110 protein-coding genes and 1 pseudogene (1 of these 111 running past the window's edge) are annotated in these 113,279 nt (G+C 70.0%); 73 read left to right on the forward strand and 38 right to left on the reverse strand.

Annotation, left to right across the window (positions count from 1 at the left end; all coding sequences use genetic code 11):
- The 6 genes from dpgC to ON41_RS09845 all read left to right on the forward strand — a co-directional run.
- Positions 1-1,203: (3,5-dihydroxyphenyl)acetyl-CoA 1,2-dioxygenase DpgC (dpgC, locus tag ON41_RS09820; protein WP_051161180.1), on the forward strand; the 1,203-nt coding region annotated here is incomplete at its 5' end.
- Complete coding sequence (gene dpgD, locus ON41_RS09825; protein WP_040747056.1) at positions 1,200-2,000, forward strand: enoyl-CoA-hydratase DpgD; 801 nt, start codon at positions 1,200-1,202, stop codon at positions 1,998-2,000. The genes dpgC and dpgD, both read left to right, overlap by 4 nt.
- A 26-nt stretch (positions 2,001-2,026) precedes the next feature.
- Positions 2,027-3,838 (forward strand): thiamine pyrophosphate-binding protein, encoded by a 1,812-nt coding sequence (locus ON41_RS09830; protein WP_040747058.1) that lies wholly within the window; start codon positions 2,027-2,029, stop codon positions 3,836-3,838.
- A gap of 53 nt (positions 3,839-3,891) precedes the next feature.
- Positions 3,892-4,950: a catalase family peroxidase gene (locus ON41_RS09835; RefSeq protein ID WP_040747060.1), complete on the forward strand. Its 1,059-nt coding sequence runs from the start codon at positions 3,892-3,894 to the stop codon at positions 4,948-4,950.
- A gap of 14 nt (positions 4,951-4,964) precedes the next feature.
- Positions 4,965-5,513 (forward strand): cytochrome b, encoded by a 549-nt coding sequence (locus ON41_RS09840; protein WP_373281335.1) that lies wholly within the window; start codon positions 4,965-4,967, stop codon positions 5,511-5,513.
- Positions 5,510-6,775: an MFS transporter gene (locus ON41_RS09845; protein ID WP_051161181.1), complete on the forward strand. Its 1,266-nt coding sequence runs from the start codon at positions 5,510-5,512 to the stop codon at positions 6,773-6,775. The genes ON41_RS09840 and ON41_RS09845 overlap by 4 nt, the downstream gene beginning before the upstream one ends.
- Here the strand turns inward: ON41_RS09845 and ON41_RS09850 are convergent.
- Positions 6,741-9,041 carry an FdhF/YdeP family oxidoreductase gene (locus ON41_RS09850; RefSeq protein WP_040747064.1) on the reverse strand — a complete coding sequence of 767 codons (2,301 nt, stop codon included), beginning with the start codon at positions 9,039-9,041 and terminating at the stop codon, positions 6,741-6,743. The genes ON41_RS09845 and ON41_RS09850 overlap by 35 nt on opposite strands.
- A gap of 178 nt (positions 9,042-9,219) precedes the next feature.
- On the opposite strand from ON41_RS09850, the gene ON41_RS38875 reads away from it, so the two are divergent.
- The 3 genes from ON41_RS38875 (at position 9,220) to ON41_RS09865 (ending at position 10,808) form a co-directional block, all read left to right on the forward strand.
- Complete coding sequence (locus ON41_RS38875) at positions 9,220-9,654, forward strand: hypothetical protein (protein ID WP_051161182.1); 435 nt, start codon at positions 9,220-9,222, stop codon at positions 9,652-9,654.
- Positions 9,655-9,720: 66 nt separating this feature from the next.
- Positions 9,721-10,221: a pyridoxamine 5'-phosphate oxidase family protein gene (locus ON41_RS09860; RefSeq protein WP_040747065.1), complete on the forward strand. Its 501-nt coding sequence runs from the start codon at positions 9,721-9,723 to the stop codon at positions 10,219-10,221.
- 92 nt (positions 10,222-10,313) lie between these two features.
- Positions 10,314-10,808 (forward strand): hypothetical protein, encoded by a 495-nt coding sequence (locus tag ON41_RS09865; RefSeq protein WP_040747067.1) that lies wholly within the window; start codon positions 10,314-10,316, stop codon positions 10,806-10,808.
- 131 nt (positions 10,809-10,939) lie between these two features.
- Here ON41_RS09865 and ON41_RS09870 read toward each other — a convergent pair whose 3' ends face one another.
- Positions 10,940-11,551 carry a TetR/AcrR family transcriptional regulator gene (locus tag ON41_RS09870; protein WP_040747222.1) on the reverse strand — a complete coding sequence of 204 codons (612 nt, stop codon included), beginning with the start codon at positions 11,549-11,551 and terminating at the stop codon, positions 10,940-10,942.
- 125 nt (positions 11,552-11,676) lie between these two features.
- On the opposite strand from ON41_RS09870, the gene ON41_RS09875 reads away from it, so the two are divergent.
- Together ON41_RS09875 and ON41_RS09880 are read left to right on the forward strand one after the other, a co-directional pair.
- A complete protein-coding gene (locus ON41_RS09875; RefSeq protein ID WP_040747068.1) occupies positions 11,677-12,378 on the forward strand; it encodes an SDR family oxidoreductase in 702 nt (233 codons plus the stop codon).
- A 39-nt stretch (positions 12,379-12,417) separates the two neighbouring features.
- Positions 12,418-12,840 carry a tautomerase family protein gene (locus tag ON41_RS09880; RefSeq protein ID WP_040747069.1) on the forward strand — a complete coding sequence of 141 codons (423 nt, stop codon included), beginning with the start codon at positions 12,418-12,420 and terminating at the stop codon, positions 12,838-12,840.
- A 5-nt stretch (positions 12,841-12,845) separates the two neighbouring features.
- Here the strand turns inward: ON41_RS09880 and ON41_RS09885 are convergent, their stop codons facing one another.
- Positions 12,846-13,085: a hypothetical protein gene (locus ON41_RS09885; protein WP_157185416.1), complete on the reverse strand. Its 240-nt coding sequence runs from the start codon at positions 13,083-13,085 to the stop codon at positions 12,846-12,848.
- Between the two features lie 129 nt (positions 13,086-13,214).
- Positions 13,215-14,669: an MFS transporter gene (locus ON41_RS09890; protein ID WP_040747071.1), complete on the reverse strand. Its 1,455-nt coding sequence runs from the start codon at positions 14,667-14,669 to the stop codon at positions 13,215-13,217.
- A gap of 75 nt (positions 14,670-14,744) precedes the next feature.
- Between ON41_RS09890 and ON41_RS09895 the strand changes: the two genes are divergently transcribed.
- Positions 14,745-15,185, forward strand: a complete 441-nt coding sequence (locus ON41_RS09895; protein ID WP_040747073.1) for a MarR family winged helix-turn-helix transcriptional regulator — start codon at positions 14,745-14,747, stop codon at positions 15,183-15,185.
- 10 nt (positions 15,186-15,195) lie between these two features.
- Here ON41_RS09895 and ON41_RS09900 read toward each other — a convergent pair whose 3' ends face one another.
- From ON41_RS09900 to ON41_RS09915, 4 genes are all read right to left on the reverse strand, one after another.
- Positions 15,196-15,693 carry a winged helix-turn-helix transcriptional regulator gene (locus tag ON41_RS09900; RefSeq protein WP_040747074.1) on the reverse strand — a complete coding sequence of 166 codons (498 nt, stop codon included), beginning with the start codon at positions 15,691-15,693 and terminating at the stop codon, positions 15,196-15,198.
- Positions 15,690-17,936 carry a molybdopterin-dependent oxidoreductase gene (locus ON41_RS09905; protein WP_040747076.1) on the reverse strand — a complete coding sequence of 749 codons (2,247 nt, stop codon included), beginning with the start codon at positions 17,934-17,936 and terminating at the stop codon, positions 15,690-15,692. The genes ON41_RS09900 and ON41_RS09905 overlap by 4 nt, the downstream gene beginning before the upstream one ends.
- A 39-nt stretch (positions 17,937-17,975) precedes the next feature.
- Positions 17,976-19,004 (reverse strand): S-adenosylmethionine:tRNA ribosyltransferase-isomerase, encoded by a 1,029-nt coding sequence (locus ON41_RS09910; protein ID WP_040747078.1) that lies wholly within the window; start codon positions 19,002-19,004, stop codon positions 17,976-17,978.
- Positions 19,005-19,094: 90 nt separating this feature from the next.
- On the reverse strand, positions 19,095-19,781 hold the full coding sequence (locus ON41_RS09915) for an SDR family NAD(P)-dependent oxidoreductase (protein ID WP_040747079.1): 687 nt from the start codon (positions 19,779-19,781) through the stop codon (positions 19,095-19,097).
- A gap of 178 nt (positions 19,782-19,959) precedes the next feature.
- Between ON41_RS09915 and ON41_RS09920 the strand changes: the two genes are divergently transcribed.
- A complete protein-coding gene (locus ON41_RS09920) occupies positions 19,960-20,757 on the forward strand; it encodes a VOC family protein (RefSeq protein ID WP_174411316.1) in 798 nt (265 codons plus the stop codon).
- A gap of 6 nt (positions 20,758-20,763) precedes the next feature.
- On the opposite strand, the gene ON41_RS09925 is transcribed toward ON41_RS09920, so the two are convergent.
- The 3 genes from ON41_RS09925 to ON41_RS09935 are packed head-to-tail and all read right to left on the reverse strand — an operon-like array spanning position 20,764 to position 23,416.
- The gene (locus tag ON41_RS09925) at positions 20,764-21,168 is read right to left on the reverse strand and encodes an SRPBCC family protein (RefSeq protein ID WP_040747082.1); all 405 of its coding nucleotides are present in this window, start codon (positions 21,166-21,168) and stop codon (positions 20,764-20,766) included.
- A gap of 36 nt (positions 21,169-21,204) precedes the next feature.
- Positions 21,205-22,746 carry a glycerol-3-phosphate dehydrogenase/oxidase gene (locus tag ON41_RS09930; RefSeq protein WP_040747084.1) on the reverse strand — a complete coding sequence of 514 codons (1,542 nt, stop codon included), beginning with the start codon at positions 22,744-22,746 and terminating at the stop codon, positions 21,205-21,207.
- 55 nt (positions 22,747-22,801) lie between these two features.
- Positions 22,802-23,416, reverse strand: coding sequence for a TetR/AcrR family transcriptional regulator (locus ON41_RS09935; protein ID WP_083905249.1), 615 nt, complete (start codon positions 23,414-23,416; stop codon positions 22,802-22,804).
- A 92-nt stretch (positions 23,417-23,508) separates the two neighbouring features.
- Here ON41_RS09935 and ON41_RS09940 point away from each other — a divergent pair, with 92 nt between their 5' ends.
- Both ON41_RS09940 and ON41_RS09945 read left to right on the forward strand, forming a co-directional pair.
- The gene (locus tag ON41_RS09940) at positions 23,509-25,149 is read left to right on the forward strand and encodes an FAD-binding oxidoreductase (RefSeq protein ID WP_051161184.1); all 1,641 of its coding nucleotides are present in this window, start codon (positions 23,509-23,511) and stop codon (positions 25,147-25,149) included.
- Between the two features lie 100 nt (positions 25,150-25,249).
- Positions 25,250-26,188: a YegS/Rv2252/BmrU family lipid kinase gene (locus ON41_RS09945; protein WP_040747085.1), complete on the forward strand. Its 939-nt coding sequence runs from the start codon at positions 25,250-25,252 to the stop codon at positions 26,186-26,188.
- 56 nt (positions 26,189-26,244) lie between these two features.
- Here ON41_RS09945 and ON41_RS09950 read toward each other — a convergent pair whose 3' ends face one another.
- Positions 26,245-26,910 carry an AAA family ATPase gene (locus tag ON41_RS09950; RefSeq protein ID WP_246829492.1) on the reverse strand — a complete coding sequence of 222 codons (666 nt, stop codon included), beginning with the start codon at positions 26,908-26,910 and terminating at the stop codon, positions 26,245-26,247.
- 543 nt (positions 26,911-27,453) lie between these two features.
- On the opposite strand from ON41_RS09950, the gene ON41_RS09955 reads away from it, so the two are divergent.
- The 9 genes from ON41_RS09955 (at position 27,454) to proB (ending at position 40,362) form a co-directional block, all read left to right on the forward strand.
- Positions 27,454-30,231 (forward strand): valine--tRNA ligase, encoded by a 2,778-nt coding sequence (locus ON41_RS09955; protein WP_040747086.1) that lies wholly within the window; start codon positions 27,454-27,456, stop codon positions 30,229-30,231.
- A 17-nt stretch (positions 30,232-30,248) separates the two neighbouring features.
- Positions 30,249-31,700, forward strand: a complete 1,452-nt coding sequence (gene folC, locus ON41_RS09960) for a bifunctional tetrahydrofolate synthase/dihydrofolate synthase (protein ID WP_420832141.1) — start codon at positions 30,249-30,251, stop codon at positions 31,698-31,700.
- Positions 31,697-32,104, forward strand: a complete 408-nt coding sequence (locus tag ON41_RS09965; RefSeq protein ID WP_040747087.1) for a DUF4233 domain-containing protein — start codon at positions 31,697-31,699, stop codon at positions 32,102-32,104. The genes folC and ON41_RS09965 overlap by 4 nt, the downstream gene beginning before the upstream one ends.
- Before the next feature lie 46 nt (positions 32,105-32,150).
- On the forward strand, positions 32,151-32,567 hold the full coding sequence (gene ndk / locus ON41_RS09970) for a nucleoside-diphosphate kinase (RefSeq protein ID WP_040747089.1): 417 nt from the start codon (positions 32,151-32,153) through the stop codon (positions 32,565-32,567).
- A gap of 551 nt (positions 32,568-33,118) precedes the next feature.
- The gene (locus tag ON41_RS09975) at positions 33,119-36,607 is read left to right on the forward strand and encodes a translation initiation factor IF-2 N-terminal domain-containing protein (RefSeq protein WP_051161185.1); all 3,489 of its coding nucleotides are present in this window, start codon (positions 33,119-33,121) and stop codon (positions 36,605-36,607) included.
- 298 nt (positions 36,608-36,905) lie between these two features.
- Positions 36,906-37,217 (forward strand): 50S ribosomal protein L21, encoded by a 312-nt coding sequence (gene rplU / locus ON41_RS09980; protein WP_040747090.1) that lies wholly within the window; start codon positions 36,906-36,908, stop codon positions 37,215-37,217.
- A 43-nt stretch (positions 37,218-37,260) separates the two neighbouring features.
- Entirely contained in the window at positions 37,261-37,527 is a 267-nt protein-coding gene (gene rpmA / locus ON41_RS09985) for a 50S ribosomal protein L27 (protein ID WP_040747091.1), read from the forward strand.
- A gap of 222 nt (positions 37,528-37,749) precedes the next feature.
- Positions 37,750-39,210: a GTPase ObgE gene (obgE, locus tag ON41_RS09990; RefSeq protein ID WP_040747093.1), complete on the forward strand. Its 1,461-nt coding sequence runs from the start codon at positions 37,750-37,752 to the stop codon at positions 39,208-39,210.
- A 24-nt stretch (positions 39,211-39,234) separates the two neighbouring features.
- The gene (proB, locus tag ON41_RS09995; RefSeq protein WP_373281331.1) at positions 39,235-40,362 is read left to right on the forward strand and encodes a glutamate 5-kinase; all 1,128 of its coding nucleotides are present in this window, start codon (positions 39,235-39,237) and stop codon (positions 40,360-40,362) included.
- A gap of 6 nt (positions 40,363-40,368) precedes the next feature.
- Here the strand turns inward: proB and ON41_RS10000 are convergent, their stop codons facing one another.
- The 3 genes from ON41_RS10000 to ON41_RS10010 form a co-directional block, all read right to left on the reverse strand.
- Entirely contained in the window at positions 40,369-41,433 is a 1,065-nt protein-coding gene (locus ON41_RS10000) for a hypothetical protein (RefSeq protein WP_051161186.1), read from the reverse strand.
- Complete coding sequence (locus ON41_RS10005) at positions 41,430-41,804, reverse strand: hypothetical protein (RefSeq protein ID WP_040747095.1); 375 nt, start codon at positions 41,802-41,804, stop codon at positions 41,430-41,432. The genes ON41_RS10000 and ON41_RS10005 overlap by 4 nt, the downstream gene beginning before the upstream one ends.
- Before the next feature lie 76 nt (positions 41,805-41,880).
- Positions 41,881-42,585: an ESX secretion-associated protein EspG gene (locus ON41_RS10010; RefSeq protein WP_040747096.1), complete on the reverse strand. Its 705-nt coding sequence runs from the start codon at positions 42,583-42,585 to the stop codon at positions 41,881-41,883.
- Between the two features lie 474 nt (positions 42,586-43,059).
- Between ON41_RS10010 and ON41_RS10015 the strand changes: the two genes are divergently transcribed.
- On the forward strand, positions 43,060-43,593 hold the full coding sequence (locus tag ON41_RS10015; RefSeq protein ID WP_246461711.1) for a hypothetical protein: 534 nt from the start codon (positions 43,060-43,062) through the stop codon (positions 43,591-43,593).
- A 2-nt stretch (positions 43,594-43,595) separates the two neighbouring features.
- Here ON41_RS10015 and ON41_RS10020 read toward each other — a convergent pair whose 3' ends face one another.
- Positions 43,596-43,943, reverse strand: coding sequence for a hypothetical protein (locus ON41_RS10020; protein ID WP_040747098.1), 348 nt, complete (start codon positions 43,941-43,943; stop codon positions 43,596-43,598).
- A gap of 438 nt (positions 43,944-44,381) precedes the next feature.
- On the opposite strand from ON41_RS10020, the gene ON41_RS10025 reads away from it, so the two are divergent.
- From ON41_RS10025 to ON41_RS10035, 3 genes are all read left to right on the forward strand, one after another.
- Positions 44,382-44,804 (forward strand): pyridoxamine 5'-phosphate oxidase family protein, encoded by a 423-nt coding sequence (locus ON41_RS10025; protein ID WP_040747099.1) that lies wholly within the window; start codon positions 44,382-44,384, stop codon positions 44,802-44,804.
- 86 nt (positions 44,805-44,890) lie between these two features.
- The gene (locus ON41_RS10030; protein WP_040747101.1) at positions 44,891-45,616 is read left to right on the forward strand and encodes a FadR/GntR family transcriptional regulator; all 726 of its coding nucleotides are present in this window, start codon (positions 44,891-44,893) and stop codon (positions 45,614-45,616) included.
- Positions 45,613-46,308, forward strand: a complete 696-nt coding sequence (locus ON41_RS10035; RefSeq protein WP_051161187.1) for a sterol desaturase family protein — start codon at positions 45,613-45,615, stop codon at positions 46,306-46,308. The genes ON41_RS10030 and ON41_RS10035 overlap by 4 nt, the downstream gene beginning before the upstream one ends.
- 12 nt (positions 46,309-46,320) lie before the next feature.
- Here ON41_RS10035 and ON41_RS10040 read toward each other — a convergent pair whose 3' ends face one another.
- From ON41_RS10040 to ON41_RS10060, 5 genes are all read right to left on the reverse strand, one after another.
- Positions 46,321-47,274: a D-isomer specific 2-hydroxyacid dehydrogenase family protein gene (locus ON41_RS10040; RefSeq protein WP_040747243.1), complete on the reverse strand. Its 954-nt coding sequence runs from the start codon at positions 47,272-47,274 to the stop codon at positions 46,321-46,323.
- On the reverse strand, positions 47,267-48,235 hold the full coding sequence (ligD, locus tag ON41_RS10045; protein WP_444543675.1) for a non-homologous end-joining DNA ligase: 969 nt from the start codon (positions 48,233-48,235) through the stop codon (positions 47,267-47,269). Before ligD ends, ON41_RS10040 begins: the two co-directional genes overlap by 8 nt.
- Positions 48,236-48,319: 84 nt before the next feature.
- On the reverse strand, positions 48,320-49,012 hold the full coding sequence (locus tag ON41_RS10050; protein WP_246461710.1) for a DUF4097 family beta strand repeat-containing protein: 693 nt from the start codon (positions 49,010-49,012) through the stop codon (positions 48,320-48,322).
- Between the two features lie 69 nt (positions 49,013-49,081).
- The gene (locus ON41_RS10055; RefSeq protein WP_246829493.1) at positions 49,082-51,157 is read right to left on the reverse strand and encodes a RecQ family ATP-dependent DNA helicase; all 2,076 of its coding nucleotides are present in this window, start codon (positions 51,155-51,157) and stop codon (positions 49,082-49,084) included.
- Between the two features lie 39 nt (positions 51,158-51,196).
- Entirely contained in the window at positions 51,197-52,096 is a 900-nt protein-coding gene (locus tag ON41_RS10060; protein ID WP_040747106.1) for an alpha/beta fold hydrolase, read from the reverse strand.
- 126 nt (positions 52,097-52,222) lie between these two features.
- Here ON41_RS10060 and ON41_RS10065 point away from each other — a divergent pair, with 126 nt between their 5' ends.
- Positions 52,223-52,705 (forward strand): membrane protein, encoded by a 483-nt coding sequence (locus ON41_RS10065; protein ID WP_040747108.1) that lies wholly within the window; start codon positions 52,223-52,225, stop codon positions 52,703-52,705.
- Positions 52,706-53,520: 815 nt separating this feature from the next.
- On the opposite strand, the gene lipP1 is transcribed toward ON41_RS10065, so the two are convergent.
- Together lipP1 and ON41_RS10075 are read right to left on the reverse strand one after the other, a co-directional pair.
- On the reverse strand, positions 53,521-54,483 hold the full coding sequence (gene lipP1, locus ON41_RS10070; RefSeq protein ID WP_040747109.1) for a LipP1 family hormone-sensitive lipase: 963 nt from the start codon (positions 54,481-54,483) through the stop codon (positions 53,521-53,523).
- A 12-nt stretch (positions 54,484-54,495) separates the two neighbouring features.
- Entirely contained in the window at positions 54,496-55,245 is a 750-nt protein-coding gene (locus tag ON41_RS10075; RefSeq protein ID WP_040747247.1) for an SDR family NAD(P)-dependent oxidoreductase, read from the reverse strand.
- A gap of 149 nt (positions 55,246-55,394) precedes the next feature.
- On the opposite strand from ON41_RS10075, the gene kstD reads away from it, so the two are divergent.
- The 5 genes from kstD (at position 55,395) to ON41_RS10100 (ending at position 60,205) form a co-directional block, all read left to right on the forward strand.
- Entirely contained in the window at positions 55,395-57,083 is a 1,689-nt protein-coding gene (gene kstD / locus ON41_RS10080; protein ID WP_040747111.1) for a 3-oxosteroid 1-dehydrogenase, read from the forward strand.
- Between the two features lie 2 nt (positions 57,084-57,085).
- Positions 57,086-57,817 (forward strand): SDR family NAD(P)-dependent oxidoreductase, encoded by a 732-nt coding sequence (locus ON41_RS10085; protein WP_040747249.1) that lies wholly within the window; start codon positions 57,086-57,088, stop codon positions 57,815-57,817.
- Between the two features lie 38 nt (positions 57,818-57,855).
- Positions 57,856-58,674, forward strand: coding sequence for an SDR family NAD(P)-dependent oxidoreductase (locus ON41_RS10090; protein ID WP_040747113.1), 819 nt, complete (start codon positions 57,856-57,858; stop codon positions 58,672-58,674).
- A gap of 541 nt (positions 58,675-59,215) precedes the next feature.
- Positions 59,216-59,401, forward strand: coding sequence for a hypothetical protein (locus ON41_RS42630; RefSeq protein ID WP_040747114.1), 186 nt, complete (start codon positions 59,216-59,218; stop codon positions 59,399-59,401).
- Between the two features lie 9 nt (positions 59,402-59,410).
- On the forward strand, positions 59,411-60,205 hold the full coding sequence (locus ON41_RS10100; protein WP_040747115.1) for an alpha/beta fold hydrolase: 795 nt from the start codon (positions 59,411-59,413) through the stop codon (positions 60,203-60,205).
- Positions 60,206-60,207: 2 nt separating this feature from the next.
- Here the strand turns inward: ON41_RS10100 and ON41_RS10105 are convergent, their stop codons facing one another.
- Positions 60,208-61,890, reverse strand: a complete 1,683-nt coding sequence (locus ON41_RS10105; RefSeq protein ID WP_040747116.1) for a DUF885 domain-containing protein — start codon at positions 61,888-61,890, stop codon at positions 60,208-60,210.
- 342 nt (positions 61,891-62,232) lie between these two features.
- On the opposite strand from ON41_RS10105, the gene ON41_RS10110 reads away from it, so the two are divergent.
- Both ON41_RS10110 and ON41_RS10115 read left to right on the forward strand, forming a co-directional pair.
- Complete coding sequence (locus ON41_RS10110) at positions 62,233-64,392, forward strand: pyruvate, phosphate dikinase (protein ID WP_063709862.1); 2,160 nt, start codon at positions 62,233-62,235, stop codon at positions 64,390-64,392.
- The gene (locus ON41_RS10115; RefSeq protein ID WP_051161188.1) at positions 64,382-65,149 is read left to right on the forward strand and encodes a tyrosine-protein phosphatase; all 768 of its coding nucleotides are present in this window, start codon (positions 64,382-64,384) and stop codon (positions 65,147-65,149) included. Before ON41_RS10110 ends, ON41_RS10115 begins: the two co-directional genes overlap by 11 nt.
- Positions 65,150-65,161: 12 nt before the next feature.
- Here ON41_RS10115 and ON41_RS10120 read toward each other — a convergent pair whose 3' ends face one another.
- The gene (locus ON41_RS10120) at positions 65,162-65,350 is read right to left on the reverse strand and encodes a hypothetical protein (protein WP_040747117.1); all 189 of its coding nucleotides are present in this window, start codon (positions 65,348-65,350) and stop codon (positions 65,162-65,164) included.
- 97 nt (positions 65,351-65,447) lie between these two features.
- Between ON41_RS10120 and ON41_RS10125 the strand changes: the two genes are divergently transcribed.
- Positions 65,448-66,287, forward strand: coding sequence for a glycoside hydrolase family protein (locus ON41_RS10125; protein WP_040747119.1), 840 nt, complete (start codon positions 65,448-65,450; stop codon positions 66,285-66,287).
- Between the two features lie 69 nt (positions 66,288-66,356).
- Entirely contained in the window at positions 66,357-66,815 is a 459-nt protein-coding gene (locus ON41_RS10130) for a thioredoxin domain-containing protein (protein ID WP_040747120.1), read from the forward strand.
- Here the strand turns inward: ON41_RS10130 and ON41_RS10135 are convergent.
- Positions 66,785-68,230 carry an MFS transporter gene (locus tag ON41_RS10135; RefSeq protein WP_040747121.1) on the reverse strand — a complete coding sequence of 482 codons (1,446 nt, stop codon included), beginning with the start codon at positions 68,228-68,230 and terminating at the stop codon, positions 66,785-66,787. The two genes, ON41_RS10130 and ON41_RS10135, sit on opposite strands and share 31 nt — an antisense overlap.
- 71 nt (positions 68,231-68,301) lie before the next feature.
- On the opposite strand from ON41_RS10135, the gene ON41_RS10140 reads away from it, so the two are divergent.
- Positions 68,302-69,294 (forward strand): GlxA family transcriptional regulator, encoded by a 993-nt coding sequence (locus ON41_RS10140; protein ID WP_040747123.1) that lies wholly within the window; start codon positions 68,302-68,304, stop codon positions 69,292-69,294.
- Between the two features lie 7 nt (positions 69,295-69,301).
- Here ON41_RS10140 and ON41_RS10145 read toward each other — a convergent pair whose 3' ends face one another.
- Genes ON41_RS10145 through ON41_RS10155 form a run of 4 tightly spaced genes read right to left on the reverse strand, consistent with a single transcriptional unit; the run spans position 69,302 to position 73,022 of the window.
- The gene (locus ON41_RS10145) at positions 69,302-70,060 is read right to left on the reverse strand and encodes a maleylpyruvate isomerase family mycothiol-dependent enzyme (protein WP_051161189.1); all 759 of its coding nucleotides are present in this window, start codon (positions 70,058-70,060) and stop codon (positions 69,302-69,304) included.
- On the reverse strand, positions 70,057-70,440 hold the full coding sequence (locus ON41_RS42635; protein WP_051161190.1) for a hypothetical protein: 384 nt from the start codon (positions 70,438-70,440) through the stop codon (positions 70,057-70,059). Before ON41_RS42635 ends, ON41_RS10145 begins: the two co-directional genes overlap by 4 nt.
- Positions 70,410-70,658 (reverse strand): nucleotidyltransferase domain-containing protein, encoded by a 249-nt coding sequence (locus ON41_RS42640; RefSeq protein WP_218003408.1) that lies wholly within the window; start codon positions 70,656-70,658, stop codon positions 70,410-70,412. Before ON41_RS42640 ends, ON41_RS42635 begins: the two co-directional genes overlap by 31 nt.
- A gap of 39 nt (positions 70,659-70,697) precedes the next feature.
- Entirely contained in the window at positions 70,698-73,022 is a 2,325-nt protein-coding gene (locus ON41_RS10155) for a PEP-utilizing enzyme (protein WP_040747125.1), read from the reverse strand.
- Positions 73,023-73,170: 148 nt separating this feature from the next.
- Here ON41_RS10155 and ON41_RS10160 point away from each other — a divergent pair, with 148 nt between their 5' ends.
- The 6 genes from ON41_RS10160 to ON41_RS10185 all read left to right on the forward strand — a co-directional run bounded on the left by ON41_RS10160 (position 73,171) and on the right by ON41_RS10185 (position 79,706).
- On the forward strand, positions 73,171-74,250 hold the full coding sequence (locus ON41_RS10160; RefSeq protein ID WP_246829494.1) for a glycoside hydrolase family 172 protein: 1,080 nt from the start codon (positions 73,171-73,173) through the stop codon (positions 74,248-74,250).
- A gap of 40 nt (positions 74,251-74,290) precedes the next feature.
- Entirely contained in the window at positions 74,291-75,301 is a 1,011-nt protein-coding gene (locus tag ON41_RS10165; RefSeq protein ID WP_040747126.1) for a zinc-dependent alcohol dehydrogenase family protein, read from the forward strand.
- On the forward strand, positions 75,298-76,698 hold the full coding sequence (xylB, locus tag ON41_RS10170) for a xylulokinase (protein ID WP_218003412.1): 1,401 nt from the start codon (positions 75,298-75,300) through the stop codon (positions 76,696-76,698). Before ON41_RS10165 ends, xylB begins: the two co-directional genes overlap by 4 nt.
- A 327-nt stretch (positions 76,699-77,025) precedes the next feature.
- Complete coding sequence (hsaA, locus tag ON41_RS10175; RefSeq protein WP_174411317.1) at positions 77,026-78,189, forward strand: 3-hydroxy-9,10-secoandrosta-1,3,5(10)-triene-9,17-dione monooxygenase oxygenase subunit; 1,164 nt, start codon at positions 77,026-77,028, stop codon at positions 78,187-78,189.
- The gene (locus ON41_RS10180) at positions 78,189-79,142 is read left to right on the forward strand and encodes an alpha/beta fold hydrolase (RefSeq protein WP_083905252.1); all 954 of its coding nucleotides are present in this window, start codon (positions 78,189-78,191) and stop codon (positions 79,140-79,142) included. The genes hsaA and ON41_RS10180 overlap by 1 nt, the downstream gene beginning before the upstream one ends.
- A 42-nt stretch (positions 79,143-79,184) precedes the next feature.
- Positions 79,185-79,706, forward strand: a complete 522-nt coding sequence (locus tag ON41_RS10185; protein ID WP_040747133.1) for a DinB family protein — start codon at positions 79,185-79,187, stop codon at positions 79,704-79,706.
- A gap of 4 nt (positions 79,707-79,710) precedes the next feature.
- Here ON41_RS10185 and ON41_RS10190 read toward each other — a convergent pair whose 3' ends face one another.
- Complete coding sequence (locus ON41_RS10190; RefSeq protein ID WP_040747134.1) at positions 79,711-81,987, reverse strand: LuxR C-terminal-related transcriptional regulator; 2,277 nt, start codon at positions 81,985-81,987, stop codon at positions 79,711-79,713.
- A 111-nt stretch (positions 81,988-82,098) separates the two neighbouring features.
- Here ON41_RS10190 and ON41_RS10195 point away from each other — a divergent pair, with 111 nt between their 5' ends.
- Genes ON41_RS10195 through ON41_RS10205 form a run of 3 tightly spaced genes read left to right on the forward strand, consistent with a single transcriptional unit; the run spans position 82,099 to position 84,148 of the window.
- Positions 82,099-83,010 (forward strand): LLM class F420-dependent oxidoreductase, encoded by a 912-nt coding sequence (locus ON41_RS10195; protein WP_040747136.1) that lies wholly within the window; start codon positions 82,099-82,101, stop codon positions 83,008-83,010.
- A gap of 57 nt (positions 83,011-83,067) precedes the next feature.
- Positions 83,068-83,430, forward strand: coding sequence for an MmcQ/YjbR family DNA-binding protein (locus ON41_RS10200; protein WP_051161208.1), 363 nt, complete (start codon positions 83,068-83,070; stop codon positions 83,428-83,430).
- Positions 83,431-83,479: 49 nt separating this feature from the next.
- Positions 83,480-84,148, forward strand: a complete 669-nt coding sequence (locus tag ON41_RS10205; protein ID WP_040747139.1) for a class I SAM-dependent methyltransferase — start codon at positions 83,480-83,482, stop codon at positions 84,146-84,148.
- 171 nt (positions 84,149-84,319) lie between these two features.
- Here ON41_RS10205 and ON41_RS10210 read toward each other — a convergent pair whose 3' ends face one another.
- The gene (locus ON41_RS10210; protein WP_051161192.1) at positions 84,320-85,099 is read right to left on the reverse strand and encodes an IclR family transcriptional regulator; all 780 of its coding nucleotides are present in this window, start codon (positions 85,097-85,099) and stop codon (positions 84,320-84,322) included.
- Positions 85,100-85,269: 170 nt separating this feature from the next.
- On the opposite strand from ON41_RS10210, the gene ON41_RS10215 reads away from it, so the two are divergent.
- The 6 genes from ON41_RS10215 (at position 85,270) to ON41_RS10240 (ending at position 90,791) form a co-directional block, all read left to right on the forward strand.
- Positions 85,270-85,788, forward strand: coding sequence for a flavin reductase family protein (locus tag ON41_RS10215; protein ID WP_373281332.1), 519 nt, complete (start codon positions 85,270-85,272; stop codon positions 85,786-85,788).
- Positions 85,789-85,899: 111 nt separating this feature from the next.
- The gene (locus ON41_RS10220) at positions 85,900-87,036 is read left to right on the forward strand and encodes a 3-ketosteroid-9-alpha-monooxygenase, oxygenase component (protein ID WP_040747140.1); all 1,137 of its coding nucleotides are present in this window, start codon (positions 85,900-85,902) and stop codon (positions 87,034-87,036) included.
- A gap of 11 nt (positions 87,037-87,047) precedes the next feature.
- On the forward strand, positions 87,048-87,299 hold the full coding sequence (locus ON41_RS10225) for a hypothetical protein (protein ID WP_051161210.1): 252 nt from the start codon (positions 87,048-87,050) through the stop codon (positions 87,297-87,299).
- Positions 87,296-88,357, forward strand: coding sequence for a ferredoxin--NADP reductase (locus ON41_RS10230; RefSeq protein ID WP_040747142.1), 1,062 nt, complete (start codon positions 87,296-87,298; stop codon positions 88,355-88,357). The genes ON41_RS10225 and ON41_RS10230 overlap by 4 nt, the downstream gene beginning before the upstream one ends.
- 26 nt (positions 88,358-88,383) lie before the next feature.
- A complete protein-coding gene (locus tag ON41_RS10235; protein ID WP_040747264.1) occupies positions 88,384-89,262 on the forward strand; it encodes a VOC family protein in 879 nt (292 codons plus the stop codon).
- A gap of 71 nt (positions 89,263-89,333) precedes the next feature.
- Positions 89,334-90,791 (forward strand): amidase, encoded by a 1,458-nt coding sequence (locus ON41_RS10240; protein WP_040747143.1) that lies wholly within the window; start codon positions 89,334-89,336, stop codon positions 90,789-90,791.
- A 90-nt stretch (positions 90,792-90,881) separates the two neighbouring features.
- Here the strand turns inward: ON41_RS10240 and ON41_RS10245 are convergent, their stop codons facing one another.
- Positions 90,882-92,582: a nitroreductase family deazaflavin-dependent oxidoreductase gene (locus ON41_RS10245; protein WP_040747145.1), complete on the reverse strand. Its 1,701-nt coding sequence runs from the start codon at positions 92,580-92,582 to the stop codon at positions 90,882-90,884.
- A gap of 120 nt (positions 92,583-92,702) precedes the next feature.
- On the opposite strand from ON41_RS10245, the gene ON41_RS10250 reads away from it, so the two are divergent.
- Positions 92,703-93,272, forward strand: coding sequence for a TetR/AcrR family transcriptional regulator (locus ON41_RS10250; protein ID WP_040747147.1), 570 nt, complete (start codon positions 92,703-92,705; stop codon positions 93,270-93,272).
- A 7-nt stretch (positions 93,273-93,279) separates the two neighbouring features.
- On the opposite strand, the gene ON41_RS10255 is transcribed toward ON41_RS10250, so the two are convergent.
- Positions 93,280-93,957, reverse strand: coding sequence for a class I SAM-dependent methyltransferase (locus ON41_RS10255; protein ID WP_040747266.1), 678 nt, complete (start codon positions 93,955-93,957; stop codon positions 93,280-93,282).
- A gap of 74 nt (positions 93,958-94,031) precedes the next feature.
- Between ON41_RS10255 and ON41_RS10260 the strand changes: the two genes are divergently transcribed.
- From ON41_RS10260 to ON41_RS10270, 3 genes are read left to right on the forward strand one after another with little or no spacing between them, the layout of a single operon-like run.
- Positions 94,032-94,940 (forward strand): helix-turn-helix transcriptional regulator, encoded by a 909-nt coding sequence (locus ON41_RS10260; protein ID WP_040747148.1) that lies wholly within the window; start codon positions 94,032-94,034, stop codon positions 94,938-94,940.
- Positions 94,937-95,740: an NAD(P)H-binding protein gene (locus ON41_RS10265; RefSeq protein WP_040747150.1), complete on the forward strand. Its 804-nt coding sequence runs from the start codon at positions 94,937-94,939 to the stop codon at positions 95,738-95,740. Before ON41_RS10260 ends, ON41_RS10265 begins: the two co-directional genes overlap by 4 nt.
- A 40-nt stretch (positions 95,741-95,780) precedes the next feature.
- Positions 95,781-96,014 carry a hypothetical protein gene (locus ON41_RS10270; protein ID WP_040747151.1) on the forward strand — a complete coding sequence of 78 codons (234 nt, stop codon included), beginning with the start codon at positions 95,781-95,783 and terminating at the stop codon, positions 96,012-96,014.
- Positions 96,015-96,074: 60 nt separating this feature from the next.
- Here the strand turns inward: ON41_RS10270 and ON41_RS10275 are convergent, their stop codons facing one another.
- The gene (locus ON41_RS10275; RefSeq protein WP_040747153.1) at positions 96,075-96,935 is read right to left on the reverse strand and encodes a ribokinase; all 861 of its coding nucleotides are present in this window, start codon (positions 96,933-96,935) and stop codon (positions 96,075-96,077) included.
- Between the two features lie 71 nt (positions 96,936-97,006).
- Here ON41_RS10275 and ON41_RS10280 point away from each other — a divergent pair, with 71 nt between their 5' ends.
- Positions 97,007-98,275 carry a glutamate-5-semialdehyde dehydrogenase gene (locus ON41_RS10280; protein WP_040747154.1) on the forward strand — a complete coding sequence of 423 codons (1,269 nt, stop codon included), beginning with the start codon at positions 97,007-97,009 and terminating at the stop codon, positions 98,273-98,275.
- A 224-nt stretch (positions 98,276-98,499) separates the two neighbouring features.
- Positions 98,500-99,753 carry a DUF8017 domain-containing protein gene (locus ON41_RS41470; RefSeq protein WP_157185417.1) on the forward strand — a complete coding sequence of 418 codons (1,254 nt, stop codon included), beginning with the start codon at positions 98,500-98,502 and terminating at the stop codon, positions 99,751-99,753.
- Positions 99,754-100,062: 309 nt separating this feature from the next.
- Here the strand turns inward: ON41_RS41470 and ON41_RS42970 are convergent, their stop codons facing one another.
- Positions 100,063-100,245: a hypothetical protein gene (locus tag ON41_RS42970; protein WP_246461709.1), complete on the reverse strand. Its 183-nt coding sequence runs from the start codon at positions 100,243-100,245 to the stop codon at positions 100,063-100,065.
- 15 nt (positions 100,246-100,260) lie between these two features.
- Between ON41_RS42970 and ON41_RS43970 the strand changes: the two are divergent.
- Together ON41_RS43970 and ON41_RS10295 are read left to right on the forward strand one after the other, a co-directional pair.
- Positions 100,261-100,464 (forward strand): annotated as a pseudogene (locus tag ON41_RS43970) (hypothetical protein); the annotation flags it as partial.
- Entirely contained in the window at positions 100,424-101,524 is a 1,101-nt protein-coding gene (locus tag ON41_RS10295; RefSeq protein WP_506339396.1) for an NsdA family TPR-like regulatory protein, read from the forward strand. The pseudogene ON41_RS43970 and the gene ON41_RS10295, both read left to right, overlap by 41 nt.
- Here ON41_RS10295 and ON41_RS10300 read toward each other — a convergent pair.
- Complete coding sequence (locus ON41_RS10300; RefSeq protein WP_040747161.1) at positions 101,508-102,044, reverse strand: NUDIX domain-containing protein; 537 nt, start codon at positions 102,042-102,044, stop codon at positions 101,508-101,510. The two genes, ON41_RS10295 and ON41_RS10300, sit on opposite strands and share 17 nt — an antisense overlap.
- A gap of 113 nt (positions 102,045-102,157) precedes the next feature.
- On the opposite strand from ON41_RS10300, the gene ON41_RS10305 reads away from it, so the two are divergent.
- From ON41_RS10305 to ON41_RS10325, 5 genes are all read left to right on the forward strand, one after another.
- Entirely contained in the window at positions 102,158-102,733 is a 576-nt protein-coding gene (locus tag ON41_RS10305) for a GNAT family N-acetyltransferase (protein WP_040747162.1), read from the forward strand.
- Positions 102,734-102,884: 151 nt separating this feature from the next.
- Positions 102,885-103,766, forward strand: coding sequence for an AAA family ATPase (locus ON41_RS10310; protein ID WP_040747163.1), 882 nt, complete (start codon positions 102,885-102,887; stop codon positions 103,764-103,766).
- A gap of 198 nt (positions 103,767-103,964) precedes the next feature.
- The gene (locus ON41_RS10315) at positions 103,965-105,389 is read left to right on the forward strand and encodes a VWA domain-containing protein (RefSeq protein ID WP_040747164.1); all 1,425 of its coding nucleotides are present in this window, start codon (positions 103,965-103,967) and stop codon (positions 105,387-105,389) included.
- A 123-nt stretch (positions 105,390-105,512) separates the two neighbouring features.
- On the forward strand, positions 105,513-107,357 hold the full coding sequence (gene asnB, locus ON41_RS10320) for an asparagine synthase (glutamine-hydrolyzing) (RefSeq protein WP_040747165.1): 1,845 nt from the start codon (positions 105,513-105,515) through the stop codon (positions 107,355-107,357).
- A 138-nt stretch (positions 107,358-107,495) separates the two neighbouring features.
- Positions 107,496-108,197 (forward strand): hypothetical protein, encoded by a 702-nt coding sequence (locus tag ON41_RS10325; protein ID WP_040747167.1) that lies wholly within the window; start codon positions 107,496-107,498, stop codon positions 108,195-108,197.
- Positions 108,198-108,276: 79 nt separating this feature from the next.
- Here ON41_RS10325 and ON41_RS10330 read toward each other — a convergent pair whose 3' ends face one another.
- Positions 108,277-108,588, reverse strand: coding sequence for an ArsR/SmtB family transcription factor (locus ON41_RS10330; RefSeq protein ID WP_040747168.1), 312 nt, complete (start codon positions 108,586-108,588; stop codon positions 108,277-108,279).
- A 95-nt stretch (positions 108,589-108,683) separates the two neighbouring features.
- Between ON41_RS10330 and ON41_RS10335 the strand changes: the two genes are divergently transcribed.
- From ON41_RS10335 to octT, 6 genes are all read left to right on the forward strand, one after another.
- Positions 108,684-109,379, forward strand: coding sequence for an alpha/beta fold hydrolase (locus ON41_RS10335; protein WP_040747170.1), 696 nt, complete (start codon positions 108,684-108,686; stop codon positions 109,377-109,379).
- A 61-nt stretch (positions 109,380-109,440) separates the two neighbouring features.
- Positions 109,441-110,082, forward strand: coding sequence for a nicotinate-nucleotide adenylyltransferase (nadD, locus tag ON41_RS10340; protein ID WP_083905253.1), 642 nt, complete (start codon positions 109,441-109,443; stop codon positions 110,080-110,082).
- A complete protein-coding gene (gene rsfS, locus ON41_RS10345) occupies positions 110,079-110,474 on the forward strand; it encodes a ribosome silencing factor (RefSeq protein WP_040747172.1) in 396 nt (131 codons plus the stop codon). The genes nadD and rsfS overlap by 4 nt, the downstream gene beginning before the upstream one ends.
- A gap of 2 nt (positions 110,475-110,476) precedes the next feature.
- The gene (locus ON41_RS10350; protein ID WP_246462106.1) at positions 110,477-111,172 is read left to right on the forward strand and encodes a histidine phosphatase family protein; all 696 of its coding nucleotides are present in this window, start codon (positions 110,477-110,479) and stop codon (positions 111,170-111,172) included.
- Entirely contained in the window at positions 111,162-112,304 is a 1,143-nt protein-coding gene (locus ON41_RS38890) for a prolipoprotein diacylglyceryl transferase (protein WP_051161193.1), read from the forward strand. The genes ON41_RS10350 and ON41_RS38890 overlap by 11 nt, the downstream gene beginning before the upstream one ends.
- Before the next feature lie 512 nt (positions 112,305-112,816).
- On the forward strand, positions 112,817-113,279 hold the 5' portion of the coding sequence (octT, locus tag ON41_RS10360; RefSeq protein ID WP_040747173.1) for a diglucosylglycerate octanoyltransferase. 278 nt of this gene lie beyond the right edge of the window; only the first 463 of its 741 coding nucleotides appear in the window; it begins with the start codon at positions 112,817-112,819; its stop codon lies off the right edge, out of view.

Consider the following 113,279-nt stretch of genomic DNA (forward strand, 5'->3'; position numbering starts at 1 on the left):
CTGGGCCCGGTGCCGCGGCGGGACGAGGCCGCGGCGGCCCGCGCCGCGGCCGGGCACCGCGCGCTGCGCCGCCGGCGGCGTGAGTTCCTGCGCCGTCACGCGCCCGCGGTGTATCGCGCCGCCACCGACGACCTGCGCCACTCACTGCGTCTGGCCGAATTGTCCGCTGCCGCAACAGATCTGTTTCCGGGCCTGCTGCCACCGGCCGATCTGCTGGCCGCCGATGCCGAGCGGCCGCAGGCGGAGAAGGAGGGGTGGGAGATCGATCAGGGCATCTTCTTCGCCGCCGTCTTCGCCGACCCGGTGACGGGTAACCACCTGCTGGACGCCATGCGCGCACCCACCCGCCGCGCGCTCGAACTGGCCGACCGGTTCGCGGCGACCGGCTCGGCCGTCCTGCCCGCGGTGACGCTGACCAGGGTGGGCACGACGTCCACCCTCACCGTCACCAATACCCACTGCCTCAACGCCGAGGACAATCGGCACGTCGCCGATATGGAGACGGCCGTGGACCTGGTGCTGCTCGATCCGCGGACGCGGGTCGGCGTGGTGCGCGGCGGCGTCATGGATCACCCGCGCTATCGCGGCCGCCGCGTGTTCAGCGCCGGAATCAACCTGGCCCATCTGCACGCGGGCAAGATCTCGTTCGTCGATTTCATCCTCGGCCGCGAGACCGGGTACATCGCGAAGATCCTGCGGGGCCTGTCGGGGGATTCGCCGGTGCCGGTGACCAAACCGTGGGTGGCGGGCGTGGACTCGTTCGCCATCGGCGGCGGCGCTCAGTTGCTGCTGGTGTTCGACCGCGTGATCGCCGCTGCCGACAGCTATTTCAGTCTCCCGGCGGCACAGGAGGGGATCGTTCCGGGAGCCGCGAATCTCCGCCTCGGCAGGGGAACGGATCATCGGCTGTCGCGGGACGTCATCCTCTGGGGTCGCCGGGTGCACGCGACCGAACCCGCGGCCCGGCTGGTCTTCGACACGGTTGTCGAACCCGCCGAGATGGACGCCGAGATCGACAGGGCGGCCGAGCGTCTCGCCGCCGACGCGGTGGTGGCCAACAAGCACATGCTGGTCGCCGCGGAGGAACCGCAGGACGTATTCCGCTGCTACCTGGCGGAATTCGCGTACCAGCAGGCGCTGCGCTGCTATGGGGCCGACGTGCTGGCCAAGGTGAGCCGGTTCAGCGCCGGGGCGGGCCGATGATCGGCCTGTCCACGGTCGGGTACCGCAAGGACGGCCACGTGGCGACCGTCGAACTGGCGCGCCCCGAGGTGCTCAACGCGATGAACCTGCGCATGCACGCCGAACTCGCGCGGGTGTGGGACGACATCGAGGCCGACGACGAGATCTGGGCCGTGGTTCTGAGCGGCCGCGGCCCGCGCGCGTTCTCGGTCGGCCAGGACCTGAAGGAACTGGTCGACCGGATCGACGCCGGGACCGCGCGGTCGTCGTTCGGCAGTGCGGGCAAGCCGGGCTTCCCCCGCATCACCGAGCGGTTCTCCTTCCCGAAGCCCCTCATCGCGAAGGTGCGGGGCTACGCGCTCGGCGGCGGGTTCGAACTGGCCCTCGCCTGCGACATCGTGGTCGCCGCGGAGGACGCCGAATTCGGGCTCACCGAGGCGAGACTCGGCCTGATCCCCGGGGCCGGCGGCGTCTTCCGGCTGCCCCGGCAGGCGCCATACCGCGTCGCGATGGGCCACCTGCTGACCGGCCGCCGGATGTCCGCGACACGCGCCGCCGAACTCGGGCTGGTCAACGAGGTCGTGTCGCCGGAGGACCTGGATTCCTGCGTGGACCGGTGGATCGCCGACGTCCTGGCGTGCGCGCCGCTGTCCGTGCGCGCCATCAAACAGGCCGCCGCCGAATCGATCACCGACCCGCTGGCGGACGCGTTCGCCCGCGAATACCACTGGGAGACAGCCAGGTTCCGCTCCGCTGACGCCGAGGAGGGGCCCCGCGCGTTCGTGGAGAAACGCGCACCGCGGTGGACCGGCCGCTGACACCGATTCCGACCCGAAGAAGGACCATGCAGAAACCCGCCACCAAGCTCGGCCGCGACCTCATCTTCGACTACGTGCGCGCGGCCGGGATCGACTACGCGTTCGGAGTGCCCGGTACGCACGAGATTCCGCTCATCGACGGCACCACCCTGCCGGAGAACGAGGTCTCCTACGTGCCGTGCCTGCACGAGAACATCGCCGTGGGCGCGGCGATGGGCTACGCCCGGATGTCCGGCCGGCCCGGCCTCGCGATCGTGCACATCACGCCCGGCACAGCCAACATCATCGACAACCTGTTCAACGCGTACCGCTCCAATATCCCGGTCCTGGTGCTGTGCGGGCAGCAGCACAGCGACCTGCTGATCCAGGAGCCGATCCTGGCCTCGGACCTGGTGCGCACGGCCGGTCAGTACACCAAGTGGGCACACGAGGTCCGCGATATCGACGAGCTGCCGGTGGCGCTGCAGCGCGCGTTCAAGGAGCTGACGGTGCCGCCGCTGCGCCCGGTCTTCCTGTCCATCCCGTGGGACATCCTGCTGCAGCGGCCCACCATGCCCGACACCGGACGGTTCACCCGCATCGCCCACGGGGTGAGCGGTGATCCGAAGGGCGTCGCCGCGGCGGCGGAAACCCTCGCGCGGGCGAAGAATCCGGTCCTGCTCGTCGGCGACGGCGTGGGCGAGGCGCGGGCCTGGCCCGAGATCGAGCGGCTGGCGTATCTGCTCGGGGCGGCGGTGTACTCGGAGAACCAGGCCAGCCGGATGAACTATCCGAACAACCTGCCGCACTGGCAGGGCGAGCTGATGCCGACCCAGGAGGGCGTGCACAAACAACTGGGCGACTTCGACACGCTCTTCCAGATCGGCGTCAGCTCCCAGGCACAGATCCTGGTGTTCAAGTGGGCGAACGGTCCCATCCTGCCCGCGCACCTGACCCAGGTGATCCTGCACAACGACCCGTGGGAGATCGGCAAGAACCACTACGCCGAGGTCGGGCTGCTGGGCGATCTCGCGGCGACGCTGCCCGCAATGATCCAGGCCGTCGCCGAGCACGCCGACTACGACGCGGGCACGGCGGCGGCGCGCAACGCGGCGATCCAGGAACTGGATGTCCGGCGCGACGCGGGATTCGCGGCGTCGGCGGCCGAATTCCCGGGAGCCGCGGGCACACCCATTCCCGACTACCAGGTGCCCATGATCGTCGGGGAGGTGCAGCAGACGCTGGCTAAACCGGTCACGATCGTGAACGAGGACTTCGCCGTGCTGCCCGCCGTCCAGAAGGCCATCCAGTACGACCATCCCGACGCCTACTTCTGCACGTCCGGTGGGGCCCTGGGCTTCTCGCTGCCCGCGTCGATCGGCATCGCGCTGGCGGTGGGGCGCGAGCGGCACGTGGTGACCGTCGTGGGCGACGGATCGGCGCTGTTCCACACCAATTCCTGGTGGACCACGCGGAAATTCGACCTGCCGGTGCTGTATCTGGTGCTCAACAATCACGAGTACAAGACGCTGATGACCGGCCTGCGGAACATCGAGAAACTCTACGACTGGCAGCCCTCGCACGACGCCTGGTATCTGAAGCTGGGCGCGCCCAGCCAGGACTTCGCGCGGATCGCGGCGACATTCGATATCGACGGCGAGGTGGTCACCGACGGGCGCAAGCTGCGTGAGGCCGTCGAGCGAGGATTCAAGATCATCGAGGACGGCCGGCCCTACGTCATCGATATCCGCATCGCATCCGCGACCGCCACGGCGCCCGCGACGGACCTGATGCTCCTCGAGAAGCCGGGCGTGGATGCCGAATGGGCGCAACAGCTCTGGTCGATGGGGCCGCCGTGACCCCGGCAGAGCCGAGGAGCAGGGGATATGACGTTCGAGAAGGAGGGGAACTCATGACCGAGGGCCGAGGCCCGTCGCTGAACCGCCGCACCCTGCTGGGCGCGGCCGCCGTTGCCGGTGTCGGCATCGCCGGCATCGGCGGATTCCTGTTCAGCGAGGACAGAGTGGGACCGTGGCGGCTCACCGCCCGCCGCATGGTCGACAGGCTGGAGGCCACCGCGGGGGGACGGTTCCCGGGGTATCGCCGCAACCACGCCAAAGGCGTTGCGGTGTCGGGCTATTTCGAGAGCAACGGCAACGGCGCGGAGGTGTGCCGCGCCTCGGTGTTCCGGGCCGGGCGCTACCGGCTGGACGGGCGGTTCTCGCTCGGCGGCGGCAATCCGCACATGCCCGACGACATGATGGCCCCGCGCGGGTTCGGGCTGCAACTGTTCCTGCCCGGCGGCGAGCAGTGGCGGCTGGCGCTGATCAACATCCCGGTGTTCCTCGATGCCACTCCCGACGACTTCTACACGCGCACACTGGCATTCGCACCGGATCCGGCAACGGGCAAACCCGATCCGGAGCGAATGAAACAGCACGTCGCCACCCATCCGGCCACCGCCGCCGCGCTGGAGATCATCGGCAGCCAGGCGCCCGCGCCGACCTTCGGCAGCTCGGCTTTCTTCGGGCTCAACGCGTTCCGGTGCACCAACGGCGACGGGCATACGGTGCCGGTGCGCTGGCAGCTGGAGCCCGAGGCCACCGCGCCCGCGAATCCGCCCGGGGCCCTGTTCGATCCGCTGGTATCCGAGGTCGCGAACGGCCCGTTGCGCTGGACGATGGTGCTGGTCATCGGCGAGCCGGGCGACCCGACACACGATGCGACCAAACAGTGGCCCGCCGACCGTCGCCGCATACCGGTGGGGACGGTCGTGGTCGACGGCATCCGCACCGAATCCTCGGACAACGTCCAGCGGGTGAACTTCGACCCGCTGGTGCTGCCCAACGGCATCGCGCCCTCGGACGACCCGCTGTTGCAGGCGCGGTCGGCGTCCTACGCGGAATCGTTCCGCCGCCGGGCCGGGGAGAACGGCGGCGCGGGCGCGGTCGGTGCGGAGGGGGCGCGATGACGCTGCGCGAACAAGTGGCCGACACCACCCGCTTCGGGGTGACGGCGCGAATCCTGCACTGGCTCATGGCCGTCGCGATCGTGGCGATGATCTTCGTCGGCGGCTCGATGGTCGGATCGCTGGGCAACTACGGGCGGCTGCTGAGTATCCACAAGACGCTGGGCATAGTGATTCTGGTGCTGGCCGTCATCCGGATCGTCAACCGGCTGCGGCAGGGTCCGCCGCGGCAGGCCGATCCGCTCAGCCGCCCGGAACGGTTGCTGGCCAACGGGTCCGAAATCCTCATGTACGCACTGTTTCTCGCGCAGCCGATCGTCGGCTGGTGCCTGGTCTCGGCCTCGGGCATCCCGATCCATCTCCTCGGCGGCGTCCGCCTGCCCGCGATCGTGCCCACCGGCGCGGGCCTGTACGCGGCGCTGCGCACGGTGCACAGCGTGCTTGCCTACGCGCTGCTGGCCGCGTTCACCGCACACATCTGCGCGGTGCTGTTCCACGCACTCGTGTTGCGCGACAGGCTGATCCGGCGGATGACCTTCGGCGGCCGGGGCGCGCCGGAGCGATGACCGCCGTCCTGGACGGCCGGGAGCGCGGGTCCGCTCTCGGCATCGTGGTCGCGGTCGTCCTGGTCGGGGTGAACCTGCGGGCGGCCCTGACCGGGGTCGGGGCGCTGCTGCCTGCCGTATCGGCGGAGACGGGGCTGTCGTCGGCGTGGGGCGGGGTGCTCACGGCACTGCCGCTGGTGGTGTTCGCGGTGCTGTCGCCGCTGGTCGCCCGGGCGCTGCGGCACGGGGCGGCGCGGCTGGTTGCGCCGGCTATGGCGGGACTGGTTGCGGGACTGCTGATCCGCTCCGCTCCGGGTCTGCCGCTGCTGTTCGCCGGGACGATCGTCCTCTCCGCGGCCGTGGCGGTGGCGAATGTACTGCTGCCGGCGCTGGTGCGCGGCAGCGTATCCGGCGGCCGGATCGCGGGGGTGACCGCGGCCTACGTCACGGCGATGACGGCGGCCGCGGCGACGGCCTCGGGGACCGCGGTACCGCTGTCCGAGCACGTGCCCGGCGGCTGGCGCACCGTCCTGGCCGGCTGGGCGCTGCCCGCCGCCGTAGCGGCCACAGTGTGGTGGTTGCGACGGCCGGGCGCGGTGGCCGAGCCGGGCGCGGTGGCCGAGCCGGTCGTGGTGGCCGAGCCGGTTGCGGTGGCCGAGCCGCCCGCGCGCGTCCGGATCCCGTGGCGGTCGCCGCTGGCCTGGCAGGTCAGCCTCTTCATGGGGCTGCAGTCGCTCGGCTTCTACGCGACGATCTCCTGGCTGCCGAGTATCTTGCGCGACAACGGGATCTCCGCGCGCGACGCCGGTTTCTATCTCTTCGGATTCCAGGTGCTCGGCCTGCTCGCGCTCAACGGCGTACCGGTGCTGCTGCGTCGCGCGCGGGCCGACCCGCGCCTGCTCGCCGCGGCGGCGTCGGTGCTGGACGCGGGCGGATTTCTCCTGCTGGCCCTCGCGCCGCGGCTGGCCCCGGTGGCCGTGGTGGCGGTCGGTCTCGGCGCCGGTGTCTGCCTGATGCTGGCCCTGTCCTTCCAGAGCGAGCGGGCCGCGGGTGAGGCGGAGGCCGCGGCACTGGCGGGTATGGCGCAGGGCATCGGCTATCTGGTCGCCGCGGTGGGTCCGCTGCTCTTGGGCCTGCTGCACGGCGCACTCGGAGGCTGGACGGCGGCGCTGACCGTCCTGGCCCTGCTGACCGTGCTGCAAGTGGCGATGGGCTTCGGCGCCGGACGTCCGGCCACGACCCCCGCCCTCAGTCTCCCGAGTGGCGTTCGAGCCGGATCGTGACCGCCTTGGAGACGGGCGTATTGGAGCGTTCGGCGACGTGGTCCAAGGGGACCAGGGGATTGGTCTCCGGATAGTAGGCGGCGGCGTTCCCGCGCGGGGTGGAGTAGCCGACCAGGCGGAAGCCCGTGACGCGGCGCTCGATGCCGTCGATCCACTCCGAGACCACGTCGACCAGATCGCCGTCGGCGAATCCGAGCGCGGTGATGTCCTCGGGGTTGACCAGCACCACCTTCCGGCCGTCGCGGATGCCGCGGTAGCGGTCGTCGAGGCCGTAGATGGTGGTGTTGTACTGGTCGTGACTGCGCAGCGTCTGCAGGATCAGGCGGCCCTCGGGCACCGGCAGCCAGCGCATCTCGTTGACCGCGAAATTGGCCTTACCGGTCGCGGTGCGGAATTCGCGGGTGTCGCGCGGCGGGTGCGGGAGCTGGAAGCCGTTGCGCTGCCGCACCTTCGCGTTGTAGTCGGCGCAGCCGGGGACGACGCGGGCGATGGCGTCGCGGATGCGGTCGTAGTCCCGCCGGAACTCCCCCCACGGCACCGGGTGGTCGGGGCCGAGCAGTTCGCGGGCGAGTTCGCAGACGATGGTGACCTCGCTGCGCAGGTGCGGGCTCACCGGCTTCAGCCGCCCGACCGACAGGTGCACCATCGACATCGAATCCTCCACCGAGACACGCTGTTTGGCGCCTTCGGGGGTCAGGTCCTCGTCGGTGCGGCCGAGAGTGGGCAGGATGAGCGCGGTGCGGCCGTGGACGACGTGGCTGCGGTTGAGTTTCGTCGACACGTGCACGGTCAGCTCGCAGGCGCGCAGGGCCGCCTCGGTGACCTCGGTGTCGGGGGTGGCGGAGACGAAGTTGCCGCCCATGGCGAAGAACACCTTCGCCCGGCCGTCGCGCAGCGCGCGGATGGAATCGACGGTGTCCCAGCCGTGTTCGCGCGGGGAGGTGATGCCGAATTCGGAATCCAGTGCGGCCAGGAACGTTTCGGGCATCTGCTCCCAGATGCCCATGGTCCGGTCGCCCTGCACGTTGGAGTGGCCGCGCACCGGGCACACCCCCGCGCCCGGCTTACCGATCATGCCCCGCATCAGCAGCAGGTTGGTGGCCTCCTCGATGGTGGGCACGCCATAGCGCTGCTGGGTCAGGCCCATGGCCCAGCACATGATGGTCGCCTTCGAGTCGGCGAGCAGCCGCGCGGTGTGTTCCAGTTCGGCGCGGGTCAGGCCGGTCGCCTCCGCGACGGTCGCGAGATCCACTGCGCGCAGCTGCTTTTCGTAGTCCTCGAACCCGGCGGTGTGTGCGTCGATGAAGGCGCGGTCCACGACGGTGCCGGGAGCGCGGTCCTCGGCCTCCAGCAGCAGCTTGCCCAGGCCCTGGAACAGGGCCATATCGCCGCCGAGGCGAATCTGCAGGAAGTCGTCCGCGATGCGGATGCCGGTGGTGTAGCCCTTCACCGTCTGCGGGTCGCGGAAGCCGAGCAGTCCGGCCTCCGGCAGCGGGTTGATCGCGACGATCCGGGCGCCGTGCTTCTTCGCGTGCTGCAGGGAGCTGAGCATGCGCGGATGGTTGGTGCCCGGATTCTGCCCGGCGATGAGAATCAGATCCGCCCGCGGGAAGTCGTCGATGGTCACCGAGCCCTTGCCGATGCCGATCGAGCTGGTCAGCGCCGCGCCGGAGGATTCGTGGCACATATTCGAGCAGTCCGGCAGGTTGTTGGTGCCGAACGAGCGGGCCAGTAGCTGGTAGAGGAACGCCGTCTCGTTGGCGGTGCGGCCGGAGGTGTAGAAGACCGCCTCGTCCGGTCCGGACAGGCCGCGCAGCGCCTCCGCGATCAGGCGGTAGGCGTCGTCCCAGGAGATGGGGGAGTAGTGGGTGTCGCCCGGGCGCAGCACCATCGGCTCGGTGATGCGGCCCTGCTGGCCGAGCCAGTAGCCCGTCGCGCCCTCCAGCTCGGAGATCGGATGGGCGGCGAAGAATTCGGGCGTGACCGTGCGGAGTGTGGCCTCCTCGGCGACCGCCTTGGCCCCGTTCTCGCAGAATTCCGCGACGCGGCGGGTTCCGGTCGGATCCGGCCACGCGCAGCTGGGGCAGTCGAAGCCGTCGCGCTGGTTGAGCCGGGCGAGGGTGCGGCCGGTGCGCAAGAGGCCCATCTCCTCGACGCCGCGTTCCAGCGCGACCGCCACCGCCGTCAGACCGGCCGCCTCGTGTTTGGGCGGCGTCACGGTGAGTTCGGTTTCGTCGATGTCCTGTGTCGGCGCCTTGCGGTGCATGACCTTATCGTCCTCCTGCTCGCGACGTCATCGTCGATCGACCCGGGGACGGGCTGCGGGAGCGCGGCCGAAACCGTCCCAGGTAACAGAGACTACGCGGTAGGGTGCCGGGGACCGCGCAGCGAACGGACCGCACGCCGGGCGCGGGGTGCGTCCGGCACGACGAGGAACGATGCAGATGATCTCCACGAGTCGGACGACCCACCGCACGGCCGGACGGGCCGGCATGATCGCCGCCGGCGCGATCGCCGCGGCCGGATTCACCCTGGCGGCGCCGCAGAGCGCCGAGGCGGCGGTGACCCAGGTGGCCGCCACTCCCGATATGTCGGTCGGTGTCGCGACCAACTACGGCACCGGCTGCAACTACACCCTGCGGGCGGTCGTCGACGATCCCTCCGCACCGGTCACGTTCTTCGACAACGGAGCCCCGATCGGCCGCATCCGCCCCTCCGGCGCCACCGCCCTGACCCAGTGGGTGCCCGCCACTCAGGGTTCGCACACGCTCACCGCGGTGCAGGACGGCCAGCCCGCCGAACGTCCCGTCGCGAATCTGGTGCTGCCCGTCGGCACGGGCGCGCATCTGGGCTACAGCTGCGCCGTCTTCGGAGGCTAGCGCCGGGCCGATGAATCCCGGCGGGGTCTCTCGTCTGTATCTCCGGACCACGACGAAGGAGATGCCATGGACTACCCGCAGGGAGATGTTCGGCTGCTGGACACCGAGATCGCCCAGCGCCTGCTGCGCTCGACGATTCCGGCGCGGCTGGCCTACACCGCCGCCGACGGCACGCCGCGCATCGTGCCCAGCTGGCATGTGTGGACGGGGTCGGAACTCGTCATGTCGACCTACATCTACTGCCCGCCGATGGGCATGATGAAGCCGGCCGCACGGCTGGCCGCCCTGCGCGCGCGGCCGGACGTCGCGGTGTCGATCGATTCGGAGCCGCAGCCGCCCGACGTGCTGCAACTGCGCGGCCGGGTCACCATCACCGAGGTCGAGGGGATGGTGCCGGAACAGGCCGAGGCGGCCCGCCGTTTTCTCGGCGAGGAGGGCGGCGCGGCCTATGTCGCGGGCGCCGCTCACCCCGAGACCAGGATGGCGCGCATCGCCTTGCGGCCCGAGTGGGTGGGCGTCCTGGACTTCCGGACCCGCGTGCCGGGGATGGTCGCGGGGAACGGGTAGCTGCGTCGGGCGGTCACAGACAGCTGATGCGCTGGTCAGCGATAGTCGGTGGCCGCCTGTGGGCGCTGGATAGGTAGGGCTAAGGTTGCCGGGTGATCAAGGTCGTCTACGAGGCGTACCCGCAGCACGCCGGACTCGATGAGCCGGCGCCCGGCTATCTGCTGTCCGAGGACCCCCTACAGATCGCCGAGCGGCTCGCCGACGTGGGGTTCGAGACCGCCCACCTGACCGGCGCGCGCTGGACCCGGTCGGAGGAGGACTACACCTACACGGCCACCATCGTGGAGGCCGACGGGTCCAACAGCGCCGCCGCCGCCGAGATCAACGCGTACCTGAAGGCGACGGAGATCCAGCAGGACGTCCGCCACACCCTCTACGCCTACGTGATCCACCAGAACTGCGGCGAGGGCCCGGTCACCCGCGCGGAAGCACTGCGCGTAGCCGGCAGCGACACCGCCCTCGAGGCCCTCACCTACCTACACCACCGCTCCGCCGACATCGGCGTGGACGAGATGCTCCACTCCGGCTTCGACGTCCTGGCCCTGCTACACGCCGAAAAGGAACTCGGCCTCCGCAGCGAGGATTAGGCCCGCCGGTCGGCCCACCGCCCTGGTCCCGGTGTGCCACCACTCCATAAACCGGCGTGTGGCTGCCCTCATCCCGGCGTGTGGTTGCTCGCTGGCGTGGGCGTGTGGTTGCTCGCTTGCGCGGCGTGCGACTATTCCTTTCCCGGCACGCTTTTGGCCGGGATCCCGCCCCTGAGCAGAAAGTCCATGGCGGCGTCGAGGATTCGGCCCGACAGGGCGTCATCCGCGCTGGCCCGGGAGAGCATCAGGGCGCCTGCCATGACGGACAGTTCGAGCAGGACCTCGGGGTCGTCGGCGGCGGGGTGGTCGCCGAATTCGGCGAGTTTGCCGAGCATGGTGCGGATGCCGTCGAGGTAGGCGTGGCGCAGGGGGCTTTCGGCGTCGGTGCGCGCGACGTCACCGGCGAGGGCGGCGATACCGCATCCCTGCCCGGCCGCGTCGCGATGTGCGGGCGACAGGTAGCGCTCGATGAAGGTCCGCCGGGCCGCGGGGCCGTCCGGGCTGTCCGCGCGGATCTGCTCCATCTCGCGGATCTTCTCGACGTAGGCGGCCGTACACGCCTGTGCCACAAGGTCTTCCTTGGATCGGAAGTGCCGGTAGAAGCCGCCGTGGGTGAGTCCGGCCGCGGCCATCACCTCCGGCACGGTCACCGCGCCGGTCCCGCGTTCGCGCACCTGCGCGGCCGCCGCGTCCAGGACCTCTCTGCGGTGTGACTCCGCCTGTGCTCGGGACGTTCGCGGCACATGATCCCCTTCCGTCGAGCCGTCGCGCGCCCCCGATGGCACGCGATCGGCGGTTCCAGTCTTGCGCATCTCGTTAGATGATGAGCATAATCTAAAAATCGTCGAACGGCGGAGAGGACAGGGATATGACCGGAATCGAAGGTTCGGTCGCGCTGGTCACCGGTGGTGGGCGCGGGCTCGGGCAGGCATTCGTCGAGGAACTGCTGCGACGTGGTGCGGCCAAGGTCTACGCGACCGCGCGGCGGCCGGAGCCGGGTACGGATCCGCGCGTCGAATGGCTCACCCTGGACGTCACCGATCCCGGCTCCGTCGCGGCCGCGGCCGAGCGGGCGCGGGATGTGGAGATCGTCGTCAACAATGCGGGTGTGCTGCATCCGGCTCCCCTGCTGCGGGCCGAAATGTCCGATGTCGTCGCCACTTTCGAGACGAACGTCTTCGGCCCGTTGCGGATGGCCCAGGCGTTCGCGCCGATTCTGGCGGCCAACGGCGGCGGCGCGCTGGTCGACATTCATTCGGTGTTGTCGTGGGGTGCGGGGGCGGCGGCCTACGGGGCGTCCAAGGCCGCGTTCTGGTCGCTCACCAATACGCTGCGGCTGGAGCTGGCGGCGCAGCACACGCAGGTGATCGGGGTACATCTAGGGTTCGCCGATACCGATATGGTCCGGCGTCTCGACGTCGACAAGATCGATCCCACTCAGGTCGCAGCGGCGGTCTTCGATGGTCTCGAGCGAGGCGACAGTGAGGTACTCGTCGACGACGTCACAAGGCAGGTGAAGGCGGCGCTGAGCGGGCCCGTGGAGGGGCTCACGATTCCGATCGCCCGCTGACCCCGTTTCTCGTTTCACGCACGCCGAAAGGATCCCCCGATGCCGCTGTGGCACATCCACCATCCGCCGAACACGTACTCCGACAAGGACAAACAGGACTTCGCCCGGGACATCACCGAGTTCTACACCGGCGTCGGACTACCCGCGTTCTACGTCGTCGTCCTGTTCATCGAGGTCCCCGAGACCTCGTTCTTCGTAGGCGGCGAACCCACCCGCGACACGGTCCGCATAGTCGTCGAACACCTCGCCCGCCACCTCGACGACCCCGACCTCCGCACCCGCTCGACCCGCAAACTCGACTCGATCATGACCCCCTACACCCGAGACCGCGGCCTCCACTGGGAATTCCACACCCACGAATCCCCCCGAGACCTCTGGATGATCGCCGGCCTCATCCCACCCGGCCCAGGCACGGAAGCCGAAAAGACCTGGGCCCGAGAGAACAAGCCCCTCCCGTACTGACGGGCCTACTTGCCGAACACCTCGTCGAGCGTCTCCGCATCGAGCGCCCGATCTGTCCAAGCATCCAGTTGCTGGGTGTCGGTGCACTCCATGACCCGATCGGCGATGGTGTCGGGAACATCGAACCGATGCCGAAGAATCTTCAGCAGCGCCTTTGCCTCGCCCTCAGCTGCGCCCTTCGCTTGACCGCGATTGAAGTAGCGGCGTGCGAATTCACTCTTGTACTCGTACGTGCCAGCGGTCATGAGCTTCTCCAAGACATCCCGGGCCGCCTGCGGGAGTACGGCCTTTAATATACGTCGAGGAGCGAAGGGTAGCGGCGGGCACCGACAAGTTGATTGTGTTGGTGCCCAACGGTTCTCGTGGACGCTTGATCAGCTTGCTGTGGCCAGGGTGGAGGGGTTTGGTTCGGGGGTGGGGAGGGGGTCGGGGCGGAGGCCGGTCAGGGCGGCGAGAGTTGTTGCGGCGCAGGCGGTTGCGCCTACCCAGAAGGCGATGGTGAATTGGGATTCGGCGGGGAGGGGGAGGTGGGGGAGGAGTTTCGCGGTCAGGAGGGTGGTGATGATGGCGCTGCCGAGGGAGCTGCCGACCGTGCGGGAGATGGAGTTGATGCCGTTGGCGATGCCGCTCTGGTGGTGGGGGACCGCGGCCGCGATGAGGGCGGGCATGGCGGCGTAGGCGAGGCTGATCGAGACGCCGACGATCACGCCGGCCCAGATGACCGAGGCGGTCGCGTCGTGGGCGAGGGCCAGCCAGGCGAATCCGGCGACACCGACCACGCCGGCCAGAGCCAGCACGAGACGGCCGCCCAGGCGCCCGACCAGGATTCCGCCGATCGGCGCGGCGACCATCGATGCCAGCGCGGTGGGCAGCAGGTATTCCACCGAGGCGCGCAGGATCGACGCCTCGAAGCCGTATCCGGCGAGATGCCGGGGCATCTGGGCCAGATACGACAACCCCATGAACAGCAGGAACATCGAGAACCCGACGAACATCCCGGCCAGGTTGGTGAACAGCACCGGGCGATGGGTGAACATCCGCAGGTCCACCAGCGGCGCGGGCACCCGCCGCTCGGTGATCACCCAGAGCACGGCCAGGACGGCGGAGGTGGCCAGGCAGCCCAGCGTCGCGGCCGACGTCCAACCCCATTCGTGCCCTTGCGAAATCGGCAGCAGCAACAGCACCAGGAAACCGCCGAGCGTGACCGCGCCGGGCAGGTCCACGCTGCCCGGGTGCCGCTTTCCCGTGGCGGGCACCGCGACCACCGCGGCGATCAGCGCCAGCACGGCCAGCGCGGCGGTGAACCAGAACACCACGTGGTAGTTCGGATCGCTGCCCCGGGTCAGCAGTCCCGTGGCCACCAGCCCGAGACCGCCGCCGAAGCCGAGCGTGCCGCTCACGATCGCCATGGCGTGGTGCAGGCGCGCGGCGGGAATCTCCTCCCGCAGCATCGCCAGCGCGAGCGGGAAGATCGCCGTCGCGACGCCCTGCAGCGTCCGGCCGACCAGTAGCACGCTCAGCGACGTGGCCAGCGCCGACACCGCCGAGCCGACCGCGGCCACCACCAGCACGGCCAGCAGCGTCGGCTTCTTGCCGTACAGATCCCCGATGCGGCCGAGCAGCGGCGTGCACACCGCCGCCGACAGCAGCGTCGCGGTCGTCACCCAGCTCACCGACGTCGTCGACACGCCCAGGTCGGTCGCGATCAGGCCCAGGATCGGCACGGCCTGGGTCTGCATCACCGTCACGATCATCGCCGCGAATGCCAGGACGCCGGTCAGCAGCGAGCCCTTGCGCTCCGTCACGGACACCTCCAGAAGCTTGAACATGGATATATTTGAAGTCTTCAAGCATCTAAGGATTCAACGATATCGGTTGTCAATCGTGGAGGTAGAATCTGCGCTATGAGCCCGGACACAACGAACAGCGCGCTCGCATTGCTGATCTCGCGATTCGTGTCCGCCTACCTGCACGATTTCCTCACCGCGGCCGAGGACCACGGGCTCACACTGACGCAGGCGAAGCTGCTCCTGGCCCTGAACGAACCCCCGGACGAACTGCCGATGCGGGTTCTCGCCGGCCGCCTGGCCTGTGACCCGTCCAACCTCACCGGTGTCGCGGATCGCATGGAATCGCGCGGGCTGGTCCGGCGCACGGTGAACCCGTCGGACCGCCGGGTGAAATACCTCGCCGCGACCGACGAGGGCCGGGACCTGGCCGCGCGGATCCGCGGTTCACAGGTCCGCGCCTACAAGGCCCTCGCCGAACTCACCCCGGACGAGGAGCGGTTACTCGAGGGCATGCTGGAGCGCCTGGTGCCGAAGCTGGAGGCGCAGGAGGACTAGCCGGTGGTTGTCAGGACGTGAATCGTCCCGTCGCCAAAGCATTTTCACGATGCCGGTCGGGGAACCCCGGGCCCAGGTGGGACGACACCTCGCCGTGGCGCAGGGGTTCGCGGCAGTGGGCGCAGACCACATCGGCGTGGGTGTCGTGGTCACAGGTGTCGTGGTGGAGGACGACCGGCGGCCCCGCCTCGGGCGCGACCCAGCGGTCGCCCCAGCGCATGATCGCCAGCAGGACCGGGAAGAAATCGCGCCCCTTCTCGGTGAGGCGGTACTCGTAGCGGGCCGGGCGGTCCTGGTACCGGACGCGCTCCAGCATGTCCTCCTCGACCAGCCGGGTCAGCCGCTGGGTGAGGACGTTGCGGCTCAGGCCCAGTACCCGCTCGAAATCATCGAAACGCGTTGTGCCGTAATAGGCCTCGCGCAGCACCAGGGGAGTCCACCAGTCGCCGATCAGGTCGACGGTACGGGCGACCGAACAGGGCCAGGTGGAAAAGGCGGTCCGCTTCATGCGTCGACAGTATCGATCCGGGCCGGCACGTACTTGTGCCACGGGGTGCCGACCCACTCGTCGCGGGAGTCGTACTCGGTCAGCTCGTTCGGTGCGGCCCCGCTGGTCAGTACGGAACCGTCGGCGTCGAGGACGGTGAGCCCCAGGCCGTTGGGCAGGGACAGGTGACCGGCGCGCATGCGATCGGTGGGTTCGACGGGGACCTCGGTGCTGCCGCGGCGGGTGGTGACGCGGACCCGGTCACCGGCGGCGAGGCCGAGGCGCTGCGCGTCGGCGGTGCTGATGCGCAGTGCGCCGCCGCCGTCGCGCTTACGCCAGACCGGATCGCGCATGATCGTGTTGGCGGTGAAGGCGCGGCGCTCCCCGGCGGCCAGGACGTAGGGCCACTCCTGTTCCGGTTCCGGCTCCGGCAGCGTCGCCACCACCGCCAGCAGTTCGGGGATGTGCAGCTGAACCCGGCCGTCGCGCAGGCGTTTCCAGGTCTCGTCGACGTCGTCGTCGGTGATGACCACGCCGTGCGTGCCGGTGAGGATCGCCTCGAACAGGCGCTCGCCCGCCTCCAGTCCCGTTCCGTACCCGGCGCGTTCGACGCCCTCGGGGTTCTTGCGGGCGCAGTTGTAGGCAGCCGCCCAGAGCATCGCGGCCGCATCCGCGCCGTCGGGAAGTGTGGGGCCCAGCGTCCGATACAGCAGCACCGGTGCGAGTTTGGCCTTGCGCCGGTCGGCGAGCAGGCCGAGGAATGCCATGGCGAAGGCCTCGCGGCTCTCGGCGAGGGCCGCGCGCAGCGGCGCGTAGTCGTCCTCGGTCACCGCGCCCGAGGCCTCGACCAGCCGGGCGTGGATCTCCGGTTCCGGCAGCACGCCCGCCGGGGCCGGGAGGACGGGGTGGCGCAGGTGGAAGACGTTGCGCGGGAACTCGAAATTGAAGAACGTCGCCTCGTACTTCTCGAACTGGGTCGGCGCCGGGAGCACGTAATCGGCCAGCCGCGCGGTCTCGGTCATGGCCACATCGATCACGACCACCAGATCCAAAGCGTCCAGCGCCTCGCGCATCCGCGCCGAATCTGCCAGTGAATGCGCGGGATTGGCGCTCTCGACGAGCATGGCGCGGTAGCGATTCGGATGGTCGGTGAGGATTTCCTCGCTGATCACGTTGCACGGCACCAGACCGCTGACGATGCGGGCGCCGGCCACGGGGCTGCGCGGTCCGGAATCGGCGGGGTGGCCGCGGTCGTGCCCGATCGCGGCCAGACCCGAAAAGGCGTACTGGGTACCGGGTTTGCCGAGATTTCCGGTGAGCAGCCACACCAGTTTCTCGACGTAGCTGACCACCGTGGAGTAGCGATTCATCTGGACGCCGAGATCCTCCAGCGCGGCCACCGACTCCGCGCGGGCGATGCGCCGGGTCGCGGCGGTCACCAGATCGAGGTCGACATCGGCTATGGCGCAGTACTTCTCGATCGGGACAGCGCGCAGCACCGTCAGTACCTCGTCGAGGCCGTCGGCGTGTGCGGCGAGCCAGTCCTGTGCCAGGAGGTCCTCGCGCACGAGGATCGCCGCCATCGCGGTGAGCAGGTAGACGTCGGTCCCCGGGCGCAATTGCAGGTGGTAGTCGGCCAGTTCCGCGGTCTCGGTGCGTACCGGATCGAGCACGATGATGGACCTGTCCGGATCCCGGGCGATCTCCTTGAGTACCGACCGGGCGCGCGGAAAGCCGTGCGACTGATAGGGATTCTTGCCGACGAACAACGCGACCTCGGCGTGCTCGATATCGGCGCGCACCGGATGACCGGCCATGCGTGCGCCGACCCAGAAGTCACCCGTCTTCTCCTGTGCCAGGGCGCTCGAGCGGTAGCGCATGCCGTAGGCGGCCATGGTGGCCGGAGCGTAGGAGCCGCCCAGATGGTTACCCTGCCCACCGCCGCCGTAGTAGAAGATCGACTCGCCGCCGTGCTCGTCGCCGATGCGCGTGAGCCGCTCGGAGATCTCGGAAATGGCGGTGTCCCAGTCGATTTCCTCGAAGGTGCCGTCGGGGCGGCGGCGCAGCGGCGCGGTCAGGCGGCCGGTGCGCCCGTTCTGGTAGTGGTCCAGTTGCAGCGCCTTGTTGCAGGTGTACCCCGCCGACGCCGGATGCAGCTTGTCGCCGCGGATCTTCTCGAAGGATCGGCCGTCGGCCCCGACCAGGACCTGAATGCCGCAATTGCACTCGCAGAGGATGCACGCGGTGGGCTGCCACTCGGTCATGGGAGGAGCGTACGCCGGTCAGTTCACAAACGCTACCCACTAGTCGGAGTGGAACAGCAGGGCCGTATCCCCGAACTCGTGCCACAGGTATCCGGTGTCGAGGGCGGCGCGGTAGGCGGCGCGCACCGTGTCCGCCCCGGCCACAGCCTCGAGCAGACGCAGGTGCGAGGCGCCGGGCTCGTGCCAGCCGGTGATCAGGCCGTCGACGGCCCGCGTGGGGTGGCCGGCGCCGAGGACCAGTTCCGTCCAGCCGGAGGCCGGTCGGGTGTGGCCGGTGGCGTCGGTGGCCGATTCCAGGGCGCGGGTGACCGTGGTGCCGACGGCGATCACCCGGCCGCCGGCGGCGTGCGTCGAATTCACCAGGCGCGCCGTATTGTCCGGCACTCGGAAGCGTTCGGGGCTCGGTGGTTCGCCGGTCTCGGGGGAGGAGACTCCCGTGTGCAGGGTGATCGGGGCGAGCTGGATTCCGGCGGCCACCAGGTCGGTCACCAGCCGGTCGGTGAATGGTCGTCCGGCGCTCGGCATTTCGGCGCTGCCGGGTTCGCGGCCGAAGACCGTCCGGTAGTAGTCCAGCGACCAGCGCTGCGCCACATAGGAATACGTGATCGGGCGGCCGTGCCGGGCCAGCAGACGGGGCACCCCGGTATCGATATCGGCGATCCACAGCCTGCGGGCGGGTGGCAGCCACGGCGCGCGGAGGACGGCCGTCGCGCCGGGAAGGTGGATGTGCGTGCCCGGTTCCGGGTCGGCGGCGGTGAACGGGACGCCTTCGGGTGCGCGGAGTTCCACCACCCAGCCGCCGTCGTCCAATGCGGTCGCGAAGTGCAGGACGGCGGGGCGGTCGCGATAGCGGGCGTCGACGGCGGCGGCCAGCGTCGCGGAGTTGTTCACCACCACGAGGTCGCCTGCCCGCAGGAACCGCGGCAACTCCCGGAATCGCGCATGCGTGAGGGTTCCCCGGTCGGCCACCAGCATCCGCACCCCGTCGCGGGCGGTGCCACGCGCCTCGGGCGGTCCGGTAGCCGCGCGTTCCGCGGGAACGATGAAGTCGTGCAGCGCCACAGTCATTGCGCCGTACCTCTTTTCGTCAGGGTCGGGTGGTCGTCACGGTGAGACGGCCGGGGTCGTGGTGATGTCGCCACGGTTGGGCGGTGGTCCTCACCGAGGTACCGCTAAGTCGGAGGCGATATAGCGGCCGCTTGGCGGGCGGGTGTCGAGGAGGTGGAGGAGGGCCGGGGCGATGGTTTCCGGCTCGGGGCGGTCGGAGATGTCCTCGCCCGGGAAGGCGGCCTGGTGCATGGCGGTGCGCATATCGCCCGGGTCGAAGCTGTAGACGCGCAGATCGGGGTGTTCGGCGGCGAAGATCGCGGTGAGGTGGTCGAGGGCCGCCTTGGACGCGCCGTAGCCGCCCCAGCCCTCGTACGCGTGCACGGCGGCATCGGAGCTGATGTTCACCGCGATGCCCTCGGAGGCGCGCAGCTTCGGCAGCGCCAGTTGCAGGATCGCCAGCGGCGCAACAACATTGGTGTTCAGGACGGACGCGAGTTCGGCGGCGGGGTAGTCGGCCAGCGGCGGCATCGGGCTCGGGCCCAGCGCGCTGGCGTTGTTGAGGACCAGGTCCAGCCGCGCGGTATCGCCGACGACGGTGGCCAGGCTGCGGCGGTGCGCGGGGTCGGCGACGTCGCCCGCGACCGCTATCGCCCCGGTGGCGTCGCGGACCCGGACGAGGGGTTCGAGGGTGCGGGCGGTGAGGATCAGATCCCAGCCGCGGTCGGACAGGGCCAGGGCCACCGCCCGCCCGAATCCGGCGGAGGCTCCTGTGATGAGTGCCGTTCTCGTGGTCATGACCCCATCCTCGAACCTGAATCTATGTTTAGGTCAAGGGCCGGGATCCACCACGCGGCCACGGATCGGCGGCGAGATCGCGGGCGGCGGCCGAAATCTCCGCCGAAGACCGACGAATTTCCCCGCCGGACGCCGTCAGAGGTGGTGAGCAGGCGATACACCTATCCCAGGAGAAATCATGGCCTACACCTTCAAGCCCGGCGACCCGTGCTGGGCCGAGCTGTACACCTCCGACCCCGACCGCGCGATCGAGTTCTACGGCCGGCTGTTCGGCTGGACCGCGGAGCGCTCCGCGGACCACGGCGGCTACATCACCTTCCGCAAGGACGGCAACGCCGTGGCGGGCGGTATGGGCAACGACGGCGCGGACGGCGCGCCCGACCAGTGGACCGTCTACCTCGCCAGTCCCGATATCCGTGCCACGGTCGACGCCGCGACCGCGCACGGCGGCCGGGTGATCCTCGACCCGATGCCCGTCGGCGACCTGGGCAGCATGGCGGTGCTCGCCGATCCCAGCGGGGCCGGGGTCGGGGTGTGGCAGCCGGGCGTGCACACCGGCTTCGGCACGCTGGGCATCGTCAGTGGCGGCACGTGGACCGAGCACGCCGGCGTCGCCTCCTGGTTCGAACTGCACACCCCGGCCTATGCGGACGCGGTGAAGTTCTACACCGAGGTCTTCGGCTGGAAGGACGCGTTCGCCGTCGCCGATACGCCGGAATTCCGGTACACCACCATCCACGCCGAGACCCCGATGCTCGGCGGGGTGATGGACGCCTCGGCGTTCCTCCCGGCCGGAGTCCCCGGCGGATGGCAGGTGTACTTCGGCGCGGAAGACGTCGACGCTGCCGTGAAAACCGTTGTGGAGCTGGGTGGTTCGATCGATCGCGAGCCGGAGAACACCCCGTACGGCCGCATGGCCGTGGTGGCGGATCCGGGCGGCGTCCGATTCAGCATCGGCGGCAACAGCTCCGAGTGAGCGCGCTCAGGCGGACTCCATCGTCTTCTTGATGACCCGCAGGCCGTGGTCCATCGAGGCGGCGAAGGGTTCGGCCAGGGCGTCCGGGAGCAGGTCGCGGGACCAGACGAACCGGGTGCCGCCGTCGTCGGTCGCGTGCAGTTGCCACGACGCGTTGTCGTGCTCGATCGGGGCCGTGCCGTCGTAGACGTAGTACACGAAGCGGCGGGCGGCCTCGTCCACGGTGACCAGGCGTTCGTGCACCACGGTGCCGTTGGCGAAGGTGACCACGCGGGTGTCCGGGCCGTCGACGCGGCAGTCGGCGACGAATCCGGGGGCCATCCGGGTGGGGCCCTCGGCGAAATCCGAGATCACCGCCCAGACCCGCTCGGGCGGCGCGTCGATGACGATCTCCCTGTGCACCGTGGCCATATCTCTCCCTCCGCGAACCGATCGGTGGCTCGAACCCTACTGCCGGCCGGCCGCGAATACCGCACGGGCGGCGGGGAGGGCGGCGGCGCGGTCGTCGGCGACGAGTCCGAGGCGGGTGCGGCGGTCGAGCAGGTCGTTCTCGTCCAGGGCGCCCTCGTGGGAGACCGCGTACTCGAATTCGGCACGGAGCACGTCGATTCCGGGCGCCACCGGTTCGGCGAGGGCCGGGTCGCGGCGCGTCAGGTCGAGGATCGCGGTGGCCTCGGAACCGTAGCGCTCGATCAGCACGGGCGGGGCGGGGATGCGGTCGCGGGCCGCGCCGGTTACCGCGCCCACCAGCGGGATTCGCTTCGTGGTGCAGGGGGCCGCCGGGAGCCCGGCGCGTGCCACGGCGGCATCGACGGCGTCCTCGGCCATCTGCCGGTAGGTCGTGAGCTTGCCGCCGACGACCGTGATCGGGCCGCCCGGCGGCTGGAGGACGGCGTGTTCGCGGGAGATGTCGGCGGTGCTGCCCTCCGCGGTGCGCAGCAGGGGTCGCAGTCCCGCGAAGCGGCCGCGGATATCGCTGCGGCGCAACGGTTCCCGGAGCACCGTGTTCACGGTGTCGAGCAGGAAATCGATTTCCGCGTCGGTCGGCTCCGGTTCGTCCGGGACCGGGCCGGGGGCGTCCTCGTCGGTGAGGCCGAGGTAGACCCGGCCGTGGGCGGCGGGGAAGGCGAAGACGAAGCGGCTGGTGCTGCCCGGAATCGGCACGGTCAGCGAGGCGCTGAGGCCGCCGAACGCCGCGGCGTCGAAGACCAGGTGGGCGCCGCGGCTGGGCCGCAGTTCGATGCCGGGATCCACCCGGTCGGCCCAGACGCCGGCGGCATTGATCACCGAACGCGCTCGGACCGTGAGGGTTTCGCCGGACAGCAGGTCGTGCAGCACCGCCGAATCCGCGGTCACCTCCTCGGCGCTCACGCGGGTGAGTATCGAGGCGCCGTGCGCGGCGGCCGTGCGCGCGATCGCGACGACCAGGCGGGCGTCGTCGACGAGCTGGCCGTCCCAGGCCAGCAGTCCGCCGCGTAATCCGTTGCGGCGCAATGTCGGTGCGTAACGCAGCGCCTCGGCTGCCGCGATCCGCCGCGAGCGCGGCAGGACCGCCGCCGGGGTTCCCGCGCTGCGCCGCAACGCGTCTCCGGCCACGAAGCCGACCCGCACCAGGGCTCGTTGCGCCGCCCCGACCTCGGGTAGCAACGGCACCACCTGCGGAATGGATCGCGTCAGATGTGGTGCGGTGGTGGTGAGGAGCACATCGCGTTCCACCGCGCTCTCGTGCGCGATACCGACCCCGCCGCTCGCCAGATACCGCAGCCCGCCGTGCACCAGCTTGGAACTCCACCGGCTGGTCCCGAAGGCGAGATCGTGCTTCTCCACCAGCACGGTCCGCAGCCCCCGCGCCGCCGCGTCCATCGCCACTCCCGTCCCGGTAACCCCACCTCCGACCACCAGCACATCGATCTCGCCCCCGTCCCCGAGCGCCCGCAACTCCCGGCCCCGCCGCCCCGCATTCAGCGCCGAATCCCCAACTCCGCTCATTCCATTTCTCCCATCACCCATACCGCCCTCTCCCAACGCTCACGCACCCGCGGGGTCATGCGAAGCGTTCGGCGCCGTCGGGGATGAGGTAGCCGTCGATGGCTCGCGCCAGTTCGGCGTCGAGGCTTTGTTCGTCGAGGATGTCGCCGACCGTGCCGGCGGATTGGACGGCAGACTGGCCTACCAGGAGGAGCATGGTGGCGAGTTGTTCGGGGTTGCCGTCGCGGATCGAGCCGTCGCGCTGGCCCTCGCGGATTACGGCGGCGAACAGCAGGATGAGTTCCCGCTGGTTGCGGCCGAGGCGGCCGAAGACGTAGGTCAGCATCAGGTCGGTGTCGGCGCGGAAGATCTTGGTGAACAGGGGGTTCGCGCGCAGCATGGCGGCGCCGGCGACGACGCCCTCCACCAGCCGGGCCCGTGCCGGTCCGGACGCGGGAATCGTGCGGCCGACGATGCCGCGCATCTCCCGGACCAGAAGTTCGGCGATCAGGGAGCGGGTGTCGGGCCAGCGCCGGTACACCGTGGGGCGGCTGACGCCGGCGCGGCGGGCCACCTCCGTCAGCGTCGTGCGACGGACCCCGAATTCCTCGACACAGGCGCGGCCCGCGTCGAGGATCGCCACGTCGATCGCCGACAGTTCGTCGGCGCCGGTCACGTCGAGCGCGTGCATTGCAGAATCACCACCGAGTTGTGAGGCGGGACCGAGCGCGGGCCCGCCGGGCCTCTCATTACTGCTTGACATTCTATGTCAGACTGTAACGCATGGTCGAGACGAAACAGGAGACGACTTCGCCGCGTTCGGGCGAGCCGGACCCGCGCCCGAGCATGGTGTGGGACGCCTGGGGTGTTCCCGCAGGTCATGCGCCCCTGTCGGAACAGATCCGCACGCTGCTGACCCAGGTGTTCGGGGTGTCCGGCGCGCCGGTGGATCGCCGCGACGAGGACGATGTGCCCCTGCGCGACTCCGCGCTGACGGCCGAGCGGCTCGCGGGCCTGTCGGCGGTGGTCGGCGCGGACCACGTCTCGGTGGATCACCGCGACCGGTTGCTGCATGCCGGCGGTAAGAGCACCCCGGACCTGCTGCGCCGCCGCGCCGAGGGCCCGCAGGACGCGCCCGACGCCGTCGTCTTTCCCGCCGATCACGACCAGGTCCTGGCCCTGCTGTCGCACTGCGCCGAGGCGGGCATCGCGGTGGTTCCCTTCGGCGGCGGCACCAGTGTGGTCGGCGGTGTGCAACCGGCGCGCGGCCGTTTCGACACGGTGATCGCCCTGGATCTGCGACGCCTCGACGCCCTGACCGAGGTGGACCCGGTCAGCGCCACCGCCACCCTGGGCGCCGGTCTGACGGGTCCGCAAGCGGAGGAACTACTTGCCGCGCAAGGACTCTCGCTCGGCCACTTCCCGCAGAGCTTCGAGTTCGCCAGTATCGGCGGTTTCGCCGCGACCCGGTCGTCGGGTCAGGCGTCGGCGGGCTACGGGCGCTTCGACGACATGATCCAGCGGCTGCGGATCGCGACTCCCGGCGGCACGCTGGACCTCGGCCGCGCCCCCGCCTCGGCCGCCGGACCGGATCTCCGGGAGCTGTTCGCCGGATCGGAGGGGGCCCTCGGCGTGATCACCGAGGTGACGCTGCGCGTGCATCCGGCCCCGGAAACCGTTGCCTACCAAGCGTGGTCGTTCCCCGACTTCGCGACCGGCGCGGCGGCGCTGCGTGCCGTGGTCCAGGCCGGCGCCGCGCCCACCGTGCTGCGGCTGTCCGACGAGGCCGAGACCGGGCTGAATCTGGCCCGGTCGGGCGATATCGGCGGGGCGCCCGTGACCGGATGCCTGGCGGTCACCACCGTCGAGGGCACGGCGGCGCATGTCGCGGCCCGCAGTGCCGAGGCGTCGGACCTGCTCGCCGCCGCGGGCGGCACCGCCCTGGGCGAGACGCCGGCGCGGGAGTGGGAACACGGCCGCTTCGCCGCCCCGTATCTGCGCGATGCCCTCCTCGACGTCGGAATCCTCTGCGAGACTGTGGAAACCGCGACCACATGGGCCAATCTCCCGGCGCTGAAGGAGAAGGTCACCGCGGCGCTGACCGATTCGCTGTCCGCGCAGGGCACCCCGGCGCTGGTCATGTGCCATGTCTCGCATACCTATCCGACCGGGGCGTCGCTCTACTTCACCGTCGTGGCCAAGCAGCTCGACGATCCGATCGACCAGTGGCTGCGGGCCAAGGCGGCGGCGGGCGACGCCATCGTGGCGGCGTCGGGCACCATCACCCACCACCACGCCGTCGGCACGGATCACCGCGCGTGGATGACGGGCGAGATCGGCGATCTAGGGGTGCGGGTGCTGCGCGCGGTCAAGGACGCGGTCGATCCCGCGGGGATCCTCAATCCCGGAAAGCTGATTCCATGAGTGAGTTCCGCCGTCCCGCGGGTGCCTTCCAGCCCAGCTGTCCCGCGGGTGCGTTCCAGCCCTGCTGTCCCGCGGGCGTTTTTCGAGCGGGAGTGGCAGCGTGAGCGATATCCGGTCGGTGCTTCTGGTGACCAATCCGCTGTCCGGGCAGGGCCGGGGGCTGGTGGCGGCGTCGGCGGCCCGGGCGCGGTTCGTCGAGCGCGGGGTCGAGGTCGCCGAGGTGCGGGGCGCTACCGCGGCGGAGTCGGCGCGGCTCGTGCGTGACGCGGTGCGCGATCCCGGAGAGCGTCCGGACGCCGTGGTGTGTGCGGGCGGCGACGGCCTGGTGTGCCTCACGCTGCAAGCGATCGCGAACACCGGTGTGCCGCTGGGGTTGGTGCCCGGCGGGACGGGGAACGATCTCGCCCGCGAACTCCGTATACCCGACGATGACGTGCAGTCGGCCGTCGATGTCGTCCTGGGCGGCGGCATCCGGGCCATCGATCTCGGGCAGGTCGAATCCGGCACGGTGACAAGCGAATACGGTGGTCCGCTGCGCTTCGCGACCGTCACGGGTACCGGATTCGATGCTCGGGTGACGTTGCGCGCCAATCGGATGCGGCGGCCCAAGGGGTCGCTGCGCTACACCTTCGCCGCGCTCGCCGAACTCACCGGCGGGCTGGCCGTGCCGTACCGCATCGAGTTGTCCGGTGTGCCGGGTGAAGCCGATACCGTGGTCGAGACCGAGGCCGTCATGGTGGCCGTCGGCAATACCCGTACCTACGGCGGCGGCATGCTGATCTGCCCCGACGCGCGGGTCGACGACGGCATGCTGGACCTGACCGTGGTCGGCGCGATGTCCCGCCTCGAGATGGTGCGCCTGCTACCCGCCTTGTCGGCGGGCAAGCGCGTCGACCACCCGGCCCTCTCCCAATACCGCGCGCCCACAATCACTTTGACCGCCCCCAATGCCCCGGTCACCGCCGACGGCGACCCGGCGGGCGCCCTCCCCGCGGTATTCCGCGCCCTCCCCGCGGCCCAGCCCGTCCTTGTCCCCTGAGGCAACACGACGAGTCTCGTAGCGTGGTCCGCGGTGCGTCCTGCGGCGGTGGGAGGTCAGGTGGTGAACGTGATCGCTCGCAGGCTGGATACCGTCGCGCGGTCCAGGACGACTGTGGAGGCGGGGGTAGGGCGTGGCGCGGTTCCGGTGGTCGCCTGTTCGACGAGGCGGCGCCAGCGGGTGTGGTGTAGGGCGGAGCTGAGGCGGTGGACGTGGCGTCCGCGTGCGTCCTGGCCGGCTCGCGCGGCGTCGGGGGAGACGTCGATCATGACGAGGTGTACCTCGCGGCCGGCCTGGGCCGCCCAGGTCGCGATCAGCCACCGGACCCAGCGCCGGGTGCCGCAGTCGTGGACGACCACCGGGCGCACGGACCGGTGCAGGGCGCGCCGGATGCGGAGGTAGTGCGTGAGGTGCACGAGCGGCAGCCACAGGGTGTACGGCAGGCGGCCCAGCCGCAGCCGCCACCAGTTGCGCGATTGCTGGGAGTCCACCAGCGTCGCCCCCGCCCGTTCGACCGTCGTCACGCTCTCGCCGACGCTGCCGAACAACCGCCGCAGCGCGGTGCTCTTGCCCGCCCCCGGCACCCCGGTGAAGACCACCGCCGCCGTTGCCGGATAACGCAATTCGCCGACCGTGCGCCCCCGCAGATCGAGGACCGCGGCGGGTGTGACGACAGGGGCTTCGGGCGACGGCGAACTGCCGGATTCGAACGGGGGGTTCACCCACTCCAGAATCCCGGCCCGAAACCCGTTCGGCAACAGGGAATACCCTGATTTGCGCCCCGAGATCGCCGCTACGTCTCCCGCTCGGGGACTCGGAGCCATGCATCCGGGATGCGTGCCGAAGATGCCAGGGGATCTTCAGCGGCACCCGCCGGGTCCTGTCCTGGGCACGTCGGGCCGAGCAACCGGGTTGTGTCCTGGACCACTCGCCGGGCCGTTCCGGAGCATCGGTCAGCTGTGTCGTGCTTTCGCCAGGCGGAGGCCTGCCATGCAGAATTGGCAAAAAGGGTGCCATTCCGGCAAATGGCGGGTCTCGCCCGGTGTCATGGACGAGGTGCCGGACGTCCCGGTTCCTGAGATCGGGCTGAGGGCAATCCTGCACCAACGCAACGGATTCGGGCAGAACCTGAGAATTGTATATGGATCGCGTGACCAGGTCGGAATCGGCGGTAGGCTGATTATCGAGGGCGGGGTTTTCGGTGTCCCTCATCCGCCGAAAACCCCGCCCTTCGCGTATTTCCGCCCGATCCTTAGAATCGCACGGTGACCAGCGCAGCCTCTGAGAACTCACGTAATCGTGCCGATGCCCTCCCCAAAAGCTGGAACCCCGGCGAGGTAGAGGCCGAGCTGTACGAGCGCTGGGTAGCGGCTGGGTACTTCACCGCCGACGCCACCAGCGACCGGCCGCCCTACTCGATCGTGCTGCCCCCGCCGAACGTCACCGGCAACCTGCACATGGGCCACGCCTTCGACCACACCCTCATGGACACCCTCACCCGCCGCAAGCGCATGCAGGGCTACGAGGTGCTGTGGCTGCCCGGTATGGACCACGCCGGCATCGCCACCCAGACCATCGTCGAGAAGCGGCTGGCCGTCGACGGCAAGTCCAAGGAGGACTTCGGCCGCGAGCTGTTCATCGACAAGGTCTGGGACTGGAAGCGCGAATCCGGCGGCAGCATCCAGGGCCAGATGCGCCGCCTCGGCGACGGCATCGACTGGAGCCGCGACCGCTTCACCATGGACGACGGCCTCTCGCGCGCCGTGCAGACCATCTTCAAGCGGCTGTTCGACGCGGGCCTCATCTACCGCGCCGAGCGGCTGGTGAACTGGTCGCCGGAGCTGCGCACCGCCATCTCCGATATCGAGGTCAACTACAAGGATGTCCAGGGCGAGCTGGTCTCGCTGCGCTACGGCTCCTTGAACGACGACGAGCCGCACGTGATCGTCGCCACGACCCGTGTGGAAACGATGCTCGGCGATACCGCGGTGGCCGTGCACCCCGAGGACGAGCGGTACCAGGCGCTCATCGGCACCACCCTCTATCACCCGATCACCGGGAAGCAGATCCCGATCGTCGCGGACGACTACGTCGATCCCGAATTCGGTTCCGGCGCAGTCAAGATCACCCCGGCGCACGATCCGAACGACTTCGAGATCGGCCTGCGGCACAACCTGCCGATGCCGACGATCATGGACGAGACCGGCCGAATCGCCGACACCGGAACCGAATTCGACGGGATGGACCGGTTCGAGGCGCGCGTCAAGGTGCGCGAGCGGCTGGCCCGCGAGGGCCGCGTCGTCGCGGAGAAGCGCCCGTACGAGCACAGCGTCGGCCACTCCGAGCGCAGCGGCGAGCCGATCGAGCCGCGGCTGTCGATGCAGTGGTGGGTGAAGGTCGAATCGCTGGCCAAGGCCGCCGGGGACGCGGTTCGTCACGGCGACACCGTGATTCACCCCGCCAGCCAGGAACCGCGCTGGTTCGCGTGGGTCGACGACATGCACGACTGGTGCATCTCCCGGCAGCTGTGGTGGGGCCACCGCATCCCGATCTGGTACGGGCCCGAGGGCGAGATCGTCTGCGTCGGCCCGGACGAGCAGGCCCCCGAGGGCTACGTGCAGGACCCCGACGTGCTCGACACCTGGTTCTCCTCGGGCCTGTGGCCGTTCTCGACCATGGGCTGGCCGGACGCCACGCCCGAACTGGCCAAGTTCTATCCCACCAGCGTGCTCGTCACCGGCTACGACATCCTGTTCTTCTGGGTGGCGCGGATGATGATGTTCGGCATGTTCGTCGCCGACGACCCGGCGATCACGGCCGGCAAGGAGCAGGGGGCGGTGCAGGTTCCCTTCCGGGATGTGTTCCTGCACGGCCTGATTCGCGACGAGCAGGGCCGCAAGTACTCCAAGTCCAAGGGTATCGGCATCGATCCGCTGGACTGGATCGAGGAGTTCGGCGCCGACGCCACCCGCTTCACCCTCGCCCGCGGCGCGCAGCCCGGCAGCGACCTGTCGGTGGGGCCCCAGCACGTGCAGGCCTCCCGCAACTTCATCACCAAGCTGTTCAACGCGACGAAATTCGCGTTGATGAACGGGGCGGTCCCCGGCCAAAAGCGTGCCGGGGAAACAGGGGCGGGGCGTGCCGGGGAAACAGGGGCGGGGCATGCCGGGGAGGGGGCTGGCCCGGTCGGCGAGACGGGATTGGATCGGGATGTTCTTACCGATGCCGACCGGTGGATCCTCGACAGGCTGGACGAGGTTCGGGGGGAGGTGGATTCGGCCTTCGACCGGTACGAGTTCGGGAAGGCGTGCGAGGCGCTGTACCACTTCGCGTGGGACGAGCTGTGCGACTGGTACCTGGAGTTGGCGAAGGTGCAGTTCGCCGAGTCGGAGGAGCGGGCGGCCAGTACCCGCGTGGTCCTCGGCACCGCGCTGGACGCACTGCTGCGCATGCTGCACCCGGTGATCCCGTTCGTCACCGAGACGCTGTGGCTGGCCCTGACCGGCGGCGAGTCGATCGTGGTCGCGGAGTGGCCGCGGGCCACCGGCGTCGCGGCGGATCCGGTCGCGGCCCGGCGCATCGCGGATGCCCAGAAGCTCATCACCGAGGTCCGCCGCTTCCGCAGTGACCAAGGTCTCACCGACAAGCAGAAGGTGGCCGCGAAGCTGATCGGCCTCGACACCGCCGACCTCACCGGCCAGCGCGCCGAGATCGCGTCGCTGGCCCGGCTCACCGAGCCCGGCGACGGCTTCGCGGCGACCGCGTCGGTCGAGGTGCGGCTGTCCGGCGCCACCGTCACCGTCGAACTCGACACCTCCGGCACGGTCGACCTGGACGCCGAGCGCCGCCGGCTGGAGAAGGATCTGGCCGTCGCGCAGAAGGAACTGGCGGGCACCACCGCCAAGCTGGGCAACGAGGCCTTCCTGTCCAAGGCGCCCGAGAAGGTGGTGACCGATATCCGCACCCGCCGGGAGGTGGCAGAGTCGGAGGTGGCACGCATCGGAGCCCGGCTCGCCGAGATCGCCAAGTCGGGCGAGAAGTGACGACGGAGGGGAGCGGAGTGAACGAGGAACCGGAGCGGCAACGCGGCGGGGCCGAACGCCTGCACTCGGGCCCGTCCCCCGTCGACCTCGCGGAGATGGCGCTGGTCGAGGCCGAACTCGATCAGCGCTGGGGCGAGACCAAGATCGAACCGTCGCTGGCCCGCATCGCGGCGCTGATGGATCTGCTGGGTTCGCCGCAGCGCGCCTACCCCGCGATCCAGATCGCCGGGACCAATGGCAAGACCTCGGTCACGCGCATGATCGACGCCCTGCTGACGGCCCTGCACCGGCGCACCGGGCGGTTCACCAGCCCGCATCTGCAACTGGCCACCGAGCGCATCGCCGTCGACAACGAGCCGATCGGTCCCGGCCGGTACGTCGAGCTGTACCGCGAACTACAGCCCTATATCGAGATGATCGACCAGCAGTCGGAGGCCGCCGGAGGGCCCCGGATGAGCAAGTTCGAGGTGCTCGTCGCCATGGCGTATGCCGCCTTCGCCGAGGCGCCGGTCGACGTGGCCGTGGTCGAGACCGGAATGGGCGGCACCTGGGACGCCACCAATGTGATCGACGGCCAGGTCGCCGTGGTCACTCCGATCGGGCTGGACCACACCGAATACCTGGGCCCCGACCTCACCTCGATCGCGGGGGAGAAGGCCGGGATCATCAAGAAGGCGCACGAGGATCCGCTGGTCCCGCGCGAGACGGTCGCCGTTCTCGCCGAACAGGATCCGCAGGCGATGGACGTGCTGCTGCGGCGCGCGGTCGAGACCGACGCGGCCGTCGCCCGCGCGGGCGCGGAGTTCCGGCTGCTGTCGCGGCGCGTCGCCGTCGGCGGGCAGGTACTGGAGATCCAGGGCCTGGGCGGTGTCTACGACGAGATCTTCCTGCCCCTGCACGGCGAGCACCAGGCGCACAACGCGACGCTCGCGCTGGCGGCGGTGGAGGCATTCTTCGGCGCGGGCGCGGAGAAGCAGCTGGACGTCGAGGCCATCCGCGCCGGATTCGCCGCCGCGATCAGCCCGGGGCGGATGGAACGCGTGCGCAACGCGCCGACCATCTTCCTCGACGCCGCCCACAATCCGGCGGGCGCGCGGGCGCTGGCCGACACGCTCACGGACGAGTTCGACTTCCGCAAGCTGGTCGGCGTGGTCGCGGTGCTGGCGGACAAGGACGCCGCGGGGATCCTGGAGGCGCTCGAACCGGTGCTCGACGAGGTCGTGGTGACCACCAACGGCTCGCCGCGCGCGCTGGCCGCCGACGACCTGGCGAATCTGGCGGTGCAGCGATTCGGCGACGAACGCGTCGTCACCGCCGCCACGCTCACCGACGCCGTCGAGACCGCGATCGCCATCGCCGAGGAGACCGCCGACTCCGGGGAACCGGTGTCGGGCGCCGGGATCGTGGTCACCGGGTCGGTCGTGACCGCGGGGGCCGCGCGCTCCCTGTTCGGAAAGGATCCCGTATGAGTTCGGGTGCTGCCGCGAACGATCCGCCGGTGCCGCCCCCGGCCACCGATCCGTGGAAGGGCCTGCGCGGCGTCATGGCCGGCGCGCTCGTGCTGGAGGCGATCACCGTCCTGCTGGCGCTGCCGGTGGTCGGCGTCGTCGGGAGCGGGCTGAGCTGGTGGTCGGTCGCCTGCCTGGTGGGGTTGGCGGTGCTGATGTTCGCCGGGGCCGGACTGCAGCGGAAGCCCTGGGCGCTCCCGTACAACCTGGGCCTGCAGGCGCTGCTGCTGCTCGGCGGGTTCATCCACGTCGCGATCCTGGTCATCGGGGTCGTCTTCGTCGCGGTCTGGGCGTTCATCCTGCTGCTGCGCTCGGACGTGCGGAAGCGGATGGAGCGCGGCCTGCTGCCCAGCCAGCGGATGTGAGGATCCGGGTGACCCGCTCCGGCCGGCTGCCGGATACAGTGGCGCCGTGACTGAGCAGACGTTGGTACTCATCAAGCCCGACGGCGTTGGCCGGGGGCTGATCGGTGAGGTCATCACCCGCATCGAGCGCAAGGGCCTGAAGATCGCGGCGCTGGAGCTGAAGCGGGTCTCCGAGGACTTGGCCGCCTCCCACTACGCCGAGCACGCCGAGAAGCCGTTCTACGCGTCGCTGATCGAGTTCATCACCTCCGGTCCGGTCGTGGCGGCCGTTCTCGAGGGTCCCCGCGCCATTGCGGCGTTCCGTCAGATCGCCGGCGGCACCGATCCGGTCGAGAAGGCCGTGCCGGGCAGCATCCGCGGTGATTTTGGTCTCGAGACCCAGTTCAACCTCGTCCACGGATCCGACTCGCCCGACTCCGCCAAGCGCGAGATCGCGCTCTGGTTCCCCGAACTCACCCAGTAGGTCCGGCCCGGACATCGTGCCCGGGGCGCTCGCGCCGCGGGAGTTTTTCGTGTGCGGCGAGGGCCGCATACCCCCGCGAGAGTACGTCGATGGCGAATGTCCGGCGCACGGTGTGGGATACTGGCACTGGATGTGATCGCCGCCCACCGCTCGAGGCAGGCAGCGGCCACACCCGATGGCACCGCGATTCGACGCGATCATCGCTGCCCCCGGACGGTTACCAAGACTCGGCTGTCCGGCCGGCACGCTGGATGAGCGCTCGAACTCCGGTGTCGAAGCCAACAGCCAGGCGCCGCGTGACCAGTTAGCCCGCCGACGAACGACAAGGTGATAACGGGGCACGCGGGGCGAGACCATAGGACCTCGCGCCCCCCGGGGCGTGAGGCGAACGGACAGCGTCCCCGCGTCGGCCGCGTCACTCTCCCACCAGGGGAGGGACGCGCCCGGGGGCCCGAGGAGATTTCGTGGCCGATCAAGAGCCGCAGGAAACGTCACAAAGTAATGGTGAACCCGCTTCGAACGAGGCGGCCGGGGCAGGGGAGGCGGCGCAGTTGCCCGAACGTATCCGGGTCCATGCGCTGGCGAAACTGCTGGGAACAACCAGCAAACGCATTCTGGCCCACCTGACAGAACTGGGCTCCGAGGCCCGCAGCCCGCAGTCGAACCTCGACCGCACGGTCGCCGAATCGGTCCGGGACGCGTTCGTCCCGGCCGAGGAGACCGCGGCCGACCAGCCGGAGCCCGCCGCCGCGGTGGCGGAGCCCGCGGGTAACCGGGCGGACGAGCCCCGGGCGGTCGCGGAGCCCGAAGGCCGTGTCGCCGCGATGGCGAGCCAGGGCCGTGCGACCGCGTCGTCGAACGACTCCGGTGTCGCGGAACCCCCGCAGCCGCCGCGGACGTCCCTGTTCACCAGCCCCTTCCATCCGCCGGAACCGCCCGCTCCCGAGCCGGTGGCGTTCGAGCCGGCCGCCGTCGTGGCCGCGCCGCTGTTCCTGCCGCCGGATGCGACCGCGGCCCAGGAGATGCGTCGCAAGCTGCGGGCCGAGAAGCAGCAGCCCGAGGACGAGCAGCCGGACCGGCCGGACAAGACCGATAAGCCGGACAAAGCGGAGAAGCAGGACAAGCCCGTCGCCGAGGAGCGGCCCGCCGACAAGCCTGCCGAGGACACCGCCGACGACTCCGACAGCGAGTCGGGCGCCTGGGACGACGACCCGTCCCGCGACGATTCCGAGGACGGTGGCCGCTCGCGCCGCCGTCGCCGGGGCCGTCGTGGTCGCGGTCGCGGCCGGGGCGAACAGCACGAGAACGACTCCGACGGCGATTCCGACGACGACGAGAACGATTCGGCCGAGTCCGGCTCGGAGGAGTCCGAGTCGAGCGAGGACGGCGGCGAGGACGCCTCGTCCGTGCCGGAGGGTTCCAGCCGTCGTCGGCGCCGCCGTCGCCGCCGCAAGGCCGGCGAGGACGGCGAGTCCGAGCCGACGAGCGAGGACGATCCGCCGAACACCGTCGTGCACGAGCGCGAGCCCCGCAACAAGCGCCGCGGTGGCGGCGACGAGGTGCAGGGCATCAGCGGCTCCACCCGCCTCGAGGCCAAGCGGCAGCGCCGCCGCGACGGGCGCGAGGCCGGTCGCCGCCGCCCGCCGATCCTGACCGAGTCGGAATTCCTGGCCCGCCGCGAATCGGTGGACCGCGTGATGGTCGTGCGCGAGAAGACCTTCCCCGAACATCCGGCCGCCACCGTGCAGGTCGCGGTCCTCGAGGACAACATCCTCGTCGAGCACTTCGTCACCAGCAGCGGCCAGGCGTCCATGGTCGGCAACGTGTACCTGGGCAAGGTCCAGAACGTGCTGCCCAGCATGGAGGCGGCGTTCGTCGACATCGGCCGCGGCCGCAACGGCGTGCTGTACGCCGGCGAGGTGAACTGGGAGGCCGCCGGGCTCGGCGGTAAGGAGCGCAAGATCGAACAGGCGCTCAAGCCCGGCGACACCGTGCTGGTGCAGGTCTCCAAGGATCCGGTCGGGCACAAGGGCGCCCGGCTGACCACGCAGATCTCGCTGGCCGGCCGCTTCCTGGTGTACGTGCCGGGCGGCAGCTCCACCGGTATCAGCCGCAAGCTGCCCGATACCGAGCGCAAGCGCCTCAAGGAGATCCTGCGCGATATCGTCCCGCAGGACGCCGGCGTCATCATCCGCACCGCGTCCGAGGGCGTCAGCGAGGCCGAACTGGCTCGCGACGTCGAGCGTCTCCAGGCCACTTGGAAGACCATCGAGGGCCAGTCCAAGCAGGGCTCCGGCGCGCCGAAGACGCTGTACGAGGAGCCCGACCTCCTGGTCAAGGTCATCCGCGACCTGTTCAACGAGGACTTCTCGAAGCTGGTCATCGAGGGCGACCGGTCCTGGAGCACCGTCGAGAACTACATCCGCACGGTGGCGCCGGACCTGCTGGCCCGCGTCGAGCGGTACGACAGCGGCAACGTCGACGTCTTCGGCAGCTTCCGCATCGACGAGCAGCTGGCCAAGGCGCTCGACCGCAAGGTGTGGCTGCCCTCGGGCGGCACCCTGGTCATCGACCGCACCGAGGCGATGACCGTCATCGACGTCAACACCGGCAAGTTCACCGGCGCCGGCGGCAGCAACCTGGAAGAGACGGTCACCCGCAACAACCTGGAGGCGGCCGAGGAGATCGTGCGGCAGATGCGGCTGCGCGATATCGGCGGCATGATCGTCGTCGACTTCATCGACATGGTCCTCGAGTCCAACCGGGATCTGGTGCTGCGCCGCCTGACCGAGGCGCTCGGCCGGGACCGCACCCGCCATCAGGTGTCCGAGGTGACCTCGCTGGGCCTGGTGCAGATGACCCGCAAGAAGCTGGGCACCGGCCTGGTGGAGGCGTTCTCCACCACCTGCGAGCACTGCCACGGCCGCGGCATCGTCGTGCACAACTACCCCGTCGAGACCCCGGCCGCCGAGGACAACAGCGGTCGCCGGGAGGGCCGTCGCCGCCGCAAGGACAAGGCTCCGGCCCCCGCGCCCGCCACCAACGGCACCGCACCGGCCGAGCCGCACTCCGAGGAGGACGCGGCCGTCAAGCGGGCGCATCCGGTCGCGCTGGCGATGGCCGCGCATCAGACCGAGGAGACCGCCGACGACGTGGCGACCCACGAGGCCGCGACCGACGAGACGGAGTCGCCGGAGGCGGGCCGCGGTTCGGACCGTGAGCCCACGCCGGGACGCACCCGCCGCCGGGCCCGGCGCGGCAGCCGGTCGGCCGCCGACCGGTCCGACGCGGTGGCCGCCGAGCGGTCCCACGCGGAATCGCGTGCGGCGTCCGAGGTTTCGGCCGCCACGTCCGATACCGATGCGGCCGAGGCAGCGACCGATGCGGTCGTGACCTCGGGCACCGAGGCCGACGTGACAAGTGCCGATGCGCCGAGCACCGATGCGCCGAGCGTCGATGCGGCGAGTGCCGACGTGGCGAGCGCTGCGGCGGCGAGCACCGACGCAGCGAACGCGGTGACGGGTGCCGACGCGGCGAGTGCTGTTACGGGCGGCGATGCGGCGAGTGCTGTTACGGGCGGCGATGTGGCGAGTGCTGTTGCGGGTGCCGATGTGGCGAGTGCTGTAGCGAGCACCGACGCAGTGAGTGCCGACGTCACGAGTTCCGGTGCGAGTTCCGGTACGACGAGCGCCGCGGCCGAGGCCGATGCGGCCGGAACCGAGGCTGCCGCCGAGGCGTCCACGACTCCGGCGACCTCCGGGCCTGCCGTGAGCACCGGGCAGGCAGACGCCCCGTCCGCCGCACCGGACGCCGCGGGCCGATCCGCCGAGCCCGCGCGTCGCGGGCGTCGCCGGGTGGCGCGCACGGTCGCCGCGCCCAGCGGGGACAACGACAACGCGGTCTTCGTGCTGTCCAGCACGGAACAGGAGACCCCGGCCGTCGACTTCACCGATATCCCGCCGGCGGAGGTGACGCCGCGCAGCCGCCCGCGCCGCCGGTCGGCCGGACGGGCCGCGGGCGCGCCGGAGCAGCCCAACTGAGGTACGACTCGTCGGCGCAGGCCCGCATCCCGATTCCGGGGCGCGGGCCTGCGTCGTATCCGGCGGGATCCGCGTCACCCCGGTTTGGTTGCGCGGGTGGCCGTCCTGTAATCTCGAACAGTCGCTGCTCGGTGACAGCATTGCGCTGTGTCGCCTGACGGCCATGGCGCTCTTCGCAGCGCAGGTGCTGACGCAGCGTGATTACCAGACCAGACGTCCGGCGGTCTTCGGTGTCGACACCGAGGCTGCCGCGTGAGCAAAGTGCCGAGCACTAGTAGAGGAAGAGGGTAGCCGACCGATGGCAACGTACGCGATCGTCAAGACCGGCGGAAAGCAGTACAAGGTCGCGGTCGGTGACCTGGTGAAGGTCGAGAAGATCGAGGGTGAGCCGGGCGCTGCGGTGTCGCTGGCGCCGGTGCTGGTCGTCAACGGCTCCGAGCTGACCACCGATGCGGACAAGCTGGCCAAGGTGTCGGTGTCCGCCGAGGTCGTCGAGCAGACCAAGGGCCCGAAGATCCGCATCCACAAGTTCAAGAACAAGACCGGCTACCACAAGCGTCAGGGCCACCGTCAGAAGCTGACGGTCCTGAAGGTCACCGGCATCAAGTAAGCGACAACGGGGCCTCCACCCCAGTACGAGGAGTTCAACAACCATGGCACATAAGAAGGGTGCGTCCAGCTCTCGTAACGGTCGCGACTCGAATGCCCAGCGTCTCGGCGTGAAGCGTTTCGGCGGCCAGACCGTCAAGGCCGGCGAGATCCTGGTCCGTCAGCGCGGAACCCACTTCCACCCGGGCGTGAACGTCGGCCGCGGCGGCGACGACACGCTGTTCGCCCTCGAGGCGGGCGCGGTCCAGTTCGGCACCAAGCGTGGCCGCAAGACCGTCAACATCGTGGTTCCGGAGCCGGCGCAGGCCTGAGCCCGCGTCTGCTCGCAACACACACTTCGAAGCGGGCCAGGGTGAACACCCTGGCTCGTTTTCGTGTTTGGGTGAACCTCCAGGTTCGCGGCCCGGCTCGGTTCTGGACTGACGGAGCGGGGGAGCGAAGCGGAGGAGCGGAGGAGGGAAGAACCGAGCCTCAGGGGCCGCGAACACGCGGTGCCGGAGGCGCCGCCATCGAACACAGAGGATGATCAAAAGATGTCCAAGTTCATCGATCGCGTCGTGCTGCACGTTCGCGCCGGGAAGGGCGGGCACGGGTGCGCCTCTGTGCATCGGGAGAAGTTCAAGCCGCTGGGTGGCCCGGACGGGGGTAACGGCGGCAACGGCGGGGATGTGATCCTCGAGGTCGACCCCAATGTGCACACGCTGCTGGACTTCCACTTCCATCCGCATGCCAAGGCCGGCAGCGGCAAACCCGGCGAGGGCGGTAACCGGGACGGCAAACAGGGCGGCGAGTTGCTGCTCAAGGTGCCGGACGGCACCGTCGTCCTCGGCCCCGACGGTGAGGTGCTGGCCGACCTGGTCGGTGCCGGCACCCGGTTCGTGGCCGCCCGCGGCGGTCGCGGCGGACTGGGCAATGCCGCGCTGGTGTCGCGGGCGCGCAAGGCCCCCGGTTTCGCGCTGCTCGGCGAGGAGGGCGAGGAACGCGATCTCGTCCTCGAGCTGAAGTCGGTCGCCGATGTCGGGCTGGTCGGCTTCCCGTCGGCCGGGAAGTCGTCGCTGGTATCCGTGCTGTCGGCCGCGAAGCCCAAGATCGCCGACTACCCGTTCACCACCCTGGTGCCGAATCTGGGCGTGGTGTCCAGCGGCGACACCACCTTCACCATCGCCGACGTGCCCGGCCTGATCCCCGGCGCGAGCGAGGGCCGCGGCCTCGGGCTGGACTTCCTGCGCCACCTCGAGCGGTGCGCGGTGCTGGCGCACGTCGTGGACTGCGCGACGATGGAACCCGGCCGCGACCCGATCTCCGATGTGGACGCGCTGGAGGCGGAGCTGGCGGCCTACAAGCCGGCGTTGCAGGCCGATGCCGGGCTCGGCGATCTGGCCGACCGCCCGCGCGTGGTCATCCTGAACAAGGCCGACATCCCCGACGCCGCCGATCTGGCCGAGCTGGTGCTGCCGGAATTCGCCGAACGCGGCTGGCCGGTCTTCACGATCTCCGCTGTGAGCCGGGAAGGCTTGCGGCCGTTGACCTTCGCCCTCGCCGATCAGGTCCGCCGGTATCGCGAGGCGCATCCGAAGGCCGCGCCGAAGCGTCCGGTGATCCGCCCGGTCGTCAAGGGCGAGAGCGGATTCACGGTCACCGTCGATCCCGAGGTCGAGGGCGGGTTCATCGTCCGCGGCGAGCGTCCCGAGCGCTGGGTGCGCCAGACGCAGTTCGACAACGACGAGGCCGTGGGCTACCTGGCCGACCGCCTGGCCCGCCTCGGCGTCGAGGAGCAACTGGCGCGGCTGGGCGCGGTGCCCGGCGCGCCCGTCACCATCGGCGATATCAGCTTCGAGTGGGAGCCACAGATTTCCGCGGGCGTCGACCTGGTGATGACCGGGCGCGGTACCGACCCCCGCCTGGACCAGTCGGAGCGCATCTCCGCCGCCGAACGCAAGCACGCCTCCCGGGTCCGCCGCGGCCTGGTTTCGGAGGACGAGGACCAGCAGTGACCGCCTGCGGGAGTGAGTTCTGTTATGACGCAGGTTGATTCGGACCGGGAACTGAGCGAGGCGCGGCAGGCGATCGCGACGGCGCGCAGCGTGGTCGTGAAGATCGGATCCTCGGCGCTCACCAGCCTCGAGGGCGGGCTCGATACGGCGCGGCTGGACAAGCTCGCCGATGCCGTCGAGGCCCGGATGCGCGCCGGATCGGACGTCGTCGTGGTGTCCTCCGGGGCCATCGGCGCGGGCATCGCTCCGCTCAAATTGTCCTCGCGCCCAAGGGATCTGGCGAGCAAACAGGCGGCGGCCAGCGTCGGTCAGCTGGCGCTGGCACACGCGTGGGGCACGTCGTTCGCGCGCTACGACCGCACCGTCGGCCAGGTGCTGCTGACCGCCGGTGACTTCTCCCGCCGCGAACACCATCGCAATGCCCAGCGCACCCTGGACCGGCTGCGGTCGCTGCACGCGATCGCCGTGGTCAACGAGAACGACACCATCGCCACCGAGGAGATCCGCTTCGGCGACAACGACCGCCTGGCGGCGCTGGTGGCGCATCTGGTCGGCGCGGATGCCCTGGTGTTGTTGTCGGACGTGGACGGCCTCTACGACGGCGACCCGCGCAAGGGCGCGGCCAATTTCGTGCCGGAGGTGCGCAGCAGCGCCGACCTCGACGGCGTGATCGCGGGCAGTGGGGGCGCGCTGGGCACCGGCGGGATGGCCTCGAAACTGTCGGCCGCGCGGCTGGCCGCCGACGCCGGGGTGCCGGTGCTGCTCGCCGCCGCCACCGATGCGGCGTCCGCCCTCACCGGCGCGCGCGTCGGCACCGCCTTCGCCGCGCGCCCGGTTCGCTTGTCCGCCCGTAAGTTCTGGGTCCGGCACGCCGCCGACAGCCGCGGCGCCGTCCTACTCGACGAGGGCGCGGTCCAGGCCGTCGCCCATCGCCGTCACTCGCTGCTGGCTGCCGGCATCACCGGTGTGCGCGGTCGCTTCCACGGCGGTGATGTCGTGGACCTGATCGCCCCCGACGGCCGCATCGTCGCCCGCGGCGTCGTCGAATACGACAGCACCGAACTCCAGACCATGATGGGCCGCTCTACCACCGAACTCCCGGATGGCATGCAGCGCGCCGTCATTCACGCCGACGACCTCGTCAAGGTCTAGCGGGCGTCAGCGACGGGGCGGGCTGACGCCGGGCTGGTCGGGCGTTGTGGGAGTGGAGGTTTCGGGAATGGGACCGGTGATGCCCGGCTGACCCTCCTGATCGGACAGCGGCGGGCCGGGCTCCGCGGGCGCGGGAGCCGGGGGTGGCGGCGCGGGCGAGGGCGGTGCGGGAGGCGGCGGCGCGGGCGAAGGCGGCGGGGGAGCCGGGCTGGTCGTCGTAGGGGGTTGTGGAGCAGGGGCTTGCGGGGAAGGCGTGTGTTCCGGTGACGGTGGGGGAGTCGTCGGAGGAGCTTGGGGCGCGGGTGTCGAGGGCGCGGACGGCTGCGGCGCGGGCGTCGGCTGGCTGGGTGTCTGCGGCTGCGCGGGCGCCTCGGGGCGCGGCTGCTCGGGAGCCGGTGGCCGCGGTGCCGGGCGGTCCTGACGCGGCGTCGAGTTGTTCGGCGGGACGGCCTGCGGGGCAGGCGGATTCGTCGCATAGGGCGCTTCGGGCGCGACGCCCGGAAGCCCCGGCGGTTCGGGCAGCGCGGGTATGGCGGTACCCGCCGCCGTGTATCCGGGCTTGTAGATCATGTTCATCGCCAGCAGCGCCTCCTGACGAAGCGCCTCCTGGGCCAGCTGCGCGTCCACGACGTGCGCGGCCTCCAGAATCCGGGCCAGCGCGCCGATCGGGCCGGAGTCGCCGGGCGGCACCACGGCCAGCTTGACCGCCTCGGCCGCCGCGGCCAGCGCACCCAGCCGCGCGCCCACCTCGCCCATGACCGCAGCCAGCTCCTCGAACGAGTCGGCGATGCCGCGGGTGGCCGCCTCGGCGGCGTCGGCGGCCGCGCCCTCCCATCGGGCGCCGTTCATGGCGATTTCGAGATTTCCCCTGGTCAAGGGCATTGCGGTGGCAAGGGTACCGGCGGCCTCCAGCCACACCTGCGACGCCAGCAGGATCTCGCCCGCGTCGATCTTCTCGGTGCCCGCGTGGATGCGCTCGTGCGGGATGGACTCGAAATGCTCCATCGCGCTGATGTAGTCCGGGTCGGTGTGGCGCGGCGGCTGGGGGCCGTACCGGAACTCCGTCGTCATCGCACCTGCCTCGGCGAGATCGCGCGCAGCGCGGCGGCGTGCGCGGCATCGGCTTCGTCGTACAGTCCGGCGCTGGTCAGCAGCCCTTCCTGCATCCGGTAGGACGCGGCGATGTACCGGTCCAGGAGTGCCGCGGCGTCGCGGGCCTTGCGGGAGAAGCCGGCCTGCAACTGCTCGGCGGAGAAGAAGCCGCCGAAGCCGTGCAGCTCCGAGACCGACTCCAGACGTTGTTGCAGGTAGCGCAGGCGCTCGATCTGTTGGTCGTAGAGTTCGGCGCAACGCCGCGCCGCAGCCGGATCGAATCGAACGGTGCCGCTCTGCGCCGCCTGGAGGAATCCGGTGATGTCGGTCCGGTTCGCTTCGATCGTCATGCGCACCCCCTCCGGATCGGTCGGTAGTGACTCAGCCTAATCGGTTCGATGGTTCCCGGTCAGCACATGTGGCCTCTCACCGTGCCATACGCTTCTGGAGATGGGTGGCGATCTGCTGGATCGATGCGGGCGTCACGTGTACCTCGTTGCCCGCGCGGATCAGGTAGCGGCCGTCGTCGGCCACATCGATCCAGGTGTAATACACCGGCGCCGGCGGGTTCTCGCGATCCAGGCTGGGTTCGATGCGGATATGCCCCTCGGCGGTGTGCGGCCGCAGCAGCAGCCGCCGGATGCGCGGGGCCAGCGGCTGCGTCGAGACCACGGTCTCCTCGTCGCGCACCGCCTCGGTGGGCGCCGTCCGGGCGGGCTCCCGGCCGGCCGGCGCCTCCGGTAGTAGCGCGGCGATGCGGGCGCCGAGTTTGGCGCGATGGCCGATCGAGATGTGCACGCGGCCGCCGAAGTCCCGGGAGCCGCCCGGATCCTGTACCGCGAGGACGGCGTGGTCGTAGACGGCCGCGCCCAGGACGCGGATCTCGCTGCCCGGCGTGTGGCGGCCGCCGATGGCCACGACGCGGGTCTGGGGCCGGGCCAGGATGCGCAGGCAGGCCGACAGATCGGGGTCCGAGCGCAACGGCAGGCGGGATTCCAGGGTGCGGCGCAGCGCCACCGCCTCGTCCTCGGTGCGCGGCGTCTCGAGGATGCGCAGCGGGAACGGGTGGCGGTCCAGGTCGGTCTCGCGCCAGATGTGGGCGAACTCGTCCGGAGTGAAAGACCAAGTCACGCCGATAAACACCCTTCACCGATCGTCACGAGTCTTTCGTAGCGTAGCCCCGCTCCGGCGGGGCAGCCAGGCGATGCGCAATCCCCGACCTGCGAGCATGCGCGGGTCGGAGCCGTGGGATACCACTCGACAAATCGGAACAACACCGTGGTGACCGCCTGCGCACCAAAGGTTTCGGGGCACCCGGCGCCGGATGTCCGAAAGCTGAACGCTTGAGATATACCGTGGTGAACCGTGCCGCGCAACCGCGCGCCGCTCGCCCGATGGTCACCGCAGGGCCACCGAAAGGGCAGTGGGAGGGCCGGGGGAATCACGCATGCTGGACAGTGCACCCGGCGCCGCAGGAGATGTCCCCTTCGCAGATTGCGGCGCGCCGGATCCGGCGCGGTCCGCCCTTGCCGCGCCGGGCTCGCGGTCCGGCGCTCGCGGGCGGCGCTGGGTGCGCCCTCGTTCGCTGTATGGAGGTACACGGCGATGTACGCCCCACAACGGGACGGTGTCGACAGGCCGTCCGCCGGGACCGCGGTCGCGCATCGCCCCGACCGGCGCACGAGCGCCGACCGCCGGTGGTCCGACGGGCCCGCCCCGCTGCTACCCGACTGGCACGAGCTCCTGGCCGCGTTCCTCGGCCACATCGGCGATCAGCCCGGCGATCATCCGGTCACCCGCTGGGCTCGCGCCCTCGCCGAACTGCACCTGGAACGTCGTGACGATCCGCCGCACACGGCCGAGATCGACCGCCGCCGTGGCGAACTCGTGGCACGCATCGACGGCTGGGTGGCCACGCACACCGTCTCCCGGCCGTCCGCCGGATCGCTGGGCGCCGCCGTCGACGCCATGGCCGCCGCCCAGGTCCGCGCCGCCCACCTGCTGCGCAGCGTCGAGAGCGTGAGCGACGAGCGCGTTCACTCCGCGTGGTTCCTGCTGGCGTCGCTGGCCGACGGCTGGACCGACCTGGTGCAGCAGCGGACCGGGGTGCGGTGGTCGAGGCCCGCCCACGACGGGTGAGGTCAGCGCCGCCGCCGGCGCCGGGGCCGATCGGCGGGTGTCTCCGGGCCGTGCTGGAGGGCCAGATCCAGCGTGGTGTTCCCGGCATCGCGGATGAGGGTGTCGAGGTCGTCGAGTACCTCCACCATCGTGGCGCGGGCGGCCTGCAGCTCCTCGGGCGTACTGAGTTCCCGATCGAAAACCGCACGGACCGAATGTAATTGCAGCCCGATGTCGAACAGGTGGCGGACCAGGCGATCGTTGGACTCGGGGATCGACCGGGGTGTCTCCGGCATGGTGAGTTCGCTGTCGAAGGCGAGTTGCCGCGACGCCGCAGGGGCGGAGGACGCGGACTGCGCGACTGCGGGCATGGGTGACCTTCCGGGATCGGAACGAGGTCCCCAGCCGCGCTACAGGACTCGGGAGAAGTTGCTTGCAGCAGTGTAGCCGACCCGGCGCTCGCTACGCCGTCGCCGTTGCGGCGCAGCGTGATTGCCGACGGGGGGTGGCCGGCGCCTGGAGATGATACCGTTCCGGTGCCGTCGACTGCCGATTCCCGGCTCGGCCCACCCGCGCCGACGCGGACACCGCGGATCCTCGAACAGGGGATCCACCACTTTTTGACACTTCTCCGTTTGACCGAGTGCGATTACGGGAACGCCGATAGGACCCTGATGCACACGTTTCACGACAAGTGGGGCACGCAGCGAATGACCAGCCGAGCCGAGGATCAACCGCGGCAGCAACGGACGTCGGACCGGCCCACACCACCCCTGCGCGATGGTGAGCGTGGACGGATAATCGACGGTATGGGCGCTCCCGCGCAGCAGGTGCCGCGCGACCTGACGACCGCCGAATCGCTGCGGTTGCTGTCGCGCGTGCGCTTCGGACGCATCGTCTTCGCCCGGTACGCGCTGCCGACCATTCGCCCGGTCAACCACATCGTCGACGACGAGGCGATCGTCATCCACGCCAACCGCGGCGCCGCCATGAGCCCGGATCGACAGGTGGTCGCCTACGAGGCCGACACCATCGACGAGCACACCCACCGCGGCTGGTGCGTCATCGTCACCGGCACCGCGGAGGTGGTCACCGATCCGGGCGAGGTCGAGCGGTACCGCGGCCTGCTTCACCCGTGGCTTCCCGGCCCGCGCGACCACATCGTCCGCATCGAGCCCGACATCATCACCGGCGTCGAATTCGTCGACCCCGAGGAGCGGGACGGGCTGTAATCCACGTCGAAGGGCCTCGTCGGAGAGGTGTGATCGCGCTGGTCTGACCACTTGACCTCTTACCGTGAGAGTTCTATCGTCGGCCTATGGCTTTCCAGCGGATCGACCGGCGGACCGTTCCCGATACCGTGTTCGACCAGCTCGTCGACGAGGTACTCGACGGTGAGCTGGCGCCGGGTGCGGCGCTGCCAGCGGAGCGGCGGCTCGCGGAGGTGCTCGGCGTCTCGCGGCCGACCGTGCGGGAGGCGCTCCAGCGGCTGGCGCACACCGGGCTGGTGGAGGTCCGCCAGGGCGGGGCGACGACGGTCCGCGACTTCCGGCGGTCGGCGGGCGTGGACATGCTGCCGCGGCTGATCCTGCGCAAGGGCGAACTCGACCACGGGGTGATCCGCAGCATCCTGGAGACGCGCCTGTCGATGGGGCGGGAGGTCGCCGGATTCGCGGCCGAACGGTCCGGCGCGGATCTCGCGCCGCTGCTGCGGGAATCGGTGGAAGTCCTTGCCGCCCGGCGGGATCCGGTGGATCAGCAGCGGGCGGCGCTCGACTTCTGGGACCACGTGGTCGACGGCGCGGATTCCATCGTGTTCCGGCTGCTGTTCAACAACCTGCGCGCGGTCTACGAGCCCGCCATGCCGGCGCTGACGCTGGTGATGGGCGCCGAGGTGAGCCGGATCGACTGCTACCGCACCCTCACCGAGGCCGTCGCGGCCGGTGACGGCGCCGCTGCCCGGGAGGCCGCACACGAGCTGCTGGCCTCGGCCACAACGGAATTCGACGCGGTGATGCGTCGGCTCGAGGAGGAACGGCCATGACCGTGAACGACCGGACGGAAGCGGAGGGCGCGCGCGACCGCGGGCGACGCCGGGAGGTGACGCTGGGCTCGGCATTCCGGGTGTTCGCCCGCCGCCCGTCGCCGTGGATCATCGCGGGCATGCTGGCCGTGGCGCTGGGAGCCCGGCTGGCGGTGGGGGATTGGCAGCTCACCGACGCCCTCGTGCCGGTCGTGATGCTGGCGTTCTTCCCGCTCGTGGAGTGGATGATTCACGTCTTCGTCCTGCACTGGCGTCCGCGCCGGCTGGGGCCGATCACCGTGGATTCGCTGCTGGCGCGCAAACACCGCGAGCACCACGCCGATCCGCGCGACGTGCCGCTGGTGTTCATTCCCTGGCAGACCTTCCTCTGGCTGCTTCCCGTCCTGGTCGTCGTTGCGGCGCTGGCCTTTCCGCGCATCGGCCTGGGCCTGACGTTCCTCACGGTGGTCGGCGCGCTCGGGCTGAACTACGAGTGGACCCACTACCTGATCCACACCGACTACCAGCCGCGCGGCCGGATCTTCAAGGCGGTCCGGCGCAATCACCGCCTGCACCACTTCAAGAACGAGCACTACTGGTTCACCGTGACCAGCTCCGGCACCGCCGACCGCGTCCTGCACACCTACCCGGATCCGGGCGCGATCACCAATTCGCCGACCGTCAAGGCGCTGCACGCGGGCGGCGTCGCCTGAGCCCCTGGGCGCTCAATATCCGGCGACGACGTCGATGCGCGCGAGCGGGTCGCGGCCGGAGACGAACCGGGCGACATTCTCGCGGACCCGGTCGGCGAAGGCCGCGTTGCGCAGGTGCGGCGGATTCGAATCGTGCGGCGTGACAACGGCGTTCGGCAGATCCCACAGCGGATGGCCGTCCGGCAGCGGCTCCGGATCGGTGACATCGAGAGCCGCGCCGCCGATGACGCCGTCGCGCAGCGCCTGCACCAGGGCGTCGGTGTCGATCAGGCTGCCGCGCGCGACATTGACCACCCAGGACGTCGGCTTCAAGTGGGCCAGTTCGGCCTTGCCGACCAGGTGACGGGTCTCCGGCGTGGCGGGGGCGGCCACGACCACGTGATCGGTGCGCGGCCACACCTCCGGAAGCCGATGCGCCGGAACGGTTTCCACGACACCGGGCAGCGAAACCGGGGTGCCGGAGCGATTCACGGCGATCACCCGCGCCCCGAACGGGTGCAGCAGCGCGATCAGCTCCCTGCCGATACCGCCCGCGCCGACGACCGCCACCGTGGCGCCGCGCAGCGTACCGATATGCGGGAAGAACTCGCGCTGCCGCCAGCTGCGGGCGAGCACGTGTTCGGGCAGGTAGCGCACGCCGGACAGCAGCATCATGAGCGCGTGCTCGGCCACGCTGCGTGCGAAAGCGCCTGCGGCGGAGGTGAACACCACGCCGGGATGGTTCCGGAAGACGTCGGTGTCGAACCACTCCTCGACGCCCGCCGAGAACAGCTGCACCCATTCGATGCCGTCGGGGAGCCGCTGCGGGAAGCCCGCCGGATCGCCGTCCCAGACCAGCGCCCGCGCCGCGCCCAGTTCCGTCACGGTTCCGCCGCCCGCCGTGATCGCCCGCTCCAGCAGCGGCGTCGAGTGCGGGCCGAGGGCGATCGGGACGGACCGGGGCACCGCGGGTTCTCCTTCAGGCATCGGGGGCATCCTCGTCCAGATCGACCTCGACCTCGTCGCGGTCGGCCCATTCCAGGAGGCGGGTGAGATCGAAGACCGCGTCGTCGATGCCGGCGTGCAGGTCGCCGAGTTTCGCGTAGCGGTCGGGGACGGTGGCGATGGTGAAATCGCGGGGATCGATATCGGGGATCTCGTCCCAGTGCACCGGGGTGGAGACCGTGGCGGCGGGGACGCCGCGCACCGAGTAGGCCGCCGCGATCGTGTGGTCGCGGGCGTTCTGGTTGTAATCGATGAACAGCAGCTTCGGGTCGCGGTCGCGCCGCCACCACGTGGTGGTCACATCGTCGGGCATGCGGCGCTCGACCTCCTGGGCGAAGGCCAGGGCGGCGCGGCGCACGTCCCGGAAGCCCCACTCCGGCGCGATCCGCACGTAGATGTGTAATCCCTTGCCGCCGGAGGTCTTCGGCCAGCCCACCGCGCCCAGCTCGTCGAGCACCTCGCGCGCCACCCCGGCGACCCGCTGCACGCGCGACCAGGGGCAGTCGGGCATCGGGTCCAGGTCGATGCGCCACTCGTCGGGCTTCTCGGTGTCGAACCGGCGCGAGTTCCAGGGATGGAATTCGACGGTCGACATCTGGACCGCCCAGATCACATCGGCGAGTTCGGCGACGCACAACTCGTCGGCGGTGCGGCCGTAGCGGGGGAAGTAGACCCGCACGGTCGGGATCCACTCCGGCGCGCCCGCCGGCACGCGCTTCTGATGCACCTTGCCGCCGGGCAGCCCCTTCGGGAACCGGTGCAGCATGCACGGCCGGTCCCGCAGGGCGTTGACGATGCCGTCCCCGACGCTCAGGTAGTACTGCACCAGATCGAACTTGGTCGCCCCGGACTCGGGGAAGTACACCCGATCCGGATTGGAGATCCGTACCGTACGCTCCCCGACGCTCAACTCCACCGCCGGTGAGCCGGACTTACTGGCCACCCGTCCGACCATAGCCGGTGATCACCCGCCCGGGCACGCGCGACGCCACGACCGGCTCGCGGTGGCTGCCTGCGCCGCCGGGCGCTACACGGCCGTGGTGTGCCGGACGATGATGTTGCCGTAGGTGTTCCGCGCGAACACCCGCACGGTCTCCTCGCTCGCCGGCGTGCCGACCGGGTTCATGAGGTTCTGGACGGTGCCCTGCGCGGTGCTGGTCTCCATCCGCACGCCGCTGCCCGGGTGGATGCCGATCTCCAGCTCGCCCATGGAGGTCTCCACGCGCACGTCGCCGCGCGCGGCCTCGCCGATACGGATATCGCCCTTGGAGGTCTTGGCGTGCACCGAGCCGCGCGGGCGGTCGATCGAGATGTCACCGGCCGCGATCCGCAGATCGCAGTCGCCGAATTCGCCGGTGCCCACGAATCGGCCCACCCCGGCGGTGCCTTCCAGCCGAGAACCGGTGGGCACCTCGATGGTCACCTCGACCGACGGATTGCCGCCGAACGGGGTGTAGGTGCGCCAGTCCTTCGGCGTCTTCACGGTCAGGACGCCGGCCTCGACACCGACCTGGGTCTGCTCGGCGGCCCGCACATCGGCCTTCTTGGACGCGTCGGCCGGGCGGACCGCGACGACGGTATCGGTGCGGTCGGACGCGATCACGGCGACGGTGCCGGAGAGCACCTCGACGGTGACGGTGATCGGTTCCGGGGTCTCGAACGTGGACATGGCGTGCTCCTTCAGCGGGTCGGTGTGAGCGGCGGTCGCTGTGCCGTTCATGGGACCACCTTCGCGACCCCCGCTGATACCGGCCTGACACCGGTCTGACACGGCCGCCGTTTCCTCGTGTCAGGAGGGTGTGGCCAGGGCGAACGGGAGGACGGCCGGAGCGCCCGCCTGGCGGAGGGCGTGCGCGGCGAGGGTGAAGGTCCAGCCGGTGTCGGTGAGGGCGTCGACGAGCAGGATCGGGCCGTCGGCGGCGGTCAGATCCGGCGGCTCCCAGGAATCGAAGAGGGCGGCCACCCGATGCGCCGAGTTGGCGGCCGACACCGGGGGACGGTCGGGCCGGGTGCGCAGGATGCCGAGATCGGTCAGGCGGCCGATGGTGGCCAGGCGACCCGCCAGATCGGCGATCATCCGGGGATGGGTCGGCGATTCCAGCGCCATCACCCCGGTGGGCCGCTGCTCCCAATCCCATTCGCGCAGAACGGTGATGCAGGCGTTCACGATGTGGTCGGGGACGGGCTCGTCCGGCCCGTCGAGCAGGGTGCGCAGGCGCTTGCCCCAGGCCAGATCGCTGAGCCGGCCCAGCACCCGGCCCGTCCGCGGGCCGTCGCCGATCTTGCCGGACAGCGGGACGCCGAGCTTCGCCATACCCGTCGGCCATTGCTTGCGCGGGGCCAGATCGATACCGGGACGGTCCAGGCGCGCCCGGGTGGCGGTGAGTTCCTCGGAGCCGACCGAGGTGTCGGGCCGGATGCCCGTGCAGTTGTCGCACCGGCCGCAGCCGTTCTCGGCCAGGTCCGGATCGTCGAGCTGGCGGCGCAGGAAGTTCATCCGGCACTCGGTGGTCGACTGGTAGTCGATCATCGCCTGCTGTTCGGTCTCGCGCGCCACCGACAGCCGGTCGTAGCGTTCGGTGTCGTAGACCCACGGCTCGCCGGTGGCGATCCAGCCGCCGCGCACGCGTCGCACCGCGCCGTCCACATCGAGCACCTTCAGCACCATCTCCAGGCGCGACCGGTTCAGCTCCACCAGCGGCTCCAGCGCGGCCGTCGACTGCGCCCGGTCCGGATCGAGCACGTCCAGGACGGAACGGACGACATGCTCGCGCGGAAAGGCCACGGACGCGAAGTAACTCCAGATCCGGCGGTCCTCCGGGCCCGGCAGCAACAGCACCTCGGCGCGCTCGGTGCCGCGGCCCGCGCGACCCACCTGCTGGTAGTAGGCGATCGGGGACGAGGGCGCGCCCAGGTGGACGACGAAACCCAGATCGGGCTTGTCGAATCCCATACCCAGCGCGGACGTGGCGACCAGCGCCTTGACCTCGTTGTCCAGCAGGGCCTGCTCGAGCTGCTCGCGCTCGGCCGGATCCGTGCGGCCGGTGTACGCGGCGACGCGGTGGCCCCGCGTGGTGAGCAGGTCGGCGAGGTCGTGCGCGGCGGCGACGGTGAGCGTGTAGATGATCCCGGATCCGGGCAGCTCGTGCAGGCGGGTGCCCAGCCAGGCCGTGCGCTGCACCGCGTCCTCGATGCGCACGACCGACATGTGCAGCGACTCGCGGTCCAGCGTGCCGCGCAGGACCAGCGTGTCCGTGCCGATCTGGGTGGCGACGTCGGTGACCACCCGGTCGTTGGCGGTCGCAGTGGTGGCGAGCACCGGGACGTCGCTGCCGAGATCGGCGATCAGGGTGCGGATGCGGCGATAGTCGGGCCGGAAGTCGTGTCCCCAGTCGGAGACGCAGTGCGCCTCGTCGATCACGACCAGCCCCGCGTCGGCGGCCAGTTTGGGCAGGACCGAATCGCGGAAGTCCGGATTGTTCAACCGTTCCGGGCTCACCAGCAGCACGTCGACATCGCCCGCCGCGACCTGCGCGTGGATCTCGTCCCACTCGGTCACATTGCCGGAGTTGATGGTGGCGGCCACGACGCCCGCGCGCTGCGCCGCCGCCACCTGGTTACGCATCAGCGCCAGCAGGGGCGAGACGATCACCGTCGGGCCGCGCCCGTCCCGCCGCAGCAGTTTCGCGGCGATGAAGTACACCGCCGACTTACCCCACCCCGTGCGCTGCACGACCAGCGCCCGCCGCCGCCCCACCACCAGCGCCTCGATCGCCGTCCACTGGTCCTCCCGCAGCCGGGCTCCCGGCCCGGCCAGCTCCCGCAGCAGCTCCTCAGCAGATTCCCGCAGCCCGGTCCCAGTCACGGCCTCCATCGTGCCCCACACCCCCGACACCCGGCGGGTTCAGGCGGTGCGGCGGAGGGTTTCGGCGGCGAGGGACTCGAGGCGGGTGCGGACCAGGGCTGGGCGTTCCTCAGGGAGGAAATGGCCGCAGGCGGGGACATATTCGACGGTGTAGTCGTCGGCGTTGGCGGTCTCGGACGCGGCGAGGGAGTGGTGGATGGCGCCGTCGTCGGTGCCGAACAGGGCCCGGATCGGGACGGTGGCGCGGCGGGTCTCGGGGCGGCGGCGGGCGGGCAGCTCGCGCAGCAGGAAGGTGCGGTAGGTGTCGGTGGCGGCGCGGGCGACGGCCGGATCGCGGAAACGGTCGGTATAGGCGCGGACCACCTCGGGGCTGAATTCGGTGCGGTCGGTGACGCCCATCCGGAAGACGCGCTCGAGGAAGCGGGTGTGCCGCTGCAACGCCACCCCGGGCCCCGCCACCAGCGGCTGATACAGCAGGAACCGCCACAGGTGCGGCGCCATCGTGCGCGGCGTCTGCCACGGGTGCGCGATATTCATCGGCAGGTAGCCGTCGAACCGCCCGGGCTCGGCCAGCACCATCAGGAATCCGATGTAGCCGCCCCAGTCGTGCCCCGCGAGCAGCGCCCGCTCGACCCCGAGTTCGTCCAGCAGCGCCAGCAGGTCCCGGGCGACATCCTCCTTCGCCCAGCGGTGCGGCGGCGGCCCCGACCACCCGTACCCCGGCAGGTCCGGCGCGATGATCCGCAACCCCTCCGGCGGATCGGCGAGCAGGTGGCGATAGGTGTAGTGATGCTGCGGCCACCCGTGCAGCGCCACCACCGGACGCCCGTCCGCCGGACCCGCCTCGGTGACGTGGAATCGCACGCCGCGGGCGGTGACGAAGGATCGGCGGACACCGGGTAGGGCCGGGGGTTCGGAACTCGCGTGCGTCGCTGGCATACCCGATGCTAACCAGCGGCGACCCGCGAAAAGCCACGCCGCGAACGATTTCCGCCCGTGGTCGGACATTTTTCCGATTCAGGCAGGACAATGGATGCGGCAGAGACATCGAGGGAGGACGGGGCGATGCCGAACAAGTTCGAGTCACCGGCGGGATGGGCGCCGCCGGGGTCGCAGTTCCAGAGCCGAGGCATCGCCGGCAACACCGTGGGAGGCGTGCTGTTCGGCCTGCTGCTGACGCCGATCGGTATCGCCTTCGCGGCCAAAGGCGGCGCCGACATCCGCTACTGGGTGATCGTCGGCGCCGTCACCGACCGCTGGACGGCCGCCCTCGAGATCATCGGCGGTTCCCTGATCCTCCTGCTCGTGGTGGTGGCCGCCGCGTTCTCCCCGATCGGCACCGCCGTGGCCGGGCTGGTGTGGGGAATCCTGCCCGGCATCCTGCACCTCCTGTTCCCCGACGAGACCTTCGCCCTGATCGCGAACCTGACCTTCCTCAACTCCGAGATGCAGGTGGCCCTGCACGCCTGGGTCACCTACGGCTTCGCCCTCGTCTCCGGCTTCATGCTGCTGGGCGCGGGCATAGTGGGAACGCTGCGGAGACGTTAAAAAAGGGAGTGAGATCTGCATGGCGCTTACTCGAAAGTTGCTCGTAGGGGGCATCTTTCGGTGCGATACGATGTAGTCTCCTACATGGTCGGCCTGTTCCAGACCGATGGGACACATTCGGGCGATACCCGTGGTAAGGGCAGGCTGTCACTCGAGGTTGCCGTGCGTGACGCCGACTTGCTTCCGCGGCTACAGCGGCACATTCCTGTGCACTCGTACATCGGTACGCGGTCTCGACGGACGAACTTTGCCAATGAGTATGTAACCGAGTTCCTGCACGTCTATGCACGGGCCGCTCGTGTGGAGTACGTGGAGTTCTCGACGGCGATGGTTCGGTCGGTTTCACCGCCCGCGGGTATCCCTTCATCAGCCTGGTCACAGCCAGCCCATTCATCGCGCAACATTTCTGTGCTGAAGTGAATCGAATCTGTGGCATCACACGTTCGGCCCGACCTAACAAGCGAGATGGTGTCTTCAACGTTATGGTGGCGAGCGCACCGGCGGTGGAACTGGCACGGTGGTGTTATCCGCCCGGTTGCCTGGCCTTGCGGCGCAAGATCAGGGCGGCGCGTGCCATAAGCCGTTGGACAGCGCCCACAACACGATACGGCCATGCTAGAAAGCCGTGGACCGACGATCAGGATGCGATTGTCCTGTCGGATTGCTCGGTCGCGGAAGCGGCGGTCCTGCTGGGACGCACCGAGAAGAGCGCCGGTGCGAGGCGGTGGAGGCTCAGCAAGTTGTCGGATTGACCGTATGACGGTGGGGATCGAGGCGGTAAGGCGCACCTGAATAAGCTGCGGTGAGGTGTGGTTTCACCTGTCGTTCAATGCTTTACGGAGTGCCGCGAAGGCGGTGTCGTTGGCGCGGCGGGCGGTGGGGAGGTTGTCGGACATGGTCATGAAGCCGTGGAACATGTCGTCGTAGCGGTGGATCTCGGCGGCGACGCCCGCGGCGGCGAGATGGTGTGCGTATGCCTCGCCCTCGTCGCGTAGCGGGTCGTATTCGGCGGTGACGATGTGTGCGGGTGGCAGGCCCGACGGGTCGGCGAGCAAGGGCGCGGCGTGCGGGTCGGTGCTCGTGCCGTCGGGCAGATACTGCCGCCAGTACCAGCGCAGATGGTCGGCGGTGGTGAAGTAGCCGTGCGCGTTCTCCCGGTGGGACGGGGCGGAGCGGGTCGGGTCCAGCATGGGATACATCAAGAGCTGCATCGCGATTCGGGGTCCCGCGTGGTCTCGGGCGAGGAGCGCGGCGACGGTGGCGAGGTTGCCGCCCGCGCTGTCTCCGGCCACCGCTATCCGGGTGGGGTCGCCGCCGATCTCCTCGGCATGGGTGGCGATCCACCGGAGGACCGTGTCGGCGTCGATGACGGCGGCGGGGAAGGGATGCTCGGGTGCTCGCCGATAGTCGACCGAAATTACCAGTGCCCCAGTGGCATTGGCAATAGTGCGGCAGAACCGGTCGTGACTGTCGAGGCCGCAGATCACGAATCCGCCACCGTGACAGAACATCACGACCGGCAGCGGATCCGGGGTATCGGCCGGGCGGTAGACGCGCACCGGCACCGGTGGGTTCGTTCCGGAAGCCGCCGGGACAACGGATGAAGAGACGACAAGCGAATCCCACACCGCGGCAACGGGTATCGGGCCCAACGCAGGCGCGGAGCGGGCAGCCAGGAACCGGCGTGCCTCGGCGGCGTCGAGCACCTCGGTGCCCAGCTTCGGAAAGGCGGCGGTGGCCGCGTCCACCACGGCCCGGGTCTGCGGCGACATCGGCATCGAACGCTCCCGCTACCGCGCCATATCGGGAATGAACTTGCCCGCCGCCAGGCCGCCGTCGACCGCGATCTCCGCGCCGGTGATGTAGGCCGCGGCATCGGAGGCGAGGAAGGCGACGAGATCGGCGACCTCCGCCGGCAATCCGGTGCGCTGCAACGGCAGCGTCGGGAAACTCCCCGGCCCGGTGCTCAGGTGCGGGACCATCGGCGTGACGATCGGCCCCGGATGGACCGAGTTCACCCGAATTCCTCTGGGCCCCAAATCCATTGCCGCATGCTTGGTCAACCCGCGCAGCCCCCACTTCGACGTCCCGTAGGCGACGTGATTCGACAGCCCCTCCATCCCCGCCTGCGAGGAGATGTTCACGATCGATCCGCCGCCCGCCATGGCGTCGGCCACGGCCCGGATGCCACGAAAGGCCCCGACCAGATTGACGCTCAGCATCCGGTCCAACTCGTCGGGCTCGGTCTCCGTCAACGGCTTGGTCAGATAGATCGCCGCATTGTTCACCAGCACGTCCAGCGCGCCGAACTCCGTCAGCGCGACCGTCACGGCGGCATGCCAGTCGTCGCTCGACGTCACGTCGTGCCGCACGAAACGCGCCGCGTCGCCGAGGGTTTCGGCGAGTGCCCGCCCTTCGTCCGCCAGGACGTCGGTGAACACCACCCGTGCGCCCAGCCGGACGAACAGCTCCGCCTCGGCGGCGCCCTGCCCCCGTGCGGCCCCGGTGACGAGGGCGACCTTTCCGGTGAGGTCGGTCATGCGCATCTCCCTTCGGTGGTTCCCCGACCGCCATGGTTCGGGTGGCATCGCGGGAGGTCAGCCGGTAGTCCCGGTGGCCGGGACCGTTCGGTGCCGGTCGCGCCGGGCCGTCCTAGCGTCGGGGCACGGACACAGGCGAAGAGGGACGGATGACACAGGAATTCGAGTTCGATGTGGTGGTCGTCGGCTCCGGCGCCGCCGGGATGACCGCCGCGCTGACGGCCGCCTACCGCGGGCTGGCGGTGACGCTGGTCGAGAAGAGCCGCAGTTTCGGCGGCTCCACGGCGCGCTCCGGCGGCGGCGTCTGGATCCCCGGCAATCCGGTGCTCCAGGCCGCCGGCGTGCCCGACAGCCCCGAACTGGCCCGTACCTACCTGAAAGCCGTTGTGGGCGATCGCGTTCCGGACAGCAAACAGCGCGCCTTCCTCGAGCACGGTCCGGCGATGATGCGGTATCTCGGTGCGCGCAGCCGGTATTGGGAGTTCGTGTACGACCGCGGATACTCCGACTATCACCCGGAGTATCCGGGTGGCCTGGCGCAGGGCCGCAGTATCGAACCCGCGCCCCTCGACGGCCGGCTGCTGGGCGGCGACCTGCACAAGATCAATCAGCCGACGATGTCGGGCCCGAAGGGAATCGCGTTCACCGTCAGCGATTTCCACGATCTGAACATGATCGCCCGGACGTGGACGGGCAAGCGGACGGCGGTCAAGGTGGGAATCCGGGCCGTGCGGGACGCGCTGCGCGGCCGCCTGCCGCTGAGCCTCGGCAAGGCGCTGGCGGCGCGGCTGTGGCTCTCGCTGCGTGACGCGGGAGTGCCGGTGTGGCTGAACACCCCGCTGACCGACCTGATCACCGAGGGCGACGCGGTCGTGGGCGTCCGGGTCGAGCACGAGGGACGGCCGGTGCGCATCACGGCCCGGCTCGGCGTGGTGCTCGCGGCGGGCGGATTCGAGCACAACCTCGAGATGCGCGAGCAGTACCTCTCGGGCCCGCAGTCCACCGACTGGACCGTCGGCGCGACCGAGAACGTCGGCGAAGGCATCGTCGCCGGTCAAAAGGCCGGTGGCGCAGTAGATCTCATGGACGACGCCTGGTGGGGCCCGTCGGTGCGCAACCCGGACGGGCCGCCGTTCTTCTGCCTGGCCGAACGCGCCCAGCCGGGCGGGATCATGGTCAACCGCGCCGGCCGGCGGTTCGTCAACGAATCCGCGCCCTACGTGAACGTGGTGCACGCGATGTACGAGCAGGAGGCCGCGAGCGGCGGGCACATTCCGGCGTACTTCATCATGGATCAGCGTTTCCGGGACCGCTATCTGTTCCTGGGAAACTTTCCCCGCCAGCGGATTCCGCAGAAGTACTTCGACGCCGGGATCATCGACCGCGCGGACACCGTGGCGGGCCTGGCCGAGCGGATCGGTGTACCGCCGGCCGACCTGACCGCGACGGTGGAGCGCTTCAACGACTTCGCCCGGTGCGGCATCGATGGGGACTTCGGCCGCGGCGACTCCGCCTACGACCGCTACTACGGCGATCCGACGGTTCGCCCGAACCCGTGTCTGGCCCCGCTCGAGAGAGGGCCGTTCTACGCGGTCGAGATGGTGCCGGGCGATCTGGGCACCAAGGGCGGTCTGGTCACCGACGAGTATGCCCGGGTGCTGGACGACGACGGCCGCGTCATCGCGGGACTGTATGCGGCAGGCAATAATTCGGCCTCGGTGATGGGAAACGACTACGCCGGAGCGGGCGCCACCATCGGCCCCGCCATGGTGTTCGGCTATGTCGCCGCGACCCACATGGCCGCCGCGGCACAGCGTGATTCGGTGATCGGGGAGTGACCGTGGGCAGAGTCGACGGCCGGACCGTCATCGTGACCGGCGGCGCCCGCGGCATGGGCGCGGCATTCGCCGGGAGGTTGGTCGCCGAGGGCGCGTCGGTGGTCATCACCGACGTCCTCGCCGAGGAGGGCGAAGCCGTTGCGGCGGAACTGGGTTCGTCGGCGGCCTTCCTGCCGCACGACGTGACCGACGAAGCGGCGTGGATCGAGGTGGTGGCCCGCGCGGAGGCGCTGTTCGGCCCCGTCTCGGGCCTGGTCAACAACGCGGGCATCGTGCACGTCGACCCGATCGAGCGGCTCGCCGAGGCGGACTATCGCCGCGTGATCGACGTGAATCAGGTCGGCGTCTTCCTCGGAATGAAATCCGTTGCGCCGTCGATGCGCCGGGCCGGCGGCGGATCCATCGTGAACATCTCCTCGATCGGCGGCATCATCTCCTTCGGCAACATCCTGGGCTACGTGGCGTCGAAATGGGCGGTGCGGGGAATGACCAAGGCCGCGGCACAGGAGTTCGGGGCCTGGGGAATCCGGGTCAACTCGGTGCATCCGGGCGTGGTGATCACCGAAATGACCGCCGACTCCGAGCGATCCAACGCGATGTTCCACGACCAGCCGCTGGCCCGGCCCGGTACGCCGGAGGAACTCGCCGCCCTGGTGCTGTTCCTCGTCTCCGCGGAATCCGGGTACAGCACGGGCTCCGAATTCGTCGCCGACGGCGGCTTCACCACCCACTGAGCGCTCACGGGCGCACAAGCAGGACAAGGACATTCGCGGTGCAGAACTTCGAGGGAAAGACCGCCGTGATCACCGGCGCCGGTGCCGGGATCGGCCGCGCGCTGGCGCTCGAACTGGCACGGCACGGCGCCCGGCTGGCGCTGTCGGGCCGCAGCATCGACACGGTGGCGGAGACGGCGGCGCTGTGCGAGAAACAGGGCGCGCAGGCCCGCGCGTACCAGGTCGACGTCACCGACCGGGCGGCGGTCTACCGGCACGCCGACCAGGTCGTCGCCGACTTCGACCGGGTGAATCTGGTGGTGAACAACGCCGGGGTCTCGCTGACCGCCGATATCGAGGAACTCGACTGGGCGGATCTGGAGTGGATCGTCGGCATCAACTTCTGGGGCGTCATGCACGGCACCAAGGCGTTCCTGCCGGCCGTGATCGCCTCCGGAGACGGCCATATCGCGAACGTCTCCAGTATGTTCGGCCTTGCCGCCTGCCCCAGCCAAGGGGCTTACAGCGCAACCAAATTCGCCACGCGGGCCGTCACCGACGCGCTGCGCCAGGAGATGAGGATCGCCGGCCATCGAGTCGGTGTCAGCTCCGTGCATCCCGGCATGATCAAGACCGGCATCGCCTGGAAGGCCCGCGCGGGCGGCACGCGTGACCGCGACGCGCTGGCGGCGAATTTCGACCGGCTGGCCAAGACCACGCCCGAGCGGGCGGCGGAGGTCATCGTGTCGGGTATCCGCAAGAACAAGGCGAAGATCCTCGTCGGCGCCGACGCGCACGTCATCGACTGGCTACCGCGGATCTTCGGCTCCGGATACCAGCTGCTGCTCACCGCCCAGATGCGCAAGGAAGTCTCGTGACCGGCCACTGTTGAGGGCGAAAACCCGCTTTCGCCACAGCGCTGGGCGGGCGTCATATGCCTGTCGCTGGGCATCTTCACCATCGTCACCAGCGAGATCCTGCCGGTCGGACTGCTGAATCCGATCGCCGCCCACTACGCCGTCTCGCCGGGCACCGGCGGGCTGTCGCTGACCTTGCCCGGACTCACGGCGATGGTGAGCGCCGCTGGCGACCGTTCTGACGGCGCGCCTCGACCGCCGCCGCATGCTGGTGCTGTTCCTGCGGGACACCGCGGGCGAGGGCGCTGTCGGCGGCTATCTCCTGATCTACGGTGTCGCAGGCGTTTTCGGCACGGTTGTCACCAGTCGCACGCTGCGGGCACGGCGTGCGTGGCACTCTCGCCGTCAGCGCCGCCCTGATCGGCCTGGCGACGGTGCTCGGCCACGCTCCTGCGGGAGCGGGGCTCTGCTGACGGTGTGAGGTCTCGCCTACGGCACGGTCCCGGCGTGCTCGCAGACGTGGTTCGCCCGGTCCGCCCCGCAGGCCGCCGAGGCCGCCACCGTGCTGTTCACCGCGTCGTTCCAGGCGACCCTGGCCTGCGGCGCACTGCTGGGTGGCCGGATCGTGGACGCGGCGTCGACGGCGACGGTTCTGGTGTGCGCGGGAGTCGTCGCGCTCGGGACGGCGGTGCTGGTGGGCGTGATCCGTGCGCCCGGCGCGCTTCTCGAACCGGGCAGTCTGAAATAGACTCGGCCCGTGCGTAGGACAGCGGAGGTCAGCGACGGGCAATCGGTCGGCTATGTCGATCACGGCGGCGACGGCCCGAATGTGCTGCTACTGCACAGTTATCTGATGAACGCGGATATGTTCGCGCCGCAGGTGGCGGCGCTGGGCAGCGCGTTCCGGCTGATCGCGATGGACGAGCGCGGGCACGGCGAGACGCCCGCCGACGGCCCCTTCACCTACTGGGACGTGGCCAGGGACGCGCTCGGCCTGCTCGACGCGCTGTCCGTGGACCGGTGCGCCGTGGTGGGCACGAGTCAGGGCGGATTCATCGCGCTGCGAATGGCGCTGCTCGCGCCGGAGCGGATCTCCGCGCTCGCGCTGCTGGGCACCTCGGGCACCGTGGAGGACCCGGAGGTGGCCGCCGCCTACCGCCAGGCCGCGGCCGCCTGGCGCGAATTCGGCCCGACACCGGAACTGCTCGACATGAACGCCGCGATCTGCCTGGGCGACTACGACGCGACCGAGTGGCAGGCCCTCTGGCGTCAGCTCCCCGCCGACCGCATAGACCGTGTACTCACCCCGCTGGTCGAACGGGACAGCGTCCTGGACCGCGCGCCCGAGATCGCCTGCCCCGCCCTGGTACTCCACGGCACCGCCGACGCCGCCTACCCCGTCGACCGCGCCCGCGAACTGGCCCAAGCCCTCCCGAACAGCGAACCACCCATCATCGTCGAAGGCGGCGCACACTTCCTGAGCCTCACCGACGCCGAGGCAGTCAACCCGCACTTGCGAACGTTCCTGGAGAAAGCGACAGCGCGCGGGTAGCGTCACCCCATGGCGGCCAGCTGAGCCCGCAGCGTATCCAGCCCCATCCCACCCATCTTCAACGCCCGGGTGTGAAAGTCCTTGAGGTCGAACGAATTACCCGCCCGCGCACGCGCCTCGTCGCGGGCGGTGAGCCACAGCCGCTCACCGAGTTTGTAGGCAGGCGCCTGGCCCGGCCAGCCGAGGTAGCGATCGATCTCGTCGCGGACGTGGTCGCGATCGGTGACCGTGCGGGACAGCAGGAATTCCAGCCCGAGGCCGGGGGTCCAGCGCTCGCCCACGTGGAATCCGGTGCCCGCCGGGATCTCCAGCTCCAGGTGCATGCCGATGTCGACCACGACTCGCGCGGCCCGGAACAACAGCTCGGAGAGCATGCCGAACAGGTCCCCGTCGTCGCCGATATAGCCCAGCTCGGCCATGAGGCGCTCGGCGTACAGCGCCCAGCCCTCGCCGTGCCCGTCGGTGAACGACATCATCCGCTGGTACTTGTTCAGCGTCTCCGCCTCGTGCACCGCCGTCGCGACCTGCAGGTGATGGCCCGGCACACCCTCGTGGTAGACGACGGACACCTCGCGCCAGGTGCTGAACTCCTCCTTGTCCGCGGGCACCGACCACCACATCCGTCCCGGACGGCCGAAGTCCGCGCTGGGCCCGGTGTAGTACGCGCCGACCCCGCCACCGGGCGGCGCGATCGAGCACTCCAGCGTCATCAGCGCATCGGGGATGTCGAAGTGCTTGCCGCGCAACGAATCCAGTGCGTGATCGGACAGTCCCTGCATCCAGTCCTCGAAGGCGGCCCGTCCCCGCACCCGATACTTCGGGTGGGCGTCGAGCGCCGTCGCGGTCTCGGCGAGTGTCGCGCCCGGCGCGATGCGGGCGGCGACCGCCAGCATCTCGGTCTCGATCCGGGAGAACTCGTCCCAGCCCCACGCATAGGCTTCCCGCAGGTCCAGATGGGCGCCGGTGAAATAGCGCGACCACAGACCGTAGATCTCCTCGCCGACGGCATCGCGCACCGGCGCGTGCGGCGCCAGCTCGGCGCGCAGGAATCCGGCGAATTCGGCGTAGGCCCGCTGCGCGGATCGCGCGGCCCGGTCCACCTCGTCGACCGGGGCGCCGGGAACGGCGTCGGCGGCCGAGGCGAAGGTGGTGAAATATCCCTTCCCGTCGTGCAATCCGGCCCAGGTGTCGGCCTGGTCGGCGGTCTTGCGGAGTTGCCGCAGCGCGGACACCCGGCCGTGTTGCGCCGAGGACAGCAGTGCCTGGCGGAGGCCGTCGAGTGTCGCGGGAACCGCCGCGAGCCGCTTGGCGACGGTCGCCCAGTCGTCGGCCGTGGCGGTATCCATCAGGTCGAACACCATCCGGATGTCCTGTACCGGACTCGCGATCACGTTGAGCGCCGCCTGCGTCAGCCCGGCGTCGTGGAGTTCGAGTTCGAGGCCGACGCGCTCGTCGAAGACGGCCTGGGCGATCCGCTCACGCTCGTCCGTGGGCCGGGCGGCGCGAATAGCGCGCAGGGCCGTGCGTGCGATCTCGGCGCGGCGATCGTGCCCGGCGGGGGAGTAGTCGGTCAGACGGTCGTCGCGGCCGTCGAGGCCGAGCGTGGTGGCGACGACCGGGTCGGCCTCCGCCCAATCGTCCACGAACCGATCACAGATCGCGTGCACACCCTGTTCGGCAACCATGGCGGGCAGGCTACCGGCTGCGCCCTCCGCCGGACACCGAAATTGTGGCCGGTTCCAGCGGAACGGCGACCGGGCTGGGCCGCAGCACGTGTCGCCGAGGCCGTATTACCCAGCCGCCCGGTCCATTTCCGGAAAATGCAGTCCGCGTAAGGCTTTCGCCCCTCGGGCAGCCAGGTCAGAATCGCCACCCGGGGGTTGAGGCGGGCGAAACCCGGGACACACCTCGGCGAATTACTACGCGAGCATCCTGCTGAGCGGGACCGTCCCTACGGGGAGGTGGCGAACGGCGGCACTCTCGTCCTGTGCCCGCCACGCCGGTGGCGACCGGATCGAAGGAGTGACATGAGCGTGGGAGCGGAGCGTGCTCATCGGCGCGAGAACCCGGCCGCCACCGTCGTGGCGCTCGACGGGTCCTGCGCGCTGCCGCGGGAGCGGATCGGCGGGAAGGCCTGGAGCATCGATCGCATGCGCGCGCTCGGCCTGCCCGTCCCGCCCGCCTTCGCGCTGACCACGGACGCCTGGGCCGATTTCACCGCGCGCGGCGAGATCGCCGACGGCGTCTGGCGCGCGGTGTGCGACGGGATCGCGATGCTCGAACACGGCACCGGCCGCACTTTCGGATCGGTGCGGCGGCCGCTGCTGGTGTCGGTGCGATCCGGCGCCGCGGTGAGCATGCCCGGCATGATGGATACCGTCCTCAACCTGGGCGTCAATGCCGACGTCGCCCGGGCGCTGGCCGTCCAGACCGGCAGTCGCGACTATGCCGACGACACGCGCGAACGGTTCCGCGCGCAGTACCGCGAGACCGTCCTCGGCGATCCGGACGCCGCGGTGCCGCACGACCCGTGGCAGCAACTGCGCGCGGCGATCGCGGCGGTCTTCCGGTCGTGGGACTCCGAACGCGCCACCGCGTACCGCCGACACCGGGGCCTGCCCGACGACCTCGGCACCGCGGTCACGGTGCAGGCCATGGTGTTCGGCAATCTCGACGCGCGCTCGGGGACTGGCGTGCTGTTCAGCCGCGACCCGAATACCGGCGACGGCCCGGCGTACGGCGAATGGCTCGCCGGCGGGCAGGGCGAGGATGTGGTGTCGGGGCGGGTCACGCCGCGCCCGCTGGCCGAACTCGCCCACGACCAGCCCGAGGTGCACCGGCGGCTCGTCGAGGCGGCCGTCCTGCTCGAACGGGACGGCCGCAATATCCAGGACATCGAATTCACGGTGGAATCGGGCACGCTGTGGCTGCTGCAGTCCCGCCCGGCGAAACGGTCCGCGCGGGCCGCCGTCCGCGCCGCGGTCGCCATGGCCGGCGAGGGCCTGATCGAGCCCCGGCAGGCGCTGGCGCGGGTCACCGCCGACCAGGTGCGCGCGGTGCTGCGCCCGTCCTCCGGCACCTTCGCGGGCGAGCCGCTGGCGCGGGGTGAGTCCGCCTGTCCCGGAATAGCTTCCGGCATCGTCGTGACCGACCCGGCCGAAGCGGAGGCCCGGGCGCGGTCGGGCGCCGACGTGATCCTGGTCCGCCCCACCACCAGCCCCGCTGACCTGCACGGCATGATCGCCGCCCGCGCGGTCGTCACCGAATTCGGCGGCGCCACCTCCCATGCCGCCCTGGTCACCCGCGAACTCGGACGGCCGTGCGTGGTCGGCTGCGGCGCGGGCACGACCGCCTCCCTCGCCGGTCGCACGGTCACGGTGGACGGCGGCACCGGCACGGTCTGGCTCGGCCGCGTCCCCGCCCGGACCGTAGACCCGTCCGTCCTCGCTGACGTCCGGCGCCTGTCCGAATGGGCGGGCGTAGCCCCGGAAGACCTGCCCGATCGGCTCGACGAGGTAGCCGGCGATCGGAACCCCGCGCCGGTCGCCCGCGACGAAAGTACCGGGTCCCGTGCGGTTTCCGAGCTGGAGGTGTTGCGGTTGGTGGGGGTCAAGGGGCGCGTGCGGGTCGAGGGAGTCGTCGACAGTTCGGGTGGGGACGCGGCCGAGGTCGCCGCGTGCTGTGCGGCATTGGCGGACCGTGGTCTGTGCGCGTCGACCCCGGCCGGTCTGCGGCTCACTCCGGAGGGCCGTCGGGAGATGGAACAGCTACTGGCACAGGAGCGTTCGAGAATCGATCGCGACGCCGTGGCCGCCGCCTACGACGAATTCTGCGTCTTCAACGCGGAGGTGAAGAAGATCGTCACCGCGTGGCAGATGAGGGGCCCCGCCGTGGTGAACGACCATGCCGACGCCGAATACGATGCGGCCGTGCTCGATCGGCTCGGGGATCTGCATCACCGGGTGCGGTCGCTGGCCGAGCGCCTCGGCGGATTGGTTCCGCGGCTGGGCCGCTACCGGGACCGGCTGGACCTGGCCGCCGACCGCATCGCCGCCGGTGAGCACGCCTGGGTGGCGCGGCCGGTCGCGGACAGCTATCACACGGTGTGGTTCGAACTGCACGAGGACCTGATCGGGCTGTGCGGCCTGAACCGGTCCGACGAGGCGGCGGCGGGCCGTGCGCACTGACGCGGGGCACGCGCGGCGCTGGGTGGATCTCGACGGCATCGACAATCTCCGCGACCTCGGCGGACTGCCCGTGAACGGCGGCGGCACAACGCGTTCCGGCATCGCCTACCGGTCCAGCACGCTACAGCACGCCAGCGCCGCCGACCTGTCCACGCTGCTGGGGCCGATCGGGCTGCGCACGCTCATCGACCTCCGGCTACCCGACGAGGTGGCGCGGGAGGGCTACGGCGCGCTGGGTGCGGCACCGGTCCGGCGGGTCAACCTTCCCGTCCGGAAATCACCGCGATCCTCGCTGGCGGCACGGGATCTCGTGCCGGATCGCACGCGCGTGGACCTCGTCGACCTGTACGCGCAGCTGCTCGCGGGCAGTGCGGGCGAGATCGCGGCCGCGGTGCGGCTGGTGGCCGACAGCGACCGCCACGCCGTCGTCTTCCACTGCGCCGCGGGCAAGGACAGGACCGGTGTCCTGACCGCGGTGCTGCTGGACGCGGTAGGAGTCCCGGCCGAGATCATCGCCGCCGACTACGAACTCACCAACGAGCGCATGGCCCGGGTGCGCGAACGCCTCGACGCCCTGCCGTCCTACCGCGGCCTGCCGGCGGCGAACACCGGCATCCTGACCGTCGACGCCGAGGTGATGGCGCGCTTCCTGGACAACCTGCGGTCCGACCACGGCGGTGCCGCGGAATGGCTGAGGGCACAGGCTGTTTCGAAGGAAGTCCTCGAGGCCCTGCGCGGGTCGCTCACCACGTCGTGAGCCGAATCCCGCCTAGGAGTAGTCGCGGAACGTCATCACGAACCCCACGGCGGCCAGCACGAACAGCGCGATATAGACCACCACCCGCAGCGCGATCCAGGGCAGATCCCGGACCCACAGCCCGGAGATAAAGGCGGTCAGCATCATCACCGTCCCGTAGAACGGTGTCCGCTGCGGGTGTCTGCCCAGGCGGCGTCCCATATCGAGGGGCTACCCGATCTTCGGCGTCTCGCACCCGCCCGGTCGCGACGGCGTGTCGCCGTGTGCCGAGGCGTCCGGGACGGCACCGTGTATCGGCATGCAGGTGAGTGCGGGCCGATTCCGACCTATCTACGACCCGAGCGAGGGCGAATCGCGGCCCTGGTACATCAACGATCACACGGTGGTCCGTGACGCGGACGGCCGCTGGCATCTGTTCGGGATCACCCATCCCGAACCGGCCGACCCCTGGCACGAGACCGAATTCGCCCACGCCACAGCCGATCACCTGCTCGGCCCGTGGAAGAGGAGACGCCCGGCGCTGACCGTCGACCGCCACTACGGCGAGACCCACCTCTGGGCTCCGTACGTAGTCGCGTCGGGCGATCGGTACCACATGTTCTACGACGCCGGCGGCCCCGACCGCACGGCCACGGCCATGAACCTCGCCACCTCCACCGACCTGCGCCGCTGGACCCGCCGCCCGGCCGGGCCGCTGTTCCACGACGGCTACGACGCCCGCGATCCGATGGTGCTGCGCCTGGGCGACCGGTGGGTCATGTACTACTGCGCGACCAGCGAACCGGCGGGCGGCCACCATGTCGTCGCGTACCGGACCAGCACCGACCTGGTGCATTGGGGTGAGCGCGCCCTCGCCTACACCGATCCGCGCACCGGCACCGGCGCGGGACCGACCGAATCGCCGTTCGTGGTCCGCCACGACGATTCCTGGTACCTGTTCATCGGCCCGCGCCCGCACTACGTGGGCACCGACGTCTTCCGCAGCGACGACCCGCTGCACTTCCGCCCGGCGGACAAGGTCGGCCACATCCCCGCGCACGCGGCCGAGATCGTCGACGACGACGGGGAACTGTGGATCACGCACGCCGGGTGGGGTCAGGGCGGTGTGCACATCGCCCCGCTGCGCTTTCGGGAGTGACGCGGCGGTGGCCTTCGTGGAAGAATTCGGGCTCATGTCGGCGAATCCGAGCGTCACCGGGAGGACCGCATGCCCACGCACGCGTTGACGCAACAGAACTTCGACCAGACCATCGCTCGCGGCGCCATCGTGCTCGTGGACTTCTGGGCGTCCTGGTGCGGGTGGTGCACCCGGTTCGCGCCGATCTACGAGGAGTCGGCGTCTCAGCATCCGGAGATCCTGCACACCACCGTGGACACCGAGGCCGAGCAGGCGCTCACCGCGGCGGCGCAGATCACCAGCCTGCCGACGCTGCTCGGCTTCCGGGACGGCCTGCTCGTCTACACCAAACTCGGCTTCCAGACGGCCGCCGAGCTGGAGGATGCGGTCCAGAACATCCAGTGGATGGATATGGACGAGGTGCGGCGGGAACGCGGCATCCAGCATGCCGAGCCCGCCGCCACCGCCGGGCAGGTCGCGCCCGCCCGCGGCGCGGGTCTCGCCGCCGGCCCCGCCCGCTACGGCTGGCCGGGACTGAAGCTGGGCTGACCGGTCCGGTCACCGTCCGGCCGGGAGCCGGACGCGCGTTCCCGGAAGGCGAGCCCGGCGACGGCGGCGAGCGTGCCCGTCACGGCGGTGTAGATCCACCCCGCGCGGAATTCGCCGAGCCCGGCCACGCGGCCCAGGACGGCGGTCAGCACCGCCACCCCGAGCGCCGAACTGGTCTGCCGCGCCATCATCAGCGTCCCCGAGCCCAGCGACAGCTGATCGGCGGGCAGCAGCGCCGAGGCCCCGAACAGCGGCGGCTGCAACAGCGTCGTGCTGATCCCGGCCAGAATCGCGCCGGGCAGGAACACCAGCGGATACGACTCGGACACACCCGCCAGCGCCGCCCACCACACGGCGCCGAGCGCGATGGCCGCACCGCCGAGGGCCGCCGAGGCACTGCCGCCGATGCGGGCGACGATCCGGCCCGACAGCGGCGAGGCCAGCAGGCAGCTGAGCGGGATCGGGGCGATGCCGAGACTAGCGCGCAGTTCCGAATAGTGCCAGTGCTGGGTCAGGAACAGCGTGCCCTCCAGGATCAATGCCGCGAAACCCAGGTAGTAGCAGAACACTCCGAGCGTGGCGACGCGAAACATCCTGTGCCGCAACACCACCGGGCTGACCACCGGATCGGGATGCCGCCGCGCGTGCCGGGCGAACAGTGCGCCGAGCGCGATCGCGGCCACGAGGCTGCCGATTGTGGCGGGTGACCCGTAGCCCCAGTCCGCGGCCTGCACGAAGACGGTGGTGAGCGCCGCGGTGGCCCCGAGGATGAGGGCCGCGCCCAGCAGATCCAGGCGTCGCCCTGCTCGCTGCCGGATCTCGGGCAGCACCCGCAGTCCCAGGACGAATGCCACCAGCGTGAACGGGATGTTCAGGAAGAAGATCCAGCGCCAGCTCGCCTGGAGCAGCAGCCCGCCGATCACCGGTCCGCTACCACCGCCCGCCGCGGCGATGGCGGTCCAGATCCCCATGACCGTCGCGTGCTCGCGCTTGTCGAACACCGGCAGCACGAGACCCAGGCCCGTCGGCACCAACAGCGCCGCCGCGGCGGCCTGCACGACCCGGGCGGCGATGAGCACCCAGAGATTCGGCGCCAGCCCGCAGGCAACGGACGCCAGGCCGAAAAGCGCTATGCCGGTGAGGAATCCGCGCTTGCGGCTGGTGTCGTCGGCGAGGCGGCCCGCGGGCACCAGCAGCGCCGCCATGACGATCGTGTAGGCATTGAGCACCCACGACACCGCGCCGGGCGAGGCGTCGCCGAACGATTCGCGCAGCGTCGGGAACGCGACGGTGAGCGCGAACAGGTCCAGGATGGCGAGGAACTGCGCGATACCCGCCACGGCCAGTACCCGCCAGCGGTGTGGGGAGGAGACGTCCGAGGGAGAGAACGACTGTGGCGTGGCGGTAGTGGTCATGGCTGCAACTATCCAGCCACAAGATCACGCGGTCGAGTGGCTGATTTGCCATGATGCGCTAGATTTCCGACATGACCGATTCGCGCCCGCATACGATCGCCGTCGCCGTCGCGCCCGGACAGCCGGTCTTCGAGGTGGCCATTCCCTACCAGGTCTTCGGCGAGCCGCCGCTCGGCATCGACCCCGCGGGCTGGTACGACCTGCGGCTGTGCGGCCCGCGCGGCGTCCGGCACGCCACGCTGCGCGATCCGTTCGTCACGCTGACCGATTACGACTACGACGATCTGATCGCCGCCGACACCGTCGTCGTCCCCGCCACACCCGATGTGCGGCTCGACCCGCCGCCGGATCTGGTCGACGCCGTGCGCGCGGCCTACGAGGCCGGGGCGCGGGTGGCCGCGCTGTGTTCGGGCGCGTTCGTCCTGGCCGCGGCCGGGCTGCTGGACGGGCGGCGGACGACGACGCACTGGAAGCACGTGCGCGCCCTGCTGGATCGCCATCCGCACCTGGATGTCGATCCGGCCGTGCTGTACATCGACGACGGCCGCATCCTCACCAGCGCGGGCACGATGGCCGGAATGGACCTGTGCCTGCACCTGATTCGCAAGGATCTCGGTTCCCAGGCCGCCAATGCCGCGGCCCGGGGCCTGGTGGTGCCGCCGCATCGCGCGGGCGGGCAGGCGCAGTACCTCCGCTCGCCGGTGCCGGTGTCGGCCGCCGACCCGGGGCTCGCCGCCACGCTGCAATGGGCCTTGGAGCGGCTCGAAACGCCTTTGACGGTAGGCGATCTCGCGAAGCGGACAGGGTTGAGCGAGCGCACGCTGGCTCGCCGATTCCACGCCGAACTCGGTTCCACCCCGCTGCGCTGGCTGCTTACTCAGCGCATCCTGCGCGCGCGGGAACTGCTGGAGGCCACCGATCTTCCCGTCGACATGGTCGCCGCCGGCTGCGGACTCGGCAGCGCCGCCAACCTCCGCGCGCATTTCGGCCGCGAGGTCGGCATCTCGCCCAGCGAGTACCGCCGTACCCACCGCGCCGACAAGCACGAGGTGGTCACGGGCTGAATGTCGTTCAGAATCGAGTGCGTTCGAGCCAGGTCGTGAGGACGTCGTCTGCGCCGGAGACCTTCAGTCCGGGGTGATCCGCGGGGATGCGGCGCAGCAGCAGGAGGAAGAGGTCGACGGCCGTACCCTCGACAGTCGCCGAGGCCGCCGACACCTCTGTGTCCCAATCGATTCCGGAGTCCGAGCGGCGTATCGACCAGTCGCCCGCGCCGTCGGTGGCACGCAGGGCCAGGGTCGCCCCCGTATCGAGCGGGGTCTGGAATCGGGGCGACCCCATGCGGATGAGTTCGAGCAGTTCGGTGAGCCCGTCGGCGGCGAGTTCGGGCGCCAGGTCCACCGTGCGGCCGAGTGCGAGCAGGGCGTCGGCGCGATGCGCGGTCGACTCGTGCAGCCGTCGCCGGATCCACCACTCCGACGGCCGCAACGCCCCGAACGGCGTCCACACGGGCACCTCCGTGCCGGTGGCGTCGACCTCCTCGATCACCAGCCGGGCGCTGCCACGCAGCCACACCGCCGCCGCGTCGACATCCCGCGGCCGCCGCACCTCCGGCACCTCGGCGAACTCCAGAAATTCCGTGGCCCGCCCGCGCACCATGGCCGCCGCCCACCGATGCCCACCCCCGACATGAGCCACCAGATTCGCCAATGTCCATCCCGGACAAGCCGGTACGGGCGTCTTAGGATCCTCGCTCAGATAGAGATCGGCCAGCAGATCCGTCTCCGAGATCAGCGCATCCCGCACCACCCCGGTATCGACAGCCTTCACCCACCCGACTGTAGTCGACCACGACCACCCACGTCGGGCGGCGGCCCGGTCACCCGATACCCCTCGAACAGCCTGCCCCCGAACATCTCCAGCACGCCGGTGACCACCGCAATCATCGGCCCGGTGGCCCCACCGGTGACCGCCCGCACCGAATCCGCGAGCGTCCGTGCGTATCCGGTGCCCCGCTCCCGGTCGTAGTCGACGAGTTCGCGCTGCAATCGCTTCCCGCCCGCGCTCCAGCGGCCGTGCCCGGTCAGCAGGAGATCGGCGGTCCTCTTCCACAGCTCGGCCGCGACCAGGAGCCGCTCGTCCGCTTCGATCCCGCCGACCAGATCCTCGAGGAGATCCGTTATCGCGTAGCGGGCGGCCCGCAGAACCACTCCAACGACGCCTCGGTCTGGACGAACAACTCCACCGGCCGGTCGCGATACAGCAGCGACTCCCGGTACGGTGCGGGCGGGCCCGCCAGTAGCACGGTGATATCCAAATCCGAGGTGGCGGTGGCTGTTCCGGTCGCCGTACTGCCGCCCAGCCAGGCGGCGCGGGCATCCGGGAACCTGTCGCGCACCAACTCCTCGGCTACCTCTTCCCACCTCACGGGGGCCATCATGCCCGGCGCGGGCGCACCCGGCACAGCTCACTCGGGGGAGAGGAGGGTGATGGTGCCGGTGGTGCCGTCTACTCGGATTCGCTGGCCGTCGGACAGGGCGGTGCTGGCTGTTTTGGTGTCTACGATGCAGGGGATGTCGAATTCGCGGGCGACGATCGCGGCGTGGGAGGCCGCCCCGCCGATATCGGTGACCACTGCCGCGGCGTAGGCGAACATGGCGGTGTGGCCGGTGTCGGTGACGGCCGCGACGAGGATGTCGCCGGGGTCGATGTCGTCGTCCAGCGTGAGGACTCGTTTGACGGTGCCCTCCACCGTCCCTGGGCTGACGCCGAGTCCGATGAGGGTCTCGCCCACGGCCAGCGCGCCCGGCGCGGACGCCGGTTCCCAGTGGCCCACCACCAGGTCGGGCATGCGGATGTCCTGTAGCCGTGCGCGTTCGGCGCGGCGACGGGCGACGCGGTCCCGCAGATCCGCAGGGGCCCAGAGTATTTCGTCGAGAGTCAGGTAGGCCGAATCGTCCCTCTCGTCCAGCGCGCCCGCGCGTATCAGCCGTGCCGCCCGTTCGCGGGTGGCCATGCGCAGGCAGCCGGTGATGCGGACGACGGCGTCGCGGGCGCGTTCGCGGTAGACCGTGGCGCCGACGGCCAGGGCGGCGGCGCGGCCGGCCGGTGCGGACACCGGGGCGCGGTGCGGTGCGGGCAGGTCCGCGGCCCGCGCGGCGGCGGTCACCAGGAGTTCCGGGCGATCGGCGAAGGTGGGATTCAGCAGTTCACATTCGCCCGGGCCCCGGTGGCCGACTTCCGCCAGCTCCTCGTCCAAGGCCGCGGCGAATGCCCGTGACTTCTCGCGCGCCGCCGCCACATCGCCGCGCCTGGCCACCTCGTGCAGCCCGGCGTCCTGACGGCACAGGGCGGCCAGACGTTCCACCGCCAGAACGGGTTTCGCCGATTCCAGCCGGTGCGGATCGATCCGCACCTCGCCCCGGTGCACGGAGGTGGCCGCGCCCGTCATCATGACCCCGATGGACGCCACCTGCCACGCCTGATCGAGCCGATCGCGCCACAGCAACATCCGGGCGTGCAACTGTTCGTCGGTGAGTGCACCGATAGCGCTGCGGGACAGGGATTCCGCACGCGCCGCGGCATGGATCAGCTCGGCGGTCGAGCGGTATCGCAGCGCGGTGGCGAGCACCCGGCCGGTCGCGCGCAGCGTGCCCAGCCGCCCGGCCGGGCCGGTCGGCATCGGCGGGCGGCCCTCCGGCTGTAGCGGCACCTCCGCCGGGATCGCGCCGTAGACGTCGCGGCGGATGGTCTCCTCGTCCCAGCCCGGCATATTGTCCGCGGCCAGCAGACCGATGGAGGCATTGATGTCGAAGCTGTGGCCCAGCACCGAGGTGACCCGAGAGACCCAGTGCTCCAGCGCGATCCCCTGCAGTGCGAGCATCCGGCCCATGGCCTCGTTGCCCAGGCGGATGGCCCCGGCTTGCAGGTCGATGGTCAGCGGCGTCATCGGGCCCGGCAGCGCCTCGGACGTGTTGGTGGCCGTGTGCACCGGAATGCGGTCGTCGACGCGGTCGTCGAATTCGCCCTCCAGACCGTCCGGTGCCGCGTTGTGCAGTCCGTGGCCGTCGGACGTGGTGGCGCGGGACGGAATCACGTGGGTAGGCAGCGGTATCGCGCCGAGGCGTGCGCGGAGGTCGCGGCGGCGGCCGGGCAGTCCGCGCGCGATATCCTCGACCACCTCGCGGGTAGTCCACCCGCATCGGAAACCCCACTCTTCGTGCGCTGCAACAGGGTCCAGCAGTGGTGGGCGGGCGGAAGAGCGACGTCGAGCCCGGTTGGCCTGGAGAATGTGCCGTATCTCGTCACCGGATACTGTTCCGGGCGCTGCCAGTTCGACCACGCCGCTGCTACGCGACTCGACGGCCGACACCAGGAACCGTTCCAGATCATCGCTGTGGAGCAACTGAAAGTCTTGTGGCCCAGCGGTGTTCAGTAGCATTCCGAGTACTCGACGATCCACCCGTCGTCCCGCGACCGGTGCGGTGCGGACTACCAGCGCGTCCTCGCAGACGATATCGGCCACGTCCCGCCCGGCCGGAACGGGAACAACCAGCCGGGCCCCGGCCTCCCGAGCCGCGCCGGCGACATCTCCGACCGGTCCGGCCGCCAGATGAATCACGCAGTCACAGCCCGCCATCACACTCGCCGCACCGTCGCTCACCTCGACCCTCGGGTCCAGGTAGCGGTGCCGGCGAGTATCCACGCCGACCACCTCGTGGCCGGCGGCCAGCAGCATGCGCGCCACCGCGCGGCCGCTCGGCGCGGTGACTCCGGTGATCAGGACTCGCATCGGCTTCTTCCTCCTCCGGCGCCCTCGAGAACGTGACGCCGTTCACACCATCGCCGCCGGCGGCCGATGCCTCCGCCCCGAGTCCCGGTCAGCGGGAGCGCCGCCGAAACACGGTCCGACCACTGTATTTGCCGTGTGATCGCGAAACGTGACCACGTGGGCCGGGTCGCATGTCAAAATCGCCATGGTGCACGAGATATGGCGGCTCGATCAGGGACGTACCCGCTCGATCAGTCCGGAGAACCCCACGGGGGCACCGGGAGCGGGCGGCCGCGCGACGGCGGGCACCGGGGCACACGCGGCCGGTGACCTGGGCATCGGCTGGAAGGTCTCCCCGTCGATCGACCTGCCCTCCGGCGCCACCGCCACGCTGGCCGACATCTCCGGCCCCGGCGTCCTGCGCCACTTCTGGCTCACCACCGACCGTTCCGTGCTGTCGCAGATGACGCTGCGCATGTACTGGGACTCCGAACCGGAACCCGCGATCGAGGTGCCACTGGGCTCGTTCTTCTGCAACGCGTGGGACGAACTGGCGCTGGTGAATTCGGAGATGGTGGTGGTCGCCCCCGCCGGCGGGCTGAACAGCTTCTGGCCCATGCCGTTTCGCGCCCACGCCCGCGTCACACTGCACAACGGCAGCGACCGTCAGGTGCCGGTGTACTACCAGCTGACCTACCTCGAACAGGAGGTTCCGCGGTCGGCGGGCTACCTGCACGCGCGTTGGCAGCGCCGCAATCCGCTGGGCAGCCCCGCCGTGCACACCGTCCTCGACGACGTCCCGGGCCCCGGCCGGTACGTCGGCACCTACCTGGCGATCGTGCCCAACGCGCCGGGCTGGTGGGGCGAGGGTGAGCTGAAATTCTTCCTCGACGGCGCCACCGAATTCCCCACCATCTGCGGCACCGGCACCGAGGACTACTTCGGCGGGGCCTGGAACTACGACCTCGACGGCGAATACCGCACCTACTCCACGCCGTACCTCGGATTCGTGCAGGCGCTGCCCGCCGACGAGATCTATCAACCACAGCAGCGCTTCGGCATGTACCGCTGGCACGTGCGCGACCCGATCTGTTTCGACCGCAGCCTGCGCGTCACCATCCAGGCGCTGGGCTGGCGCGACAACGGCCGCCGCTACCTGCCGCTCGAGGACGCCGATATCGCGACGACCGCGCTCTGGTACCAGCACCGCTCGGTGACGGGCCGTCGTCATTCGGCTACATCGATGTGAAACGGCCAATATCCGGCATACCGGGGTGCAAGGTGGACGTATGCGTGCCCTGGTAATCGAGGAACCCGGCAAATATTCGGTGACGACCCTGCCCGACCCCGCCCCCGGACCGGGCGAGGTGGTGGTCCGGGTCGGCGCGGTCGGAATCTGCGGCACCGACCTGCACATCGTGGCGGGGGAGTTCCCGCCCACGTCGTATCCGATCGTGCCGGGGCACGAGTTCGCGGGCGAGGTGGTCGAGCTGGGCGCCGAGGCCCCTGGTGTCCGTGTGGGCGACACCGTGGCCGTGGATCCGTCGTTGTTCTGCGGGCGCTGCCACTACTGCGCGATCGGCCGCGGCAATCTGTGCGAGAACTGGGGCGCGATCGGCGACACCGTCGACGGCGCGATGGCCGAGTACGTGAAGGTACCCGTCGAGAACTGTCACCGGCTGCCCGGACACGTCCCCGCGACGCACGGAGCGCTGGTGGAGCCGCTGTCGTGCGCGGTTCACGGCTTCGACGTGCTGCCCCGGCAACTCGCCTCGCACTACCTGATCTACGGCGCGGGCACCATGGGCCTGCTGATGCTGCAACTGGCCATCGCGGCCGGGGCGGCCTCGGTCTCGGTGGTCGATGTGAACGCCGCCCGCCTGGAGGTCGCGCGCACGCTGGGCGCGGACGCCGCGGTCACCGACGCCGACGAACTCGACCGCCCGGAGGGCTGGGAGATCGTGATCGACTGCACCGGCGCGATCCCGGCCATCGAGGACGGGTTGTCGCGGGTCCGGCGCGGCGGCACCTTCCAGCAGTTCGGGGTCGCGGCCGCGGCGGCCCGCGCCTCGGTCTCGCCGTTCCGCGTCTACAACGACGAGATCACCATCGTCGGATCGATGGCGGTCCTGCACAGCTTCGGCCGCGCGGTCGACCTGCTGGGCGAGGGTGTGATCGACGCCGACACCATGATCACTCACGACTTCCCGCTGGGCGAGTTCGACGAGGCGCTCGACACGTTCCGGTCGGGGGCGGGCCGCAAGATCCAGATCCGGCCGCTGCGGAAGGAGCGTCTCTGATGTTGGTAGCCGGGGTCGACAGTTCGACCCAGTCGTGCAAGGTCGTCGTGTGCGACGCCGACAGCGGAAATATCGTGCGGCACAGCAAGGTTCCGCATCCGGACGGTACCGAGGTGCCCGCCGAGGCATGGTGGAGCGCGCTGCGTGAGGCGACCGACGGACTGCTCGACGGGGTGTCGGCGATCGCGGTTGCGGGCCAGCAACACGGACTCGTCGCGCTGGACGCCTCCGGGGTTCCGGTGCGAGAGGCGTTGCTGTGGAACGACACTCGCTCCGCGCGGGCGGCCGAAGATCTGGTCGCGGAGTTCGGCGGGGCGCGGGCCTGGGCCGAGGCGGTGGGCCTGGTGCCGCTCGCCGCGCATACGGTCGCCAAGCTGCGCTGGCTGGCCGATCACGAGCCGCGGCATGCCGATCGGGTGGCGCGGGTGCTGCTTCCGCACGACTATCTCACCTGGCGGCTGCTTGGCGGGACGCCCGATGTGGAGCCGATCACCGATCGCGGTGACGCCTCCGGGACGGGCTACTGGTCACCCGCCTCGGGGGAGTATCGCAAAGACCTTGTCGCACTGGGATTTCGGGATCGTCTCCCGGAACTGCCCCGGGTACTCGGTCCGTCCGAGGCGGCCGGGCAGACCTCGGACGGCCTGCTGGTGGCGGCCGGGACCGGCGACAATGCCTCCGCCGCACTCGGTTTGGGCATCGGCGACGGCGACGTCGTGGTGTCGCTGGGTACCAGCGGCACGGTCTTCACCCGCGCGTCGCACCCGAGCGCCGACGGATCCGGTGCGATCCAGGGTTTCGCCGACGCCACCGGCGCTTTCCTTCCCCTGGTGTGCACGCTGAACGCGGCACGGGTGCTCGACCGGACCGCCGCACTGCTCGGTATCGGCTTGGACGAACTGGAAACGGTTGCCCGGCAGTCTGTTCCAGGCGCGGCGGGCCTCACCCTCCTGCCCTACCTCACCGGCGAGCGCACCCCGAACCTCCCGGACGCCGCCGGCACCCTGCACGGCCTGACCCTCGAATCCATGGCCCCGCACCACATGGCCCGCGCCGGCATCGAGGGAATGCTCTGCAACCTCGCCGACAGCCTCGACCGCCTCCGCGCCGACGGCATCACCCCCCGCCGCGTCCTGCTCATCGGCGGCGCGGCGGCCAATCCCCTCGTCGCCGAGATCGCCGCCGAAATCTTCGAGGTCGAGGTAGCGGTCCCCGACCCCCAGGAATACGTCGCCCTCGGCGCCGCCCGCCAGGCAGCCTGGACCCTCGCCCGAACCCCCACCCCACCGGCCTGGAAACCCCCGCCCGCCCGCGAATTCCCACCCCCCGCCAACGGCCCCGGCCCCGAAATCCGCTCCCGCTACACCACCCTCCGCCAACGCCTCCACGGCGTCTGACCGCACCGGCGGCTCCGTCGCCTTCATCCGGCACACCCAACCTTTCCGGCCCGCCCAACCCTTTTTCCGGCGCGCTTTTGGCCGGAATCCACCGCGACCATGGCGTGATCCCGGCCAAAAGCACGCCGGGAAAGCCAAAAGCACGCCGGGAAATCTGAGTGGGTGCGTCGGGAAGTCTGAGTGGGTGCGCCGGGAAGTCTGAGTGGGCACGTCGGAACTTGAGGTGGCGCGCGGTACCGATCATCGGGACTGGTGTGGGTGGTGGGTGTGGCGGTCGGCTTAGCGTCGGGGCGATAGGTCGCAGACGATGCAGGAGGTATGCCCGCCATGACCAACAAGGTGCTCGATCGGGTCCGGGATCTGCTGCCGGAGATCCGGGAACGCGCGGTGACGGCCGAGCGGGAGCGGCGGGTGCCGGAGGAGACGATCCGGCAGCTCACCGCGGCCGGGGTGTTCCGGATGTTGCAGCCCGCGCGGTTCGGTGGTGACGAGGCCTCGCCCGTGGACTTCTACCAGGTGATCCGCGCTGTCGCGACCGCCTGCCCGTCGACGGCATGGGTGACGTCGGTGCTCGGCGCGCACCCGTGGCAGCTGGCCCTGTTCCCCCTGCGCGCACAGCAGGATGTCTGGGGCGCGGACCCGGACACGCTGGTGTCGTCGTCGTACGCGCCGACGGGCAAACTCACCGTCGCCGAGGGCGGCTACCGGGTCGAGGGGCGCTGGAACTTCTCCTCCGGCTGCGACCACGCGCAGTGGGCCCTGCTGGGCGCGCTGGCCCCGAACGACCAGGGCGGCATGGACTATCTGACGATCCTGGTGCCGCGCGGCGACTACCGGATCGAGGAGAACTGGGAGGTGTCGGGCCTGGCCGGCACCGGCAGCAACGACATCGTCATCGACGGGGCGTTCGTCCCGGCCGACCACACCTACAGCGCCGCCGACCAGGCCGCGCTCACCGGCCCCGGCCAGGAAGCCAATCCCGCTGCGCTGTACCGGATCTCGTTCGGCAGCGTCTTCTCCAACACCATCACCGCGCCCATCATCGGCGCCGCGCAGGGCGCCTACGACGCGCACGTGGCCCGTCAGCGCGAGCGAGTGCGCCTGTCCTACGGTGGGCAGAAGGTGGCCGAGGATCCCTTCGCCCACGTGCGGGTCGCCCGCGCCGCCTCCGAGATCGACGCGGCCGTACTACAGATGGAACGCAATATGACCGAACAGCTGCGCTATGCCGAAGCGGGCGAGGAGATCCCGTTCGAACTGCGCCTGCGTACCCGCCGCGATCAGGTGCGCGGCACCGAACGCGCACTGTTCGCCGTCGACCTGCTGTTCGAGAACTCCGGCGGCCACGCGATCCGCAAACCCAATGCGATAGAACGGCATTGGCGCGATGTGCACGCCGGCAGCGTGCACGTCATCAACGACGTCGAACGCGCCCTCGCGATGGTCGGCAAAGGCGAATTCGGCCTGGAGGTCGAGGATCGGATGCTGTGATGACCAACCTCACCGCGGAGGAGACCACTCGCTGGGTGGTCCCCGGCCAAAAGCATGCCGGGGAAAAGGTAGATGCGCAGGCCGGGGAAGAAGTAGATGCGCAGGCCGGGGAGAAGGTAGATGGTGCTGCCACTGACCTGAACGGTGTGAAACTGCGCTATCACGAGGCCGGGTCCGGGGAGCCGCTGGTTTTGCTGCATGGTTCGGGAGCGGGGGTGTCGGGGTGGGCCAACTTCGGGGGCAATCTGCCGGAGCTGTCGCGGCATTTTCGGTGCCTGATTCTGGATCAGCCCGGCTTCGGGGCCAGTGGGCGGCCGGAGACGTACGAGCGCAATTATCTGCGTATCGCGGTCGATGCGGTGCTGGCGCTGCTGGACCATCTCGGCCTCGACAAGGCGCATCTGCTGGGCAATTCGATGGGTGGTGCGGTGGCCGCCCTGCTGGCGCTGGAACATCCGGACCGTGCCGGCCGGCTCGTGCTGATGGCGCCGGGCGGCGTCGGCGTCAATATTCTGGGACCCGAACCGTCCGAAGGCATTCGGCGGCTGCTGGACTTCACCACCGACCCGACCCGCGAGCGGGCGATCGACTGGCTGAAGACGATGGTCTTCGATCAGGCGGTACTCACCGACGACTTGATCGCGACCCGCAGCGCCGCGGCCACCGACCCACGCCAGTCCAAGGCCCTGGCCGACGCCTACGCCACCTTCTACAACCCCGCCATGGCCGACGCGGTCCCGCTCTGGGCCCGCCTGCGCACCCTCCGGCACGAGACCCTCATCCTCTGGGGCCGCGACGACCGCGTCACCCCCGTCGAGGGCAGCCTCCTCCCCGCCCGCCAACTCCCCAACGCCGACCTCCGCACCTTCGCCCGCTGCGGCCACTGGGTCCAGGTAGAACGCAAATCCGCCTTCGAACGCACAGTGACCGACTTCCTCACCCACGGCCTCTGACCCCCACCATGAGTTGCGGGTGGGGTGGGATAGCGTCGGGGGATGTCGTGGGTTGCTCCGTCGGTGGATCGTGGTCGGGTGCTCAGCACGGGTGGGGAGCGGGTGTTGCTGCAGTCGTGGCTGGATTTTCATCGGGCGACGCTGCTGGTGAAGTGTGCGGGGCTGACGGCGGAGGAGTTGAAACGGCGTAGTGCCGAGCCGTCTACGCTGTCACTGCTCGGGCTGGTACGGCATATGACCGATGTGGAGCGGTCCTGGTTCCGGATCCGGTGTGCCGGTGAGGTTCTCGACTATTACTACTCGACCGAGGACAATGTCGACGGCGAGTTCGATGATGTCGACACCGCCGACGCGCCCGCCGACTTCGACCGGTTCCGCGCGGAACTCGACCTGGTCGACGAGGCCGTGGCGGGGCTCCCGCTCGAGCACACCTTCGTCCACCCGCGCTCGGGCGAGGTGCACAACCTGCGCTGGGTGTATCTGCACCTGATCGAGGAGTACGCCCGCCACAACGGCCACGCCGACCTGCTGCGCGAACGCATCGACGGCGCGACGGGGGACTGATCGCCTACAGGTCGTGGTCGCGGGCCCAGCCGGCGATCTGGGTGCGCGAGGTGAAGCCGAGCTTGGTGAGTATGTGTTCGACGTGCGTCTCCGCCGTCCGCACCGAGATCACCAGATCACCGGCGATGCGCTTGTTGCTGTGCCCGGCCGCCACCAGCCGCGCGACATCCTTCTCCCGCCGAGTGAGCACGTCGACGTCCGCCGAGGTCACGGGTGCGGGGCCGACTGCCACGGGTCCGGGCGCGGACTGCGTGCGGCCCAGGGCGAAATCGATCGCCGCCGGCAGCGACAGCGCCGCCCCGCGCTCATAGGCCGCCTGGAAACCCTTCTCGCCCAACCCCTCTCGAACCCCGTCACGCACCTTCTCACCCACGGCGCTGGTGATAGCGTGCGCCAGCCGAACAGTGCTGCGCTGCAACGTCTCCGCCGCACCCATCAGCGTGGCGGCCCGCTCCCTCTCCGCCCGCGCCGCCGCCGTCCAGGCCATTCCGTCGAAAGCCGAAGCCAGCCAGACACACCGGTCGAACTGCGCGAAGACCTCCACCGCCCGCCCGGTGTACTCGGCCGCCGCGTCCTGATCGCCGTGCCGCCAATGATCGATGCCCACCACCCACAGCGCGAGACCGCCCAGCAGATGCGGCCCGTGCCGGTCGGTGGCCGCCCGGAACCGGTCGGCGATAGGCGTGGACCGCTCGTCCTCCAGCAGCGTCGCGCACATGAAACCGAAGGCGAGACTGTCCATTTCGGTGGCGTGATGCCCCGCCCGCCGCGACAGCTCCGCGGCCTCCTCGGACAGCGTCAGCGCGGTCGAGGTGTCGTCGTCGGTGAACGCGATGAGCGCCTCGTCCAGCCGCGCCTCCGCGAGGATGTCGGTCGCACCCAGATCCGCTGCCACCGTGAGGCATTCGTCCACCAGCCGGGCCGCGGACTCGCGATCGGACAGCAGCGCCGCCAGCGACGCCGCCGACGACAGCCCCCGCGCCCGTTCCCAGGTCGGTTCGGGGTTACGCGCCAAAGCATCGGTGAGCCACCGATACCCCTCGGACAGGAACCGGTAGTGCTCCCAGAACGGCCGCAGCACGGTCGCGGTCTCCAGCGCCAGTTGCGGCGCGTTCCCGAGCGAGAACTGCAGTGCCGACCGCAGATTCGCGTGCTCGCGGGCAAGCTTCCGGAACCACGCCAGATCCTCGCCGGTCCAATAGGCGCGCTGCCCGCGCAGCGCCAGCTCGCGATAGTGATCCCGGTGCCGCGCCCGCGCCGCGCGGTCGCCGCCGCGCTCGGCCAGCCGATCGTGCCCGAACTGCCGGATCGGTTCCAGCATCGAGTATCTGGCGGCGGCCCCGTCGTAGCGCAGCGTCAGCACGGACTTGTCGACCAGCCCGGTGAGGGCGTCGACCAGTGTGTGCCCGCCGCCGGGCAGCACGCCCACCGCTTGGGCCGCCTCGATGTCGAACCCGCCCGTGAAGACCGAAAGCTGTTGCCACAAAGCCTGTTCGGCGGGCGTGCACAGCTCGTAACTCCACCGAATCGCGCCCTCGATGGTCTGCTGCCGCTGCGGCGCCGTGCGCGGCCCGGCGGTCAGCAGCTCCATGGTGTCGTCGAGCCGGTCCAGGATCTGCTCGGGCGTGAACACCCGGAATCGCAACGCCGCCAATTCCAATGCCAGCGGGATACCGTCCAGTCGTTCGCAGATGGCCGCCAGCGTGGCGCGATTACCGCCGGTGAGTTCGAACCCCGGATGGGCGGCGCCGACCCGCTCCACCAGCAGGCGCAGGGCATCGCTGTCGGGATCGGCGACAGGCAGCGGCGGGACCGGCATCACCTGCTCGCCCGGAATCCCGAGCACCTCCCGGCTGGTCGCGAGGACCCGCACCTGCGGGGTGCTGCCCACGATGCGGCCCACCAGCTCGGCACAGGCGTCGATCACGTGCTCGCAGTTGTCGAGGATCAGCAGCAACCGCTTCGCGGCGAGGAAGTCGGTGAGCCGCTGCAGCGGGGCGATGGTGTCGTCGCGCAGGTTCAGCGCCTCGGCGACGCTGAGCGTCACCAGCTCCGGATCGTGCACATCGGCCAGCTCCACCAGCCACACCCCGTCCGGGAACGCGCGCGCCGCCGCCTCGCCCACCTGCCGCGACAGCCGGGTCTTGCCGACACCGCCCGGACCGAGCAGCGTCAGCACCCGGGTCGAGGGCAGCAGCCGCTTCGCGGAGGCCAGTTCGTCGCGGCGGCCGACGAAGCTGGTGACCTCGGCGGGAAGGTTTCCGGTGACACGCCGCGCCATGGTCGGTAACACTATCGTGATCAGGGTCGCCGCCGGACCACATCGGCGACGCGAGGCATAGGCTGGATGATCGAAACGACACCCCGTGTCATCGACCCGAGGAGGCCCGCTGTGCGGATCGGCATCTTGCTCAACGAACCCACCGGTCCCGACGCGCTGCGCCGGATCACCGACGACCTGGCGCAGGCCGCCGACGAGGGCTTCGACTCGGCGTGGCTGTCGCACATCTTCGGCATCGACGCGCTGACCGCGCTGGCGGTGGCGGGCAGCCAGGTCCCGGGCATCGAGCTGGGCACCGCCGTCGTGCCGACCTACCCGCGGCATCCGGGCGCCATGGCCCAGCAGGCGCGCACCGCCGCGCTGGCCGCCGGACCGGGCCGCCTGACGCTCGGCATCGGCCTGTCGCATCAGGTCGTCATCGAGAACATGTTCGGCTACAGCTTCGACCGGCCCGCCCGGCACATGAAGGAATACCTGTCGGTGCTGATGCCGCTGCTCGAGGGCGAGCAGGTGTCGTTCTCGGGGGAGACCGTGAGCGCCAACCTGTCCCTGAGCGTCCCGAACGAGGGCCGCGTCCCGGTGCTGGTGGCGGCGATGGGCGCCCAGATGCTGAAACTGGCCGGCCGCCGGACCGACGGCACCGTGCTCTGGATGACCGGACCGGCGACGATCCGCGACCACATCGCGCCCACCATCACGGCGGCCGCGACCGAGGCGGGCCGCCCGGCGCCGCGCGTGGTGTGCGCGCTGCCGGTCCTCGTCACCAACGACGTCGAGGGCGCCCGCGAACAGGCCGGCGAGATATTCGGGGCCTACGGCTCGCTGCCGTCGTACCGCGCGATGATGGACCGCGAAGGCGCGGCGGGCCCGGCCGACCTGGCGATCATCGGTTCCGAGGAGCAGGTGGCGGCTCGTGTCCGCGAGGTCTTCGCCGCGGGCGCCACCGAGTTCTACGGCGCCGTCTTCGCCGGTGGGGACGATGCGGCCCGTACCCGCAAACTCCTTGCCGGACTGGCCGACTGAGGACCGGTCGTGCCGCGCCGAGCCCGCGTAGAGGACGTCCACGAACTGGCACAGTCCATGCCGCACGTGACCGTCGAGCACGGTCCGCAGGGCAATGCGATCTACCAGGTCGGCCGGAAGTCGTTCGTCTTCTTCCGTACGCCGCGCCCGGACGCGCACGATCCCGCCACCGGGGAGCGCTACACCGACGTCATCATCTTCTGGGTGCCGTCGGAATCGGACAAGCTGGCCCTGGTGCAGGATCCGGACTCGCCGTTCTTCACCACCCCGCATTTCGACGGTCACCTGTCGGTGCTGGTGCGCGGTAGCCGCATCGGCGAGTTGCGGGTGGACGAGCTGACCGAGGTGATCCAGGACGCCTGGCTGTCCCGGGCCTCGGCGGCGCGGGCGAAACGCTGGCTGGCCGAACGGGATTCATGAAACCCCGCCGCCTTGACCTCGAGCGAGGTTGAGGATGCAGGGTGGAGGTATGACGCAGACCGCAGAGTTCTGGAATACCGCCTACGACAACGACACCGCACCGTGGGTGATCGGGGAGCCCCAGCCGGCGATCGTGGCGCTCGAACGCGAGGGCCGCATCACCGGGCGGGTGCTCGATCCGGGCACCGGCGCGGGCGAGCACACCATCCTGCTGACCCGGCTCGGCTACGACGTACTCGGCGTCGACCTGTCGCCCAGCGCCGTCGCGTACGCGCAGCGCAACGCCGCCGAGAAGGGCGTGCCCGCGGCGCGGTTCCGGGTGACGGATGCCGTGCGCACGGGCCGCGACCCCGAGGCCGCCGCGGAACTGGGCGTCTTCGACACCATCGTCGACAGCGCCCTGTTCCACGTCTTCGGCGACGACCCGCAGAACCGCGCCGACTACGTCCGCGGCCTGCACGCCCTGTGCAAGCCCGGCGGTGTCCTGCACATCCTCGCCCTCTCCACCGCCGAACCCGGCATCGGCCCCCGCATCAGCGACACCCTGATCCGCGAATCCTTCAGCGAGGGCTGGGACCTGGAAGACCTCCAGCCCAGCCGCTACCGCGGCCGCATCACCGGCCTGGTAGCCCAGCAGGCCGACGAGGCCGGCCTCCACCCCACCGACGACGGCATCATCGACACCGCCGCCTGGCTGGCCCGCCTCCGCCGCCTCTGACCAGCCTCTCGTTCCCCGGCACGCCAGCCTCTCGTTCTCCGGTGCGCCAGCTTCTCGTTCTCCGGTGCGCCAGCTTCTCGTTCCCGGTGCGCCAGCTTCTCGTTCCCCGGCACGCCAGCCTCTCGTTCCCCGGCACGCTTTTGGCCGGGGCTCCGTTCTCTCCGGTGAGTGCTATCGCCGGGGGAGCAGTGCCCGCCCGGCCTCGTGTGCCACCTCCAGCACCACCCGTGCGAGCCTGTCGTAACTCATTCCGTCGGCTCGCCCCGACAGTGACAAGGCGGCCGGAGCCCGTCCCCGGCCGCGTAACGGCGCTGCGACACAGGCGATTCCGGCGACTGCTTCCTCCCGGTCGACGGCCACACCCTGGCGCAGCCGGATCTGGGACACCTCACGCCGCAGCGCCTCCGGCTCGCTCAGGGTGCGGGGAGTGAGCCGGGGCAAGCGGGTGCGGTAGGCGGTATCGATGATGGCGGGTTCGAGGGCGGACAGCATGGCCTTGCCCAAAGCGGTTGCGTGCGCGGGCATCCGGCCACCCAGACGGGTCGGCAGCGCGGCGGCGAACCGCCCGCCGGCCTTGTCCAGATAGACCACGTCGCGCCCGTCCAGCACGGCCAGATGCCCGACCATGCCGGTGCGCTGGGACAGCTCGTGCAGCAGCGGGCCGACCGCATCGCGAATCTCGTTGTGGTCGGCAGTGAGTCCGCCCAGCTCCAGCGTGCGCATGCCGAGCCGGTAGCCGCCGGAGGTGTGCGCCAGCCAGCGCAGCCGGATCATCTGATCAAGGATGCGATGGACCGTCGACCGCGGAAGTCCGGTCCGTTCGACGAGTTCCAGCAGCGTCAGCGCCGGGCTGGCGGCGTCGAACGCGTCGAGGATCAGGGTCATCCGCTCGATCATCGACACCGGGAGCGTCCCGGTGCGTTCCGCGGGGGGCAGCACGGTGACGGTCATAGGTTCCTCCGTTGGCTCCATGGCTTGTGTCCCCAGTCACAGTGGCCCGCCGCGCGCCGATCGCGAATCCGTGGAACTACGTAGGTCCTACCGATCTGTTCCCGGTGACCGGGCCCGTGTCTTGACCGGCACACGGCGTCACCTGGTCTCATGACTGTCAGCTATATATCGTGTCGAAGGGAGTGGTGGTGGAACCGGTGCGGGTGGACGGACGGTCCGTCGACGGGAGGTCCCTCCGGGCCGTGCTCGGCAGGTTCTGCACGGGCGTCACGGTGATCACCGCCCTGGACGGCGGCGAGCCGGTGGGATTCAGCTGCCAGTCGTTCACCGCGCTGTCGCTGGACCCGCCCGCGGTCTGCCTGTGTCCGGCGCGGACGTCCACCTCGTGGCCGCGCATCCGCGCCGCCGGTCGGTTCTGCGTGAACATCCTGGCGCACGACCAAGAGGACGTGTGCCGCCGACTGGCGCGCAGCGGCACCGACAAGTTCGCCGGAATCGACTGGAGCCCTTCGGACAACGGGTCGCCGCGGCTGGCGGGCGCGCTGGCCGGCATCGACTGCGACCTCGACCGCGAACTCGACGGCGGCGACCACACCATCGTCATCGGCCGTGTGACCGGCCTGCGCGAACACTCGGACGCGCCGCCACTGCTGTTCTACCGCTCGGCATTCGACCGGCTCGGGGCGTGATGATCCTCCCGGCCAGTGGGACTGCGCATGCCGCCGATCCGCGTCCGCGGCCAGTATCGGTATCGGGCCCCTCGCCGAAATCGTCTGGGCCGTAATCGGATCGGAGGAACCATGACTGGCGACAGCGACACGCGTGTGATCGACGCGGCCGGGCCGACCGCGCGATACGCGCGCGGGTGGCACTGCCTCGGGCCGGCGGACGGCTACCGGGACGGGAAGCCGCACACGCTCGAGGCGTTCGGCACCGAGCTGGTGGTCTTCGCCGGTGCGAACGGAAAACTCAACGTGCTCAACGCCTACTGCCCGCATATGGGTGGCAACCTGGCCGACGGCACCGTGAAGGGCGACTCCCTCGCCTGCCCCTTCCACGACTGGCGCTGGGGCGGCAACGGCCGGTGCACCGGCATTCCCTACGCCCGCCGCGTCCCGCCGCTGGCCCGCACCAAGGCGTGGCGGACGATGGAGGAGAACAGGCAGCTGTTCGTGTGGAACGATCCGGAGGGCAACCCGCCGCCGGACGACGTCACGATCCCGCGAATCGAGGGCGCGTTCAGCGACGAGTGGACCGACTGGACCTGGAAGTCGATCGTGGTCGACTCGAACTGCCGCGAGGTCGTCGACAATGTGGTCGATATGGCGCACTTCTTCTATGTGCACCTGGGCTTCCCGATCTTCTTCAAGAACGTTTTCGAGAACCACATCGCCAGCCAGTACATGACCTCGGTCTCGCGCGAGGACACCATGGGGGAGACGGCGAAAGCGCTGGGCGGCAAGAACACTCTGCACTCCGACGCGTCCTATTACGGCCCGTCCTACATGATCGATCACCTGCGCAGCGAGAGCGACGGGACGACCGTGGAGGGCATTCTGATCAACTGCCACTACCCGGTCACGCCCGACAGGTTCGTGCTGCAGTACGGCATGATCGTCAAGCTCCCGACCGACCGGCCGCGCGCCGAGGCCGAGGAGATCGCCGCCGGTTTCGCCGGTGGTATGGGCGCGGGCTTCGAACAGGACATCGCCATCTGGCAGCGCAAGACCCGCATCAACAACCCGCTGCTGTGCGAGGAGGACGGCCCGGTCTACCAGCTGCGCCGCTGGTACCAGCAGTTCTACACCGATGTGGCCGACGTGAGCGAGGAGATGACGGCCCGGTTCGAATTCGAGGTCGACACCAGCCGAGCGGTCACCGTGTGGGAGGCGGAGGTCGCCGAGAACCTCGCCCGCCGCGCCGCGGCGCAGGTCTGAAAGTGGTTGCCATGGAGCCTGTGTCGTGCCGTACCTGCGGCTGCCGCGTCCTTGTCGAGAAGTACAGCCCGCAGCACACGAGTGTGCAGTGGAGCCGGGCGGCGCGCAGCGCCTGCACGCGACTGCCCGATGCGAGCGAGCGGGAGCACACCTGTCCCGCGCTGCGCGCCGCTATCGACGCCGCGGTCGAGGCGGGGGAGCTGTGTGTGAGTACCAGGGAGCAGGACGTGATGACCCGTGGGCAGACCCTGGCTCGCACATGACAGCGGTGGGCGAGTCCGTGCGAATAGTGCGAGTGGTGCGTGAGACATCGGAGGCGGTGTCGCTGATGTTGGCACCGGAACCTGACCATGCCGACCTGTTCGCCTATCGGCCCGGCCAGTTCCTGACCCTGCGCATCCCCAGTGCCAGGACCGGTTCGGTCAGCCGGTGCTACTCGCTGTCGAGCGCCCCGCACGAGAAGGGGCCGCTACAGATCACGGTGAAGCGCACCGCCGAGGGGTACGCCTCGAACTGGCTGTGCGACAACGCGACCGAGGGGATGGCGCTCGAGGTCCTGCCGCCGGCGGGCCGTTTCATCCCGCCCTCGCTGGACACCGACCTGCTGCTGTTCGCCGCCGGATCCGGCATCACGCCCATCCTGTCGATACTCAAATCCATACTGGCGCAGGGGTCCGGGCACTGCACGCTCCTCTACGCCAACCGAGACGAACGGTCGGTCATCTTCGCCGGCGAACTGACCCGTCTGTCCGCCCGGCACCCGGACCGGCTGCGCGTCCTGCACTGGCTGGAAAGCGTGCAAGGTCTGCCCACCGCCCGGCAACTGGCCACGGCGATCGAACCCTGGTGTGAGCGAGACATTTTCGTCTGCGGCCCGGGGCCCTACATGACCACTGTCGGCACGGCACTGGCCGACCTCGGGGTCGATCGTCACCGAGTGCACATGGAGAAGTTCCTCTCCCTCGCGGGTAATCCGTTCGATTCGGTTGCGGGAGATGATGTCGGCGCCTTGCCTGCGGATGTTGCCGTTGCTGCCCCTAGCGCGGATAGCGTCACCGTCACTGTGGATCTCGATGGCGAGACTTACCACCTCACCTGGCAGCGCGGGAAGGTCTTGCTGGACGTGCTGCTGGCGGAGGGCCTGGACGCGCCCTACTCCTGCCGCGAGGGCGCGTGCAGTGCGTGCGTGTGCCGGGTCACCTCGGGGGAGGTCCGTATGCGCCGCAACGAAGTACTCGAACCGTCCGACGTCGACGACGGATATGTACTTGCCTGCCAATCGATCCCGGTGAGCGACGACATCTCGATCACCTATTCCTGAACCCGATTCCTCGAGGAGTGACCACCATGCCCGCCTTCAGTTCCCTCGGCTACGTCCGCGCCGGCATCACCGACGCCGGGGCCTGGCGCACCTTCGCCTTCGACACCCTCGGCTTCGCCGAAGGGTCCGGTCCCAACCCCGAGTCGATCTACCTGCGCACCGACGAGCACACCTACCGCCTCGAACTCGTGCCCGGTGCACGCGACGAGGTGCTGGCCGTGGGCTGGCAGGTCGCCGACGGCCCATCCCTGGCGCTCGTCCGCGAGGCGGTGGAGAAGACCGGAATCGCCGTCACCACACTGTCTCTCGCCGAGGCCGGACGGCGGCACGTCGAAGAGGCCGTCAGCTTCACCGACCCCTCCGGAGTCACCGTCGAGGTATTCCACGGCCCGCTTCTGGACCACAGTCCCGTCCTCACCACGTTCGGCGCCCGGTTCGTCACGGGCGACCTGGGACTCGGACACGTGGTCCTCCCCGTACCGGACCTGGAGGCCGCGCGCCGCTTCTACACCGATGTACTGGGCTTCGATGCCCGCGGCTCCTTCCGCGTCGGCCCGCCCGACAGCCCGCTCTGGATCCGATTCCTCGGCGTGAACCCACGCCACCACAGCCTCGCCCTCATCCCCGGATCCCCGGCGGAGGGGGCGGGCATCGTGCACATCATGGTGGAGGTCGACCGGCTCGACGATGTCGGCCGCGCCCTGGACCGGGTGACCGCGGCCGGCTACCACCTCTCCTCGACCCTGGGCCGCCACACCAACGACAAGATGATCTCCTTCTACGTCCGCACCCCCGGCGGCTGGGACCTCGAATTCGGCTGCGAGGGGATGCTGGTCGGCGACAGCTACGTGGCCGAGGAAATGACAGCCGACAGCTATTGGGGCCATGCATGGGCCCGAGGCTGACCCGAATCGGTCTCTGCGAGAATCGGTTTCACATGCGGGTATAGACTCGCGATCCGAGACAAGGAGGCCTCATGCCCGGACCGGAATTCGCGACCCTCCGTGAACAGGTGGCCGCCTTGCAGGCCGGAACGATCTCGGCCACCGAACTCCTCGAACTGAGCATCGCCCGCATCGACACGTTCGACGACAAGGTCAACGCCGTCGTGGTGCGCGACTACGACCGCGCCCGCGCCGCCGCGGAGCAGGCCGACGCGGCCCTGGCGCGCGGCGAGCGCGCCCCTCTCCTCGGCGTCCCGGTCGCGGTGAAGGAATCCTTCAATATCGCCGGCCTGCCCACCACCTGGGGTTTTCCCGATGCCGAGGGATGGCAGCCCGCCGAGGACGCCGCCCTGGTGACGCGGGTCAAGGAGGCGGGCGGGGTCGTGATCGGCAAGACCAATGTGCCGATGGCCCTCCACGACTGGCAGTCCTACAACGACATCTACGGCACCACCAACAATCCCTGGGACCTGACGCGCTCGCCCGGCGGGTCCTCGGGCGGTTCGTCGGCGGCTCTGGCGGCGGGCTACGTCTCGCTCGCGCTCGGCTCCGATATCGGGGGATCGCTCCGGGTTCCCGCGCATTTCTGCGGCATTTTCGCGCACAAGCCGTCACGGAACCTGCTGCCGATGCGCGGCAATACGCCGCCCCGGACGCCCGCGCTGCCGGTTCTGCACGACCTCGCCGTGGTCGGGGCCATGACCCGCACCGCCGCCGACCTGACCATGGCCACCCTGCTGCTCGCCGGTCCCGACGAGGTGGAGGCGGTCGGTTACCGACTCGCGCTGCGACCGCCGCGCGCCACCGCATTCGGCGGCTTCCGGGTGCTGATCGTCGACAGCCATCCGCTGTTGCCGACGTCGGCCGTCGTCCGCGAGGGTTTCGATCGGATCGCGCGGGGGCTCGAGAAGGCCGGCGCCTCGGTCGCCCGGCACAGCGAGTTGGTGCCCGACCTGACGCTGACCGCGAAAACCTATCTGACACTGCTGATGTCGCAGTTCGGCGCGGATGCGCCGCCCGAGAGGGAACGCGCGCTGAAGGCCGCTCTGGCAGAGTTGCCGCCGGACGCCGACACCATGGAAGCGGTCACCCTCCGGGCGCTCGCGGCCAGCCACGCCGACTGGATCAGGGCGGACCGCGTCCGCATCGGCCTCGCCGATCAGTGGCGCCGTCTGTTCGAGGAATTCGACGTGGTGCTGTGCCCGATCACGCCGACACCGGCCTTCCCCCACGACCATTCGGAAGTGAACACCCGCACGGTCGACATCGACGGCACCGCCCACCCTTACAACCTCCACCTGGTCTGGGCGAGTGTCGCCACCCTGCTCGGCCTACCGGCCACCGCCGCCCCCATCGGCCGTTCCCCCGAAGGCCTGCCCTACGGCATGCAGATAATCGGCCCCTACCTCGAAGACCGCACCACCCTGCACTTCGCGGAACTGATAGAACAAGAATTCGGCGGCTTCACCCCACCCCCCGGTTTCGCCTGATCGCCTGCGTCAATTTTTCCGGCACGCTTTTGGCCGGAATCTCGCGAGGTTCCGGCCAAAAGCACGCCGGAAACATCCTGATCCGGCGGATTAAATATCGCTGAACGTCACACGGACGGAGACGGGTTCGGTTTGGAGGGCGGCGAAGCCGGCGGCGGTGAGGGGAGCGAGGGCGGGGTGGGGTGCGAAGGCGCGGGCGCGGGTGACTACGTCGTCGTCCGGGCGTAGTTGGGCGGTGCCGGCGCGCCACCGATCACCTTGGCGCAGGCGCACTTCCGGGTTCGCTCGCACATTGTTGCCCCAGCCGGAGCGCATACCGTGCTGGCAGATGATCCACGCACCCTCGTCGTCGAACAGCACCGAGACCGGCACCCGGCGCGGCTGCCCGGACTTGCGGCCGATGGTCTCCAGCTCGGTGGCGAAGGTCGAGCGCACCCCCAGCCTGTCGAGCGTGCGGAAGCTCGGATTCACGAGGTACCGGCCGACGGTGCGTTCGATCCGGAACTTGCGGGCGAGCCGGTCGGCATCGCTCGGCGGGCCGCTCCGGCGACGCGGTCGGAAGGCATCGATCCCGTTGCGCCGCACCATCGTCACCGCGGTGCGCCACGGCGAACGCGCCGGGTCGGGATCGAGCCCCGCGCCGAGCCGGTGCAGCTGATCGGTGTGCCACTGTAGATCCAAGGCCCCGTCGAAAGCCTTCACGCTGCGGTTGCCCGCCAGCCGCCCGCGCAGGCCCAGCGAGATCACCGGCGGCCGGAGCGCATCGGTACGTCCGGTGAGCAGATCATCTGCCGCCGAGGGGATTACGGCCACGGGACGTCCGAGCCCGATCAGATCGCAAGCCCCGGAGTCCACTGCCTCGCCCATCGCCGCGCGCGACCGGAACCCGCCCGTGACTCCCAGCGGCACCGCACCCGCGGCCCGCCGCGTGCTCTCCGCGTACTCCAGGAAATACGCCTCCCGCGCCCGCGTACTCGCCGACGCGGTGCGCGGGCGGCCCATCATCGCGGGCGATTCGTAACTGCCCCCGCTGATTTCGATCAGGTCCAGCCGCTCGGCCGACAGCGCCTCGACGACGGCGCGCGATTCGTCCTCGGTGAACCCGCCCCGCTGAAAGTCGGCGGAGTTGAGCTTGATCCCCACCGCGAACCCCGGACGGACCGCGTCCCGCACCGCCCGCACCACCTCGAGCACGAACCGCCTGCGCCGCACCGGATCCCCGCCCCACTCGTCGGTGCGCCGATTCGACAGCGGTGACAGGAACTGCGACACCAGATACCCGTGCGCACCGTGGATCTGCACCCCGTCGAATCCGGCGGCCTCCGCGATTCGCGCCGCGGCGGCGAATCGGCCGACGATGCCGGTGATCTCGGACCCGGACAGCGCGCGCGGTGCGGGCAGGCCGGGAATGTCGGGCGCGACGGCCGACGGCGCGACCGAGCGTCGCCGGGTCGCCAGCGGATTCGCCTGCCGCCCCGGATGATTCAGCTGCATCCACACCGGAGCGCCGCCGTCCTTGGCCGCCTTGGCCCACCGGGTCAGCGCGTCGAGGTGCCGGTCGTCCTCGATGGCCACATTGCCGGGTTCACCGAGCTGGGTGCGGTCGACCATCACATTCCCCGTGACGATCAACCCGAACCCGCCCGCGCCCCAGCGCCGGTAGAGCCGGTGCAGCCGCTCGTCGGGGCCGAGATCGCCGGTGCCCAGGCCCTCGCTCAGCGCGGACTTCACGATCCGGTTCGGCAGCACCTGCCCGCAGGGGAGGGGCAGGGGGTCGTGCAGGTTCGCCATCGGGATGCTCCTCCGTCGCCGGTAAACCGATCGGTTTAGCTGGAGGTTAGTACACCGATCGGTCTAGGGGCAAGGTAGGCTGGTCGGACAGGCCATGGCGTACGGAGAGGGGTCGCGGCAATGCGGGCTCGGGATCGGCTGATCGACAGCACCGTCGATCTGATGCGCCGCAACGGCGTGGCGGGTACCGGGATCGCCCAGCTCCTGGAGCACAGCGGCATCTCCCGGCGGTCGGTGTATCTGAACTTTCCCGGCGGGAAGGCGGAGCTGGTCACCGAGGCCACGCGTTCGGCGGGCGAGGCGGCGAGCACGCTGATCCGCAAGCTCGCCGACGGTGGCGCGGATCTGGCCTCGTGCGTCGCCGCCTTCCCGTCGATCTGGCGCGAGCGCCTGGTGGCGAGCGATTTCACCGCGGGCTGCCCGATCGTGGCCGCGGCGCTGGGCCGCGCGGAGGCCCCGGCGGCGGCCGACGCCGCGGGGGAGACCTTCACCGAATGGGAGGCGATCCTCGCCGAAAGCCTGCGCGCGGAACAGGTGGACGACGATCGCGCGCTCGCGCTCGCCACCACCATCGTCGCCGCCATCGAGGGCGCGGTGGTGATGTCGCTCGCCACTCGCTCGGTCGCCCCGCTCGAACGAGTGGGCACCCAGCTCTCGGCGTTGGTCGCCCAGTACACCGACAAGGGGTGAGTCGGTCTCAGTCCGGGCGAGTAGCCCGGTAATAGGACACCCGCCCCATACGGCGGTGGCGCTCGGTGGCGACTTCGGTGCAGTCGAAGCCCGCACCGCGCAGCAGCCGGGGGATGCCGTCGCCGAGGTTGCCGGTGAGGTGGCCGGTGCGCAGCGTGAGCCGCGCCGCCAGGCCGTCGGCGGGCGTCATCGGGCCGCCGATGTCGGCCAGATGCAGGCGTCCGCCGGGCCGCAGCACCCGCAGGATCTCCGCGGCCATCGCCGTCCTGACGCCGGTGTCGAGGTGGTGCAGCATCAGCGACGACAGCACCCGGTCGAATTCGCCGTCCTCGTACGGAAGTTCCTGCCCGTAGGCATGGTCGAAGCGAATACCCTTCTCGTCCCGCGCCTTTCGCTCGGCGCGGGCCAGTGCCCGCGGGTCCGGATCGGCTCCGATCACCTCGGCGGCCGGGCGGGCGCGCTTGATCCGGAGGGTGAGATTGCCGGTGCCGCAACCGACTTCCAGAATCCGGTGGTCGTCGCGCAGGTCGGCCTGGTCGACCAGTCGCTCGTGCAGCCGGGGCACACCCAGTGCGCGGGAGAGCAGGTCGTAGGCGGGCAGCAGGCTGTCGCGGCCCGCCGCGGGCAGGTAGTCGTGGTGGTTCCCCATGGCCGTGGTGACGGAATGTGGATGATGTTCGGTCATGTAGTCCATGGTGAGCAGCGACGGCTCACGGTAGTTGGGTGATTGTCGGGAGAAATAGGACTATCTTCGGTCCCATGGAAGCGTCGACGAGAGTGGTGGGCCACCGCCGCGGCGTGCCCGTGTACGACTACCGCACCGACCTCGTCACGCCGCCGATCACGCTCATGCGCATCGATTTCGACGACGAGCATCCGGTACCCGGCGACCCGAGGGTCCTCGGCAGGCGGAACGGACGGCTCGAGGTGCGGCCGCACATCCACGACTTCCCGGCGCTCTGGTGCGCACCGGACGGTGTGGTGCTCGTCGTCGGCGCCGGTCAGGTCGTCGACACCACGGTGGTCTCGGACCTGGGCGGCGGGGTCGGCGTATTCTTCGATCCGGCGGCGCTGGGCGGTGACGGGCGCGCCCCGTGGCCGGCGTGGCGTTCCCATCCGCTGCTGTTCCCGTTCCTGCACGAGCGCGCCGGCGGACTGCTGCGCCTGGAGATTCCCCCGCCTCGCCGGGCGCTGTGGGACGACACGATCACCGCGATCGAGACCGAACTCACCGAGCGGCTCGAGGGGTACCGGCAGGCGGCCTCGGCGCACCTGACATTGCTGCTGATCGAGCTGGCGAGGCTGGCCGCCGACGTGGTGGGCGACCTGCGCCGCAGCGGGGAACCCCTGCTGGCCGAGGTCTTCGACGTCATCGAGAAGCGGCACGGCGAGCCGCTGTCGCTGCGGGACGTGGCCCGCGCGGTCGGCATGACCCCGGGCCACCTGACCACGGTGGTACGCCGCCGGACCGGACGCACGGTGCAGGACTGGATCGCCGACCGGCGCATGACCGAAGCCCGCCGGCTGCTGGCCGAAACGGACCTGCCGGTCGCGGAAATCGCGCGTCGCGTCGGAATATCGGACCCCGGCTATTTCACCCGGCTGTTCCGTCGCGAGCACGGCGATTCTCCTCGCCGGTGGCGTGGGCAACTACCCTGTGTCCCATGAAGATTCTGGTCACCGGAGCCACCGGGAACATCGGTCGGAAAGTGGTCGATCACCTGATTGCGCTGGGGGCGGACGACATTCGTGCCCTGTCCAATCACCCCGAACGCGCCGGACTACCCGAGGGCGTCGAGGTGGCGCACGGCTATCTGCGCAGGGTGTCGTCGTTGCCCGAGGCGTTCGACGGCGTGCAGCGCATGTACCTGGCGCCCGTCCTGGAGACGATCACCGAGGTCGTCGAGCTGGCCAAGATGGCGGGCATCGAGCGCATCGTCGATCTGTCCGGCGACGAGACCACCGACTGGCAGCCGATCGCCCGCGGCGTGGAGAAGTTCGGCGCGGAATGGACCCACCTGTACGCGGGTGAATTCATGGAGAACACCGCGATGTGGGCGGATCAGATTCGCGCCGCCGGAGCCGTGCGCGAACCGTACCCGGAGTCGGCCAACTCGCCGATCGCCATGGACGATATCGCCCGCGTCGCCGCCACCGTCCTGACCCAGGACGGCCACGACGGCATCGCCTATCCGCTGACCGGTCCGGAAACCCTCACGCGGGCGGAACGCCTACGCCAGCTCGGGGTGGCCCTCGGCCGCGACCTGTCCTTCGTCACGGAGTCCCGCGAAGAGACCCTCGACCGCCTGACCCTGTCCATGGGCGATTTCGCCGAGTTCTACGTCGAGGGCCTCGCCGCCATGGTCGACAACCCCCAGCAATCCACCACCGCCGTGGCCGACCTCACCGGCCGCCCCGCCACCACCTTCGCCGAATGGGCCGCCGCCAACGCCGACCTGTTCCGCTGAGCTTCAGCACGATTCGTCTGTTCGTCCAGGAGGCACGGCGATGCCGGACCATTGGGTGGTGTGGTACCGCACCGTCGATCACGGCCACGAGATCGTGTATCGAGGCACGGTGATGGAGTGCCTCGCCTACATGGCCGGGGTCGACGACGAGGCACGGCGACACGGTGTGGTGCTCGAACGCGACGGTGCGGAGATACGCCACAGCGACGGCAACGGGGCCACCCAGTCCTGGGTCGTCGCGCCCGAGCAGAATGCGGGCGATTCTCCCGTGTGAACGCCGACTCCACCACGGACCGGATCGCCCCCGTGATGGTCAGCTAGGTCCCGGATGCTGTCAAGATCGGGGTGGGAGCGCCGCCGCTATCTCCGCCCGGTCCGGAATGGACGAGCTGGCACCGAGTTTCGTGGTGGCGAGGGCCCCGGCGGTGCACGCCCAGGCGAGGGCGGTGGCGGGCCCTTCGTGCCAGTGCGCGGCCAGGGCGCCGGTGAATGTGTCTCCGGCGCCGGTGGTGTCGATCGCGTGGACCGGGACGCCGGGGTGGGTGACCTCGCCCTCGGGGCCGCGGTAGACCGCACCCGCGGCGCCTCGGGTGACGACCACGTGCGGGACGGGGGCCAGTGCCGAATTCAACTCCGCGTACTCACCTTCGTTCACCACCGCGATATCGATCTCCGCCCAGTATTCGGGCGGAAGGTGTTGCGCCGGAGACGGATTGAGGAGCACGGTGGTGCCCGCGGCGCGTGCGTGCCGGGCCGCTGCCAGGACGGTCGGCGCGGGAATCTCCAACTGGCACAGCAGTACATCCGCCTCGGCGACGGCCGCCAGATCGTCACGGCTCAGCTCGGTCAGTGCGGCATTGGCTCCGCCGACGACGATGATGCTGTTCTCGCCCGCGGAATCCACCACGATCGCGGCGACCCCGCTGGGCCCGGGCACCTCCCGCAACCGCTTCGTCCCCACGCCCGCGTCACCGAGCGCCCTCCGCAGTTCGCCCGCGAACAGGTCGTCCCCGACCGCCCCGACGAACTCGACCTCCGCCCCGGCCCGCCGCGCCGCGATCGCCTGGTTGGAGCCCTTCCCGCCGGGAACCGTCTCGAACCCGGTTCCCAGCACGGTCTCCCCGGGCTCCGGCCGCCGGGCGGTCGTCGTCACCAGATCCATATTGATGCTGCCCACCACCGCGATTCGCGCCATATCCGCACAGTAGCGCTCGACCGTCCGTTCCGGCCGTCACGCCCGCACGGCTGGTCAGTAGGCTGTCACCTATGACTGCTCCCACTGCCACCGGCCAGGACACCGTCCGCGCGGTGGTGCACGACGCGGCGCGCCGCGCTCGGGTGGCGTCGCGAACGCTCGCCCAGCTCACCACCGAACAGAAGAACACCGCGCTGCACGCCGCCGCCGACGCGCTGCTGGCCGCCAAGGACCGCGTCCTCGACGCCAACGTCGAGGACATCGAGACGGCCAGGGCCGCCGGCACCGCCGACTCGCTGCTGGATCGGCTGCGCCTGACGGAGGCCCGCGTCGAGGGGATCGCCTCCGGGCTGCGCCAGGTCGCGGGCCTGCCGGATCCGGTGGGTGTCGTGGTGCGGGGCTCGACGCTGCCGAACGGTCTGGAGATCCGCCAGGTCCGGGTGCCGCTGGGTGTGGTCGGGATGGTCTACGAGGCGCGGCCGAACGTCACGGTCGACGCGTTCGGCCTGGCGCTCAAGTCGGGGAACGCGGCGCTGCTGCGCGGCTCCTCCTCGGCGGCTCACTCCAATGCGGCGCTGGTCGCCGTGCTGCGGGAAGCGCTTGCGGCACAAGGGCTTCCCGAGGATTCGGTACAGCTGCTGCCCAGCGAGGACCGCTCCAGCGTCACCCATCTGATCCAGGCGCGCGGCCTGGTGGACGTGGTGATCCCGCGCGGCGGCGCCGGGCTCATCAACGCCGTCGTCCGCGACGCGCAGGTCCCGACGATCGAGACCGGCACCGGCAACTGCCACGTCTACGTGCACTCCGCCGCCGACCTGGACATGGCCGAGGCGATCCTGCTCAACGCCAAGACCCGCCGCCCCAGCGTGTGCAACGCCGCCGAGACCGTCCTCATCGACGACGCCATCGCCACCACTGCGGTGCCGCGGTTGCTCGAGGCGCTCGAGCGGCACGGCGTCACCGTGCACGGCGACCTGCCGGGCCTGATCCCCGCGAACGACCAGGACTGGGGCGAGGAGTACCTGACCCTGGACATCGCGCTGAAGATCGTCGCCGATCTGGACGCCGCGGTCGAGCACATCAACACCTGGGGCACCGGCCACACCGAGGCCATCGTCACCGCCGACCTGAGCGCCGCCCGCGAGTTCAGCGGCCGCGTCGACGCGGCCGCTGTCATGGTCAACGCCTCCACGGCCTTCACCGACGGCGAGCAGTTCGGCTTCGGCGCCGAAATCGGCATCTCGACCCAGAAGCTCCACGCCCGCGGACCCATGGGCCTACCCGAGCTGACCTCCACGAAGTGGATCGTCTGGGGCGACGGGCAGATCCGCCCCTCCTGATCCCGCTGCCTGCCTGATTCCGGCGCGCTCGGGTTGCCCGCCGGACACCTGCCCGACTGCTCGCGCCCTATGAGCACCACGTGATGGTCGATGATGTACGGGGTTATCCGTGTCGGCGCTGGGCAGCGAATCGGTGAGGTTCGCTCTACGGTTCCGGTGGGCAGTAGATGATGAGGGTTCGCGGCACCCGCGGCGGCGGGCGGCGAACGAGCAGAGAGAAAACGATGACTGACGATCGGCAGTGGTGGGATTCGCCGCCCCCGGCCCCGCCCACCCAGCAGTACCCCCAGGAACCTCCGGGCGCTCAGCCCCAATACCCAGGCCACCCCAACCCCGAAGCGGGCCAGCAGCATCCGAACCCCCAAGCCGGACAGCCGTTTCCGGGCCAGCCACATTCAGGCTCCGACACCGGCCACCCGTACCCGGGCCAGCAGAACCACGGCGCGGATGCCGGACAGCCGCTTCCCGCTCAGCCGCATTCGGGTTCCGATCCGGGTCAGCCGTATGTGGGCCAGCAGGGCCCGGGCGTGGCTCCGGGGCAGCCGTTTTCAGCTCAGCCGCATTCGGGCTCTGATCCGGGTCAGCCCTATGCGGGCCAGCAGAATCTGGGTGTGGGTGGCGGGCAGCCGTTTCCTGGTCAGCAGCCTTCAGGCCCCGAAGTAGGCCAGCCCTATGTGGGGCAGCCGTATCCCGGGCAGCCCTATCCGGGTGCCGGGGCCGGGCAGCCGTATGCGGGTCAGGGTTACCCCCTGGGGCAGCCTCAGTACCCCTACCCGGGCGGTTACGGTCAACCGCCCAAGCGCGGCAACAACGGGCTGATGATCGGTCTGCTCGTCGTGGGCGTGGTCGCCGTGCTGGCGATCGTGGGTGTCGTGGCGTTCGCGGTGAATCGCGGATCCTCCTCCGACGAAGCGGGCTCTACGACCAGCACCAGTTCCACGTCGCGCTACACCGGGGCCCAAACCCCCGCACCGGTCGTCCCGGGATTCCGCACGGTGGCCGCCCAGACCGCCGGCTTCGCCTACGACGTCCCCGGCACCTGGAGCGTCGGTGCGGCGAGCACCTTCCGAATCGCCGGCACCGCAACAGCTTCCGACGGCGACGACTACTGCCCCGGTTCCGCCTACCGCACGGTCAGCTTCGTCTCCCCGTCATCCGCCTCCGACCTCGGCGACGCGGCCCGCACCGTGGCGATGTCCGCCGCCCGCAGCGGTTACAGCAACTCCACCGACGCCACCGCCTCCTCCCCGACCTCGCTCACCGCGAAGGGCGTGACCGGCAAGTCCGTCCAGGTCACCGGCTCCTGGCGCCCTTCCCGCTCCGGCTGCACCACCACGACCTACTCCATCTACGCCTTCGCCTTCACCCTCTCGAACGGTTCCACCCAGGTCCTAGGCATAGTCGCCGACACCGGAACCACCGGCGAACTCACCCCCTCCGTAGCCGCCCAAATCCTAGGCAGCGTCCGCCCCCTCTGACCCCCCGCGGGCGCTCACCCCTTGCGCCCGCTGTCCGGCCGCAGCCGCCCCGAATCCACCAACGTCCGATACGCGCCCCTTTACGCGCGCAGTCCTCGCGTCCGCACGAGCGATGCTGCTGCATTACCTTGTGTGCTCGAGCCGGGGTGAACCGGCGAGGCGGGGCAGCATGCGTCCACACCACGGAGTCCGGGGCCCGGGACGACGTTCGGTCGTCGTCGACGCCGAGTTCATCGCGCACCAGTAACGCGACCACGCCCGAGAAGCTCACGATGAGGGCTGTGAGGAACGACCAGACCATAGTGGTGATCACATCTCCCCGACCTGGTGTGGACAAGACGACCAACGAGCGAAACTCAGTCGCGGCGAAGCTGTTTCGATGTCGACGATGCACATCAGCGCGTGCAGCTGGATGACGTCGAGATGGATCGGCGACGGCAGGATCACCGCATCGACGTCGGCAGCACGCACTTGGTCGGTCAGCGGAAGCACCGAGGGCCCAGGCCGATGCAGACGATAACCGAGCCTCCGTGCGAGTCTCGCTACTCTGGCATCCTCCAATTCCGACCACGTATTGCGCACGGCCTCCGACTGGGTTACGGCTATCGATCGGTGGGACGGTGGCTCGCCGGTGAGCAGCCGAATTCGCCTGCGCCGGAACTGATCGCGGATGTCATGGCGGAGGCGCCCGGACGCAGAGTCAGCCCCGAGGATTGCGGGATGTCCGGCGGCGCGGATCCGGCGGAGCGATGTGGAGCGCAGGCGCTTCCTGCTCGGCACTTCGTACGCCGTAGCGGTCTACTCGGCAGCATCGATGCGGTGGTTGACGCTGCCAGGACCGGAGCATCCGGTGTCAGCGGGGACACGGCACGTAGGTCGGGGCGATGTCGACACACTTCGTGCCATGACGACCGCGTTCCGCGATCTGGACAACAAGATGGGTGGTGGGCGAGTGCGGCTGACGATCGTCCAGTACCTGCACAACTCGGTCGCGCCGCTGCTGCGCGGCAGTTATGCCGAGGCCGTCGGCCGGCAGTTGTTCGCTGCTACTGCGGAACTGACGAAACTCGCCGGGTGGGCAGCATACGACCAGGAGGAGCACGGGCTTGCCCAGCGGTATCTGATCCAGGCATTGCGGCTGGCTCGCGCGGCCGGTGACCCGGGCCTCGGGGCCGAGATCCTCGCTGCTGTGAGTCACCAGGCCACCTATGTCGGCCGCCCCGGTGATGCGGTCGATCTTGCTCGTGCGGCTCGGATTTCGGCACGCAGCGCGGATCTGGGAGCGTTGGAGTCCGCATGCCATTTGGTCGAGGCGCACGGCCACGCAGCCCGCCGGGACAAAGCGTCCTGTGCGGTGTCGCTGAATGCCGCGAAGCGAGCATTTGCCCGGGCCGAAGCCTCCGATCGGCCGGCATGGCCGGCATATTTCGACAGCGCCTACATGTCGGCCAAGGTCGCACATTGCTTCCGGGACCTGGGCGACGACGTGCGCACCGCTCGCTTCGCGGAGCAGTCCCTCGATATGTCCGACGGCTACTCGCGCGGCCGGGCATTCAATTTGACGCTGCTAGCGGCTACGCGAGCATCCGAAGATCCGATCGAGGCGGTGCGTGTCGGGCGACAAGCTCTCGACCTCGTCGCAAGTCTGTCCTCGCGGCGCAGTTACGCGTATCTCCGGGATCTCAGACGACGGCTCGACCGCCACGTGGATATTCCGGAAGTCGCCGACTTCCGGCAACAGGGGCGCGTGCTGTCTACGCGTCGAGACTGAGGGCACGGTAGAGGCCGACAACCGTTGCGGCACCGATGATCTCACCGCTGTCGATCATCGCGACCGCCGCGTCGAGCGGAACCCACCGGATCTCCTCGGCCTCGTTGACGTCGGGCGCGGTGTCGGTGAGATCAGCACCGCGTGCGAGATAGATCTCCTGAGGTTGGTCGAGACTCCCGATCGATGGCTGGTAGGTGACGAGGTGCTCCATCGACCGTGGTCGCCATCCGGTTTCCTCCTCCACCTCTCGCGCTGCGGCGGCAGCCACGTCCTCGGCGTGGTCGACGTATCCGCCGGGAAGCTCCCATACCCATTTGTCGATGATGAACCGATGCCGGTACATCAGTAGTGCCTCGCGGTTCTCGTTGAGCACCAGCGTCATCGCACAGCGCGGCATCCGAGCGACGTATTGGGTGAACTTCACGCCATCGGGCAGTTCGACGTCGACCGTCGACAGCCGGATGTGGCGGTTCTCGTCGATCAGATGCTCGCCGTGGATCTTCCACTGGGTGGGCTTCACATCACGACCGTATCGCGCTCCGACGGGGACGAGATCGCGGAAGCCCGACTATGTGGCGGTCGTCGGGTCGACTTGTTGGGCCGCCGCGGTCGCAAAGCTGCCAGTATTGATACGTGCCCGCTGCCCCGGAGTTCACGCACTACAACGCCCGCGAAGCTCGCGACCTCCGCTTGATGGTGGAGGACATCTATCGCCGGTCGTATGTGGAGGCGATTGCCTCCGGCGACCTGTTCGATTCGCCGGACGAATTCATGGCGCGATTCGATGCTTACACCGATCCGGCACGGTCGCGGGGGTTCGAGTTGGTGGTGGCGCGGATCGAGGGGGAGCCTGCGGGGCAGACGTGGGGGTGGCCGTTGCTTCCGAATGCGGCGTGGTGGCGGAATCTCGAACTCGAGGAGGGGGATCGTGGCGAGTTCACGGCGGAGACCGGGGTCCGGACCTTCGCGTTGAGCGAGATCATGGTCTGTCAGGAATATGCCGGGCGCGGCGTGGCCCATGCGCTGCACGACGAATTGCTCGGTGGGCGGTCCGAGCGGCGTGCGACGCTGCTGGTCGAGGCGGACAACACTCGCGCGTACAGGGCGTACCGGAAATGGGGGTGGCGTCGCGTCGGCCACCTCCGGCCCGGCTGGCCCGAAGCGCCTCGGCTGGATGTGCTGGTGCGGGAGCTGCCGTTGAGTGGTTAGCCGCCGTTCCCTGGGGCCGTCGCCGAGTGTGGTTCGCAACACCCTGTATCTGACCAGGACGTGGGTGTGTACCGTCGGATGAGGACGTCTATACGGTGCATACCGGGCGTGACCGTGGCCCTCGGGCCGGCTCCGGAGGAGGACCGCAACAGTGCAGGACGCAGTGCACGAACCGATCTTCGGCTCGGTCGACGACGTGATCGAGCGGCTGGCCCAGACCGGCTACCTGGCCGACAAGGGGACCGCGACCTCGGTGTTCCTCGCCGACCGACTGGGTAAGCCGCTGCTGATCGAGGGCCCCGCCGGTGTCGGCAAGACCGAGCTGGCGCGGGCGGTCTCGCAGGTCGCCGGGGATGATGCCGAGCTGGTCCGGTTGCAGTGCTACGAGGGCATCGACGAGGCGCGGGCGCTGTACGAGTGGAACCACGCCAAGCAGATCCTGCGCATCCAGGCCTCCAGCGAGAACGGCTGGGAGGAAACGAAATCCGACGTCTTCAGCGAGGAATTCCTGCTGTCGCGGCCGCTGCTCACCGCCATCCGGCGCAAGGACCCGACGGTGCTGCTGATCGATGAGGCCGACAAGGCCGACGTCGAGATCGAGGGCCTGATGCTCGAGGTGCTCAGCGATTTCGCCGTGACCGTGCCCGAGCTGGGGACCATCGCCGCGGTCCGTCGCCCGTTCACGGTGCTCACCTCCAACGCCACCCGAGAACTCTCCGAGGCGCTCAAGCGTCGCTGCCTCTACCTGCACATCGACTTCCCGGACGAGGAGCTGGAACGCCGCATCCTGGCCAGCCGGGTGCCGGAGCTGAGGCCCGCCGTCGCGGCGCAGCTGGTGCGGGTGGTGCACGTGCTGCGCGGTATGCAGCTCAAGAAGCTGCCGTCGGTCGCGGAATCCATCGACTGGGGGCGGACGCTGCTGGCGCTGGGGTTGAAGGACCTCGACGACAAGACCGTGCGCGCGACCCTCGGCGTCGTCCTCAAGCACCAGAGCGACCACCAGCGCGCGCTGGCCGAATTGAAACTGGCCTGACCCGTGTCCGGCAAGAGCGGGTCCACCTCCGGCGATGCGGGGCGGTTTTGGCCGGGGTCTGTCGTGGGTTCCCGGCCGAAAGCGCGCCGGGAAAATGGTGGGGGCGACGGTCGCGGGAATAGTAAGGGGAGCGACGGTCGCGGGATTGGCAAGGGGAGCGACGGTCGCGGGGGAGACGGTGCGGGTGGGGACGGCAGGGTGGGTCCCGATGGGTGGGGTGGGGAATCGCTTGCGCCGGAGGGGTTTCCGGGGCATCTTGTCGGGTTCGTAGAAGCGTTGCGTGGCAGGGGGATTCCCGTTGGCCCTTCCGAAACCGTGGATGCGGGAAAGGTTCTCACGGTTCTGGATCTGATGGACCGGGAGATGCTGCGTGAGGGGCTGTCCTGTGCGCTGGTGCGCCGCGCCTCGCAGCGGCCCACGTTCGACGGCCTGTTCGACCTCTGGTTCCCCGCGGCGCTCGGCGAGCGCGCGGGCGCGGAGGAGGTCGAGATCCCGCGTAAGCCGGATGGTGAGGTCGACATCATCGAACTGCGAAAGATGCTGGCGGAGTTGCTACTCGCGGATCCGTCGGGCGATCGCGAGCGGCAGTTGCAGGCGCTGGCCGCGCAGATGGTCGAGCAGATGGGCCAGTACCGATCCGCGAACGGCCCGTCGTTCTCGGCGTACCAGACCCTCAAGGACCTTCAACCCGAACTGCTGGTGAGCAAGCTGCTCGCGGGACTTGCCGCCGGAATGGACGATTCGGACTTCGACACCGAGGTCGCCCGGCGAACCGCCCGGCAGCGCATCAAGGACTTCCGCGGCACGGTCGAGGCCGAGACCCGCCGCCGCGTCGCCGAACGCATCGGCCGCGAGCGCGTCGCCACCTACGGCGTGCAGCGCCAGGCCGAGGACGCCGACTTCCTGCGCATCTCGGAGAACGAGCTGGCCGAACTGCGGCGCAGCAGCCAGCGACTCGCGCGGGTACTGGCCTCGCGGCTGGCCGCACGCCGCCGCCGGGCCCGCCGCGGCGAGATCGATCTGCGCAAGACGCTGCGCAAATCGATGTCGACCGGCGGTGTGCCGATCAAGCTGGCGGCCCGCAAACCACGGCCCGGACGCCCGGATCTCGTTCTGCTGTGCGATATCTCGGGCTCGGTCGCCGGATTCTCCAGTTTCACCATGCTGCTGGTGAACGCGTTGCGCGAGCAGTTCTCGCGGGTGCGGATCTTCGCGTTCGTCGATCGCGTCGACGAGGTCACCCACCTGTTCGACCAGGTGACCCCGCTGGACCAGGTGACCCGGCGCATCTTCACGGAGGCCCGGGTAGTCGGCATCGAGGGGCACTCGGACTACGGATCGGCCCTGCGGGGTTTCGCCGAGGACTTTCCCGACGCCGTCACCAGCCGCACGTCGATGCTGATTCTCGGCGACGCCCGCACCAACTATCGCGACCCGGCCCTGAATACGCTCGCCGAGCTGGCTCAGGTAGCCAAGCACGCGTACTGGCTCAACCCCGAGGCGGAGAAGCTCTGGGGGACAGGGGATTCCGCCGCCGAGCGGTACGCCGAGATCGTCGAGATGCACGAATGCCGCTCCGCGCGGCAACTCACCTCCGTCGTGAGCCGGCTGCTGCCCATCTAGTCCCTTCGAGGGCAACCGAAGGGCAATTCGGACGTTTCACCCACCCCCTGGCGAGTGGCATATGCCCCGTGTTACAACGAAATTACGGGTATTTGCATTCGCTAACTAACTGGAGGGCGTGAGATGTGCGGAATCACGGGCTGCGTGTCGTTCGACGCGGACCTGACTCGTCAGCAGGCGATCCTCGACGCGATGACCGAGACCATGGCCTGTCGCGGGCCGGACGATCAGGGCGCCTTCGTGCGCACCCACGCTGCCCTCGGTCATCGTCGCCTGGCCATCATCGATCTGCCCGGCGGCACCCAGCCGATGAGTATCAGCACGCCGGACGGCGATATCGGCCTGGTGTACTCCGGTGAGACCTACAACTTCCGCGAACTGCGCGAAACACTTGCGGCGCAGGGGCATACGTTCCGGACCGACAGCGACACCGAGGTCGTCCTGCACGGCTACCTGCAATGGGGCGAGAGCGTCGTCGATCACCTCAACGGCATGTACGCCTTCGCGATCTGGGATCAGCGCAGCGAGAAGCTGGTGATGGTCCGCGACCGCATGGGCATCAAGCCGTTCTACTACTACCCGACCCCCGACGGCGTGCTGTTCGGGTCCGAGCCGAAGGCCATTCTGGCCAATCCGTCGGTGCCCAAGGCTGTCGACGCCGACGGTCTGCGCGAGATCTTCGCCTTCACCAAGGCGCCGCGCTGGTCGCTGTGGAAGGGTATGTACGAGGTACTGCCCGGCACGCTGATCACCGTGGACCGCAACGGGATTCGGGAGCGCACCTACTGGCGGCTGGACGCCGTCGAGCACACCGACAGCCAGGACGACACCGTGGCGCGCGTGCGCGAGCTGCTGACCGATATCGTCGATCGGCAGCTGATCTCGGATGTGCCTCGCTGCGTGCTGCTGTCGGGCGGACTCGACTCCAGCGCCATCACCGGTCTGGCGGCCGCGCGCCTGGCCCGCGACGGTGAGCGCGTGCGCACCTTCTCGGTGGACTACGCCGATCAGGAGGAGAACTTCGTCCCGGACGAGATGCGCGACACCCCCGATTCGCCGTTCGTGCGCGAGGTCGCGGCGCTCGTCCGGTCGCAGCACGAGGACGTGGTGCTGAATCCGGCGCAGCTGTCGGATCTCTCGGTGCGCCGCGCCGTCATCACCGCCCGCGATATCCCGGCCGGGCTCGGTGATATGGACACGTCGCTGTACCTGCTGTTCAAGGCGATTCGGGCGCAGTCGACGGTGGCGCTGTCCGGTGAATCGGCCGACGAGGTGTTCGGCGGTTACCGGTGGTTCCACGACGAGGTCGTGCTGAAGGCGGATACGTTCCCGTGGCTGGCGTTCGACAACGCTCTCACCGGCGAGCGTCTGTGGCAGATCATCAATCCCGAACTGCGGCAACGGCTCCAGCTGGAGAACTATGTGGCCGACCAGTACGCGGCGGCCTGCGCCGAGGTCGAGCACCTCGACGGGGAGTCCGAGGTCGAGCATCGCATGCGCACGGTCTGCCATCTGCACCTGACCCGGTTCGTGCGCAACCTGCTCGACCGTAAGGACCGCACATCCATGGCGGTGGGCCTGGAGGTGCGGGTGCCGTTCTGCGATCACCGGCTCGTTGAATACGTCTACAACACGCCCTGGTCGCTGAAGACCTTCGACGGGCGGGAGAAGAGCCTGCTGCGGCACGCGGCCGAACACGTTCTGCCTCGATCGGTGGTGGAGCGGGTGAAGAGCCCGTACCCGTCCACGCAGGATCCGGGGTACGCGGCGAATCTGCAGCAGCTGGGCAAAGAGATGCTGACCGAACGTGATTCGCAGCTGTGGGGTGTGATCGACCGCCCGTGGATGCAGCGGGCCGTGGAGCAGGACCCGGCACGGATGGAGGCGCACGTCCGCTCCGGCCTGGACCGCGCGATCGATCTGTACACGTGGCTCGATCTGTACAAGCCGGATCTGCAGCTGGGCTGAAAGCTCCGTCGGATCTGTTGACGAAATGGCCGGGCCGGTCGATAACCCCTATGGGACGGAGCTGCCCGAATCGCGTCCGCGGCGTGAATATTAGCGGTTGTTAAGTGGCCCGAAAGCGCCGCGCGCGACGATTCGCGCGTGCCGAGCCGACCCCGGGATGCCGACGACCATCCAGCCGCTTCGTCGCCGATCGCGGTCGGCGCCGTCTCCGACGATCCCTCGTGGGGTCCGCCCGAGGTGCGGGAACTGATCGAATTCGGCACCGCGCGGCTGACCCGGGATCCCGGCGCCGCCGAGGACGCGCTGCGGCGGGCGGTCGCGTCCGGCGGCGCGGTCCTCGCGGACGACCAGATCGCCCGGCTGCGCTCGATGATCGTCACCGCCGTCTCCGGCCAGCCCGGCCACGACACCGAACTCGTCGCCGCGGCCCTCGCCGCCGCCGCCAGCTGGGAGCACCTGTCGGTCGCCGACTGCGCGCACCACACCCTGCTCGCCGCTCGCATCCACCGCCGCGCCGGTCGCCACCGCGAGGCCGCCGAACTGTACGGGCGCGCCCTCCGTCACCGGGAGCTGCCCTACCCGCCTCCCGAAGCCGCGATCCTGCACGAACAGTTCGGGCAGAGCTTGCAGGCCCTGCATCGATACCGCGATGCCGCAAGGGAATTCGCCATCGGCGCCCGGCTGGTGGCGAACGATCCCGGTTGTCGTGAACTGCACGCCGATTTGCTGTCCTCGGTAGCCGCCGCGGAAAACTCCGCCCGCCCGGCAGCGGTTCTGCGCCGCGCGCTTCGCGCATCCGTCCGGCAACTCCGCAGGCCGGGGACTTCGCGACTGCCGTAAGCCGCACGGCCACTTCGTAACCCGGCCCGGTCATCCTGCGATTCCGTTGGCGCGGTGATCATTCGGGTATCCGGTGGTTTCAAGCAGGATCGCGGGTGGCGGTGATGATGCTGCTCAGCACACCCGGATAGCGGCCCTCGATCTCGTCGGCGCGCAGTTCGTGCCGGCGATGGCTGCCCTCGGGAGTGACGCGGACGAGTCCGGCCTCGCGCAGCACCTTCAGGTGGTGGGACAGGGTGGACATGCTCACCGGAACGTCGAAACCGCCGCAGACCACGCCTCCGGCCTCGGCCAGTTGCCCGATCACGCGGAGGCGAATCGGATCGGCGAGCGCGTTGAGGACGGTGGCCAGGTCGACCGAGTCGATCGTCGGGTGGTTCAGCGCTCGCATGCCGCCAGGCTAACAGGGATTCGAGACTTTGACATAGATCGAAATCTGGGTGAGGATTTCGATGGATGACGAAATCATGCGTGAGGAGTGGTGCGATGACCGGGCTACATGTGCGGGAGTGGGGTCAGGGGGACCGGGTGGCGCTGCTGGTGCACGGACTGTCGGCGAGTTCGCGCTCGTGGTGGCAGGTCGGGCCCGCGCTGGCGGCGCGGGGTTATCGCGTCCTGGCGCCGGATCTCGCCGGTCACGGGGACAGCCCGCGCGGGCGATACAGCCGGGAGCGGTGGGCCGACGACCTGCTGTCGGTGGCGCCGGAGCGAGTCGAGCTGGCCATCGGGCACTCGCTCGGCGGTGTGCTGCTGGCCATGATCGTCGAGCGGCTGCGCCCGCAGCGCGCGGTCTACGAGGACCCGGCGTGGTATCCGGACAGCGCGGACGGGTACGGCGCGGTGCAACCGGCGATCAGGGCGATGAAGGACTGGGGCGCGGCGGAGATCCGGGCGGCGTCGCCGAGGTGGAGTGATGAGGCGGTACGGGTCCGGCTCGACGAACTGGCTCGCTGGGATCCCGACACCACGCGCATGGAGTACCTCGAAACCGCCTATGCCCCAGTGTTTCCCCTCGTTCCGTCGCTGGTTCTGCGGGCGGATCCGAGTGTGCTGATTCCCGATGATCGGGCCGAGGACTACCGGACGGCCGGTTTCGAGATTCGCAGCGTGCCGAAGACCGGCCACCATGTGCACGCCGACGATTTCGACGGGTTCATCACCGGACTGGACGGATGGTTGTGACGCCCGCCTACCCACGCCGGGTGACGGGCGGTCGCCGACTCGCCCAGTAAGCTCGGCATTCGTGCAAGAAACAGGTCGGCGCAAACTGGGTGTGATGGGTGGGACCTTCGATCCCGTCCATCACGGGCATCTGGTTGCCGCCAGCGAGGTCGCGCATCGCTTCGACCTCGACGAAGTCATATTCGTACCGACGGGCCAGCCGTGGCAGAAGGCCGACAAACAGGTCAGCCCGGCCGAGGACCGATATTTGATGACCGTCATCGCGACCGCGTCCAATCCGCGGTTCTCGGTCAGCCGGGCCGACGTCGATCGGGCCAAGGTCACCTACACCGTCGACACCCTGCGTGACCTGCAGTCCCAGCATCCCGACGCCGACCTGTACTTCATCACGGGTGCGGACGCGCTGGCCAGCATCCTCACGTGGCAGGATTGGGCGGAACTGTTCGAGCTGGCGAAATTCGTCGGGGTGAGCCGTCCGGGGTACGAACTGAACATCGACCACCTCGCCGAGCACCTGCGCGATATGCCGGCCGACGCGGTCACCGTCATCGAGATCCCCGCCCTGGCGATCTCGTCGAGCGAATGCCGTCGCCGCGCCGCCGAAGGGCGGCCGGTGTGGTATCTCGTCCCGGACGGGGTCGTGCAGTACATATCGAAGCGGCATTTGTACGTGCCGGGAGGGAACGGGAAGGTGGCCCAGTGACAGCTACTGTCGAAGCGGTCGAGATGGCGCGGATCGCCGCGCGCGCGGCCGACGAGAAGCTGGCCTCCGACGTGGTGGTGCTCGACGTCTCCGATCAGTTGGTCATCACCGACTGTTTCGTGATCGCGTCCGCGCCGAACGAGCGGCAGGTCAACGCGATCGTCGACAACGTCGAGGAGCAACTGCGCCTGGCCGGGCACAAGCCGGTGCGGCGCGAGGGTACCCGCGAGGGGCGGTGGGTGCTGCTGGACTACGTCGAGGTCGTGGTGCACATCCAGCACGCCGACGAGCGCGATTTCTATGGCCTGGAACGGCTTTGGAAGGACTGCCCGCAGGTTCCGGTGGACGGGATCGGGGGTCCGCGCGACACCGACGCCGAGGCCGCCGAGTGAGCCTGGGATCCGCCCTGGACGACGTCGAGGACGCCAGGTACGACAAGCACGCCGGAGTACGCCGCCTGATCCTGCTGCGGCACGGTCAGACCGAATGGAACGCCTCCGATCGTATGCAGGGGCAGACCGATACCGAGCTGAGCGAACTGGGCCGTCGTCAGGCCAAGGACGCCGCCCGGGAACTGGCCGGCCACGAGGCCATCGCCCTCATCTCCTCGGACCTGCGGCGGGCCTACGACACCGCGGTCGCGCTGGCGGACCACAGCGGCATCGACGTCGTGCTCGATCGGCGGCTGCGCGAGACCAGTCTCGGCGACTGGGAGGGCCTCACCCACATCGAGGTGGACGAGCAATATCCGGGCGCACGCCAGACCTGGCGGCTGAACGCCGACTTCACTCCGCCCGGCGGGGAGAGCAAACTCGAGGTTGGCGCGCGGGCGCTTCCGGTAGTGCGTGAGCTGTTCGCCGCGCGCACCGACTGGCCCGGTCGTACCATCATCCTCGTCGCGCACGGCGGGTTGATCGCGGCACTGACCGCTGCGCTGCTCGAGTTGCCCCAGAAGAACTGGCCCGTCCTCGGCGGGCTGGCCAATACGAGCTGGGTGCAACTGAGCAGCCACGGTCCGAGCATCGAGCAGCCCGGGTGGCGACTGGATGTGTGGAACGCGGCGGCAAAGGTAGCACCTGATGTCCTCTGAAAAGTCCTCCGACGACCGGGACGAACCGGTCCGGCAGGTATCCGACGAACTGCTGCGCAAGGCGTCCGAGGGGCCCGTGCGGCGCCTACCGGACGCCCTGTTCGGCGGCCCGGCCCCCGAACCCGCTGAGCGGGAATCGGAGCCGGAGTTCGAGCGCGGCGGCGCCGTGCCCGACGAGTTGTTCCGCAGGGAATCCGATTCCCGCGTACGGCACCTCCCGGACGTCCTGTTCGGCGGCCCGGCCACCCCGCCGGAACCCGCTGCGCCGCAGGAGAGTGCGGCGGTCGAGGCCGGCGACGAGCAGGTGGCGGCGGAGACGGCCGAGGCCGCGGTCTCGGACGACGCGGAGAGCGCGGCGGCCGACGAAGGCGCGGCCTCCGACGAGACCGCGGTGGCAGAAGCGGCGAGCGCCTCCGAGACGGAGCCCGCTGAGACCTCGGAATCGGTTGTGTCGCAGGAGACTGCCGCCGACGAGACCGATGCCGCGACGACCGACACGGAGGTTCCTGCCGAGTCGGCTGCGCCCGAGACGGATGCGCCGGAAGCCGCGGCCTCCGGCGAGGCCGAAGCGGCGTCCACAGCGGAGGCTGCGACGGGCGGCGCGGAGACGGACGCGGACTTCGCTGAGCAGGCGACGGCATCCGATGAGTCGACAGCGGATGTTCCCACTGACGCGAATGTGGCCCCCGCTGCCCAGGAAAGTGCTTCCGTCGCGGGCGATCAGGCTGCGGAGGCCGAGGCGAAGGACTCCGAAACCGGTACCGCGGCTGATGCCGCAGTCGCCGAGCAGCCTGCGGCTGAGACGGTTGCGGCGCAAGACAGCGCGGACGGGGTCAGCCCTGCCGAAGTGCCTTCGGAGAGCGTGGTTTCAGCGGACGCGGACGAGAGCGCCGGGGATAGGCAGCCGGACGCCACCGAGTCGGCAGCCTCTTCCGGCGAGACGGAGGCCGATGCTGTTTCCGCTGCCTCCGATGCGGCTGTGCCGGAGGATGCCCCCGTCGCCGAGCAGGCCGAGACCGTTCAGCCGGAGGCTCCGGCTGCGAGTTCCGCTCCGGCTACCGACGATTCCGGTTCCGGCGGCGGACGTTTCCGCCGTGCGGTGAAGCGCTTGTTCGGAGGACGTGCCACGTGACCTCATCCGGCCCTGTCGACTCCGCTGCCGGCGGTCGGCCCACGACCGAGCCCGCTGCGGCCCCCACCGCATCGGCCGCCGGTCCGCGGACGTCGCCAGAGGCCGGAGCCGATCCGATAGGCACAGCCGAGTCGCCAGCCCCAGCGGAGTCGCCCGGCACGGCCGATTCGTCTGGCACGGCGGAGTTGTCCGGCGCGGCGGAGTTGCGCAGTGCGGCGGAGTTGCCTGGCACGGCCGATTCGTCTGGCACGGCGGAGTTGTCTGGCCCGGCGGAGTTGCGCAGTGCGGCGGAGTTGCCTGGCACGGCCGAGTCGCCCAGCGCGGAGTTGCCCGGCGCAGCGGAGTTGCCCGGCAAAGGGGAGTCGTCTGGCGCAGCGGAGTTGCCCGGCGCGGCCGAGTTGCCTGGCGCAGCGGAGTTGCCCGGCGCGGCCGAGTTGCCCGGCGCGGCCGAGTTGCCTGGTACAGCGGGGTCGCCCGGTGTAGGGGAGGCCGACGGCGTGGAGGGTGGGACGTTGGGGGCAGGCGGTAAGGCTCGGCCTGTTCTGCTGGTGGTTGCGGACTCGTTGGCCTACTTCGGGCCCAAGGGTGGGTTGCCCAGTGATGATCCTCGGATCTGGCCCAATCTTGTGGGGGCCGAGCTGGATTGGGATGTCGAGTTGATCGGGCGGATCGGCTGGACGTGTCGCGATGCTTACTGGGCGCTGATCGGGGACCCGCGGGTGTGGGCGGCGGTGCCGCGTGCGGGGGCGGTCGTCTTCGCCACCGGCGGTATGGATTCGCTGCCGTCGCCGCTGCCGACCGCGCTGCGCGAGCAGATCCGCTACCTCCGGCCGCCCACGCTGCGGCGGTGGGTGCGCAACGGCTACCAGTGGTTGCAGCCGCGGCTGTCGCATCTGGGCAGGCCGGTGGCGCTGCCGCCGAAGGTGAGCGTCGATTACCTGGAACAGTCGCGACATGCGCTGGCCCAGTTGCGCC

Origin of the sequence: Nocardia transvalensis NBRC 15921, from assembly GCF_000308875.1 — a bacterium.
In the GTDB taxonomy this organism is placed as follows: Bacteria; Actinomycetota; Actinomycetes; order Mycobacteriales; family Mycobacteriaceae; genus Nocardia; species Nocardia transvalensis.

Bases quoted from the DNA above. Each gene is read 5' to 3' on its own strand.
- dpgD (WP_040747056.1), top strand. From the start codon at position 1,200: ATGATCGGCCTGTCCACGGTCGGGTACCGCAAGGACGGCCACGTGGCG.
- ON41_RS09830 (WP_040747058.1), top strand. From the start codon at position 2,027: ATGCAGAAACCCGCCACCAAGCTCGGCCGCGACCTCATCTTCGACTAC.
- ON41_RS09835 (WP_040747060.1), top strand. From the start codon at position 3,892: ATGACCGAGGGCCGAGGCCCGTCGCTGAACCGCCGCACCCTGCTGGGC.
- ON41_RS09845 (WP_051161181.1), top strand. From the start codon at position 5,510: ATGACCGCCGTCCTGGACGGCCGGGAGCGCGGGTCCGCTCTCGGCATC.
- ON41_RS09850 (WP_040747064.1), bottom strand. From the start codon at position 9,041: ATGCACCGCAAGGCGCCGACACAGGACATCGACGAAACCGAACTCACC.
- ON41_RS38875 (WP_051161182.1), top strand. From the start codon at position 9,220: ATGATCTCCACGAGTCGGACGACCCACCGCACGGCCGGACGGGCCGGC.
- ON41_RS09860 (WP_040747065.1), top strand. From the start codon at position 9,721: ATGGACTACCCGCAGGGAGATGTTCGGCTGCTGGACACCGAGATCGCC.
- ON41_RS09875 (WP_040747068.1), top strand. From the start codon at position 11,677: ATGACCGGAATCGAAGGTTCGGTCGCGCTGGTCACCGGTGGTGGGCGC.
- ON41_RS09880 (WP_040747069.1), top strand. From the start codon at position 12,418: ATGCCGCTGTGGCACATCCACCATCCGCCGAACACGTACTCCGACAAG.
- ON41_RS09885 (WP_157185416.1), bottom strand. From the start codon at position 13,085: ATGACCGCTGGCACGTACGAGTACAAGAGTGAATTCGCACGCCGCTAC.
- ON41_RS09890 (WP_040747071.1), bottom strand. From the start codon at position 14,669: ATGTTCAAGCTTCTGGAGGTGTCCGTGACGGAGCGCAAGGGCTCGCTG.
- ON41_RS09895 (WP_040747073.1), top strand. From the start codon at position 14,745: ATGAGCCCGGACACAACGAACAGCGCGCTCGCATTGCTGATCTCGCGA.
- ON41_RS09900 (WP_040747074.1), bottom strand. From the start codon at position 15,693: ATGAAGCGGACCGCCTTTTCCACCTGGCCCTGTTCGGTCGCCCGTACC.
- ON41_RS09905 (WP_040747076.1), bottom strand. From the start codon at position 17,936: ATGACCGAGTGGCAGCCCACCGCGTGCATCCTCTGCGAGTGCAATTGC.
- ON41_RS09910 (WP_040747078.1), bottom strand. From the start codon at position 19,004: ATGACTGTGGCGCTGCACGACTTCATCGTTCCCGCGGAACGCGCGGCT.
- ON41_RS09915 (WP_040747079.1), bottom strand. From the start codon at position 19,781: ATGACCACGAGAACGGCACTCATCACAGGAGCCTCCGCCGGATTCGGG.
- ON41_RS09920 (WP_174411316.1), top strand. From the start codon at position 19,960: ATGGCCTACACCTTCAAGCCCGGCGACCCGTGCTGGGCCGAGCTGTAC.
- ON41_RS09925 (WP_040747082.1), bottom strand. From the start codon at position 21,168: ATGGCCACGGTGCACAGGGAGATCGTCATCGACGCGCCGCCCGAGCGG.
- ON41_RS09930 (WP_040747084.1), bottom strand. From the start codon at position 22,746: ATGAGCGGAGTTGGGGATTCGGCGCTGAATGCGGGGCGGCGGGGCCGG.
- ON41_RS09935 (WP_083905249.1), bottom strand. From the start codon at position 23,416: ATGCACGCGCTCGACGTGACCGGCGCCGACGAACTGTCGGCGATCGAC.
- ON41_RS09940 (WP_051161184.1), top strand. From the start codon at position 23,509: ATGGTCGAGACGAAACAGGAGACGACTTCGCCGCGTTCGGGCGAGCCG.
- ON41_RS09965 (WP_040747087.1), top strand. From the start codon at position 31,697: ATGAGTTCGGGTGCTGCCGCGAACGATCCGCCGGTGCCGCCCCCGGCC.
- rplU (WP_040747090.1), top strand. From the start codon at position 36,906: ATGGCAACGTACGCGATCGTCAAGACCGGCGGAAAGCAGTACAAGGTC.
- rpmA (WP_040747091.1), top strand. From the start codon at position 37,261: ATGGCACATAAGAAGGGTGCGTCCAGCTCTCGTAACGGTCGCGACTCG.
- obgE (WP_040747093.1), top strand. From the start codon at position 37,750: ATGTCCAAGTTCATCGATCGCGTCGTGCTGCACGTTCGCGCCGGGAAG.
- proB (WP_373281331.1), top strand. From the start codon at position 39,235: ATGACGCAGGTTGATTCGGACCGGGAACTGAGCGAGGCGCGGCAGGCG.
- ON41_RS10000 (WP_051161186.1), bottom strand. From the start codon at position 41,433: ATGACGACGGAGTTCCGGTACGGCCCCCAGCCGCCGCGCCACACCGAC.
- ON41_RS10005 (WP_040747095.1), bottom strand. From the start codon at position 41,804: ATGACGATCGAAGCGAACCGGACCGACATCACCGGATTCCTCCAGGCG.
- ON41_RS10015 (WP_246461711.1), top strand. From the start codon at position 43,060: ATGTACGCCCCACAACGGGACGGTGTCGACAGGCCGTCCGCCGGGACC.
- ON41_RS10020 (WP_040747098.1), bottom strand. From the start codon at position 43,943: ATGCCCGCAGTCGCGCAGTCCGCGTCCTCCGCCCCTGCGGCGTCGCGG.
- ON41_RS10025 (WP_040747099.1), top strand. From the start codon at position 44,382: ATGGGCGCTCCCGCGCAGCAGGTGCCGCGCGACCTGACGACCGCCGAA.
- ON41_RS10030 (WP_040747101.1), top strand. From the start codon at position 44,891: ATGGCTTTCCAGCGGATCGACCGGCGGACCGTTCCCGATACCGTGTTC.
- ON41_RS10035 (WP_051161187.1), top strand. From the start codon at position 45,613: ATGACCGTGAACGACCGGACGGAAGCGGAGGGCGCGCGCGACCGCGGG.
- ON41_RS10040 (WP_040747243.1), bottom strand. From the start codon at position 47,274: ATGCCTGAAGGAGAACCCGCGGTGCCCCGGTCCGTCCCGATCGCCCTC.
- ON41_RS10050 (WP_246461710.1), bottom strand. From the start codon at position 49,012: ATGAACGGCACAGCGACCGCCGCTCACACCGACCCGCTGAAGGAGCAC.
- ON41_RS10060 (WP_040747106.1), bottom strand. From the start codon at position 52,096: ATGCCAGCGACGCACGCGAGTTCCGAACCCCCGGCCCTACCCGGTGTC.
- ON41_RS10065 (WP_040747108.1), top strand. From the start codon at position 52,223: ATGCCGAACAAGTTCGAGTCACCGGCGGGATGGGCGCCGCCGGGGTCG.
- lipP1 (WP_040747109.1), bottom strand. From the start codon at position 54,483: ATGCCGATGTCGCCGCAGACCCGGGCCGTGGTGGACGCGGCCACCGCC.
- ON41_RS10075 (WP_040747247.1), bottom strand. From the start codon at position 55,245: ATGACCGACCTCACCGGAAAGGTCGCCCTCGTCACCGGGGCCGCACGG.
- kstD (WP_040747111.1), top strand. From the start codon at position 55,395: ATGACACAGGAATTCGAGTTCGATGTGGTGGTCGTCGGCTCCGGCGCC.
- ON41_RS10105 (WP_040747116.1), bottom strand. From the start codon at position 61,890: ATGGTTGCCGAACAGGGTGTGCACGCGATCTGTGATCGGTTCGTGGAC.
- ON41_RS10110 (WP_063709862.1), top strand. From the start codon at position 62,233: ATGAGCGTGGGAGCGGAGCGTGCTCATCGGCGCGAGAACCCGGCCGCC.
- ON41_RS10120 (WP_040747117.1), bottom strand. From the start codon at position 65,350: ATGGGACGCCGCCTGGGCAGACACCCGCAGCGGACACCGTTCTACGGG.
- ON41_RS10125 (WP_040747119.1), top strand. From the start codon at position 65,448: ATGCAGGTGAGTGCGGGCCGATTCCGACCTATCTACGACCCGAGCGAG.
- ON41_RS10130 (WP_040747120.1), top strand. From the start codon at position 66,357: ATGCCCACGCACGCGTTGACGCAACAGAACTTCGACCAGACCATCGCT.
- ON41_RS10135 (WP_040747121.1), bottom strand. From the start codon at position 68,230: ATGACCACTACCGCCACGCCACAGTCGTTCTCTCCCTCGGACGTCTCC.
- ON41_RS10140 (WP_040747123.1), top strand. From the start codon at position 68,302: ATGACCGATTCGCGCCCGCATACGATCGCCGTCGCCGTCGCGCCCGGA.
- ON41_RS10155 (WP_040747125.1), bottom strand. From the start codon at position 73,022: ATGCGAGTCCTGATCACCGGAGTCACCGCGCCGAGCGGCCGCGCGGTG.
- ON41_RS10165 (WP_040747126.1), top strand. From the start codon at position 74,291: ATGCGTGCCCTGGTAATCGAGGAACCCGGCAAATATTCGGTGACGACC.
- hsaA (WP_174411317.1), top strand. From the start codon at position 77,026: ATGACCAACAAGGTGCTCGATCGGGTCCGGGATCTGCTGCCGGAGATC.
- ON41_RS10180 (WP_083905252.1), top strand. From the start codon at position 78,189: ATGACCAACCTCACCGCGGAGGAGACCACTCGCTGGGTGGTCCCCGGC.
- ON41_RS10185 (WP_040747133.1), top strand. From the start codon at position 79,185: ATGTCGTGGGTTGCTCCGTCGGTGGATCGTGGTCGGGTGCTCAGCACG.
- ON41_RS10190 (WP_040747134.1), bottom strand. From the start codon at position 81,987: ATGGCGCGGCGTGTCACCGGAAACCTTCCCGCCGAGGTCACCAGCTTC.
- ON41_RS10200 (WP_051161208.1), top strand. From the start codon at position 83,068: ATGCCGCACGTGACCGTCGAGCACGGTCCGCAGGGCAATGCGATCTAC.
- ON41_RS10205 (WP_040747139.1), top strand. From the start codon at position 83,480: ATGACGCAGACCGCAGAGTTCTGGAATACCGCCTACGACAACGACACC.
- ON41_RS10210 (WP_051161192.1), bottom strand. From the start codon at position 85,099: ATGACCGTCACCGTGCTGCCCCCCGCGGAACGCACCGGGACGCTCCCG.
- ON41_RS10220 (WP_040747140.1), top strand. From the start codon at position 85,900: ATGACTGGCGACAGCGACACGCGTGTGATCGACGCGGCCGGGCCGACC.
- ON41_RS10225 (WP_051161210.1), top strand. From the start codon at position 87,048: ATGGAGCCTGTGTCGTGCCGTACCTGCGGCTGCCGCGTCCTTGTCGAG.
- ON41_RS10230 (WP_040747142.1), top strand. From the start codon at position 87,296: ATGACAGCGGTGGGCGAGTCCGTGCGAATAGTGCGAGTGGTGCGTGAG.
- ON41_RS10235 (WP_040747264.1), top strand. From the start codon at position 88,384: ATGCCCGCCTTCAGTTCCCTCGGCTACGTCCGCGCCGGCATCACCGAC.
- ON41_RS10240 (WP_040747143.1), top strand. From the start codon at position 89,334: ATGCCCGGACCGGAATTCGCGACCCTCCGTGAACAGGTGGCCGCCTTG.
- ON41_RS10245 (WP_040747145.1), bottom strand. From the start codon at position 92,582: ATGGCGAACCTGCACGACCCCCTGCCCCTCCCCTGCGGGCAGGTGCTG.
- ON41_RS10250 (WP_040747147.1), top strand. From the start codon at position 92,703: ATGCGGGCTCGGGATCGGCTGATCGACAGCACCGTCGATCTGATGCGC.
- ON41_RS10255 (WP_040747266.1), bottom strand. From the start codon at position 93,957: ATGACCGAACATCATCCACATTCCGTCACCACGGCCATGGGGAACCAC.
- ON41_RS10260 (WP_040747148.1), top strand. From the start codon at position 94,032: ATGGAAGCGTCGACGAGAGTGGTGGGCCACCGCCGCGGCGTGCCCGTG.
- ON41_RS10265 (WP_040747150.1), top strand. From the start codon at position 94,937: ATGAAGATTCTGGTCACCGGAGCCACCGGGAACATCGGTCGGAAAGTG.
- ON41_RS10270 (WP_040747151.1), top strand. From the start codon at position 95,781: ATGCCGGACCATTGGGTGGTGTGGTACCGCACCGTCGATCACGGCCAC.
- ON41_RS10275 (WP_040747153.1), bottom strand. From the start codon at position 96,935: ATGGCGCGAATCGCGGTGGTGGGCAGCATCAATATGGATCTGGTGACG.
- ON41_RS10280 (WP_040747154.1), top strand. From the start codon at position 97,007: ATGACTGCTCCCACTGCCACCGGCCAGGACACCGTCCGCGCGGTGGTG.
- ON41_RS41470 (WP_157185417.1), top strand. From the start codon at position 98,500: ATGACTGACGATCGGCAGTGGTGGGATTCGCCGCCCCCGGCCCCGCCC.
- ON41_RS10295 (WP_506339396.1), top strand. From the start codon at position 100,424: ATGTCATGGCGGAGGCGCCCGGACGCAGAGTCAGCCCCGAGGATTGCG.
- asnB (WP_040747165.1), top strand. From the start codon at position 105,513: ATGTGCGGAATCACGGGCTGCGTGTCGTTCGACGCGGACCTGACTCGT.
- ON41_RS10330 (WP_040747168.1), bottom strand. From the start codon at position 108,588: ATGCGAGCGCTGAACCACCCGACGATCGACTCGGTCGACCTGGCCACC.
- ON41_RS10335 (WP_040747170.1), top strand. From the start codon at position 108,684: ATGACCGGGCTACATGTGCGGGAGTGGGGTCAGGGGGACCGGGTGGCG.
- ON41_RS38890 (WP_051161193.1), top strand. From the start codon at position 111,162: ATGTCCTCTGAAAAGTCCTCCGACGACCGGGACGAACCGGTCCGGCAG.